Origin of the sequence: Paraburkholderia sp. D15 (assembly GCF_029910215.1) — a bacterium.
Lineage (GTDB): Bacteria > Pseudomonadota > Gammaproteobacteria > Burkholderiales > Burkholderiaceae > Paraburkholderia.
Genome location: NZ_CP110396.1, coordinates 287,266 through 397,113 on the forward strand (window position 1 = coordinate 287,266; position 109,848 = coordinate 397,113).

Sequence of the window (109,848 nt, forward strand, 5' to 3'; positions counted from 1 at the left end):
ATGCCGGCGCGCGGCCGCGTCCAGATATCGAGGCCCGCGTAACCGAGCCGCCGGATCGTCTCGCCCATCGCGTCGGCCAGCTTCGCGCGCATCGATTCCAGATGACGCCGATACGTGCCGTCCACAAGCATGCGATGCACGACGCTCGCGGTGAGCTGGCTATTGCCGAACGAGGTAGCCAGCTTCAGATCGATCAGCGGCTCGATCCACTCGGGGCGCGCGGCGATGTAGCCGCAGCGCGTTGCCGCCGACAGCGTCTTCGAAAAGCTGCCGATCGACACCACGCGCGCGAGCCCGTCGAACGCGGCGAGCCGGGGCGCGGCTTCGTCCTCGAAGTCGGCGAAGATGTCGTCCTCGACGATCAGCAGATCGTGTTCGCCCGCCAGCTTCAGCAAGCGATGCGCGACGGCCGGCGCCAGCGTCGCGCCGGTCGGGTTGTGGACCGCGGAGTTGGTCACATACAGACGCGGCCGGTGTTCGACGAGCGCCCGCTCGAACGCCGCCAGATCCGGACCGTTGGGCGTATACGGCACGCCGACGATGCGCGCCCGATGCGCGCGCAACAACGCCTGAAAGTTGAAATAGCAGGGGTCGTCGATCAGCACGGTGTCGCCCGGTTCGAGCAGGAACCGGCACACCAGATCGAGGGCATGCGTGCCGCCGTCGGTCAGCAGAATCTGCTCGGGCGGCGCGTCGACGCCATGCTGCGAAAGCCGCCACGCGAGTTGCTGGCGCAGCGCCGGCAAACCGTAGGGACTCGCGTACTCGGCAAGCGGCGCCTGCGGATCGCGCGCGACGGCCCGCAACGCGCGGCGCACGCCGTCTTCCGGTAGCCACGACGGCGGCATCCAGCCGCAACCGGGCTTGAGGACCTTCTCGTCCGCTTGCAGCGACTGGCGCGTGAGCCAGAGTGGATCGACCTCGCGATCGAGGCGCGGCCCGAGATCGGCGAGCGCGAGCGGCGGCGCATGGCCCGACACGAAGAACCCCGAACCGCGCCGCGCGACGATCGTGCCCTCCGCGACCAGCCGGTCGTACGCTTCCACGACCGTCGACTTCGACACGCCGAGCGCGTCGGTCATCACGCGAATGGACGGCACGCGTGCGCCCGGCATCAGCGCGCGGCTGGCGATGCGTTCACGCAGACTGTCCATGACCGTGCCGACACGCGTGCCGGAACTCATACGGTGAGTGTCACTTTCCGCCATCTGTACTGCTCCGTGATAGGTACAGTTTGTATGAATTGTACTGATCCGTAGCTTACCGTTTTATGCGCGAAAGCGGATGCTATCCGCTCTATTTGCCTTTGCAGGACTCACACGATGGACAAGACGACCAACGGCTGGCTGAGCGGCCTGATCGGGGTGCTGATTTTCAGCGGCTCGCTGCCGGCCACGCGCATCGCCGTGCAAGGTCTCGACCCGGTGTTTCTGACCGTCGCGCGCGCGACGATCGCCGGCACGCTCGGTCTGCTGCTGTTGCTGGCGTTTCGCGAGGCGCGTCCGGCGCGGCGCGATCTGCTGCCGCTCGTGATCGTCGCGCTCGGCGTGGTGGTCGGTTTTCCGCTGCTGACGGCGCTGGCGCTGCGTCATGTCAATGCGGCGCATGCGGTGGTGTTCGTCGGTTTGCTGCCGGTCGCCACCGCGATCTTCGGCGTGCTGCGCGGCGGCGAGCGCCCGCAACCGGCGTTCTGGCTGTTCTCCGCGCTTGGCAGCAGCGCGGTCGTCGCGTTCGCGTTGCGCCATGGCATCGACGCGTCGCCGCTTGGCGATGCGCTGATGCTGGCCGCGATCGTCGCCTGCGGGCTGGGCTACGCCGAAGGCGCGCGTCTGTCGCGCCGCCTCGGTGGCTGGCAGGTGATTTCGTGGGCGCTGGTGCTGTCGTTGCCGCTGATGGTGCCGCTCACGTGGTGGCGCTGGCCTGCTTCGTTCGACGGCGTCAGCCACGCGGCGTTATGGAGTCTCGGGTATGTGTCGCTGTTCAGCATGCTGATCGGCTTCGTGTTCTGGTATCGCGGCCTCGCGCTCGGCGGGATCGCCGGAGTCGGGCAGTTGCAGTTGTTGCAGCCGTTCTTCGGCCTGGTGCTGGCGGGCTTGCTGCTGCACGAACAGGTCCCGCTGTCGATGATTCTCGTCACCGTGATCGTGGTGGGGTGCGTGGCGGGTGCGCGGCATTTCGCTCGGACCGCACCGGTACGGCCGGCGGCTTGACGCGTTTGCCGGTTTGCCGGTTTGCCGGTTTGCCGGTTTGCCGGTTTGCCGGTTTGCCGGTTTGCCGCTTTGCCGCTTTGCGGCCTCAGCCTAGCCTCCGCGTCTTCGCTTTGCGTCGCAGCCACGGCGGATAGCGCGGATCAACGATCCCCGCAACCCGGCAACGCGCGAAGCCGCCACGCGTCGTCTATGTCATCATCTCGCCGATCGATCCACCACCGCCTCGCGCCGCGAATACGATGCCGACCGCTTTTGCTCAAACCGTCGAAGCCCGCTTTGCCGAACTCACACCCACCTCGAAACGCGTCGCCAGCTACATGCTGGCCAATCTCGACCGCCTCGGCCTCGAAACCGCCGATCAGATCGCGCAACAAGCCGGCACGAGCGGCATTTCGGTCGGACGCTTTCTGCGCAGCATCGGCTACCAGAATCTCGACGACCTGAAGCGCGAGCTGCGTGGCGCGCAGGAGCGTCCGTGGCTGATCACCGACCGGCTCGACGCATTCCGCCGCGGCGCCGGCCAGCATGACGACAACGCGCCGCCCACGGACAGCCCCGCACTGCCGGACGCGGCCCTCGCCCATTCGCTCGAACTCGAACTCGGCGCGATCCAGCACGTGTATCAGCTCGCGCACACGCCGGTCTTCGCGCGCGTCGCCGAGCGCATCGCGACCGCCGACGCCGTCTACATTCTCGGCATTCAATCCACGCGTGGTATCGGCAACGCGTTTTACAGCTACCTCGAATACCTGCGCCCGCGCGTGTTCTACTCGGACGGCATGTCGGGTTCGTACGTCGATTCGCTGAACTCCGATTTCAGGTCGCCATATCTGATCGTCACCGACACGCGCGCGTATTCGAAGGTCGCGCGCCGCTACTGCGAGGCGGCCACGCGGCGCGGCCTGCCGTTCGCGCTCGTTACCGACATCTACTGCCCATGGGCGCGCGACTTCAACGGCGATCTGCTGCAGGTGAAGACCGACGTCGGCCAGTTCTGGGACTCGCTCGCGCCGCTGACGTGTCTGTTCAACCTGCTGATCTCGGCGGTGGTCGAACGGCTCGGCTCGGGCGTCGACGAGCGCGTGGCGCGCAACCGGGAACTGCAAAGCGAGTTCGATCAGTTCGATCTTTGAGAGCATGGCAAAGGGACGTCGATGCTTCGATGCCTGCGTACGTCGAAGCGCGGCCTCGCCAACTCGCCCCGTAAAAGCAGGTATCCTCTGCGGCTCGTTCCGAAGGAGGATTCATGAAGTTATCGCTTTGCCTTGCCGCCGCCGCATTGACACTGTCCGCCGGCGCGTACGCCCAGACCTCGCAGACCTTTAACTTCGGCGAAGGCCAGAGCTCGCTGCCGTCCGGCGGCGAACATCGCGCGTCCACGCAGCCCAAGGCCGCGCCGAAGCACAAGAGCCAGCACGCGAAGCGTCGTCGCGCGCACGTCAAGCAGCCGGATACGTACTCGCACAACTGACGCGCACGATTCGCCGAGCCGCGCGCGCGTTCCGTATCGAACCGGTCCGCGCGCGGTAGTGTGCGAACGCGTAGTTCAACACGCTCGCCGTCCGCTATGCCGGCATCGCGTCCGCTCCCGCATCACTACCGCACCTGGCCCGCCATTTAGCCTTCCACTTATCGCCACGCCCATAACCGCAATAAGCCGTCGCGATTTTTGACCTACTTCAAATTCGCGCGTGCCGCGGGCATAGTCAAACGTATTCCGATTCAACGTCCACGACAGGAACACGTATGAGCACCACCCGCGCCACGCCTTCCATTTCCGCCGATGCCGATGCCGATGCCGACGCAGCCGCCACGCCACCGTCAGGCGTCCCGCTGATCCGCGACGCCACCGAAGCCGATCTGCCCGCGATCCAGGCCATCTACGCGCACCACGTGCTGACCGGCGTCGCCTCGTTCGAGGAGGTCCCGCCTTCCGTCGACGATCTGCGCGCGCGGCTCGCCTCGGTGCGCAGCCACGGCCTGCCCTACATGGTGGCCGAGATCGACGGCGACGTCGCCGGCTATTGCTACGCGACGCCGTACCGGCCGCGCGCCGCGTACCGCAACACCATCGAGGATTCGATCTACGTCGGCGATGCGTATCGTGGCCGGGGCCTCGGCCGCGTGCTGCTCGAAGCGTTGATCGCGCGCTGCGAAACGGGACCGTGGCGGCAGATGGTCGCCGTGATCGCGGATGGCGGCAGCGGCGGTTCGCTTTCGTTGCATACGCAACTGGGTTTCGAATTGACCGGCACGTTGAAGGCGGTCGGCTTCAAGCACGGCCGCTGGCTCGACACCACGCTGATGCAGCGGCGCCTCGGCGCGGGCGATACGTCGATACCGGACGACGTCGCGCAAGGACGCGGCTAAAAAACCGTCGGCGCCAGCCTGGACTCGGCGGCGCACGCAACGCACTGTCGGCGGCGCGGGCATCCGCGTTAAAATCCGCGCATGCCCAATCCGCCCTCCGCCCCGCCCTCGTCCGCCGATGCCGCGCCCAACCCGGCGCCGCGTAACGAATACACCGTCGACGAACTCGCGCGCGTCACCGATACCACCGTGCGCAACGTGCGTGCGTATCAGGACCGCGGCCTGCTCGCGCCGCCGGAAAAACGCGGCCGGGTCGGCGTGTACGACGACACGCACGTATCGCGTCTGAAGCTGATCAATCACCTGCTGACGCGCGGCTATACGCTCGCCAACATCCAGGACCTGATCATGGCCGTCGACGAAGGCCACGATCTGCGTTCCATCCTCGGGCTCGAAACCGCGATCGGCGGCCGCTGGTCGCGCGAGCGTCCGAAGAAATACTCGCTGATCGAACTGCTGCAGATGTTCGGCGACAAGGCCACGCCGAGCGCGCTCGGCAAGGCGGTCGATCTCGGTTTGCTGGAGCGGCACGGCCTCTCCTTCGTATCCGGCAACCCCACGGCGCTCGCCGCCGGCGCGACCATGGCGAAGGAAGGCATTCCGCTCGCCGATCTGCTCGACGCCGTCGGCATCGCGCGGCCGCATTTCCAGGCGGTGGCGAAGGCGCTGGTGGATCTGGTCGTGCATCAACTGGACCGCTACGATGCCGATGCGTTGCCGCCGCCCGCCGACGTGCCCGCGCTGGTCGACGCGATCTGGCGCGTCCGGCCGCTCGCGATGGTGCTGGTGGAAAGCGAGATGAACCGCGCACTCGAGGAAGCGTCCGGAGACTATCTCGGCGACCGCGTCGCGGCGATCATGGAAAAGAAACTCGGCCACCCGGCCGACGCGAAAGCGACCGCGTCCGAACCGGTCACGTCGAACAAAGCCACGCCGAAGAAGTCCTAGCCCTTCAGTCGAACGCTCGCCGCGCGGACCCGCACAAAACGCAAAACGCACAAAGCGCCCGCCGCGCGCGTCATATCCAAATCTCCATTGCTTGGTTTGAACGACGGACCGTCCATGCGACGATTCCCGCACTCGAACAGAAACACGCCGCACGCAATGGAGATCCACCGGATGGCCCGTCAACCCCGCTTTTCGCTTCCCATCACCGCCGCTTTGCTGACGGCATTCGCCGCCTTCAACGCCACCGCGCAATCGACGCAGCCCGCGCAGCCGGGCAACGCGAACGACGCCGCCAAAGTGCTGCGCATCGGCTATCAGAAGTCGGGTCTGCTCGCGATCCTCAAGGCGCAAGGCTCGCTCGACGAGCGTCTCAAGCCGTTCGGCTACACCATCAAGTGGTTCGAATTTCCGGCGGGGCCGCAGTTGCTCGAAGCGCTGAACGCGAATAGCGTCGACTTCGGCTATACCGGCGCGCCGCCGCCGGTTTTTGCGCAGGCTGGCGGCGTGCGTTTCGTGTATGTCGGCGCGGAGCCGTCGAGCGAACACGCCGAGGCGATTCTCGTGAAAAGCGATTCGCCGCTGCGCGCGGTCGTGGATCTGAAGGGCAAACGCGTCGCGCTGCAGAAAGGTTCGAGCTCGAACTACCTGCTGCTCGAGGCGCTGAAGAAAGCCGGTCTGCGTTACGAAGACATTCGGCCCGTCTATCTCGCACCGGCCGACGCGCGCGCCGCGTTCGAAAGCGGCAGCGTCGACGCATGGGTGATCTGGGACCCGTACTACGCGGCCGCGCAGCAGGCGCTGAAGGCGCGCACGCTGGTGGACTACGCGGGGCTCGCCAGTCCGTACAACTTCTACGAGGCGACGCCCGACTTCGCGCGACAACACGCCGACGTGATCGGCGCGATTCTCAGCCAGCTACGCAGTACCGGTTTGTGGGTGAACGCGCATCCGGTGGAAACCGCCGCGCTGATCGCGCCGAAGGTCGGCCTCGACCCGAAGCTGGTCGAAACCTGGGTGCGTCGCTATCCGTATGGCACGAGCGTCGTCACCGACGAGATCGTGCGCTCGCAGCAGGGTGTCGCCGATGCGTTCTACGGCGCGCATCTGATCCCGCAGAAAATCACCGTGAAGGATGCCGTCTGGCAGAACCCGGCGGTCACCGCCGCGCTGGCCGGGAAGTAAGTTCAAGGCGAAGTCCGCGGCGAAGTCCGCGGCAAACTACAAAAGCGAAGTCCACAGCGGGGCCGCACCTCACCAGGTGCGGCCCCGCTGGCATTGGGGCGGCGTATCCGCTGGATTCCTAGAGCCTGTCATCTAACCGCCTTCTTGCGTCATCCATTACCAGCCACTATTGTTACATCACTAAATGTAACAGTTAAGACGGTAAAAAAGGAGACGGATCGGATGAACGCACGCACGTTGCCCCACGACGCCGCCGAGGCCGCGTCCGCACCGGTCGAGACCGACATCGCCATCATCGGCTCGGGGTTCGCCGGGCTCGGCATGGCGATCCGTCTGCGCCAGTCGGGTTTGACGGATTTCATCATTGCCGAGAAGGCGTCGTCCGTCGGCGGCACCTGGCGCGACAACCACTATCCCGGCTGCGCGTGCGATGTCCAGTCGCACGTCTATTCGTTCTCGTTCGCCCCGAATCCTCACTGGACGCGCATGTTCGCGCGCCAGCCGGAAATCCGCGCGTACCTCGAAGCGTGCACGCAGCGTTTCGGCATCCAGCGGCATCTGCGCTTCGACCACGAACTCGCCAGCGCGGTCTACGACGAAACCCGCCACCGCTGGCACCTCACGTTCGCGAACGGCCAGCACTGGTCCGCGCGCGTGCTGATCTCGGGGATGGGTGGCCTGTCGCGCGCGGCCATCCCCGACATTCCCGGCCTCGCGACGTTTCGCGGCAAGACCTTTCACTCGCAGCAATGGGACCACGGCTATCCGCTCGACGGCAAACGCGTCGCGGTGATCGGCACGGGTGCGAGCGCGATCCAGTTCGTGCCGCAGATCGCGCCGCGCGTCGCGCATCTGGAACTGTTCCAGCGCACGCCGCCGTGGATCATGCCGAAGGCCGATCGTCCGGTGAAGCCGCTCGAACAATGGCTCTTCAAACATCTGCCGTTCACGCAGAAGATCATGCGCTCGGCGCTTTACTGCATGCTCGAATCGCGCGCGTTCGGCTTCGCGATCCATCCGTCGCTGATGAAGACCGCGCAGAAAGTCGCCGAGCGGCATCTGCGCCGCCAGGTGCCTGACCCGCAACTGCGCGCCACCCTGACGCCGGACTACACGATGGGCTGCAAGCGGGTGCTCATCTCCAACGACTACTTCCCCGCGCTGTCGCGCGAGAACGTCGCGGTGACCACGACCGGCATCGCGCGCATCGAGGAAGACGCGGTGATCACCACCGACGGCGCGCGTCATCCGGTCGACTGTCTGATCCTCGGCACCGGCTTCCAGGTCGCCGATCCGTTTCCGCCGGGAGTGGTGCGCGGACGCGGCGGCGTCGATATCGTCGATACGTGGCGCGACGGCGCGCATGCGTATCTGGGCACCACGCTGCCCGGCTATCCGAACTTCTTCATGGTGGTCGGTCCGAACACGGGGCTCGGTCACAACTCGATGGTGTTCATGATCGAGTCGCAGGTCGAGTACATCCTGCGCGCGCTGCAGACCATGAACACCGAGCGCGCCGCCGCGATCGAGGTGCGTCCGCACATCGAGCGCGCGTACAACGAGCGCATCCAGCAGAAGCTCGGCCGCGCGATCTGGTCGACCGGCGGCTGCAAGAGCTGGTATCTCGACCCGAAGACCGGCAGGAACACCACGCTATGGCCGGGCTTTGCATACAAGTTCCGCCAGGCCACCCGCACCTTCAGCATGGACGACTACGTCGCTTACGCGCCGGCGAGCGGCGTGCCGTCGAGTTCGACGCCGGCGGCGGGGTATGGACGCAGTGGTGTCGGCGCGGCATCGGCATCGGCGGAAGCGACCTGAATCACATAACGACACGCTGCGCTCGTCCCGTTGATATCGTCGACATCGTCGATCCGTCCATCACGCCAGTCGATGCGCGAGCCGCAACCCGTACATGGAGATAAGCCAATGAAGAACTTCACCGACCGAGTGGCCGCCATTACCGGCGCGGGCTCGGGAATGGGCCGCTCGCTCGCGATCCAGCTGGCGCGCGAAGGCTGCCATCTGGCGCTGGCCGATCGCAATGCGACCAGTCTCGCCGAAACGGCGCAACTCGCGCAGGCCGCCGCGCCGCAGATCGTCGGCGCGCCGCTGCGCATCACCACGCGCGTGCTCGACGTCGCGGATCGCGCCGCGATGTTCGACTGGGCCGCGGAAACGGCCGAGCAGCATCGGCGCGTGAACCTCGTGTTCAACAACGCGGGCGTCGCGCTGTCGAGCACGATCGAAGGCATGGACTACGCCGACCTCGAATGGATCGTCGGCATCAACTTCTGGGGCGTGGTGCACGGCACGAAAGCGTTTCTGCCGTATATCAAGGCCTCGGGCGAAGGCCACATCGTGAATACGTCGAGCGTGTTCGGCCTGTTCGCGCAGCCCGGCATGAGCGGCTACAACGCCACCAAGTTCGCGGTGCGCGGCTTCACCGAATCGCTGCGTCAGGAACTCGATCTGATGAAGTGCGGCGTGTCGGCCACCTGCGTGCATCCCGGCGGCATTCATACCGGCATCGCGCAGTCGAGCCGGATCTCGTCGAACATGGTCGGCTTCATGCTGGAGAACGAACAGCAAGGCAAGGACGACTTCGAGAAGTTCTTCATCACCACGCCCGACGAAGCCGCGCGCGTGATTCTCGACGGCGTGCGCCGGAACAGACGCCGCGTGCTGATCGGCCGCGACGCGCGCGCCGCCGACTGGCTCGCCCGCACCTTGCCGGCCGCCTACCAGGCGCTGGTCGTCCTGCAGGCGCGCCGCATGAAGCGGCTGGCCGAACGGCGCGCGCGCCGCGCCGCGCAAAAACATCTGGAACCCCAAGGAGAAAGGTCATGATGCCGGTCCGCCGCGACCTCCGTTTCAACCTGCCGCAGGAACGTGCGTGCGACTGGCATATCCAGGGCTCGCATGTGACACACTTCTTCAACGCGCTGTCGCTGCTGTTCCCGGCCGGCGAGCGCTTCTTCATGGACAGCGTGCGCAACTACCGCGACCAGATCGACGACCCGGTGCTGAAGAAGCAGGTGCTCGGGTTCATCGGCCAGGAGGCCATGCATACGCGCGAGCACATCGAATACAACGATCTGTTGCAGGAAGCCGGACTGCCCGCGCACAAGCTCGACAAGCGGCTGTGGGCGATCCTCAATTTCGGCCGCAAGATCCTGCCGCATTCGTACCAGCTCGCGGTGACCGTGTGTCTCGAACACTACACGGCGATGCTCGCGGGCCTGCTGCTGGAAGACGCGACGCGCGTCGGCGGTTCGGTGGAAGGCTACACGCAGATGTGGACGTGGCACGCGCTGGAAGAAACCGAACACAAGTCGGTTTCGTACGACGTGTGGAATGCCGTGCTCAAGCCGGGCCTGGGCCGCTATTTGTTGCGCACCGGCACCATGCTCGCCACCACGCTGACGTTCTGGCTGATCGTGTTCGATTACCACGTGCGTCTGCTGATCGCCGATCGCAAACGCGGCGGCCATCTGCGTGGCATGTGGCGCGTCGTCAAATATCTGTACGGTCCGCGCCATGGCGTGTTCCCGCGTATCGCCGGCGAATGGCTGAGCTTTTTCCGACCCGGCTTCCATCCGTGGGATCACGACAATCGCGCCCAACTGGCGCGTATCGACGGACTGGTGGCCGCCGTCGACGCCGCCAATGCCGACGCGCCGGCCACCCGCAAGGCCGCGCGACGCGGCGTGCAGGCGGCCGCGTGATACGCGACGCGCTGTCGGTGGATGCCGGCGACGTGCGGCTCGCGGTCTACGTGAGCGGACCGCGCGATGCGCCGCCGGTCGTGCTGGTGCACGGCTACCCCGACTCCGCCACGGTGTGGGAACCGGTGCGCGCGCAACTGGATGCGCGCTATCGCGTGATTACCTACGACGTGCGCGGCGCCGGCGCTTCCGATGCGCCGGCTACGCGTCGTGCCTACCGGCTCGAACGTCTCGCCGCCGATCTCGCCGCGGTCGCGGATGCGACCTGCGGCACGCGTGCGTTTCATCTGGTCGGACACGACTGGGGATCGATCCAATGTTGGGAGGCAGTGACGGACCCGGCTTTCAAAGGCCGGATCGCGTCGTATACGTCGATCTCGGGGCCGTGTCTCGATCACGCGTCGCTGGGGCTGCGCGGCGCAGGCGATCGCGGTGGCGATAACGGCAACGAAGCGTCGAAGCGCCCGTTCGGCAGCGGCTTGAAGCAGACGCTCAAATCCTGGTACATCTTCTTTTTCCATCTGCCCTTGCTGCCGGAAGTCGTCTGGCGCGCAGGCGGCGCACGTCTTTGGCCGCTATGGCTGCGCATCACCGAACGCGTGCGTCCGGAACGCGATCCGGCACAACTGCGTAATGCGCTGAACGGTCTGAATCTGTATCGCGCGAATTTCATCGACAGGCTGTTGCGGCCGCGTTCGCGTCACGCCCACGCGCCGGTGCAGTTCATCGTGCCGATGCGCGACCGGTATGTCGGTCCCGCTTTATCGCTCGGGCTGGAGAGTTGGCTCGGCGCGTATGAACGCACCGAGATCGACGCGGGCCATTGGGTCGTGCTGCGCGACCCTCGGCGTATCGCGGCGGGCATCGAAGCCTTCGTCGCGCGTCATGACGCCGCTGCCGACCCTGCCGATGTCACGGCGTTCACCGCATTCAACGCTCGCGCGGCAGCCGAGTGAACAACGTCGGGTAGTCGATCACGAGCCCGTCTTCGTCGACGGTCAGCTCCGCGGTGAAATCGCGGAAGATACCTTCGTAGCGATACACGCTGTTCAACGCGATGCACGAATACGCCTGCTCCGCACGCGTGACCTGCAGATCCGGCGTCGAAATGTACGCGACCGAAATGGGTTCGCGCTGACCTTCGGCAAGTTGCAGGCGGCGGATCGGCAACGTGTTCGTATACGGCGTAGCAGCGATATCGATGTCGATGCAACCGTCGAGCGCGCTCAACTCGCGGCCGTGGCCGTCACGCCAGTGGCCCTGGCCATCGCCATGCAATTCCAGTTCCGCGCCGCCGGCGATCTTCAGCCACGCATGGCGCGTGTGCCATTGCGCATCGGCCTGGACCGTGTAGTGCAATCCGTAAGCTTTGCCGTAGCGTTGGCCGACCACCACGCTTTCCACCGCGAAGCCGTCGTCCCGCGCATCGAATGTCAGATGCTCGATGCCCTCGCCCTCTTCCGACACCCACCGTAATTCACGCATTGTCCGTCTCCTCGTGACATGGCGTTGCATTGCTTTGCATCGCGCGATCTGCGCGACGTGCGCGACGTGCGCGACGTGCGGGTTCTTCTTCGCGCGCTTCACGTTTCATCGTAGCGCGAAAACTTTCGCGCCGCCGTCTGTCGCCGCCTGTCGCCGCCTGTCGCAAATAGCCACTATCAACGTCCGGCGATGCCATAAGCCACGCGGCTGGCCTATGCTCGCGATTCGCCGTTGTTCCGTTTTACGATCTGGCTCGCGCCCGGCGCCTGCACGCGTTCGTGTCGTGCACGCCGTCGATTCTTTTCATTTCGCCTACATTCCACCCGCCATGCACGCCGTCACGACCAAAGCTGAATCCACCGCCTTGCGCACGCTGTTGCGCAGTGTCGGCCAGATCGTGCTGCAGCCGAACGCGTTCACCGGCGCGTGCATCATCGCCGCGCTGCTGCTGGCGGAACCACGGCTCGCGTGCGCGGCGCTGATCGGCGCGATCGCGGCCAACGTGAGCGCAATGCTCACCGGCTATCGCGACGTCAACACGCGCACCGCCCACGCGCGCGATGCCGACACACGCGACGGCCTGCACGGTTTCAACGGCGCACTCGCGGGCCTCGCCGCCTTCCACTTCATCGCCGACGATGCGACCGCCGCCGCCGTGGCGATTCTCTCCGCGACGCTCACCGTGTGGTTTCTGGATCCGTGGTCGCGCCGCTTGCGCGCGAACGGCCTGAGCGTTTTTTCGAGCCCTTATCTGATCGCCACTTGGCTCTGGCTGCCGTTGCTGACCACGGCAAGCGCCGCGTCGTCGGCGGCGGGCGTGGCCGCGCAACCGTTCGAATGGATGCAATGGGTGAACGGCGTGCTGGGCGGTTTCGGCCAGATCTTCTTCGTGCCCGGCGCGTTGCCGGGTCTGCTCGTTTTGATCGGCATCGCGGGGGCATCGCGCCAATCCGCGCTGTGGGCGTTCGCAGGGACTGCGTTGGGCTGTGCGGGGCACGTGCTGCTCGGCGCGTCGGCCAGCTCGCTCGACGCCGGCCTGTTAGGATTCAACGGCGCGCTGACCGCGATCGCACTGGCCGACTGCGGCGCTGTCGCGACGCTTGCCGGTGTCGGCGTCTCGATCGTGCTGCAGACCGGCGCGAGTTATCTCGGCTGGCCAGCGATGACCGCGCCGTTCGTGCTCGCATCGTGGAGCGTGCAATGGGTCCGGCACCGCGCCGCATCGAGCCGGGCCGACGCCGCTAACGCCAACCGGCCGCCGCTGCGCGGCATCGGCTAGGAACAGGAACCCGATATGTCCTTCACCCACACACCCGCCGGCCGCATCGCCGAGACGGGACCGCAGTCCGACGCCGAGCGCCAGGCCCGCGTCGATCTGGCCGCCGCCTATCGGCTCGCCGCGCTCAACGGCTGGGACGATCTGGTCTACACGCATATCTCGGCCAGCGTGCCCGGCGAACCCGGTCACTTTCTCATCAACCCGTTCGGGCTTGCCTTCGACGAAGTGTGTGCGTCGAATCTCGTGAAGATCGATATCGACGGCAACATCGTCGGCGAGAGCGAACATCCGGTGAACGCGACCGGCTTCGCGCTGCATGCGGCCGTGCACGCGGCGCGCGCGGACGCGTTCTGCGTGATGCATCTGCACAACACGGCGGGCGTGGCCGTGTCCGCGCAACCCGGCGGCTTGCTGCCCGCGTCGCAACACGCGCTGCGTTTTCACGGCCACCTCGCGTATCACGACTACGAAGGTCTCTCGTTCTCGCCGGCCGAGGGCGAGCGTCTCGTCGCCAACCTCGCCGATAAACCCGCCATGCTGTTGCGCAATCACGGCACGCTGACCGCCGGCCGCACGGTCGCCGAAGCCTATGTACTGATGGCGACCTTGATCAAGGCCTGCGAAATCCAGTTGCACGCGCAGGCCTGCGGAAAAGATCTCGTGGTGCCGGACGCAGCGGTCGCCACGCGCACGGCGGCGCAGCTGTACGACGGCGGCGCGATCGAAGGTGCGATCGAATGGCCCGCGTTGCTGCGCAAGCTCGACCGGATCGACCGTTCTTACCGGCATTGAATTTCAGACATTGAATTCGCGGCCTTCAGCCTTCATTCGGTTCAAGGCCTTTGCTTCACCGCTCTTTTCAAACGGAATCCCCACCATGCCCACGTTTCATATCGAACTCTTCGAAGGCCGTACGCTGGAACAGAAACGCCAGTTCGTCGAAGCCATCACCAAGGCGACCTGCGAGTCGCTGAACGTCGAACCGAATTCGGTGGACATTATCCTCACGGATGTAAAGCGAGAAAATTGGGCGACTGGCGGAAGGCTTTGGAGCGATGCCCAGTAAGGCTTTCCGCCGATTTTTAAAAAACCTAAAAAATCCAATCGTCCAAAACATTTCCAAAATCTATCCAAAATTCAACCGGTCTGAAGCTTGATTTCCGTCCACTCCCGACCGCGCGAATCACGGTAAAGCGCGGTCATTTCAGCCGACTTGTGACCGAGCAACGCCTGGGCGAATTCCGCTCCGTACTGCTCGCCGTACAAGCGTGCCGCGAGCGAACGCAACTCGTGGAACGTCGCAGGAGTTCTTCCTGCCTCGACGGAAATTTTCGCGGCGTCCCGCATTTTTGCGAACATCCCGCTGATGTACTGCAGGTGCGGCGTATCTCCTGGAGACGCCGCACTGGTCTTCAGCACGAGATGAACCATGTGCTTGCTGATGACGTTATCGCGGCACCGCCGGATGACCTCCTCCAGGCTCACGCCAAGCGCATCCAGCCGCAGGGAAACAGGGATTCTGAGCTTCGCCCGTTGCCCCTCTTTTCCCTTCGATTGCTCGACCATCAGGAACCCGTCCTTGACGTCATCGAAGCGCATCTTGCCGATGTCCTCCCGGCGCTGACCACTGACGAGAGCCAACTCCATCGCGTTGGCAATCCACCGCGTTGCGGGATTCTTCGCCGCCTGTGCATAAATCAGCCGATATTCGTCCAGCGTCAGGCGCGAGCGGGTGATGGTGACTTCAGGCTTGAACACCGCATCCACCGGATTTTTACCGACTTCCACGTGCCCGTGCTGGATGGCCTCACGGAAAACGTCCAGCAAGACGCCGCGAAGTTTCGCTGCAGATGAGGTGCCGCGCTCCTCGGTCGCCAATTTCAAGGCGTCGGCAATCTGCTTCGGCGTGACCTTGCCGACCGAGTGCACCGAAAAATCCATCTTCCGGACTGCATTCAGCGCCGCCTTGATGCCGCCAAGGGTGTGCTTATTCATTGATGCCCGCGCCGCTTCATACGCATCGCACCATGCGCGCAGGGAAATGTCGTCCCCGTCGATGCGCTGGAGCAGCGATACATCGCCTTTGCGGCGCAGCAGTTCTGCGTTGGCCGTGCGCACCTTGGCCGACGCGAGTCGGAAGTCGCGCCCGAGCCCGAACGTCTTGCCGTCCGCTGGATTTTTGAACCAGTAGTAGCCCGCCGAATTCTTGTAGAGATTCGGCGGCCATCCCCGGCGATCCGCCTTACGCCGCCTTGCTGCCATTTGTCATCCTGTTGATCTCGTCGGCGATAGGGTCGACATACTTGGCATCCGGCCGACAGAAATAGGAGCGTCCTACCTTGATAGGCATGGGACGGATCTTGCCTCCGTTGACCCAGTTGCGAAGCGTGTGCCTATGAGGCACGTGCTCTCCGAACAGGGTCTCTGCCCAGGTGCGGAGCGGTATCAGTTGCGCTGCCATTCGACCTCCCACAGCTTGCTTGTCAGTTCCAGTATCTGTTGCGCGGCTTCGGTCATGCGGGAAATTCTTCGTGTTTGCGGCCATCGAGATGGCGTCCGGCGGCTTTTTTGCCTGCCCGGCCCATGATCGTCCCGTCTGGATTAGTGAACTTCGGGCCTTTGACTGAGACGCCTTCGGTATGACCCATCATGGGCACCCACTCTCCCCACTGTTTGAAGAAAAACGGCGTGCCGACTTGCTCGCACTGGTCGCGGATATCGCGAGCCCAGTCCGGATGCATAGGCCGCGCGTCGGTGCCGCTTTCGCCGCCGACGATCACCCAGTCCAACGCTTCGAGCGCGTTCGTTCCGTCGCGAACGTCGTCGCTGGCAAAGATTCCTTCGAAGCTGACGGGGCCGAGCAACGGCTCCATCGACAGAAACCGGACGCGCGCCGGCACGGCGAGAAGCTTGGGGATATCGCGGTCGGCCTCTTCCTGATTGACGACCGTCGCGCCGAGCCAGACGTTGTCGCGCCCGGCGAGCCAGTCGTGCGACCTCGCCCGTGCGACCATTTCGAAGACGTTTCCGATGCGCTTCGTGAGAAGCAGCCAGTTGAGGTTCGGCGTGAGCTCGATCAGGTCGAACAGATCGCGACGCCACGCCGGATCGACGGCGTTATCGAACACGTCAGCGAGTGATGCGCAGAACACGCGCTGGCGCCGGCCGTGTTTGGCGAAGAACGCATCGTGGCCGCCATTCCAAATCTTCGGCGTTGCCCAGTTGCTCGCACCGGTGCGATGCCTGGCTTCGGTCGCTCCCCACGCAACATGCATCGTGCGTGCAGGCGTGCTGACGGCCGCATAGCAGTTGTCGCATCCGGGCGATACGCGGCTGCAACCGATCCACGGGTTGAACGTGTGATCGGTCCATTCGATTTTGCTGTTTTCGCTCACAATTTGTCTCCGTTGGCGAGGGCGCGGATTTCGTCGCTGCACTGATCGCCAGCTTCCGCCATAAAATCGTAACGCCCGTCGGAAGCGCCTTGCGCAGTCTGATTCCATCCGTCTGCCATTTCATCGCAGACTATTGCCGCTTCCTCCAGCGCGCCCCGGCGGGAGGCTTGCCAACAGTCCCATAGGATTTCTTCGCGAGCCGATGACCAATATGGCTTCCCTTTCCTGTACTCCGAAACCCACGCCTCGAACTTTTCCCGATCAGTCATGACTCGCTCAGACATGATCACCTCCGCTCGCCGGCTGCGCGGCGGCCAGTGCGGCGTCGATGGTGTAATCGTTCATGGTCGCCTCAGTAAAGATTTTCGGAATACAGCGTCCCGCCATTTGCTGCGTCGCCGCCGCAACGGCGCACGATCTGGCCTGCAGCGTCGGCTACCTTCCACGCTTCGGTACGCGATAGAAAGTTCCCACGGTTGTCGATGAACCCCTGATCAACCGGATCGCCTTCGGTGTCCATACGGTTCATGAACGCATCGTGATGCCGGATGCCGAGCATGATTTCTCCAGTGAAACGCTTACGATTCGCAGCACATACGATACGGACAACGCCCCGCGCGTCATCCACCTGTGCTACTGGTTGCGGGGATGCGGCGCGGGCTGCATCGAGAGTTCGCTCAAGCAGCGTTTGGTGCGGCTCGTACGGAACGCCTAACGCCTCACGAATCGCTGTCACTTCGCTGCGAGCATCGTCGAGCATGTCTCTGAGCGCCGCCCGTTCATCGTCCAGCACCACGGCGGATTGCGCGCTCTTTGCGGCGAGAGCTTCAACCGCGACCGGGCAATCCAAATCGTGATACGGACGATCTACGTTGCAGTGTTTGCAAGGCTCGCCAGCTTGCGCGGGCTGGGATGGTTGAGGGTTGGCAAACGCCGGCACCGAATAGCAGTTGGCCAATTTCTTTCCCGGGCCTCCCGCCGACTCGATCATGCCGCGCTTCTTGGCAGCAGAAATCGCGTCGTCCAGATTGTCGGCGCGGAGCCACGCCACCGGCTCCCCCGATTGCTCTGGCGCGGCCCCGGCGGGCGCATCACCTGAAATATCGCTCTCCGTCTTATCCGACTTGGCTTCGAGCGTGGCGGGCTGAGTCGATTGCGCTGGCGCGGCAGAGGCTGCGTCGAGCGCTGCGGCTCGCGCATCATTTTCGACGCAATAGAGTTGCAGAAGCTCGTCGACGACTGCGGTATCACCGACATACCAGCGCCGCCCCAACTCGGCGATGTGGCCTTGCAACTGGCGAAGCATCTCGGCCAGCGCGGGCTCTTTGCAGCCTACGGCGAGAGCCGTTCTCACCTGTTTGAGCAGACCCAAATAGTCCACACGCATTCCCTTGTGATCTTCGGCAAGCAAAGAAAACGCGGCAGGCTTGCTTGCAGATAGCAGTCCGTTCCAACGCGTCAACGACTCGCAGAGCGCCGCTGTGTAATCCGAAATGACGCGGTATTCGTTTTCACGCCCAGCGCCGCCACGCAAACCTTTCAGGAAAGCGCGCCAGTCTCGGCCCTTCGTGACCGGCAGGAAAGGTTCGATGATGTACTCGAAGTCATCTTGGGTCATAGTCATCGCTCCAGCGATACTGTTGGGGGTGGTCATGATTCAGCCAGCCGGATAGATCCACTTCGGATCGGTCGCGAACAGCTTGTTCTGCGCTTGGGCTTCACCGCGATCAATCTTTGCTTTCAACTGCTGAGCGGCATCGCACAATCGGTTGTATGCCTCGACTGTTCCCATTTGCGTTTCCATATCGCGCACAGCGCCGAGAAGGCCCCATTCACACGGGCGCACGATGCGACGAGGGGCGGGACGTTCACTGGTTGCTTTGATTGGCAGTTGCTCGACGTTGCTCATACCTGATCACCGGTAGATGAGGCGGCACGGCGAGCGAGCACTGCGTCGCGTAGCTTGCGCGTATGCTCTTTCTTGCGTTCCTGCTCGGCGGAGTACCAATCGCGCCCGAACAACGCGTATGGGCCGTCTTCGGTGTCGTAGATCTCCAGCAACATCCAGCCAGCACCAGCCGGCGCCGTCGGCGTCCACGCGCTGCAATCTGCGTCGCCGCGCTCGAAGTAGGTTTCATAGGCTTCGGCGCACGCGTCGTTTTCCATACTGACGAACGCGGCTTCGATGCGAAATGCTTCGAGGAACTTGTCTACGCGCACGTCCTCGTCCCACACAGGAAGATCGGGATGGACGAGCCAGCCTTCCTTGTCGCGCGCGATCTCCCGCGGCGCGAGCAGCTTCTCGCGGAGTCCTTCGAGGTTGATGTACTCGGGCTGCGGTGCGCCTGGCGCGACGCCGTACACGGCATTGGTCGCCGCCGCAGCGAAGCGATCGACGGCGAGATCGTCGGGGTGAGCTCGCAACGGCGCGAATTCGTCACGGCTCGCGCCGAACGAGTGCGGCCACGAGTCGGTCTTCACCATGTAGCCTTCGAAGTTGTTGTAGCCGGTTATTTCCCCGGTCTCTCCGCTCGATGCGTAGAGACGCCCCGGATGTTCATCGGTTGGGCCCTCGGTCAGCGTTTTGGAAAACTGAATGCGCGTTCCTATCGCCAGTTTCGTTTCGCTCGGCACTGCTTCAGTATTCGTGGTCATGATTCTGTCCTTACTCAAAAAGGCAAGTCGTCGGAGCCATCGCCGTCATGCGGCGAGAGCGTTTTGCCGGGTTTCGGCCTCGGAGCGGCCTTCACGCGGATGCGGATCAGGTCTTTACCGTCGAGGTCGCGCACCTCACCGAGATATAGAAATGCCTCGTACCGAGCTTTACTGCGTGTTTCGGCGCGCACCTTGAACCAAGCTTCCGTTTCCCATTCTTCCCGCCACGGCGCGAGACAAAGCCAGTACCGGTTTTGGTCAACTTCAGCCGTATCGCGCACATGCGCAAAACCCGCATCCGTCAGGCGGAACACGTCATTGCCGCTGGTGATCGAATTGCCGGGCGTGCGATACATGAGTCCGCGTTCGACCAGATCGACACAAGTCGGGTAATCCGTTGTGCGCGGCCCGGTAATGAAATAGTTGCGGTCGCCGCGGCGCTGGCCATATTTGTCGGCGCCGATCGTGTGCCTGAGAATTGAAAGTTCAAGGCTCATGCTCGCCTCACTCAAGATTGGTCGATTGCTTCGCGCGCTGCGCGGATGCATTAGGCCGCCGCCGTAATCAGACGCTCATGCGTGAAGTTGGCACGGATCAGCGCGGCCGCGACGTCAGGGCACACGCTATTGCCGATCATGCGCACCTGAGCGCTTTTCGAGAGGGGCTTTCCGTTGTGGATCGGGTCCAGCACGTAGGAATCCGGGAAGCCTTGGGCGCGCGCAAGTTCACGCGGCGTCAGCATCCGCATGCCGATATCGACGATCGCGTATGTTTCGCCGTGGATCGTGACAAGACCGAAGCGATCGTGTGTCGGGATAGTGCCGAGCGGCGCGCGCAGGGACTGCCCGTCCTTTTCGTTGCCGTAGTACTTGATCAGAAACGCGCGCACTTCGCCGACGTGGCCGCCGCCGGCCGTAAGCGTCGGCATCGGATCGGCAGCGTCTTGGCCAAACTGGTTGTTGCGCAGCTTCAGAAGGTGCGAGGTGACGACAGTCGTATCCGCTTTGCTGGTGATGGTCGCCATTGGCTCGTTCGCATCGCGCGGCCGTGACTGACCGGCGCGGCCACCGCAACCGACGAGCTGCGCGGTGACTAGCGCGTGATGATCCTGCGCCGTCACCGTGCTCATCGCAGCATCGAGCGACGATCCGGGCGTCTCGTGACCACCGTAGTGCTTCGCGAGGAACGCGGACACGACGGCGTGCTTGACGCCACCGGCGACTGCGGTGCCGAGCGGCTTGTCGAGGCCGGGCACGCGCGGCTCCTGGCCCTCGCGCTCGCCGTAGCCGGTCTGGATCAACGTCGCGGAGACGAGAGCCTGTTCGCCGCGGTTTGCGCCGGTTACTGTCGCGATCGGCGCGCCGATGTCGGCGTTACGATCCGATCCGTGATGAGTCACGTGCATCAGCGTAGGTGCGACGACTGCAAAGCGGTTCGCGGTTGTGGATGTGCCGAGGGGCGAATCGACGGACGAGCCACGAAACCTCTCGTCAGCCGTGTAGTACGACACGATGAACGGATCCGCGCTGTTCACCACGAATTTCATGATGCCCTTGGCGATCCGGCGCAGCGTCGCGTCTTTCAGCGGCCGCGCGCGGTCAAAGATCGACGGACAGGGGATTGACCAGTCGATGCATTCGGCGGCGGTGCGCCACGGCAGCAGTTTCCCGGCCTTCACTGCGGCGCCTTTCGGGTCGCCGTGCGTTGCCGCAGGCCAGACGATAGGCAATCCGTCGCGGCGCGCGAAAACATAGAGGCGCTTACGGATCGTCGGCGTGCCAAAGTCGCAGGCACGCAGGACGCGCCACTCTACTTTGTAGCCAAGGCCGGCGTGCAGGCGCGCCATCGGGAAATCAGCGCCGAGCGTTTCGTAGATCTCGCCGGTGTCCGGATGCTCTTTCGGCAGACCAGTCGTGAGCGCCGCGACAAAGGCGCTGAACGTGCGGCCCTTCTCTGCCTTGATGGGACGCCCCTCATCGTCGAGCGGGCCCCAGTCCTGGAACTCTTCAACATTTTCGAGTGCGATGCAGCGAGGCATCTGGAACGTCGCCCACTTCAACGTGACCCATGCCAGCCCGCGAATCTTCTGTTCGCGTGGCTTTCCGCCTTTCGCCTTGCTGTGATGCTTGCAGTCCGGGCTGAACCACGCGAGGCCGATCGGTTGCTCCCCCGTGATAAATCCGGGATGCACTGCGAAGACGTCTTCGGTGTAATGCTTCGTGGTCGGGTGGTTGGCTGCGTGCATCGCAAGCGCTTCGCCGTCGTGGTTGATCGCAATGTCGATCGAGCGGCCGAACGCGCGCTCGATGCCGGTACTTGCGCCGCCTCCGCCGGCGAAGTTATCCACGATGAGCTCGCTGCCGAGTTGCAGGGGGAGAGAAATCGCGTCGCGCTTCATACGCCTGATCCTCGATATGTTTTGGTGAGTTTGAAGTTGACCGCGTGTCCGCGATCCCGGACAACGTTGGCTAGCGTGGCGCGGTCGTGGTGGCTGGCCGGCGCCTGCCCGAGCAGGCCGAAATAGCTGTTCGCGACATCAAGAAATTCGTCTGCGGCGACCGTAGCGACGCGCCGGGCTGCTTCGCCGACCGTGCGCCGCCGCGTCGAGCGTCGCCACGGCTTGATCACCTGCCCGACGAAGTCCACGCCGCGCGCGATCGGCTGAAGAATGGTTTTCTTCGGATTCAACCGCAGGCCGAGCGCCGCCGGCAGGAACGCGTCGACGTCGCGCAGCGCCGCGTTCAGCCAGTCGGTCGATTCGTGCAAAAACAGGAAGTCATCCACATAGCGGATGTAGTGGCGTGCCCCTATCACGTGCTTTACATGCTGGTCCAACACGTCGAGCAGCACATTCGCGAAGAACTGTGACGAGAGGTTGCCGATCGGCAGGCCGAGGTGCGCCGGCTGGTTCATGAGTCGCTTGTGCGGCGGTACCAGATCCATCAGCGCGCGATCGCCGCGGTAGACGAAGTCGGCCCGTGGATCGTGCATCAGCACGAGCTCGGTCAGCGCGCGCCAGAACGGCTCGGGAATCTTCGCGAGCAGCAGCTTGAGCAATTTGCGCTTGTCGATGCTGACGAAGAAGTTCGCGAGATCGCACTTCAGATAGTGCGCCGGCCGGGACCAGTTTTGCGTGACCGAGCGAATCTTCCCGTCGAGGCGTTGCGCCGCGTACAGCGTGCCGCGCCCCTTGATACATGCGCACGAGTCGGCAATGAATGCCTTTTCGAAACGCGGGCCGGTGCGCTTGTACAGTAAATGGTGGACGACACGGTCGCGAAAGTCGGCCGCCCACACCTCGCGCGGCTTCGGGCGCGTGATCACGAAACAGACGGAAGGGCCGGGCGTATAAGTGCCGCCGGCCAGATCGTCGTACAGGCGACGAAGGTTGTGCTCCAGATTCGATTCGAAAGTCAGCGCGCTGGCGCTGTTGCGCTTCGTGCGCCGACAGTCGAAATAGGCGTTGGCGAGATCCGTAAAAGTGAAACCAGCATTCCAATCTGCGGACGGCACGCGCGCGGAGCGCGTTGTTCTTGTGGTTGTTGTTCTGGTTACCGTTGTTGAAGTTCTGATACCAGGCCCAACCGTATCGTTCGTGCTATCTACGTCGCCCGGCCGATCGCTCAGCAGGGAAACTGCGCAGGACCTGTCCGCACGCCGGCGGTCGGTATCCGTGATGCGCATGGCGGTGGCCTCGTGAGCCAGCGGCACGACCAGATTGAAAGATCGCTCAGTCATGACGGCCTTGACCTCCATGAAGCGGGCGACTTGCGGCGCGGCGCCATCCATTTGCCTGTTTGCCGATGCTCGTGCTCAGGTCAATCGCCTTCGCGTAACCACCACGCGAAATCAGGCGCTTGTCCGTTGCAAGGCGAAGAAGAAGTTCGATCACCTGTAGACGCTCAAGCAACTCGACGAGATGCGGTTCCTTGTTCGTAGCGACATTCGCACGGAAAACGAGCACCGCTATTTCAATGCACTCGGCGTCGATCTTCTCGCCGATCGAGCGCTTGAACTTTCGCGGCACATTTGCAACGAGGTCGCTCACGACGTCGAGCATTTCGTAAGCGACCTTGTAAATCGGCAGTTGCGTGTGGATGGCCATGCTGTTGAATGACTAAATTATTGAAGAATTAATCTGCGGACGGCACGCGCGCGGAGCGCGAGGCCCTCGCGGTCGTCGTCCTGGCTACCGTAGCCGAAGTACTGATACCAGGCCCAACCGGACTCTTCCTCGTGCTGTTGACCGGACCAGTAATACGTCGGTTGAAACTCGCTCTTCAGGTTGGCGAAGAGCAGTGACTGTTCGCGACGATTGGGCAATACGCCGCCATGTTCGGTTGCCCACTTACCAGCCGCTTCCCAGTCAACATCCTCGGCGTCGCCGGGTAGCAGGATCAGGTGATAGTCGGCCTCACCGTTTTCGCCGAGCACGAGACCGGCGTAACGTTCACCCGGCGCGAGCGTGATCGTCGCTGCCGCGATGTGGAAGACCGTGGTAGCCGCCTGTTTTTTGAAAGCCAAGATCATCTCGTTGACTTTTGTTTGTTCGGCCTCGATGGCCTCAAGCGTGATTGTCATCGCCTGCACTCCTTGGTAATTGATGAATGATTAAATGGGCAATCTGCGGACGGCACGCGCGCGGAGCGCGTTGCCCTTGTGGTTGAGGCTCTGGCTACCGGTGAGGAAGTACTGATACCAGGCCCAACCGGCGTATCCCGTATCCGTGTCGGGCGCGTTCGACCAGTACGCGTCTTTCTGGAACTCGTCGCGGAATCCTGCGAAGAGCATGGCCTGTTCGATGCGGTTCGGCAGATCGCCACCGATGCTCTTGGCCCACTCGAGTTGATCGGCCCACGGCGCATCGTCGTTGTCACCCGGCAGCAGCACGACGTGATAGATGTCGCCGTTCTTGTCACCCACGGCGCCGATGTAGATCTCGCCTTCAGCGAGCGGGGGAATCTGAAGTTGTTGCATTGCTTCTCCTATTTGGGGAAAAAAGCGAGGCGCGCGTACAGGCCGCCTCTTCCAAACACACGCCGCGCCCTTCGGGATAAGCGCGACGCCGTACTTACTGCGAACGCCACTCGGCACCGCGCACGACCCGTCCTACAGGTTCGAGCACCAGCACCTCCGATTCCCTTTCGCTGCGTACAAGCAAATGTGCTCGACGCTGTGCTTTCTCCAGCGTTCTGTGTCGCTTCGGCTCTGCGTGCCGTCCGATGGTGACGAACACCTGGGCCGGCACGAATTCGGCATCGACGATGGTGAGTTCATCGATCTTCTGCTCGAGGGCTGCATTGTTGGCGCGTAGCGTTGCGATCACTTTCTTCTGCGACTCAACCTCAGAACGCTCTGCGTCTAGCGCTGTCATCGCATCAGAAGCGCACTGGATCTTCAGGCGCGCGGCCTCGATCGCGTCTGCGACAGGCGTTACGCTCTTATCGAAATCGACGCCGAGGAGTTCGCATAGATCCCGAACGGAAAGATCGGCCGCGCGAAACTCGTTCGCGACGAGCGACCGCGCCGGGCTGTCCGCCGCCATTTCGACGGGAGCGATCTGGTGCTCCGTTTCAACGGAGACGTTGGACCCAGCGTCAGCGCGTGTCAGCCAGTAGGCGTATTCGCCTTTCCTCATTTCGCGCTCGAGGGTGCCGTCCTTCACCATCCCGTTCAACTCTCGCGACACGTCGAGCTGCGGCAGCCCAAGCTTGTGCGAAATGGTTTTGGCAGTAGATTCCAGAACGGTCCCGAGGTACTTCTCGATGTCTGCTCTCACGATGCCTCCACGTATCCGTAGACGACGAGATCCGGCGCCATGCCTTCATTGAAAACGGCGTCGGCGATTCGCTGCAGGTCGGTTCCGACAGGGACTTTCCCTTTGGCAACCTGATCAACCGTTCGGCTCGCGATCTCCATCGCGCGATCGCGCGTCAGGTTGATCCACACACGTTGACCAATCGCAGGTACATGATCGGGTGCGTACTGATCGAGCGCCCAGTTGACGTGCCGCAGCTTTGGCTCTTTGCACGACGGACACACGAAGCCGAGCGGCGTCACGCCATCGCGGCTGTTCCAGATGCGCTCACGATGCCCGCACTCGCACGCGTACCACATCAGGCAGAAAGCCTCAGCGTGCTGATAGCCGACCGACGGGCGCAGCGCGACGGCGGGTGTAGACTTGCTCCCGTGTTTTTCCGCCTCGCGTGCTGCGGCCCGCCGTCCCTCACGCGCCGAAGGACTGGGTTGTCCGTATCGTTTGCCGTTCATTCCGCAGTACCGCCCTGCTGCTCTTCGTGCCACTGTTTCCAGCCCTTCACCCACGCGATGCTCAGCGCTCCGGCCATGACCGGGCAGTCGCTCTGGGGTTTGCCTTCACTGGCAGCGGTGTATCCGGCTTCCTCGGCTGTGTCGAGTTCTTCCTGAAGAGGCTGGTGGTCGATCTGAAGGCCGTTGCCGTCGACCACGCCGTCACCGGTCGGGCCATTCATCCCGTCGCCGTCCTCGGACGTGTATTCCTTGCCGAGGTCCATCGCGCGTTGGTCGGACTCACCGCGGACTTCGTCCATACCGGCGGTGTGATCGGCGGCGCCAGCGACAACGACCAGCACCGCTTTTCCCTGCGCGTCGTACAACTCATGGAGAGACGGCGCGGCTGCGCTGAACTTGATGACCGCCTTGACGCCGTCCTTGATCGTCACCTGATCCAGATCGCCGGCGACGACCGTGCGCCCCGAACTGGCCAGCACGTGGACGGCCATCTTGATTTGCGACTCCACGCGATCGCGCAGGCGGTCGATTACATCGTTCTGCTTTTTCTCCGACAGCTTTACCCACACGTCGGGCAGAAGCTTGAGTTCGAGCACGAGTGCTTGCAGGAGGTCTTTGCCGACGGTGGCGGCGGTCATTGCGCGGAAGTCTTGGGGTGCGTTCATCGCGTGGTCCTGTGGTTCGAATGGCGGATGTTGGTGGCGTTCGGCCTCAGGCGGCCTTTGCGGCGTGCTGCTTGATGCCGTAATAGACGACCTTGGCGGCATTCACGTCGACCATCGCGTCGTGCGCGCCCTCGAGTTCCTTGCCCGTGAAGTACTTGTAGGCCTCGGCGAGGTTCGGCGACTTCGCGTGCTTGCGGCCGGCCGCGAGCATCTTTGCCGTGGGCGGAAGGTTGATGATCTTCGTGCTTTTGCCTTGCGTGCAGAACGCAGGTGCCGACTTCCACTCATCATGGAATGGATCGTCGTGGTCGAGATGGCGGAAGTACTCGATGCGCAGCATCCGGGCATCGAACGATTCGTTGTGGCCGGCGCGCAGGGAGGCGCGGCGCCAGAGGTCCGTGAACTGGCGGGAAGCATCGGAGATCAGGATGCCCTCGGCGAGGGCGCGCTCGGTCGTGATGCCAGTGAGCTCGGCGAGATCGTCCGGAATCGTCCAGCCGTCAGGCTTGATCAACACGTCGAGCGTCGCGATGGTGTTGCCATTTCGTTCGTCGCACAACTGGGCCGCGAGTTGCGTGACATGCGGCTGAGACGGATCTTCGGACGGCAGATTCCATTGCGGCAAGCCATTCGTTTCCGTGTCGTAGAAGATGATCAGTTCCATGTGTGGGTGTGTCCTTTGGTATGTCGATCGATGGACAGTTACGCGGCTTGTGCAATGTGGGTGGCGAGCAGCTCGCCGTTTTCGATCCAGTGAGCGCGAGTCGTCTGCGCAAGGCCTTCCGGCACCTTCTTCAACGTGCCAAATACCAGCGCGGTCGTGATTTCGCCCTGCGCGGCCATATCGTCGAGAAGCGCGAGCAGATCGCCGCGGCCCGGGATGTCGAGAACATCGAAGCGGTCGAAAGAAACGAGGCGGCTTTCGGACAGCACCGCGATCGTCAGTGCCACGAGCGCATCGACGCGATACTTTTCCGACTCGCTGAGCAGGGAATACAGTCGGTTGCCGGCGCGGATCGCCATGTCTGCTCCGATCTCGGGGACCGCCCAGTTTGCGAACGCCGCCAGCGAAGCGAGTTGACCGTTGATCGGCGCGAGCGCCTTGGCAAGCATGTCGCCCGGGATACCATCCGGCGACAGCGCGTCGGCGATCGCGAGCCACTGTGCGATATCGGTGTGGTGGCCAGTCGCGTCCTTCGTCTTCGTTGCTGCCGATTCGGCGGCACGCTTCGCGTTGTTCAGTTTGTCGAGCTCAGCCCGCAGGTTGGTACGCTGCTCCGTGGCCGCCGTGACGCTGCGGCGTGCGGCGGTCAGGTCTTCGTCCGTGACCTTTTCGAGGTCGGCCTTCAATTTCAGCGATTCGGACGCGGCGCGTGCGGCGGCCAGATCACGCTCATCGTTGGCAACCGCGCGCATCATCAGATCACGCGCCTTGATAAGCTCCGGCACCTTGGCGCGCGCGTCGGCGTCGCCATTGGCACCAGGCTCGCCGTATTGACCGACGTACGCCCCGTACGCGTCCGCAGCAGTCGAGAAATCGTAGTTGTCCCACGGCAGGATCGCGCCGGTATCGCGCTGAACGACACCTTCGCTTTCAGCGATAATCGTCGTGAACTCGCGCACTGCCGTGGCCAGTTCGTGCACCAGGCCTTCGCGCGGCGCGTCGCCGGCACGCTGTTGCGCTTCCAGCAGTGCTGCCTCCGCTAGGGCGAGGTTCTGTTTGTCGGTGGCCAACTTTGCTTCGATGCGCGTGACGTTCTCAGCCAACTCCGCGTTGCGCTCTGCGCTCACGACGGCTGCCGTGTAAGCGTCATGTTTCACTTGCAGCGCCCCGACCTCTTTGTTCGCTGCAGCGAGCCGGCCGTCGACGGCGACCAGTTGCTCCGTGATGTCGGCATGCCGTTTGAGGTCAAACAGCGGCACCTCCGCCTCCCAGCCTTCGCCTTTTTCCGAACCCCACTGCTCTCCAGTCACCGTCTTCCATGCGCCCTTCGCCTCACGCGCCTCGTCTTCGGCGAACTTCACCGCCGCCGGAAAACCGGAGCGCAGCATCGGCAGCACTTTCTCGACCTTTGCCATATCGCATTTGCGCTCGAGCAGCGAACCCTTCACGGCTTCCGGCGTGGCCCGCAGTCCGGTCAGGTCGAACAGGAAGGTACGGCGCTCATCCGCCTTCATGCTGGCAAACATCGAAGGCTCTAGGACATACGGCAGCGCGCCGGTGTACACCTTCAGGCCGCTGTGCTTGCCGTCGGGTAGCGTCAGGCTCGCGGTGCCCTCGTCGGTCTCGACCGACACGAGCGCCTTCTTCGCGCCTTCCGTGACCATCGACGGATAGTCTTTCTTCAATGCCACGCGGGAAACGTCGCCGGTCAGCGCCGCGCTGATCGCCTCGCGCAGGCTGCTCTTGCCAGCACCGTTCGGACCGGCGAAGACAGTAACGGGCGTGTCGATATCGAGATCCACGGCGCGCGCGCCGACGAAATGCTTTGCGGTGATGTGCTGGATACGCATGCTGATTTGCCTCATAAAGTGGTGGGGGCTCGCTGGCGGCGGGCTGCGTAGATTCGCGCGCTGATCGGGACAGCGCTCCATGCGCAGGGGTCCTACCAACAGCCCCCGTTGACGATTACTCGACGCTCGGCGCGGCGCCGCGCGCGCGACGGCCGGCTCTGTCGAACTTTTGACGAAGCGTCGTTGCGAGTGCGCTCAACCGCTCTTCGGCGTCCGGATCCGGGACGTCGGCGATCAGCGCAATCGCTGCGGTCAGTTCATCGGTGTTGTTTGCGGCATTGAGACGTGCCGTGATCTGCGATTCGGAGAGAGGTCCGCCGCCCTGCTCTGCACCTTTCGATGCGGCTGCGGTCGACGGTGCATCCGCGTCGGTTTGCTGTTGTTGCTCAGCGTCGGCGGCTTGTGTCGACTGTGCAGGCCCCGCGCTGTCGACGTCGGTCGCCTGAACGTCGGTAGCGTCCGTCTCTGCGCGACGAGCGGCCGGCGACATCGAAGCGTTGCGCAGCGATTCGACATCGACGGCCAACTTGCCGTCCGCCTGCGGCTCCAGGTCGATGATGTCCTGCGCTTCCTCTGCGGTTTGCAAGCCCATCAGAAGTTCCGGCGCATACAACTTGCCGAAGAAAGCCGCGGAGCGATAACGAAGCATTACTTCGGGCATCGTCATCCACTTGCTTCCGTTCTTCGTGAGCCAGCCTTCGTCGATGGCCATCTGGATGCTGATGGTCGGCGATTCGAGCCGAGCGCCCGTCTCTTTCTCGATCGCCCAGGCGACGCAAGTCTGATGGCGCACCTTGACCTTCTTCTCGACCGCCACTTTCTTGGCCCGACCACCATTAGGCTGGTCCTGCCACTCGGTGGCGGTGTACGCGACCTCTTCCAGATCACCAGCCTTGCTGAGATCGAAACGCAGCGGCGAGTATTTGCCGCACGAGTTGATAGCCGCGATGATGAATTGAGACGACCACGACGGACGTCCCTCGACGATGTACAGGTTCTGCATCACCATCAGCGGGTCGGCGCCCATGCGCTGCGCCATGTTGAGTGCGACAACGCAGTTCGATAGGCCGCTCGGGTTGTCCTCGTAGCCGGTGGCCTTCCCGTATTCCTTGACTTCGGTGCGGGCGCGGTAGGCAACGGGCACGAGCGTGGAATGGGTCAGCATCTTTGCCGCGCGCTGCATGAGCTCGAACGACTGGCTGTTTGCGAAACCCATCTGCACAGCCGGCAGATTGGCGTCGCGATTCGGTTGTTGCGCAACGTCCTGCAACGTGCGCGGTTGTGCGGGGGCGTTCATTGAAAGCGTCCTTTTTATTCGTGATAGATGCAGGTATTCCAGCGCGCGCAATACGTCTTGCTGCACAGGTACGACTGCGGGTTGGGTGGGAAAAGACCGGCGCGAAACATGTCGGCGGCCAGTTGAATCAGGCCCGGCGCTTCATCGGTGCCGATCAGCACGCGGCGCGCGTCAAAAACGGGGCTCACGGCAATCGGCGTCTTTGACGTAGTGCCGAGGCCGATAATCTGGGCGCCGGCCGTACGTTCCTGCGTCGTGTGCTCGTACATCAGTTGGTACGTGCCGGTCTGAGCGGAGCGCGACTTGATATTGGCCTCGCCGTTCGTTACGACGCGCGCGCCCGTCTTCACGTCCGGAATGATCGTGCCGTCGTGCGTTGCCGCGACCCGCGCCCGGTCCATCGTGCCGGTCAGCGTGATCGACACACCGCCGCCGCAATCGATCACCAGCGGCTCGAGAGCCATTTCCACCGCGACGTACTCGAACTGTGGCGCGACTTCGGTGCAGTACTTCGTCGTGAGCACCAGACCGATACGTTCGGCTTCCGTGAACTTGATGTTGTCGTTCGAGAAGTCGACGTCATACTCAGGGTGATGCAGCGTGTCCACAAACACGCCGGCAGCATCGTCCGGGCGAATCTCGCTCTTATTCAGGCGAGCCGTATCGAAAGCTGCCGTGCCGGCGTGCACGCTGGTGCCGAGCAATGCGCGCAGGCCAGCCGGCTTGCGAATGCCGAGCAGATGCTCTCCTTCCCACGAGTAGGCGCAATCGAAGAACTTGCCGAACGACGAGGCGCGGATGCGGAGATCGCTCATCACACGCCTCGGCCGGTTGACGACCACATCTGCAGGCGCAGCGTCGCAGTGTTGGCCTTGTCCTGACCATCGGCCACGTACAACGCGATGAAGCAGGCGCAGATCATGATCGCGGTCGCGATGCGCGGGTGGCGGCGATAGAAGGCGTCGAAGCGGCGGATCATGCGAGGCCTCGAACATTCGTATGCGTGAACACGCGCGCCACGCTCGGCGGCACGTACGCGGTCGAGATCGGCGTGCGCGGCGTCACGCCGCGGCGAACCAGTTCGGCCTTCGCCGCCTGCTGCCGACGCTTCGTGCGCTCGCACAGCATTTCGTGCTTCATATCGAGAACGCGGTCCTTCAGCATGACTACCTCGCGAAAATGGTGATGATGATTGCGACCACCGATCCGACTGCGATCACAGCAACCAGGAAGCCGTATGCGTGATCGAGCTGGCGCAACTGGGCTTCGGTGTATTGGCGGACCGGCTCGCGCTGCACGCCGCGCAGGAATCTCGAAGCGCGGCCGGCAATGCGTTGGAAGAAGTAGCCGTGCGAGCCGCTGTTGGTAGAGCCGCGCATGAATGCCCATGCACACATCGCGATGAACGCCCACACACAGCCAGCGATGACGATTTTGCTCATCACACGTCACCCAGCCGAACGCGGCGAACACCCGGAGCGTGCAACTCGTCGGACAGCACGACGCGGGGCGGCAAAGCCTGTGCGTCCTGACGCTCCCAGTAGGCGTCATCCCACTCGGCTGCGCGCTCTGCCTCGGTCAGCGGAGCGTCTGCATCGTCCATCGACTCGTCCAGCCCGCGATCAGCGCGGCGCTCGAACTGACGATAAATTTCAGCGTTTGCATGCTTACCCATCACAAGCACTCCTATTCGATAGAGGACCGGCACATCCCAGCCCAACTCCTTGATCAACGTGTTACGGCCGACCCTCAGGTGTAGGTGCTCAGCGCTCGTATAAGGCAACGTTTTGCGCCGCGCAACATGTGGGGGACTTCCTGTGACCGAGCCCACCGGCCACCGCAAAGCACCCACACCTGAAAGCCCTGGCTACTGCAGACAGACCAGACTCAAATCCACCGTGCGCCGATAGACATTTCGGTTCAACCAAGGGACGAATGTGTACTCGTCGTACGCGTTGCAGCCCAAGAAGATCCAGTTACTCAATCGCGGCACGGTGCTCATGGCGACCTCACAACAACTTAAGGTTGATCTAGCTTTCTGGCTTCAGATGGCGACGTTGCGGTAGTGCGCGAAGGACTCACCGTCGACGTCGGCCATACCAACGAACTCGGCGACCGGCGCGGCCAGATCGCGCAGCTTCGCGGTGATTGCAGCGTTGTCGATCACGCGCTTTGCCTGCGCCGCTGCACGCGCTTCGACAGCGGCCGCGTTACGCTTGCCCTCTTCCACCATCTCGACTGCGTCGTCCGGGGAGATCTTGTTGAGGCCGTTGTGGGGGATGAACGAGTAGAACTGGGTGCCGTTGGTCAAGATGTAGGCGCCCGGCAGACCATCGCCGCGCGACGCGATCGGCGTGACGACGACCAAGGCGAGAAAACCGACCTTAACGGTCTGACCAACTGCCCACGATTGCTTGCTGTTCTTGACCATGTCCGACTCCCGATGTGTGTTGTGTGCTGCCATGGAGGCTATTAAACACCATGTTTATACACATGTCAAACGCGATGTTTAATTTCCGAGAGGAAATTTGTAACAGGCCGGCGTGCCGGGAAGGAGGTTCTAGAATGAAATCGACAAGCGGAGGCGACCATGACGCCATACGACGTAATCACGATCTTCGAACGCCTCAACGCTGAGGGCCGCGCCGACTTCTCGCTAGACGATACGTGCGCAGCGTTTGCCGGATGGCTGGCGGGAGGATGGAATAACCTGTCGACGCAGGATATAGCTCTGCTGACCGCGGTCGGTGCCGTGCTATGGCGTGAGGGGTTTGCTTTGCGGCAGGCGTAAAAAAGCCCAGCTCGGGGCTGGGCTTGATATCGACATCAGGGGCTATTGCTTGGAAGTCTTGCTACCCACAATGACTCGAATCATCCCAAGGACAGGGATTCCGACCATTGCGACACTTACTGCTGCTGGCGCATGCAGGGCTACACACGCTACCGCGCCTCCGATTGAACTGATGGATATGATTCCACCGATCCAGTGCCCCCGGCGCGTATCACGGGCCATCACGCGCAGGCGTTCGGATTCATGCCCTATCCGATGCGCTTGCTCGGCCTCGACCATCGCCATTATGCGATTCGCACCATCCGGGATAATTTCGTTAAACTGCTGGAGCGCGCCGGGCGGTGGCAATGGCCCACTCCAGCTCATATTCATGCTGGAGTGGGCTTGTTGACTTTGAATCGGTTTAGGGTTTGCTGGCGCAGGGCGAGCGGGATTATTTCTGCTTGGTGGTTTTGCCATGCTCTCGCTGGATCACTCGCCGGAAGTCGTTCCCAACATTCTTGACGTCGCCGCGAAGACGCTCGACATCTGTGCCGCTTACCTTAGGGTAGCTGACAGCCGTAAAAATGCTGCCAGGAAAAGCCATTCCTTCGAGGATGCCGGCTACAAACGCAGATTTCTTACGCATGTTGGGCTCTCCGTTGGTTTACTTGCAAGTGTTACTAACACTTTGACGGCATTGTAGCCCGAAAGTTTAGCCTGCTGCACACGGGGTTTGTGCGGCGCGACACATGAACGCGTCGCGCACACGTGCGCCTGTCAGTAGCCGCCTACGAACTTGCCCTTCACCACGCCACAGATTGATGCATTTCCATTGACCTCGAAGATGCGATTTGGCCAATTCGGGTTGAGCGCCTTTAGATACTTGCGATCGCCTTCGATGATCAGTTGTTTAAACGTCGCTTCAGCCTCATCGTCCAACCGGACGACAACGAGCGAACCGTTCACGGCCGGCGCATGCGGATCGATGAGCGCCAGCTCTCCATGTCTGAAAGACTTCGGTTCAGCTGGGTCATACATACTCTCTCCGCGCACTCTCAAATAGTACGAAGATTTAGAAACGCTGACGGGCGCCCCCAGCCATGCTTCAGCGTCCCCCGGTGCGAAGTTATCCACAATAGTCTCCCAGGCTCCGGCCTGTACCCAGGAGATCAGCGGGTATTTCCCCTTGATGTCTGGCCCAGGCTCTGTGTTCGAGTCATCTAGATTACGGCCCTGCCTGGTGGGCGATTTAACAATTACGCCATCTTTTGATGCCGTGATTGATGCATGGTGGGTATGCGTTTTGTGATCAGTCGAACCGGCAAAAACGTCGCCAGTGCCGTCCTCAATCCACGTCGCGCTGATTCCCAAAATCTTTTGAGCCGCCAACCGGCCCACTTTGGACACGCCGTTTCCACGGTACGACCAATTATTAATCGTTTGCTCACTTTGGTTGAGCGCGCGCGCAAGATCGGCCGGCCCTTCAATCTCGGGCCGGACTTTTTTTGCCGCGCTGAAAAGACGCTTCGCCGTCTCGTGCATCGCTTTGTTCATGGCGAGATTGTGGCCTGAGTAAACGTCTTGTTGATACACGTAGTGTTTGCCTTTTGCTTAAACATGGTGTTTAATAAAGGCACTATGAGCAAACACCCCGACCTGCACCCCGATAGCGCAATTATCGACGCCCACGGCGGACCCGCGAAGCTGGCTGAAAAGCTGGGCTACGACAAGTCCGGTGGTGTGCAACGCATCCAGAACTGGAGAACGCGCGGGATACCCGACAAGGTCAAGGTTGCATTCCCTGAACTGTTCATGACCGACCTTATCGACCGCATCAAGTCGAGTGACGACACTCAAGCGCCAGTCGGCGGCACAGGCGGCAAGGAAAAATTTTCGAAGCTGTTGGCGTAGCACGTAGTAGTCCTGTTTTTCTGATTTGGCTGACCTCGGGTCAGCCTTTATTTGGCCCGGTGCGTAACCGGTTAGGCAACAGGTTAGTCGATTGGATTTTTCTAAATGAACAACAAAAACAACGAACTACCGATGATGGGCGGAATGCTCTCGGGGTCGGCGTTTTTACCGACCGAAGAGGTTTCGAAGTGCGCGAGCTTTCGTGATGCTGTCCTTCTGGCGTGGCGCAGCCGCCGCGCGATGGGCATGACGAAAGCTCGTCTCGCCGAAGTCTGCGAACTGCTTCCCCAGCATCTCTCCGATTACCTCAGCAACGACGAGGTGAATCCGAAGGGACAGCGCCGGCGCTCGTTACCGGCAGACAAGATCGCAGCGTTCGAGGCGGCTGTCGGCAACCGGGCGATCACTCAATACCTCGTCCGTCAGGTCAACCTGAACCTGATGGAGGAGTGGCAGGCCCAGATGGCCAAGAAGGTGGCATGAAGTACGAGGATGCGAAAAAAATCTGTGCCGATGCATTTGCCGCGGTTCGCAGACAGGGGACAAAAGATGTGGAGCGCGCGATCGCAATGCGCGCGAGTAACGACAAGGAACTGATGCAGGCGCTGTGCGTTGTAGCAGCTCACACGGCCTCTGCTCAGCGCTGAATTCACGTAGACACCGAACAACGCGAAGGTGACCAGCATGCGCGGTCTGATTGTATTTTCTTCGATCCTTTTGGGATTGATGTTGATCGCGTGCGCGATAGGTGCCGCGCTCGAGGTATGCCAATGAGCGCTCCGGATTACACCGCCTTCCTGCGGCAGAAGATCAAGATGGCCAACTTCGCGGGTTTCCGCGTCGAATTGACCGCACTCCACGAGTGCCTGTACTCGCACCAACGCGACATCGTCCAGTGGGCAGTGCTCGGCGGCAACCGCGCGATTTTCGCGAAGTTCGGGCTCGGCAAATCCGTGATGCAGTGCGAGTGGTTACGACAGATCATCGCGGCGGGCGGCGGCATCGGTCTCATCGTCTGCCCGCTCGGCGTGCGCCAGGAACTCATCCGCGACGCACTGATGCTCGGCATGGAACTCCGGTTTATCCGGAGCGCCGCCGAGATCGTCGACGGTCACGTCTTCTACCTCACGAATTACGAGACGATCCGCGAGGGGAAGCTCGACCCTGCGCTGTTCACTGCGGTCAGTCTCGATGAAGCCAGCGTGTTGCGCAGCTTCGGCAGCAAGACGTATCAGGAATTTCTACCGCTCTTCGAGGCAGTGAGATTCAAGTTGGTCAACACGGCCACGCCGAGCCCGAACCGTTTCAAGGAACTGATTCACTACGCCGGCTTCCTCGGCGTAATGGACACAGGTCAGGCGCTCACGCGCTTCTTCCAGCGCGACAGCGAGAAAGCCGGGAACCTGACGCTCTATCCGCACAAGGAACAGGAGTTCTGGCTGTGGGTGTCGAGCTGGGCCGTGTTCATCCAGTTCCCCAGCGATCTCGGCTATAGCGACGAAGGCTACGACCTGCCCGAGTTGGACGTTCGCTATCACGAAGTGCCCACCGATTATGCGAAAGCCGGCGCGGACCGCGACGGCCAGACACTGATGTTTCAGGACCCGGCGCTTGGCCTGAGCGCCGCCGCCGCAGAGAAGCGCGATAGCTTGCCCGCGCGCGTGGCGAAAGTGGGCGAGATCGTCGCTGCAGATCCGGACGACCACTTCATCATCTGGCACGACCTCGAATCCGAACGCCACGGCATCCAGGCAGCGGTGCCCGACGTGACGAGCGTGTGGGGCACTCAGGACCTCGACGAGCGCGAACAGCGCATCGTGGATTTCGGGAACGGCAAATACCGCCGTCTTTCGACGAAGCCGGTGATCGCAGGAAGCGGCTGCAACTTCCAGCGCTTCTGCCACCGTGCAATTTTCGCCGGCATCGGCTTCAAGTTTAACGACTTCATCCAGGCCATCCACCGGATTCAGCGATTCCAGCAGAAGCATCGCGTTCGCATCGACGTCGTGTACAGCGAAGCCGAGCGCGAAGTACTTCGCACGCTTCAGCAGAAGTGGGTGCAGCACGACGAAATGGTGCAGAAGATGACCGAAATCATTCGAAAATACGGCCTGAATCAGTTGGCCATGCAGGAAACCCTCGCCCGCTCAATCGGCGTGGAACGCATCGAGGTGTCAAGCAGCCGCTTCACGGTCGCTAACAACGACTGCGTCGAAGAGGCGAAGCTGCAGCCGGAGAATCACGTCGACCTGATCGTTACATCGATCCCGTTCGCGAATCACTACGAGTACTCGCCGAGCTACAACGACTTCGGCCACACCGACGACAACGCTCACTTCTGGGCGCAGATGGATTTTCTGACGCCCCAGTTGCTGCGCATCCTGAAGCCGGGTCGCATCTACGCATGCCACGTGAAAGACCGGATTCAGTTCGGCAACGTGACGGGCGCCGGCATTCCCACCGTCAGCCCGTTTCATGCCGAAGCACTCTTCCACGGCATCAAACACGGTTTCGACTACTGCGGAATGATCACCGTCAACACCGACGTCGTCCGCGAGAACAATCAGACCTATCGCCTCTCGTACAGCGAAATGTGCAAGGACGGCTCGAAGATGGGCGTCGGCTCTCCGGAATACATCCTCCTGTTTCATAAGCCGCAGACCGACCGCTCGAAGGGCTACGCCGACGTGCCGGTACGCAAGAGCAAAGACGATTACAGCCTCGCGCGCTGGCAGATCGACGCGCACGCATTCTGGCGATCGAGCGGCAACCGGCTGATCACTGCGGACGAACTGGCCGCTCTCGGACCGGACCGGCTGGCGAGTCTTTTCACGAAGTACTCGCTTGAAAACATCTACGACTATGAATTTCACGTCCGGATCGGCGAGGAACTGCAAGCCGACGGGCATCTGCCGACGAAATTCATGAGCCTGTCACCCGGCTCCCACCATCCGGACATCTGGCACGACGTCACACGCATGCTGACGCTGAATGGCGATCAGGCGAAGCGCGCCGTCGAGAAGCACGTGTGCCCGCTGCAGTTCGACATCGTCGACCGGCTCATCGACCGGTACAGCAACCGAGACGAGCTCGTGTACGACCCGTTCTGCGGCCTCGGTACCGTTCCCTACCGCGCGATCCTCAAAGGGCGCCGCGGTGGTGGCTCGGAACTCAACTCGACCTACTTCATGGACCAGGTCCATTACCTGAGATCAGCCGAGCGCGAGTTTTCCATGCCGTCGCTATTCGACGGAATTGAAATCACCGCATAAGGCTTGGAAAACCAATAACCCACGGGTAACCCATGGGTTTTAAGGCAAGAATGTGATCGTTGATCCTGATTTTGTTGATCACTGGAGAACGCGGATGCTCGTCGGCCTACTCGGTCAGGACGAGATGGCACCCATTTACGTGCTTCGCCTGTGGGCGCATTGCCAGAACCGGCGAAAGTGGGTCTTTGACCTGCCGGCCGCAGGACTTCAGGGTATTTGCCACCATTCCGGCGACCCTCAGGCGTTCGAGTCCGCAATGGAGCAAAGCGGATTCACAAAACGAGCTGGCGGTGAAATCGAAGTTGTCGGGTGGGCAGAGTACAACGCCGCCCTGATAGCGGCCTGGAGTAACGGCAGCAAGGGTGGACGCCCGCGCAAGCTCAACAATGAGGATTCCTCTAAAACCCATGGGTTTCCCACGGGTAACCCACCGGTAACCCATGGGGTAACCGATAAGAGTAGAGAAGATAAGAGTAGAGAAGATACGTCAGTGGTAAACCGAGGTGAGAGCAACGCAAGTGCGTCTCCCAATCCTCCCGCTGCGCGGTCGGATCGCTCTCGCGCCACTCGGTTGCCCACGGACTGGGCACTCCCGAAGAAATGGGGCGAATGGGCGCTCAATGAGCGACCGGACTGGAATGCGGACATGGTCCGCAAGGTCGCGGATCAATTCCGCGATCACTGGCTTGCAGAAGGCGGAGCGAAGGCGCGCAAAGCCGACTGGGAAGCAACCTGGCGCAACTGGGTTCGTCGCGAGAAGTCCCTCAGCGGGGCGGCGAATGCCAAGACTGGTGCGACGCCAATAAACCGACAGGAAGCCCTTGAGGCTCGAAATCAACAGGTCGCCCAACGGTGGGCAAACGGAGGTCGATCATGATCGAAGAGGATCGCTCGGATTTCGGCACGCTCATGAGCGGCGTGTACGGGTTTTACGGAAAAGATGCGTCGGATTTCGCCCTCGATGTGTGGTGGCAGGCGATGTCCCCGTACGACTTCCCCGCCGTGAAGGAAGCTCTGAACAGGCACTGCGTGAACCCGGATTCAGGGCAGTTTCTTCCGAAACCGGCCGACGTCGTGAAGATGCTCGCCGGATCCACCCAAGATGCGGCGCTGGTTGCCTGGTCGAAAGTGGATCGCGCGGTGCGCGAGGTCGGAACCTACCGCAGCGTGGTGTTCGACGACGCTCTGATTCACCGGGTTGTGACCGACATGGGTGGCTGGGTAATGGTCGGTGGGAAAGGCGACGACGAATGGCCATTCGTGCGCAACGAGTTCGTCAACCGCTACCGCGGATACCGCATGCGCACCGAGGTTCCCGAATACCTGCCAGTGCTGATCGGTGTCTCCGAAGCCTCGAACCAACGGCACGGATTCCGCTCGGAGGGACCGATGCTGATTGGCGATTCTGAGGCGGCAAAGGCGGTCCTTGCCGGCGGCGGCGACAAACCGCTGATCGGTGTCACGCATCTGGACTCATCTTCGACAGCGCTGCTGATCGCGGCTGTTAGGGGGCATGCATGAAACAGATCGTGTTTTCGGTTCCTGGTACGCCAGTCGCCAAGGGTCGCGCGAAATCGAGTTCCCGCATCGACGTCGGCCAGAACGGTCAGCAGCGCGTCTTCACGCGCCATTACACGCCCGAGACCACCGTTAAGTACGAGAACCTGGTGCGGCTCGCCGCTCAGGAGGCGATGCGCGGCGCCGAACCGTTCGACAGGCCGGTCGAACTGACGGTCGCGATCTACCTGCCAATTCCGCAGAGCTGGTCGAAGAAGAAACAGGAGAAGGCGCGGACCGGCTTGATCGGAGCGACGAAAAAGCCGGACGCGGACAACGTTCTGAAGGCATTGAAAGATGGGATGAACGGCGTGGTCTACGTCGACGACGCGCGTATCACCGACGTGCTGCTGAAGAAGCGATACGCGCTCTCGCCGCGCGTCGACGTGGTGGCGCGCCAACTTGAACAGGAGGCAGCGTGAGCAAACCGTGGACAACGAAGGAAGAGGCGAACGTGCGCGCCGTGCATGCGAGTGGCATGCCGTACGCTCAGATGATGCATCTCTGGCCTGATCGAACGCCGCAGGCTGTTAGCTGTCACGCAAGCGAAATGGGACTTGGCCAGCGCCCTGTGCCGCTTCGGCGCGACTTTTCGCATCTTCTCCCGCTCGTACTCGCGGAACTGGAGAAGAAACCCGCGCGCGCGTACGACGTTGCGGATCGGGTGGGCGCGTGCCGCGAATGGATTGGCCGCCTCCTGCGCAGCAACCTCGAATCCGACGATCCGAAGGTCCAGGTTGTGCGGTGGACGCGATCCGGAAATGTTGGTCCGTGGAGCGAGGTCTGGGCTCTGGGTGCTGGTGAAATCGTTGCGAAACCAGTGCCGCTCTCGCGAGTCCAGCGCAAACAACTCACGAGGATGGCCGAGAACGCCGCGCAAGCAAGTCCGTTCGCTGTGGCTGCGGGCCTCGCGACCGTGCCGGTCGATCGCCGGGGGCGCGTCGTGCGCAACCTGCTGGATGACGACCGGGCGGCCGCATGAACTCCCACGATCCCATCATTCGCGACCAGGCCAAGGTCATCCGTGAGCAGGCCGAGCAGAAGCCTGCGCCGCGTAAGGAAACGCCGCGGGAGGGCCGCTACCGCGTCGAGCGCGAGCGCGCCGCGGCTGACCTGAAGCGCAATCCGCACAAGGGGTACTGAATCGTGAACGTGCAAATCGGCAACTGGTTCATTGCGCGCGTCACGCGGCGGCGTCCGGACTTCATCATCGGCGGTGCGGATGCCCCTTATTTGCGCCGCTGGTGGACGATCCCACGCAATCGCTTTCTGAACGCGTACCTGCACCACTTCCTGCGGTCGGACGACGATCGGGCGCGCCACACGCATCCGTGGTTGTGGAAGTTGAGCATCCTGTTGCGCGGCCGGTACCGAGAGTGGTACAGCGACGGCCCGCACGATTTTGTCGACCGCGAGGCTGGCACCATCAAGTTCCGCTGGGGCGCGGCCGCGCATCGTATCGAACTGATCGATGGCCCCTGCTGGACGCTCTTCCTCACGGGGCCGCGCGTGCGCGAATGGGGCTTTCTCTGCCCCAGCCGGTTCGTTCACTGGCGCGAGTTCACTGCGCCGACCGACGCCGGCGAGATCGGTTCAGGATGCGGCGAATGAGCGAAATCACGTTGGTGAAACGCAGCGACCTGCAACTCAGCGACGAGCAGCGCGCCACGCTGCGCCTTGCTCTCTTCGAGATGATCGACGGGCTGGCCGAGTCCGACCAGAAGTCTTGGCGTCGGTTCTGGAACTGGATCACGCGCGCCGGTGTCGGCGAGATGTTCAGCATTGAGACGTGGACGGCGCGGCATGGGGGCTTTCACCGCCGACACATGAAAATCGAAGTGGCTGTCTTCAAGTGTCAGGAGCGGATCCGGTCGTTCGAGCAATTTCGGACCTGGCTGAAGATTGGTGCCGGTTTCGTCGACTGGATGGCCGGCCCTCGCGGCGGGGTCGTGCCGGTGCCGCGATCGATCAGCTATCGAAAGTGCGACGAGGACACGATGCGCCAGTTCCACGACGACGCGATCGCATTTCTGCGCAGTGAGCACGCGACGCGCTATCTCTGGCCGCACCTCGACGCCGAGGGTGGCGAACGAATGATCGAGGCGATCTTCGCGGAGTTCGACGAATGACCGCGCGCCTCGTGTTCCCGAAAACCCTCACCTACCGCAATCAGAAGATCCGCGACTCGGCGCGCGACGAAGACTGCCTTGTCCGCCTACCAGGCGCGTGCCTGTGCGATCCGGCCGCGACGATCTGGAGTCACTACCGTGGCGCCGCCGGCGGCAAAGGTGGCGCGTTGAAGGCGGACGACCTTTGCGGCGCGTACGCGTGTACGGCATGCGATGCGGTGTACGACGGCCAGCGCCCGCCGCCGCGCGGCATGACCTACGCCGAAGTCGTTGTCGCGTGGCACGAGGGGCACATCCGTTCAATCGTCAGGTTGCACGCCAAAGGAGTCATATGAACCAGGATACGAACCGCGAAGATCGCGTCGAGCACACACAGCCTGCCGATGATGGCGTCGCCGCTTTCTCCTTCGATGTGATGGCCGCATTGATCGATCGTCAATGTGCAGCGACATTCGCCGTTACGCCTCGGATGCAGGGCAGAAGCATTTGCGGAAGTTGCGGCGCAGCGACCGATCCCTACGGCAACCTTCCTTGCGGGCACTGACATGCTGAACTGGCTGAAGTGGAAGATCGCCGGCCGCGAGCTCGCTGAACTTGAACGGTGGCGTTTCGAGTGTGCGCAAGCGCGGCGGTGGCTCGTCGGGTTTCCGGAGACTTCCGTTGCTCTCGACTGGCTTTCCAAGGTCGCTGAAGGGAAACCTGCCGGCAGGCTAGAGCATGTCCGCAGCAAGATGGACTGCCTGCGCGCGACCGATATAACAAGGAGCGCGGCAAGCCCGATTTGGGCACCCCTGCGTATGAAGGCGGTTGCCACCCAGCAGCCGGTTCTGGAGCCGACGTTCTACGACGTCGGCATCGCGACGGAACGCGGCATCGAATACCGATTCCTCGGCGTCACGGGAGAGGAAGACGCTTGAGCAAGAACTGGCCATCTGCCGACGATCCTGTGATCGTCCTGCAGCGCAAGCAGCGCGCGTGCTGCCACGGTTGCCGGTTTGTCGAACAGGACCGCACGCCAGGATTCGAGAAGTTCACCTGCAGGAAGGGCATGCGCAAGGCAGTAGGTGATCTGTACGACACCGAGCGGTGCCCGAAGTACTCCGTAATTGAAGTCGCCACTCCGGTGGCAAAGCAGCGCAAAGCGCCCGCCCACTAAAGCGAGAACCATATGGACGCAATTTTCGAAAGCACGCAGCAAGCACTACACGTCGGCTTTTTGGTGGTCTCGCTTCCGCCGCGCCAGAAGAACACGTTTCGGCTCGCGCTGATCCAGATCCTCGAATCGATCGGCACACTCAGCCGGCGACAGGCCGAGTTTCTTGACTATCTGCACGGGTCTCGGTCCGGCATGATCGACTTCGACGGGTTGACGGGCGACGAGATCCGCGCCCAGTGCGCGATGGTGGTTGCCGCGGCGCGCGACCAGTTGCCGCCACCCGAGCGGTACGCAACCTGGATCAGGTACGCGCGCGGCATCCCTGCGCGGCCGAAGTCCGCCGACTTCGCGGCCGACCCCGGCATCCCGCCGTCAATGGAATGGAAGCGCGGCGTGTTCGGCATGGCGGCCTATCTGCGCCCCACTCTGAACATTTCGAACCGCGACGCGATCATGGCGCTGATCGCGGCGCACGCCTTCCCGCACCAGCGCGAGCGTGACTTCTCCTACGCCAGCATCTCGAAGGACTGCAGCATCCCGGTGCGCACCTTGGAGCGCGCGGCGTTCACGATTCGCAAGCGAATGCGCGGGCTGGAAGATCAGGCCGTGCAACGGTTGAAGCCGCTGTTTCAGCGAGACGGCTTGGTGGAGATCGAAGAACCTGAATTGATATCGTAAATAGTGCTTGCGAAGTTGGCGGATTAGGTTCAGAATTTCGCCAGATTCGAAAAGTGTCACCAAGAAAGCCCTGCCCGGTTCGCCGCGCGGGGCTTTTGCGTTTTTCACGCTGTCGACTTAGCTTTTTTCAAGCCTCCAACATAAATACCGCTCGACTGAGTAACAACGACACCTCCTCGTTTTTTAATCGCATTTACCGCCGAACGGCCTTTGTCATAGACGTCTTTCCTCGTGAAATCACCGTTGATTAAGTACTCGGCGCGAGGCAGTTGATAAGTGTGCTCCGTATCGTCGTCCAGGTTTACAACTATGGTTCTTTTGAAGCCGCGTTTGGCCATTTGCTCGTGAAGGTCTTCGTAATCGGCATCTTCGGAATCGTAAAGCTCTACGCGGGTCAAAAATTGTGTCATTTTTCCGGTCCTATTTTTCGTGTGGTTGACGGCGCTGGCCCTCCAGCGCCTCACGCGGAAATATGGGCCTTCGAACTCTTCTCAAGTCTGTCGTAAACCCTGGATGTCCTTATGGACGATCTGTCGGAAAGCCAGCGCGCCATGCTGTTTGAATGGACGCGCAGCGCGATCGACGCGGCCGCGTATGCAGGCTTGATTGTGCCGCCGTGGCGACCGACGGAACACGCGTATGGCGTGCTGCATGGTTATTACACCGCCGGCTTGACGCCCGATGAGGCCGCGCAGGCGATGTTTGGCACGCACCACTAAGTTTCGCCAGTCACGCGGCGGCCGGCGCCGCAGATCACACCCGGACTGGCACCCTGAACGAAACCGCAGACTGCCGGCACGGCTGGCCAAGCGCGCCCGAGCGGCGAACGGGTTGGCGGTTTCCTTGAGGGTGAAGCATCACCGGCCGCGCGCCGCGATAGCGGGCCACAGCGCCATGCGGGCTGGTCGCATTAGCCTTCAACCACCAATCATGCCGCGACGGCGTGCTGCTTGATCTCGGCGAGCTTTTCCTCGCCGATCTTGTCGCGCGCCATCTCGGTGTCGTAATGCGTCTGGAGGCTCATCCAGCTCTGCGGGTCCGTACCGAAGTACGCGGCAAGGCGCACGGCGGTATCGGCCGTGATCGAGCGTTCGCCCTTGACGATTTCGTTGATGCGGCGCGCCGGTACGTCGATCGCCTTCGCGAGCGCGTACTGGGTGATGCCCATAGGTTCGAGCCAATCCAACGCGAGGATTTCTCCCGGCGTGGCCAGCGGAATTTCACGTGCCATTTTTCTCACTCCATTGAGAACAAAACAGGAACTACCACCTCAGTGGTAGTCCACGATCTCTACGTTCGTTGCGTTTCCGTTTTCGAACCGGAAGCAGATGCGCCACTGGTCGTTGATCCGGATGCTGTACTGACCGGCGCGGTCGCCCTTCAGCAACTCCAGCCGGTTCGCCGGCGGTACGCGGAGAAAGTCCAGCGTCGCCGCAGCATGCAGTTGTTGCAGCTTGCGCGTCGCCACCTTTTCGATATTTGCGAACCGCGCGACGCGGGTGCCCTTGAACAGGGTTTCAGTGTCGCGGTCGTTGAATGAAGAGATCATGTGAAAGATAGTAACGCATTGCGTTATTAACGTCAAGCGTTATTATGCAACGCGCTCGTTTTACAGTTGCGGGTGTACGCCACCGGTAGACCGTCGGGCTCATAACCCGAATGCACGCGGTTCGATTCCGCGCCCCGCAACCACACATGCGAACTTAGCTCAGTTGGTAGAGTCGGTGCCTTCCAAGCACTCGGTCGTCGGTCCGAATCCGACAGTTCGCTCCAGCGTCTCCTCCCGACGTCCCTTCGTCGAGATTCGCCCGGCCTCGCGCCGGGCTCTTTGTATTGAACGGGTAGGCCGTGAGAGCCCTGACATCCGCGGCAGTCGGCCGACAGAACGTAAGCCCACCTCCTTTGCCGGCGCAATGCCGGATTTCAAGCGGCGCTGGGCGGCTGGCACCATTGTTTTGAGTGAATTTTTCTCCGCACCCGCGCCCCTGAGAGCAACAAAACACTCAGTCTCCACGCTCAAACGCTGGTTTTGCGGAAATAACCCTATGAACGAGGCCGCACATGGCGAAAGCTTGTGGGGCGAAGACTCGCTCGGGTGAGCCGTGCAAGCGCGCCCCGATGGAAGGAAAGCGGCGGTGCAAGTTGCACGGCGGAGCCAGTACGGGGCCGGCCAAGGGCAGCAGGAACGCTGCGAAGCCGGGGTCGCTGTACAGCAAGTTCCTGTCGCCCGACGAGCGCCGTATCGCGGCGTCGCTGTCGCTGGGCAGCGTTGACGAAGAGCTGCGCCTGACGCGCATCCGCCTGATGCGTGCGCTACGGCTCGAAGAGGAGCGCGGCGACACGGCGGAGCTTGATAGCGAGGTCGAGCGCGAAGGCGCCGAGAAGGTCACCGCAAAGTCGGAGAAGCACTACAAGGTGCGTGATTACGCAGGTTTGATCGATCGGCTGACGGCGCGCGTCGCCATGCTGGAGAAGACGCGCAAGGATCTCGCGGAAGGGAACGAAGAGCCACCGGAGTCCATCCGCATCACGGTGCGACGGGCGGTCAAAGATGACGCGTGAACTCGACGTCGATCTGACGCTCACGGAGCCGCAAGAACGGTTCGTATTCTCCGAAGCGCAGTTTCCTGCTTTCGTGGGCGGTTTCGGTGCAGGAAAATCGGATGCGCTCGTCACGCGCCTGATGATCAAGAAGTTGCTGTACCCGCAGTTCAACGTGGGCTATTTCGCGCCGACGTACGACCTGATCAGTCTCATCGCGTGGCCGAAGTTCGAAGAGCGGCTGGATGCGATGAAGATCCGGCACAAGCTGAACAAGGCGGACAAGGAACTGAAGGTCGGTACCGGCGGCAGTTGCATCTTCCGCACGCTCGACGATCCGAACCGAATCGTCGGGTTTGAGATTTCCGACGGCGGCATCGACGAGTTCGACACGCTCGAACAGAAAAAGGCCGCCAATGCCTGGCGCAAATGCCTCGCGCGTTGCCGCAAGAAAAAGCCCGACGGCGAGAAGAACACACTGGCCATCGCCACGACCCCGGAAGGTTTCCGGTTTGTCTACGAAACGTGGGAGAAAGCGCCGAAGACTGGGTACACGCTGTATCGCGCGCCCACGTCGAGCAATCCGTTTCTGCCGGACGGCTACATTGATCAGTTGCGCGAAATCTACCCGGCGAATCTGCTGGACGCGTATCTGGAAGGACTGTTCGTCAACCTGACGAGCGGCGCGGTATATCCAGAGTTCAGTCGGCACCTGAATCACGTTGAGACGTTCGCGATGCCGGGCGAGCCGTTGCACATCGGCATCGATTTCAACGTCTACAACTGCACGGCGATCATCTGCGTCACGCGGTTTGATCAGCCGATCGTCGTCGGCGAACTGACCGGCGTTCGCGACACGCCGACGCTTGCGCAGATGTTGACCGAGCGCTTCGCAGGCCATCACATCTCGGTTTATCCGGACGCAAGTGGTCAAGGGCACAAGTCGATCAACGCATCGCTGTCAGACCTGCAGATCCTGCGCGACCATGGCTTCACGGTTTGCGCGCATCCGACCAATCCGGCGGTCCGCGACCGGGTGAATTCCGTGAACGGCCTAGTCCTGAGTGGGACTGGCCACCGTGCGCTGCAGGTGAATACGCAACTAGCACCGGTGCTGACCGAGTGTCTTGAGCAACAGGTCTACGACAAAAACGGCGAGCCGGACAAGACCGCTGGCAAGGATCACTGTCCGGACGCCCTTGGGTACTTCATAACCTATCGATGGCCGGTCGTGCGTAACGCATTCGCGTTCGCGTCGATTTCGAAATGAGCCTTCGCGCGCCAGCGCTCACGGCCGCAACGGACCTTCCATGGATCACACGAAGCTGCATCAGCGACCGCCGCCTTCGCGCTGGACGCGAATCAAGCGCGCGGTGACTGGCGCAGTGCGCGCGCTCACCGCCGGCCGCCCGCGACACGAACCGCATCGCGTGACATCGCAGTACGCGCGCATGCGCCAGGTAGGTTCGTGGAACCTGCGCGATTCGCGCCCGATGATCAAGCCGGTGCCGGCGAACCTGCGGTATTTTTCCCGCACGCCGTATGCCACGCGCGCTATCCAGTTCTATACGCGCTCGATCTGCTCGCTCGAATGGGCGGTGAAGGTCAAAAAGGACATCGCAGAGAACAGCGAGATCAAGCGGCAGATCGACGTCACGTCGGCGTGCCTGTTCAGCCCCAATCACGAAGACTCGTTCGATTCCTTGCTGCAGCAGGTCATTGAAGACCTGCTCGTGTGCGGCGCCGGGGCGATCGAGCAGCAGGTCGGCGGCGACAAGCTTCGGCCGCTCTGGCTGTGGCCAGTCGATGCATTGTCGATCCAGATCTACGCAGACTGGGATGGCAGCGAGTCGATGGCGCGCTACTGCCAGACGTTCGGCTTCGGCAATGTCGGCGTGGCGCAGGGCCGCGACCTGCTTAATCGCGAGCTGGTGTACATCCGCGATCGCATCACCACCGACTCGCCATTCGCGTTCGGCGCGCTCGAGGTGGCGTTCCAGTCGATCAACCGCCTGCTCGGGGTCTCCGAGTATGCGGGCGACGTTGCGGCGAACGCTCATCCGCAGAACCTGATCTTCATGCAGGGCGCGGATCAGACGACGATTGAGGCCTTCCGCGGCTACTGGCGCAACGACATTGAAGGCCAGGGCCAAACGCCTGTCGTCGGTGGTGCTGATGCAAAGGTGCTCACGCTGCGCGGCACCGACGATGACGCCCTCTTCCTGAAGTACCAGGAGTTTGTCATCCGCGAGATCGCGGTGGCGTTCGGTATCAGCCCGCAGAACCTCGGCGTCGAGCAGAACATCAATCGCAACAACGGCGAGGTGGCGGAGGACCGTGACTGGGATCTGTCGATCAAGCCTGTCGCGAAGACGATCTGCGCGTACATCAACCGCGAGGTCATCTGGGGGCGGCTCGGCTACAGCAACATCGAACTGACGCCCGGCGGTCTCGACCGCGAAGACGAGAAGGCCACGGCTGAGATCTACCAGCTCGAATACAAGAACAACGCGATCACGCCGAACGAATACCGCGCGCGCCGAAATCTGCCGCCACTCGAAAGCCGGTTCGGCGACATGATCAGCGCCGACGCGCAGATCGCTATCGAGGCGGCAAAGGGCGCGAAGACCGCCAATCCGGCGCTCACCAGCATCGAATAGCAGGCCGAACGCCTGTTCATCGCCGCAAGGCATCCATCTGGGCGTTCGCCCGACACAGGAGTACTTCATGGGTCAACCCGTACATACCGTCGAAGTGCCGGACGGCTTTCAACTCGCGCAACCGGATCGACTGTTGGTAGGCAATCTGCCGAATCAGGCCAACGCCGCAGGCAGCGGCGCTGGCGCGACGGTCGTCATCCCTTTCACGGGCCTGAAGCTGCCCGCGACATACAGCGTGCTGGGTTGCATGAGTCAGGCGGGCGACCTGAGCGTCGGCAACAAGACACAAACCGGCTTCACGGTGACGCTGACGCCCTCAGCATCGACCGTAACGCTCGCCGCAGGCACGTTCGACCTTCTCATCGTCGCCTGATCTCGTTTTCGCGCCCTGTGCGCGACCTTTCGCAGTTCCATTTCCACGCATAGGAGAACGCCATGGGCGTCCGTACCAACCTGCTCGGTATCACTCCGCTCGCGGCTGAAACCCAGACGTGCGCGAATAACGGCCAGGACCTTCCCGGCATGCTGAACTTCGCCGCCGAGAAAGTCGCCGATGCGATTCAGGTGCTCAACGCGATCGCCGACTTCCTGCCGGCCGGGTCGAACCTGACCGCGATCAACTCGGCGATCACGTCGCTGACCTGATCCACCCGATTCACCCCGCTATCGCCCGGCACCGGCCGGGCGCGCAGGAGTTCGCATGTCTGAAAACCAGAAACAGGCACCCAAAGCCGGCGCCGCGAAAGGCAGTGAAAAAGCCCCGAGCCTCTACAAGGAACTCGAGGCGATGTCGGATGCGGCTCTTTCGACTGGCGACCTCGCGTGTCATGCCGCGCTGCATTCGGTTGTCGTCGCGCTCGCCGGCGCGAAGTTCGCCGCGTCGCAAGCAGAGCACGTCGGCAAGCCGTCCGAAGAAGCGCTGGTGCTGCTCGAGCGCGTGAAGGCGCTGTAAGGGGACTCGAAGATGCCGCTCTCGAAAGAGGAACGCGACGCACTGCCGCCGGCGCACTTTGCTGTGCCCGGCAAGCGGAAACTGCCGATCAACGACGACACGCACACGCGTCTCGCCTGGGATCAGGTAGACCGCACGCAGGGCCTCGCAGAAGCCGAGCGCTCGGAAGCGCGTGCCCGGATTCTGCGCCGCGCGAAGGAACTCGGCATCGACACTTCCGATTGGGACAAGACCGTGCACGCGGCGGCAATAACGCTGTGGGGCATGTCGCTCAACGTCCCGGAAGTCGCAAACCATCCGAACCGCATGCCGTTCTCCGGCGTGCTCACGTTCGTGAACCAGCCGTCTGACCTGCCGCCTGGCGGATCGGGCGGCAAGCGCACCTACCTGCCGAAGGACGTCGCTGAGAAGGCCCTCGAAAGCCTGCTCGGCATGGCGGTGGACTTTTCAGACGACCTGAGCGCCCACAACGTCACCCAGAAGATCGGTGTGATCACGGGCGCTGAGATCGTCGGCGAAGAGGTGCGGATTGAAGGCTTTTTCTACGCTGCGGACTTTCCGCAGGTTTGCACCAAGATTCAGGACGAGAAAGAGGACTTGGGCTTCAGCTACGAAGTCCGGGCTCAAACTCGTCCGATGGGCGACCTGCTTCAGATTGTGAGCTGCGTGTTCACCGGCGCTGCCGTCCTCTACAAGGACAAGGCTGCCTACCAGTCAACATCATTGGCCGCACAGGCTGAACAGGGAATCGATATGGACCCGAAGGAATTGCAGGAACTGCTCGCCAACGCTCTCAAGCCGCTGGCGACGCAACTGGAAGGCGTGACGAAGGAAGTCGCGACGCTGAAGGCATCCAGCGAACAGGCGATCCAAGCCAACCGGGAGACGCGCGACCGCGTCGCGCCGCACACCACCGCCCTGCGCAACTGCGCTGCCGCGATGGAAGCCGCCGGCATGGGTCTGGACAGCCACCGCGGTCACGTGAAGGTTCTGCACCATATGGCCGCTTCGATGGAAGCGGACGCCGCCGCCGGCAAGGTGCCGCACATCTTCCGAGACCACGACTGGGGCTTCGCGGCTTCGGCCGAAACGCAAAAGCCGGCTACCGAGGCCGCTCCGGCGCTCGACGCGAACAACCCCGTCATCAAGGGCATCACGGACACGCTTTCCGGTCTCAGCACGCAACTGACCGACCTGAAGGCCGCTGCGTTCAAGGCTGCTGAAGCGCCCGCGCGCAGGACGCTTTCGTCCGACGTCATGACGCTGCTCGCCAAGGGCGGCATTAAGGTCGAGGACACGAAGGAAGGTCTGACCGAAGGGCAGATCGACACGATGCTGGAAGCGGCGGGTGTGACGGGCATCTCGGCCCGGATCGCTGCCAAGCAGCAGATCGCCCAGGCCGGCCTGCTGCGCAAGTAAGCGACGCGCCAACGCACCTCACATCCAGACTTCACAGGAAAAGCCATGACTATCATTGCACGCGCCGCTTCCGCTTCGGAAGATCCGGCGCTGATCGCGCTCGGCAACACGCTGGGCGCTAGCAGCCAGGGAATGCACGCTTTGTCGGCCGCCGCCGACTACAGCGGGCCTGGCGCTCTCGAAGTGCCGGTGTTCGAGCGCGAAATCGTCGACATCATCCGTCGCGAATCGCCGATGCTGGCCATCACGTCGCATGTGCCCGCGACCGGCCACCCGCACCGCTACTTCGAACAGGTCGCGATCGCGGCCGCCACGGCCAACGATCCGCGAAACCTCGCGGCCACGCCGTCTGGTCCGACGCGCGTCGAACGCGCCGCGTTCATCAAAGCGAGCGTCGCACAATCGAACCTGTCGCTGTTCGACCGCGACGTGACCGAGCAGCAGGGCCAGTTCGCTTCGCTGCAGGCGAAGGACGTCGAAGACATCATCACGGCGATCATCATCCTGCGCGCGAACATGTACTGGGCCGGCACGGATACGTCGCTGCTCGTCCCGACGACGCTTCAATGGGTCGGCGGTCTCGAACAGATCACGCAACAGGCCACGATTCCGTACGGCTCGTCGATCATCGACGGTCTGAAGACGATGGTCGCCACGATGATGGCGAACAAAACCTTCAAGCCGAAGCCCACGGCGATCGCGATGAACCCGCTGCTCATCGACAAGATCGAGAAGGAAGCGAAGGCGTCGCACATCGAACTGAAGACGAAGGAGATCGTCGTCGGCGTCACCGTGAAGTATCTGGCCACCCAGGCCGGCGACCTGCCGCTGATCCCGGATCCGTTCATGCCGACCGATTCGACCGGCAAGTACGGCTTCGCCAACCCGGGGTCGGGCTTCAACAACTACTACGCGGCGATCCTGACGATGCCGATGGTGGAAATCCCGTACATCGGCAAGGGCACCGACGGCAAGCCGCGCATCTTCCAACTCGGCCTGACCGGCAATCTGGCTGGCCAGTTCGTGGGCGTCCAGTTCGACGCGATCATCTTCAAGGGCTATTCGTACGCCCACGCGGTCGTCGCGGTGGTCAGCAACTAAGCCTGCACACAGTCGTAACGCGCCGTCTTCGGGCGGCATTGAGCAGAGGGCATCGGTTCGCGCCGATGCCCTTTTTCTTTTCACCAACCCAAAGGATAGACATGCGGCTTTTTCTAACCACCGGCAAGCGCGACCACCTCGTCATCTGCCAGCCCGGCCTCGAATTTCCGACGTCGGACTTCCTCGCGGACGATGGTCACCCGCTGACATTCAAGGTTCAGTTCACGGACGGCGAAGCGCGCGGCGTGCCGAGCAATCTTGGCGAGTACCTGATCGACAAGGGCGTCGCACAGCGCACTCCGATCATTGCTGACCTCGCGATGGCGCAGCGGCTCGAAGTGCATGACGAACGCGTGCGCACGCACATCATGTTGACCTCGCAATGACCCAACGAAACGATCTTTCCGGTGCCGGCGGCGAACTGGGCCCGGCGCTGCAGTGCTTACAGACCCCCACGCAACTCGGCCTGACCGGCACAGTTCCGTCCGCCGGCAACCTGATAGGCACCACGCTTGTTTCGAATGGCTGGAAACTGTTCTCCGTTGGCCTGAAGAGCACACAGGCTGGTCAGATCAGCATCCAGCGCTTCCTCGATCTAGCGGGCGCCGTGCCGCAGGGTGCCGCAGTCACGGCAACCATCACCGCGAACACGGCAGCTTACGCGACAGTCGGCACCGACGGCCTGCCGTTCGCGAGCGTGCAGGTGACTGTATCGAACACAGGCGGCGCGGCCGCGACGCTGTCCAACGTGCAGGGCCTCTTCCAGGCGTCGTGATATGCCATCTTCCTACCTGAGCAGCGGCGACTTTTCGACGTATGGATTGCCGAGTGGCACGACGCCGGCACAGGTGACGACGGCATCGACGCTGATCGATCTGTACCTGAAACGCCCGGAAGGATTGGTCTGGATGCCTGACGGCACGGGCGCGCCCGCGTGGATGGCAGCGCTTTCGCCCAGTATCACCTACCAGTGTGCTGGTCCTATTGCACCCGGCCAGAATGTCGTGGTCGAGTTGACCGGCGGCGTCGCGACAATCCAGATTGGCGACGTGCTGATCCTCGATCGCACGAGCAGCGGCATTGCCGAGCCGGTCGTGGTTGTGTCGTTCGGCAACGGCTTGCAGTCCGTTGCCGGCGTGACGCCACCGGTGCAGGTCACGCTACAGAATGTGGTGTTCAACCATCCCGGGCCCTGCACCCTCGACGCCGGCATGACCATCAAGCAGCACAAGTTCATGCCCGACGGTCGCCCGGTCACGAATCTGGCCTTCACGCCGATCGCTCGGCTTCTGGCGGGGCAAGGTCGTTATGGCTATGGCAGACGCGGTGAGTCATCGCGCTACCAGGTCGACGAGTTCAACCTGCAGGCATCGCTCTCGCATTTCGGCGGCCCGCCGGTGTGGGAGTTTTTCCCGATCATCAATACCGGTGTCGATTTCGCAACTGGCATGGTGTGGGTGCCGGCGGGCGTGATGCTCGCGTACTACAGCGAAATCAACCTCTGGTACGTCGCGGGCTATCCGGCGTCCGGCTTGCCGTCCGCAGTCAAGGCTGCCTGCGCGAACATCATCATGGCGCAGGGGATGGTGCCGCAGATGGGTGCTGTGAAAACATACAAGGCTGGCGACACCGCGCTGGAGCGCTTCGCAGCGACCGTGATCGACGACGACACGAAGGCGCTGCTGGCGCCGTATCTTGCAAAGTCCTGGGCATGAGCTTCATCTATCCCCGCACCATCTCGATCACGCGCCCCGCGCAAGACACTGCTGTCGGATACAGCTCGTCCTACAGTGGGGTCCAGCCATCGAACGAAACGCCGGTGGCGAGCGACCTGCCTGCGTCGATCCAGTTGAAGAAGGAGCGCGGCAAGCCGGACCCCAACCTGCCCGCCGACGCGGCGGCAAAGACGTTCTGGACGGTCTTCATACCGCTCGGGTCCGCGCCGCTCGGGCTCATCCGGACGAACGACATCGTCACGGACGACATCGGGAACCGCTACCAGATCACCGGCGCGTACTGGAATTCGCTAGGATATGCCGCACTAGCTGAACTTCTGGAGCCGTGATGGCTGATCTTTCCGACGTCCAAAATACTCTCGGCGCGCTCGCCGGCGCCGCGCTTTACCCGAGCGGTCCCTCTTCGCCCAGTGCCGTCAACATCGGCGTGGTGATTCGAAGCGGCTGGCCGGTTCCGGAACAGTTGAAGGCAATTCTCGCGGATGGCAACGCGATGATCAGCGTCTACCAGATGAGCGGGATGGGTCAGAACACGACCCGCTTTCTGGGGGATGACGATGCGCAGACCGCCGTACCCGTCGCCGATCTGACGTTGGGAATATACGGCTACCGCGTAACGGTGGGCGGCAGGATCAACCCCGGTGAGGCGGCGACGCTCACCGTCAACTACCAACCGTACAGCTATCAGGTCGCCGAGAACGACACCGTGAACACGATCGCCGCTGCGCTCGCCGCGCTAATCCCCGGCGCGTCTGCGAGCGGCTACGTGATCACGATCAACGGCGCGTTCGATATCAAATGCGCTGTTTCCGTGCCCGTCGTCACGCAGCAGGAAATTGGCCGCCAGACACAGGTTTTCATGCTGGTCATCTGGGCGCCGTCGCCGGCGGCGCGCGACGCGATCTGCAAGACGCTCGAGTTGGCATTCAAGCTACAACCCCGCATTCCCATGCCAGACAACACGTGGGCACGGCTGATTTACCGCGGCACCATCGAGCAGGACGGCAACGAGAAGCAGGGGATCTATCGCCGCAATCTGCTGTACGAGGTCGAGTACGTGCTGCTCTCGCCGACCACGTCGAATACGGTAACGAACTTCGGCGTGACCACCACGCCGACCAGCGGCTCGCCGCGAACCACCAATATCTGAGGCACATATGGCAAAGGTGCAACAAGCCGCAAAAGTCGATGCAACGCCCGAAGTCGGCAACGGGCCGGCCAGCACGCTGGCGCACTATCTTGTGGTCCGGCACGCGTTCGACGACTACCGCAAGGGCGACGCGATTCGCGCCGAGGCCGACATCATCGCCGTACTCGCCAGCGAGAACGCGCGCAACGTGCACAAGGTCATCGCGGAATGAAACAGGATCTCAACCGTTTGGCCGGCATGGCGCTTCGCAAAGCTGTCGAACGGCACGTCGATAAGGAAGCGACTCCGCAAGTCTGTCAGCGCATCAAGCGCGAATTCGTGCAGATTATGCGGGACGAATTCGGCGTCGACTGGAGCCGCTACGCGCGCCAGATCAGCGTGAGTTTCATCGACGGCAACAAGCCGAATTTGACGGTGCCGCCGCGTCTTCTGAAGCGAACCGTCCACTAACCGCAACCGCGACACCATCACTTAAACCGCCCTGTTGGGCGGTTTTTTTCGTTTACGGCCGCCTTCGGCGGCTTTTTTATTGCCGGAGCGCAAACATGCCCGTCTATCAGGCTGGATCACTCAACACCACGGCACTGCAGGCGGCGGACCTGTACGTCATCATTCAGCCGCCGGGCGTCGCTTACATCAACGGCGTGCCGACCGATGGCCTCGGTCTGGTCGGCGTCGGCTCGTGGGGGCCGGTCAACGCGCCGATGATGGGTATCGGCACCAACGCGCAGGCGCAGCAGATGGTGGGCGGCGTGACGTTTCGCGCGCACGACATCGCCACCGCCGTTGCCGTTGGCGTCCAGAACAACGTCCAGAATTTCATTCTGGTGCGCGTCTCGGACGGTACCGACACAGCCGCCAGTGCGGCGCTCAAGGACACGGCGGGATCGCCCGTCACGGGCATGACGTTGACCGGCCTCTACACCGGCATCGTCGGCAATGGCATCACTGCCGGGATCACCACCGGCACCGCGGCGAATACCTACAAGCTGTCGATCCAGCGCGCTGGTTTTACGCCCGAGGTCTACGACAACGTGTCGCCGGGCGTAAGCGGCGGTGCCGTCACACCCGGCACTGGCTTCACCTCCGTCCCGGCGCTCACTATCTCCGCGCCGCAGGCCGCCAACGGTGTCCAGGCGACTGGCACGATCAGCCTGAAGGTGCTGTCCGCCAACGTGACAGGTGGTGGCGCGACCGGCGGAACTGGATACGTCACCGGCGACACGTTGACGCTGCCCAACGGCGTGATTCTGAGCGTGACGGCCGCGTCCGGCGTCATTACCGCCCTCACCGTGGCGAACGCCGGCGCTTTGACGGGCGGCACTGCGCCGACGGCGGCGGTCGCACCTTCCGCGACGTCCGGCGTCGGCACGGGCGCTCTGGTCAACCTCGTGTGGGGATTGGGCGCATTCACCCCGGTCAATCCGGGCGCCGGCTATACCAGCGCCACCGCGACCCTCACTGGGGGCGCCGGCACGGGCGGCTCGCTCTCGTTGACGACGAGCGTCTGGCTGAACCTCGTGAACGCCGTCAACAACGGCCAGACTGGCTTGCGCGGTCCGTCGCAAAACGTGATCGCCACCTTGGGCACATCGAGCAACGCGCCGAACCTCACCACCACGTACACGCTGTCGGGCGGTACCGACGGGGCCGCAGGCGTGACCGACACTACGCTGGTCGGCGCGGACGGTCTCACGCGGTCGGGCATGTACGCACTGCGCAAGTCCGGAGCACAGGTGGGCAACCTGATCGATTGCCAGACCTCGACCACGTGGAGCGCCCAACTCGCATTCGGCCTTCAGGAAGGCATCTATTTTCACAGCGCGAATCCGGCGGGCACCAGCATCACGAACAGCGCGGCGGCGCTCGCGAGCGCCGGTGTCGACGGTTACGGCTTTGCGTGCCTGGTCGGCGACTGGTCGTACTGGCAGGACACCGTCAACGGCGTGAACCGCATGCTCTCGCCCGCTACGTTCACGTCTGCGCTGCAGGCGGCGACGAGCCCGGAGCAGTCGGTGCTGAATTCTCCGATCGCCGGCGTCATCGCCACGCAGCGCAGCATGCAGAACTCGCCCTACAGCGATGCCGAAATCGCGCTGTGCGCGACCTCGCGGCTCGAAGTCCTGACCCTCGGCGCGCCGGCGGGCAGCATCTTCGCGTGCCGCACTGGCCGCAACGCGAGTAGCAACAGCGGCACGAACGGCGACAACTACACGCGGATGACGAACTACATCGCTTTCACGATCGCTTCGGCGTTCGGCTACGTGCCCGGCAAGGTTCAGACGGTCAATCTGCGCCGCAACGTGAAGGGCGCCATGGACGCGTTCTTCGCGAACATGCAGGCGAACAACATGATCGGGAACGTCAACGCGCCGACGCAGCCCGGCTGGTCCGTGCAGATCGACGCAAACAACAACCCGTTCAGTCAGGTCGCGCTCGGCTACATGGTCGCCACGGTGATGGTCACGTATCTCTCGATCGTCCGGTATTTCCTGGTGAACGTCGAGGGTGGCCAGTCCGTCACCGTCAATCCGGTCCAGTAGTCCTCTCCCCTTGCAATCCAGCCGCCTGCGGGCGGCGTTTTCATTTCTGGAGTAAGCCATGCCTCAAGCAGGTTTAAACATCGGGAGTGACTACCGGTTCGACGTTCTCACGGCAACCGGCCTGCTCACGCTTCCGACGCTGTTGCGGTTCAACAAGAAGAAGATCACAAACAAGCTGACGGTCAAGCCGCTCAACACGCTGCCGATCCATCTCTCTTTTCAGGAGGGCGGCTGGGAAGGCACATTCGAGGTGTCGCGCGCGGACTCGACGCTGGACGACTATTTCGCCGCTCTGGAAGCCGCGTACTACGCGGGCGTGAACCAGCCGTCCGGATTCATTCAGGAAACGATCCAGGAGATCGGCGGCAATATCAGCACCTACCAGTTGCAGGGCGTCGTGCTGTATTTCGACGACGCTGGCGACGTCGAAGCCGAGAAGAACGTGATCCAGAAGGTCTCGTTTCTCGCCAGCACCCGCATCAAACTGAGCTAACTCCATGACCGATCTGAACGTTACCCAATCGAGCGGCGATCAGGCCGCTCCCGAAGGCAAACCCACCATCAACGGAAACACGCTGGTGGTATCCGTGAAAGACGGCCGCAAACTCACACTCACCTATCCCGGTCCGCTCGCGCAATACAAGCTGGTTCGGGCGATGGGCCCCGTCGAATCTGAAAACGCGCGGCTCTGTCGGATGTACATGCCGCTCATCTACCTGAGCGCGATCGACGAAACGCCAGTTCTATTGCCGACCTCGATGTTGCAACTCGACGCGCTGGTCGAGCGTCTCGGTCATAAAGGGCTCGCCGCCTTGCAGGACGGCGTCCAGGTGTTCGACGCTTCCGACGAGACCGAAGAAGCAAAAAAATAAGCCGGGATCCGGGCTTGCGTCAGACACTAATGCTGACTCAGGCAGGGGTCCCGTGGGACGTGGTGATGAATCTCTCGCGCGCCGAATTGCTCGGTTACTGCGTCGCGGTCGGCGAACTGAAGGGCGGCACGTTCGCATGGAGTCGCCTTGAGTGGGAGCAACCCAAGGGGCCGTGATGAAGGAATATAAGTCGTTTGGTGCGTTTGCTCGCGCATTGGAACGAGCCGCCGCGGAGCTGGAAGCCTCATACGCGACCGCGATGGAGGCGGGCGCGCTTGTGGTCGAAGCGGCCGCCGTCGCAGAGTTCGGCCACTATCAGCGCGAGGACATGGGTCCGTTCACACCATGGGCCGAACTGAAGGATGCGACCAAACAGGTGCACATCCAGACAATCGTCGACGACGAAGCTGCGGCCGACGCCGGTCCCAACACACCAGAACTGCTCAAGGGCCAGTTGCGAGCGAGCGTCAAGCACGAAGCAGGCCCCAAAGAATTCGTGGTCGGCAGCGAGGCGCAGGTGATGGTCTGGCAGGAACTCGGCACGCCGAAAGGGTTGCCACCTCGTCCTGTTCTGGGTGTGGCTCTCTTTCGAAACATCAATCCTGTGCTCGAACTTGTCGGACAGGCCACGGTAGATACGCTCACAGGCAAAAAATGATCAACGCGTACGCGATCGGCGTCACCGCCACGCTCGAAGACAATGTCACGGCGCGGTTGATGGGCATCGTTGACTGGTCGGACAAGGCCAACGCGAGCCTGCTCGAACTGACCTCGACGCTGCGCAAGTTGTCAGGAGCGGGCATCAGCCTGTCGCGCAACCTCGACAAGGCTGCGGCCGCATCGACCGCCCTGGGCGATACGTCCGGTGGCCTCACGCGCGCTAGCTACGTGCTTGACACGATGGCCGCAAGCAGCGCGGACCTCGCGCGCAACATGGCTGCTGCGCGCGCTGAGGGCAACGGCCTCGGTAGTGGCATGCGGCCCGGTGGTGGCGGTGGTGGTGGCGGCAACGACGGCGCGCCCGGCGGCGCCTCGCGAGAATCCGGTAGCGGACGCGTGGCGACCGGCGCGGGAGTTGCGACGGCCGGCATGCTCTATGGCGCGTACGAGAATGCGCGCCTTGCCGACACCAACGTCAAGTCGGTCGCGACTGCGCAACTGCCGTTTTCCGAGTGGCAAAGCAGCATCGAGGATCTGCGCAGCCGCGAAATGGAGTACGCGAGCAAATACGCGTGGGCCACTGGCGGCCATATCGAACCGTTCGCCGAATCGCTGCTCGACGGCGCGCGGCTCATGCGCACGCTTTCCGCCGACAAGCAGAAGGAGATGCTGGACCACGCGATGCCGTACATCGCGCTCGAGGCGAAGCTCAAAGGCGTGTCGATGGGCGAATCGACGGATGCGTTCATCGGTCTGTCGCACATGGCCGGCGCGTACGATCCGAAAGATGCCGAGCCGCTGTGGGAATCGATGCTTCAGGCGTCGCTCACGTCGCACGCGTCGCTCGGGCAAATCGCGCGCGCAGCGAGTTACGCGCTGCCTTCACTGCATGCCGCCGGTGCGAACTCCAGCGACGTGATGCTGCTCGTGGCCACCATGATGCAGGGCGGCATCATGAACACGAAGAGCGGCACGTGGTTGAACGCGATGGCCTCCAATGCGTTGCCGAACACGCTGGGAAGCGGCCTGTTCTCGAATAAGAAGCAGAACGAGGCACTCCACGAACTGGGCCTGTACAAGGGCAACAAATCGCAGTTCTACAACAACGGCAGCATGGACCTCATGAAGGAGGTCGCGATTCTCGCCGCTGATCGGGAAAAGATGGAGCCGCTGAAGTTCAACGCCCTGTTGAAGATGGCGTTTGGCACGCAGGGGCAACGCGGTGCGTCGTTCTTCAGCGAAGACACCACGATCGCGAACCTGCATGCGCTCGCGGACCTGAAGAACCAGTCACAGCCGCCGATGGACATCGGCAGGATGATCGGACAGGTCAGCACCGTGGGACTCGCCGACCAGACGATCGCGAACGCGAACATCACGCTGATGAACGGCACCGCCACGCTGATGGGGCCCATCAACTCGGCGCTGAAAGGCACCGGGTCTTTCTTTGAGAAAACGGCGGATTTTACGAAAGATCACCCGGTGGCTGGTGCAGCATTGGATTTTGGGATGCTGTTCAGCGCGGCGGTGCTCGGGATGGGCGCGTGGAGTGGCGCCAAGGGCGCGTCGACGATGCTGCAGAAAGGCGTCACCGGTCTCGCAAAAAACCTGACGTCTGGCGCTGGATCACTGCTGTCTCGCGCGGCCACCATGCTGACTGGCGAAGAGATTGGCTTAGCAGCGCTGGCAAGTGCTGGTGGCGTGGTCGCCATCAGCTCGCTTCTGGCGGCCGGGATCGGCTACATGATCCAGCGCGGCCTCGACGCCGCCGCGTCAAAAATGACTCCCGACCAGCAGAACACGTTCTATCAGGGGGTCGCAGGCGGAGTGCCGCTCACGTTCGGCAATAAGGTGACCGAGCCTGTCGCGCCTTACGGAAAAGTCGGCGAATGGATTCACAACCATTTTTACGTCGACAGTCAGGAAGTCGCGACGAAGATGATCCCGCCGAAATCGACCGGGCCGACCGGCATGAATCCATCGGCGTCGCCGTTTAGTCCGGGCATGGGGATGTACTGATGAATCCGTTCGTTACGCTCACTCTCGACACGCCGAACGGCTCGTTCGTGTTCGACGGTGCCGAGGTTCCGGAACGCATCAGGTTTGGCGGCTCTCAACTTCTGGCGGTCGAGAAGATGATCGGCGGCCGGCGGCGCATCAACGCACTCGGTGCCGACGACGCGCCGCTGGAATGGTCGGGCATCTTTCTCTACGCCTCGGCGCTTGCGCGCGCGCGATTTCTCGACTCCGTGCGCCGCGAGGGGCTGTCCTGCACGCTGACGTGGGACGCGCTCCGCTTTCAGGTGACGATCGCGGAGTTCCACGCCGATTACGAGAAGCCGTTCAAGATCCCCTACTCGATCAAGTTTGAGGTGGTCGAGGATGAGACTGCCACGGTGGACTCGGTGCCGGCCATCACGCCGGCGCAGTCGCTGGCCACCGATATGGCGCGTATGGGGACGCTCTCGAACTGCATCGGCGATTCGACGCTGAACGGGCTGGTCGGCGACCTTCAGACCGCGATGAATGCCGTCAGCGCGGCGGCGCAACCTATCGCGAACGGCCTGAAGGCGGTGACGTCGTTCGTCGCGGGCGTGGCCAATTGCGCGGATCAGGTGGTCAACACGGTTGCGGGCGCCGTCTCCGCGGTCGTCTCGCCGCTCGCGGCGGTCGCGTCGCACGTGCAGTATCTGATCAGCTCCGCCGAAGGCATCATGGCCAGCGGATCTGGCGTTCTTCCCGGTTTGCCGGCCTCGCAGACCGCGTTCACGGTTCTCGCGCGGATGAACTCCGCAGTGCAGTTGCCCGAACTGTACGAGCTGCGCAGCATCACGGCCCGGATGCAGGTCAACCTTCCGTTGGTGACGACACCCAGCAGTCCGAAGACCATCACGGTGGGCGGCGGCGACCTTTACTCCATTGCCGCCCAGCAGTATGGCGACGCGAGTCGATGGGTCGATATCGCGGCCGCGAACAACATTACCGACCCGGTGCTCACCGGTATCAATACCCTGACGATTCCAGCCTGATGCTCAACCAAATTCCGACCACAGGATCTCTCGTCTCTCCGCGCGCGATCCTGAAGGTTGGCTCGACGGTCATCGACTGGACAAGCTGGGAGGCAGAGCACAACTCGATCTACGAAGCGGGAACGTTCCGCGTCGAAGTGCCCGCCGTGTTCGGCGACTGGCCGTGGTGGACGCAGCAGACCGAGATCATCGTGGACGTGTATGTGGGTTTCCCGAAAGATCCGGAGAACTACTCGTCGCAGGACCTGACGCTGTTGCAGACGTTCAGGATCGACGAGATCCGGATCAACGCCGCAACGCAGGGCATTTCGCTGGTCGGACGCGACCTGACATCGCTACTGACGGATCAGAAAATCGACGTCAAATTTCCGAACCAGACTGCCGCGCAAATCGCGACAACGATTGCAAAGCAGGTCGGCCTCACACCGAACGTACAGTCGACAAAAGATCTGATCGGCCATTTCTTTACGCTGGACCACGTGAGCCTCCATCGTGAGAAAACGATGTGGACGCTGCTCACGTATCTGGCCCAGCACGAGGGTCTGCAATGCTTCGTACTGGGTCGCACGCTCTACTTCGGCGCATTCGGAAGCGCGTTGTCGAGTGAGCCGTACCTGATCCAGTACGACCCGCCGACCGCCGACCGGCCCTATCCCATGTCCAATGCCCTGGATATCGACTTCGCTCACGATCTGACGCTCGCGCAGGACGTATCGGTGCGCGTGCGCAGTTATCACGGCGAGAAGAACGCCGCCTATACGTCGATCGCCACCGCCAGCCGAACCGCCAAGCGGATCGAACGGGACGCTCAACTCGCGCAGACCTTGCAGCGTTACGACTTCACGTTCGCGGGTCTGACGCAGGCGCAATGCGATGCGAAGGCCCAGCAGTTGCTGGCGCAGATCAGCCAGCACGAGTTCAAGATGTCCGCGAAGCTGCCTGGCGACACGCTGATCTATCCATGGACACCAGTCGTCGTGCAGGGTACGAACACGCCGTTCGATACGACGTACGCCGCAGCGCGCATCAAGCGCCGCTGTCAGGCCGATCCGCCGCGCTTCGACATGACCGTTCACGGGAAGACGGTCACTGCGCAGCAGTCCGTGGAGCTTTCATGATCGAGCACATCAAGCGCGTCGTGTCCGAGTTCATGTCGAACTTCACGTCAACCAAGTACGGCCAGATCAGTGCGTACAACCCGAACGATTACACGGTCAAGGTGCTGATCATGCCGACGTTGCAGGAGACCGGCTTCGTTCCCCTCGCGGCGCCATGGGTAGGCAATAACTTTGGCGCCGTGTTCGGTCCCGCCGTTGGCGACGCGGTGCGCCTCGACTTCGTTGACGGGAATGTCGAGGCGACGATCGTCGGCAGCCGCTTCTTCAACAACGGCGCGCGGCCCCCTGTTGTCCAGTCGGGGCAGGCGGCGATCGTCGACAGCAAGGGCTCGTATATCAAGCTGAACAACGACGGCACCATCAACATCAACGCCGCGACCGGCATGTATTTCTCGGCGCAGACGATTGCTTTGCAAGCAACTCAGACGATCGGCCTAACCGCTGGCACCGAGGTTACGAACTCTGCACCGCAGATCGAACTCGACGGACAGGTCACTCAGGGCACAGGACCGCAGGGCGGCTTCGCCACCCTGAACGGGCCGGTCACAGTGAACAACGACCTTACCGCACAAGGCAAGAGCGTCCATAACCACACGCACCTCGAACATGGTGCAGGCAGCCAGACCAGCCCGCCGACCTGAGACTAGACGATGCCCGATTCTTTCCACTGGTGGGGCCAGGACATTCAGTTCTCGGCCTCAGGCGACGACCTGCTCGCGAGCGGCGTGACGGAGTTGAACCAGCGGATCGTGCGCGCGTTACTGACGCCGACCGGTTCGTACATCTGGCACCCCACCTACGGCGCGGGTCTCGGTCGATTCGTCGGCCGCGCCCTCTCACCCGAAGAGTTCGCGCTGATCAAGTCGCTGATCGGCGGAGTACTGGCGATCGAGCCGGATGTGCAGAAGCAGCCGGCGCCAACGTTCACGTATCAGAACGACGCGACCGGGCTGTTGAGCGTCACGATCAACTACACCTACGCGCCAACCAGCGTCCCGCAGACCCTCAATTTCAACGTGCCGGCATATGGCTCTTAACCAGCAAAGCTTCACGACGCTCGTCCAGCAGCAGGTCGCGGCGATCCAGTCGGCGGTCGCGTCCAGCGCGTCGGCGGTCGCGACACTCCTGTCGTTCGTGATCGGGTCGATCGAACTCGCGCGCGTCGAGGCGGTCGCTGCTGTATCGATGTGGCTCCAGTCGCTGGTGATGCAACTGCTGGCCGTCACCCGGCTGTCGACCTCCACCGGTAGCGACGTCGACAGCTTCATTGCGGATTTCGGCTGCCCGCCGCGAGAACAGGCGGTGCCGGCCACGGGACAGGTGGTGTTCTCGCGATTCACGCCGACCGGCGTCGCGACGATTCCAGCGGGCGTCTACACGCCAAACGCAAACGGAATAGGAGGCAGCTATTCCGGCGGCGCCATGGTGCTCACCGCGGACGGCACCCAGCCGTTTCAGGTTATTCCAGATTCGACGCAAACGTACTGGAACGCGGCAGCGAACGCCTACGTCATTCCGGCCGGCATCACCAGCGCTCAGGTCACGGTTCAGGCGGCCAACGCGGGGACGCAGGGAAACGTCGCGGCTGGCTCCATCACGACGATCTCGACGGCGATCGTCGGCGTCGATACGGTGAACAATCCGGGCTCGTTCGCAAACGGCGTGAATCAGGAATCCGACGCCGCGGTGATGGCGCGCTTCCAGTTGTACGTGCAGGGTTTGCGCGCCGCAATCCTGACGGCCGTCGAGTCAGCAATCGAAGGTGTCCAGCAGGGCATCCAGTACGAGATCGTCGAAAACCAGACGCTCGCCGGCGCCACGCAATACGGCTTCTTCTACGTGATCATCTCTCCGTTCACGTCGGCGCTGCACGACGCAGTCTATTCGGCGATCAATGCGGTCCGTGGCCTGAGCATAACCTTCGCGGTGTATGGCGCTTCTTCCCTGACCGCCAACGTGGTGGTGACGGTTTCGGCCGCGCCGGGATACACGTTGGCGAACGTCGAGGCCGCCGTGCAAACAGCGATCGAGAATTTCATCGCATCGGTGCCGCTGGGCGGCACGCTTTCGTACTCGCAACTCTACGCGGCCATCTGGGCGGTGCCGGGCGTGGCGATCCCCGTAACTGGGCTGACGATTAACGGGGGCACGTCCGACCTCGTCGCCACGGCACAGCAACAGGTAACGGCCGGAACTGTGACGGTGAACTAATGGCGATCGGCGATCAGAACGACATCTTCACGCGCCTGAAGGCGCAGATCCCGACCTCGTGGTTCAAGCTCTCACCGAACTTCGATGCCACTCTGCAAGGCCCAGCGTGGGCGCTGTCGACGAACTACGCTCAGATCACGTATGCGACGTTGCAAACGCGTATCGCGACAGCGACCGACGGCTATCTCGACCTGATCTCGAACGATTTTTTCGGAACGGCGTTGCCCCGATTACCGAATGAGCAGGATGGCCCATACCGCGCCCGGATTCTGGCCAACCTCTTCGTGAAGGGCCCAACGCGCGCCAACATGTCCGCCGTGCTGACGCTAGTCACGGGTCGCGTGCCGACGATCTTTGAGCCTTCCAACACGACCGATTCGGGTGGATGGGATGGCGGCTTTTACTGGGACACCGGCGTAGGTCAATGGGGCGCACCGATGCCCTATCAAAGCTTCGTCACCGCCTATCGACCGCTCACGAGCGCACAGTCGCTTGGCGAACTCGATTCGTGGCGATGGTCGTGGGACTCGTACGGGGCGTGGTCCGATCAGCCCGTCACGGCGATCAACGACGCGGCCATCATCGCTGCCGTCGAGTCCACACGAATGACCGGCACCGTCGTCTGGATGCGAATCGCGAACAACCCGATCACACCCTGACCTCTCCTCGCAATAACCAAGCCGCCTTCGGGCGGCTTTTTTCGTTTACGGAGTCTGAATGGATCGCGCCACCGTTTATACGCAGGAACAGGGCCGCAGCGTCGATTTCCTGTTCGCGCAACGCGCCACGATGATCGGTCTGGGCAAGCTCGCACAGGCGATCATGGGCGGCAACACGATGGTTCGCGGGCTGCCCGTCGCGCCGAACTCGCCGGCAGCGCTCAATGTGGTCGTGGGGATCGGCGAAATTTACTCGCTGGCCCAGGTGGACGCCACGGCATGGGGCGCCCTGCCCGCCGACACGACCGACTTCATCGTGAAGCAAGGCCTGAACATGGCCGCGCAGACAATCGCGACGCCCGCGCCGACTACCGGTGGCTACAGCATCGCGTATCTGATCGAAGCCCAGTATCAGGACCAGGACACGAACCCGGCGGTCTTGCCGTTCTACAACAGCGCCAACCCGCAGCAACCGCTGAATGGCCAGGGCGGCAATGGCGCGGCGCAGGCGACCGAGCGGCAAGGCGTATGCGTTATCCAGGCAAAAGCCGGGATTGCCGCGCCGACCGGCACACAGATCACGCCCACGGTCGACGCCGGCTGGACGGCGCTTGCCGTCGTGACCGTTGCATTCGGTCAGACGAGCGTCGTATCGGGAAATATCACGGTCCCCGCCGGCGTGCCGCAGTTGACGAACATCCTGCAGATGATGCAGACCGAGTCGACGAACTACGCGGTCGACACCAGTACGACGCCGAACCAGATCAGCATCGCATTGACGCCGCCGATCACGTCGTACACGGACGGCATGCAGTTGAACTTTCGCGCGGCGAACAACAGCAGCGGCGCGGTCAATATCAATGCGGGCCCGGGGAACGTCTCACTCTCTGGCGCCGCCGGCGCGCTGCAATCCGGGGAGATCGTCTCTGGCGGTTACTACACCGCCGTCTACCAGTCGAACACCGGGACCGCGGTGCTTGTCGGGCAAGGCGCGGGCGCCGAGCAAATCAACCCTGCAACGCAAAGCAAGCACGCTGTCCAGTTGCAGCAGGCGCAGGCGATGCGGGGAACCTATAACGGCTCCTACTCGTACAGCACTTCACAGGCTCTGACCGCAGCCCAAGTCGGATCGGAAATCATCTTTTTCGGTACGAGCGCGGGTACATTTTCAATGCCGCAGGGTTCGACGATTTCTCAGGGGAGCGGCTTCAGCATCGTCAATGCCAGCGTGACGGCCGTTTTGACGGTGGCGCTTTTCTCCGGCGACCAAGCGTTGTCGGGCGGCAGCGTCACGCCCACCTCTATCTCGCTCCAGCCGGGTGACGACCTTGAAATTACTCGTTCGGGCGCGGCGACACAATGGATCGTTACGGGCTCGGCCATTCGCCAGTTCAATCCGCTCGTAGTCGCCGCCGCAACCGCCAGCACGCATGCCCTACAACTGCAGCAAGCACAGGCTATGCGCGGCACGTTCAATGGCGCGTACGCCTATAACAGTTCGCAAACTCTGACCACGGCGCAAGTTGGAGCGATCATCAATTTTTACGGTACAACTGCGGGAGCCTTCGCTGTTCCGCAAGGCTCGACGGTCGCGCAGGGAAACGGGTTCTACATTTTGAATGTCAGCACGGCAGTGTTGACGATCAACCTTTTCTCCGGAGATCAGGCTCTTCCGGGCGGTGGGGCAACGCCAACGTCGATCGCGATGCAGCCTGGCGACGATCTCGAAATTACGCGGTCAACCGTTTCTACACAGTGGCTCGTCGGCGGTTCGTGCATTCGGGAGTTCAATCCGCTTTCTGTCGCGGCTGCTACGGCTGGTCAGCATGCGATGCAGTTTCAGCAAGCGATCGGCCGGCTTATCAACGTGCAGACTTTCGCTGCGGCGGGCACGTTCACCTACACGCCTTCGGCAGGCACGAATAGCGTGGTTGTTGACGTGCATGGCGGTGGGGGCGGCGGCGGCAGCGTCGTTTCGACCGGTGCGTCGCAGGTGGCCGCTTCTGCCGGCGGTGGTGGCGGCGGGTTCGCGCAGAGCCGGCTCCTGAGCGGCTTTTCCGGTGCCTCGGTAATCGTGGGGGCAGCGGGGCCTGGTGGAACGACCGGCGGCGGCGCAGGCGGTTCTGGCGGATCGAGTTCGTTCGGTGCCCTTCTTTCTGCCACCGGCGGCGGCGCCGGTGCTCCGGGCGCTGCTGTGGCGAACACTGCGTCTTCGATGGCTCCCGGTGGTCAAGGCGGTACTGGCACTGGTGGGAATCTCATCAACAGAAACGGAGTCACCGGTGGCAACGCCACGACTATCGGAACCAGTATTGGTCGTGGCGCCGGCGGTCCTACTGGTGGTGGAATCTCAAGCGGTGGCGACGGCCTTCAGATCGGATCAAGTGTGTCGGCGGGAGCGGGTATCAATGGTCAACCGGGGTATGTGCGCGTGTGGGAGTATGCGTAAATGAAAACGTATGCACGAATCGATGCGGCAGCCGTCGTAGAATTCTTCGAAACGGATGGAGACATCGCAGACATGTTCCATCCGGATCTCGTGTGGGTGGACGTCACCGCTGCTAGCCCGGTGCCTTCGCTTGGGTGGTCGGCCACAGAGACTAACGGAAAGTGGACGTTTGCCGCCGCTGCGGCGCCTGTCGTTACGCCGCAAATGGCAGCACTGGCCGCACTCGCTGCAGGCATCTCGATAGTGAGCACCGGTACACCAGCACTCAACGCGACGTACGCATGCGACTCACTTACCCAGTCGGATATCGTCGCGATCGAGACGAGTCTGAACGCTGGGAAGGGCTTTCCTGGCGGCGGTGGCTCGTTCAACTACCCGGATGCCGCCGGCGTCATGCACACCTTCAGCGAGTCGAATTTTTCGAACTTCGCGGCGGCAGTTCGAGACTACGTCTACGCTCTCAAATCGGTCATGTCAGGCGCATCCTCGACGCTTCCCGCAGCATCCACGACGATCGCTTAGTCGGGCGCAGGTACAGGGTTTTCTTTGCTGGGCTGCTCGGTCAACGGAGGGGTGATGAAGCGCCCTTTTTTATGATGCAGTTCAGCGAGCTTCCGGTCCTTCGTGTGCATCGTGTCTCCCGTTTCAAACTCGATGCGATATGTCACTTCCAACGCCCCGTCGATCATGATTTTCTCCTTTTGAGGGCGGTAGTCTAACATCGCCCGAGAACGCGATCAGAACCGGTAACGCCCGATCAGCATATCGACCGAATGCCAGATCGGCGGCCCGGAGTTGTTGCTCGTCGGCTTCACGAAGAAGTGCTGATAGACGAGCGACAGGTTTTTATAGCTTGCGGTCGCGCCGACTACCGCGCCGACGCGCCAGCCGTCCGAGCTCGCATAGTGCAGGCTGATCGGGTCGGTCTGCCAGTCGTGATAGACGATGTTCGAAACGTCTTCCGACCAGACGGTCTTGTGGATGAAAGGCCCTGCCTCGATGCCGACCCGCCAGTTGCCGGTCTGGTAGTACGGCTCAAGCGAGAGGATGAAGCCGGCTTCGTGGCCGGAACCGTGATAGTTCGCGAGCGGCAGGCACGGGCCGTTGCAGGCCTTGGTCTGGACGTTGTAGTTCGCGTCGAGCGGCACGGCCTGGGCATCGGTGTGCACGGTACCGAGCCAAGCCCAATCGGCATGCCAGTCAACGCCCCAGTTCGCGGTCCGCCAGACGGGGCCGGTGAGCCCCGCTTCGAACGCGGGCGCCTCCAGCCGCAGCTTGTGCGCGAAGGCGTCCTGATACCAGTAGCCGTCGGGCCCCTTGCTGTATACCGAGGCTCCGACGCCAGCTTCGAGGTGTACGTAATCGGTGATCGAATCAGCGCGCGCACCCGACGCGACGCAGCCGAGAGAAAGCGCTACTGCTGCGGCTCGCCACCCGGCGCCATGTCGATTACCGCCCCGTACGACCGCGCGAGATCGTGAAGTTGCTCGACGTTCGTGATGTGCATGCCGCGCAGCAGAGCGAGCCCGAGCATGCCGTACATCAGGACGTGGAAGCCCATTTCCCGCCTTTCCTTGTCGGAAGTGTATTTGTGAAACTGACCGCTGGTCGACACGCCGAACAATTCGGCCATCTGGGAATTGGTAAATGACAGCTCCTCTCTGAGGCGCCGAAGCTCTTCCCGCGGGATGGGCTGAAAGTGCATGGGGACGAAATCCAAGCGCGCGTGCGAACGCGCCAAAAATGATCTTCATGGCGAGGTTCCTTTCGGAGTATCGGGCACCGCGGAGTGCTTAGCCCTGTGCATCGAAGAATATCACCTTTAGGGTGATAGTCAAGCAGCAAATAACACGACCATCAAGCCGCCTTTGGGTGGCTTTTTTCATTCCGGGGATTCATGGAAGCCAAAGACATGCTCAGCCTCCCTGACGATGAGTTTCGCGCTCACGTCGTCGAATATCTGGTGGCGCACGATGCGGCGATTGCCGAAAACACGGCAGTGACGCGAAAGGTGGAAGCGACTGCCGAGCAGGTTGCTGAAGACACCGCGCTGATCCGCAGCATTCTCGGAGACGTGGCGGCCGGCGCCCTTTTCATGTGTCGTCTGGCCGCCGCGTGGCGCTTCTTCCAGAAGCAGGTGTTTATTCCGATCGTGCTGCCGTTCCTCGCGCTGTACGGCTTCTGGTACTACGGCGAGTATCACCGGTTCCCCGCGTGGCTTGCGGACTGCTTCAAATTCCTGATGGCGGTCCTATGAACCTCACGGCAGCCATCGTCGCCGCCGGCTGTGGCGCGTCGCCGTCGCGCGCGGCACTATTCGCGCCACTGCTGCAACTCGCATGCGACCACTACCAGATCACCGCACCGCTCGATGTCGCGGCGTTCCTCGCGCAGACCGGCCACGAATCGCAGCGCCTGCTCTACACGAAGGAGTTGTGGGGGCCGACGGCGGCGCAGCGCGCGTATGAGCCGCCATCGCAGAAGGCGTCCGCACTCGGCAACACACAGCCCGGCGACGGCCAGCGATTTTGTGGGCGCGGACTGATTCAGATCAGTGGGCGCCGCAATTACACGCTCGCAGCGATCGGCTTGGATCTCGACCTACTGAACCACCCGGAGCTGCTCGAACAGCCGGCGAACGCCGCCATGTCGGCCGGCTGGTTCTGGTTCAACAACAAGCTGAGTGCAATCGCGACCGCTGGCGATTTCGTCACGCTGACGCGGCGCATTAACGGCGGGACGACCGGACTCACCGACCGGCAGGAGCTATACGACGCGGCGAAGAAAGCGCTCGGCGTCGCCTGATCCCGAATCACCTCACCTCAAGCCGCCTTCGGGCGGCTTTTTCGTTTCAAGACCACGGATAGACCGGCCAGTCGAAAACGCGCTTCCCGGGCGCGCTGCCGTGGTCCCTCATGTCCGGGCATCTGCGGGAGATTCCCATGAAAGACTTTCCGTTTCCTCTCGTCGTGCCGATCGAAGGCGAGGCTCGCGCGTCGTCCGAGGTCATCGCGCGCGGTGTCGGGCAGCAACACGCCAGCGTGATCAAGCTGATTAGGCGCCATCTGGCCGATTTCGAAACCTTCGGAGGGGTCGGATTTGAAATCCGAACCTTTGACACGCGCGGCGGCCCGCAACAACGCGAGTTTGCAATGCTCAACGAACGGCACGCAACGCTTCTGCTCGCCTTCATGCGCAATTCGCCGAAGGTGATCGAGTTCAAGATTGCGCTCGTCAAGGAATTCTTCCGAATGCATGACGAGCTGAGCCGGCGCGAGCAATCGCTCTGGAATCAGATGCACGCGCTCATCGCGCGAGAAGTCGAATCGAAGGTGCGTGCATCGTTCGGCTCGCGCCTGATGACCGAAAGAAAACGCGAGATTCCGCGCTTTGACGAAGAGCGATCGCTGCTCGAGAGTCAGATCCAACCATCCCTCCTCACTCACTGAACCCGGCTCCGGCCGGGTTTTGCATTTCTGGAACCCCAAATGAGCGTCGAGCAAACCCACGAACTCAAAGACACGCTGACCGCGGACTACTTCGTGCCGGGTCATGCCGAGCGGGCGACAACGTCCCTGTTCGAACGAACGAAGAAATTGCTGATCGCGCGCGAAGGCGGCCGGTGCTTCATCACCAATATGACCGCCGAAGAACTCGGCGCACCGCTACAGGCCCATCACCACCCTGTCGAGCGCTGCTTCGCGACAGCGTGGAATTGGCCGCGCTTTGCAGACGACTGCAAGGCCGGTAAATGGGGGCCTCACGCGCAGGCATTCGACTGGGATTCGTTCCTGGCAGCGGTGCCTTTTGACCCGTATCAATTCGTCGACGACATGACCGTCAACGGAATGCTGCTCGGCGCTGGGCAGCACATCGGTAAGGACGAAGGTCTGCATCGTTTGCCGTTCCCGGTCTGGCTGTTCACGAAGTACGCCGTCGAAGGCTACGTCTTCTCCCCCACCGAAACCATCCACCACGATCCGGAGCATCTATGAACTCGACTCCCACCAACACCGCAATCGCTGCCGGCGCCGGCGCAGTCGTCGCACCCGTTGTCGCATACGCTGCGGCTGCTCTACATGTCGCACTGCCGGCCGACGTTCAGGGCGCGATCGTCGTGCTGATCGTCGCTGGCGCGCACTGGCTGTCGCAGCGTTTCCCGGTCAGCAAGCAACCCTCCACCACCGCGCAGTAAATCCCGCCGCGCTCGCGGCATATCCGAAGGAAATCCCATGAAAAAGCTTTTCGCCGCTTTCGCGGCCGGTCTCGTCGCGCTCGCACTCGCCGCATGCTCGACCACGCAGCAGGCTACCGCATCGGCAGATCTCGCCAAGCTGCAGACGGTCGTCACCAACGGTTGCCTGGTCGTGCAGCCCACGTTGGTGGCAGTCGCGGCCATCGATCCGGCCGTCTCGACTGTTGCGACCGCCAACGGCCTATTCTGCGCGGCGTCGAGCGCCATCACCGTCACCTCCATGCAGTCGCTCGTATCGACCGGCATTCCAGCGATCGAGCAGGCCGTTACGGCTTCGACGCTCATTCCGGCTGACCAGAAACCGCTCGTGATGGCGGGCCTCGGCGTCTTTCAGTTGACCGTGGTGAATGCTTTGGCCGTGTACGGTGCGCCGCCGCCCGCCGCGGCGCCTGCGTCCGCGCCGGTCGCCGCATCGACGCCGCTCGCCGGCGCGCCGCTGCAATGAAGCCGATCCGGGTCGCTTTCTCGGGCTCGGGCTTCAAGGTGCCGGCGCACGCCGGCGCCCTGCAGGCGATCGTCGACGCTGGCTACCAGCCAATCGAGCTCGCAGGGACGTCGGGGGGCAGTATCTGCGCAGCGCTGTACGCTGCGGGCATGTCGCTGTCGGACATGAAGACGCTGGCGCTGACGCACGACTGGTCGGACATGATGTCGTTCAGCCCACTCGCGGCGTTTCGCATGCGCGGGTTCTGCGACGGCCAGACGTTGCTGGCGTGGATGAAGGAGCACACGGGCGGAAAGACGTTTGCCGAGCTCGCGATCGACCTGACAGCGATCGCGTCGAACGTCGCCAACGAAGGGCCGTTCGAGTTCTCGCGCGCGGCGACGCCGGATTCGGAAGTAGCGCTTGCCGTTCGCTCGTCGACGTCGATTCCGTTTGTGTACGCGCCAGTCGCCGTCGGCGATGCCCTTCTGACCGACGGAGGGATGGTGAACAACATCCCGGTCGACCGACTGAAGGTCGACGCGGTACCGCGCCTCGGCGTGCAGCTGGTGAGCATGGATCTGCCGTTGCGGCCGAAGAGAAAGTTGTGGCCGCATCAGTTGGTCATGCGGTTGATCGATCTCATGCTCTCGGCGTGTGAATCGACGCACGTAAGCGCGGCGCAGGCGGCCGGTGCGCACATGGCATTCGTGGAAACCGGTTACGCGTCGACGCTGGATCGCAACATGCCGCTCGAGATCCGGCAGCGGTTGTTCAACGATGGCTATGCTGCCACCAAGGCAGCGCTACAAGCCATGGTCGGTTCGGGCGTTGCGGCCTGAGGCTTGCCCTGCACTGAGTCCCGGCGGCCCGTCCGTGCGGCATTCTCTGCGCGTGCGAGGCCTTCGGGAATCATCGCGCGGTGTCCATCGCGGCCGCGACGCGGACAATAGCTCTACGGGTCGCCGCTAGCCGATCGTCCTCGACATTTTCCCTGAACCAGCCAGACCGCAATGTGCCAGCATCTACCCAATCGTTTCCGTGGTATCGATGCCGGACTCCGATGTTCAGGCGGACGCTCAGCCGAAACACGTCAGCGTCGTCCGCGAGCGGATTCCACGGGGCGCCAGCTGTTTGCCGGCCATCGTAGCAGTCAGCAAGCCAGCACATTGAACCGTCGTCTGCCCAGACAAGGCCGATTCCTGCTGCGCGCGCGGCGCGTCTAATGAGCTCCCGGTCGCACTCGGTCACAGTATCTTTCCTGCCTTAACGGAACGCCTTATCCATCCCCGCCTCCCGCGCCCGTTGGCGCACTTCAATAGCAACTCGTATTGACCGTATTTCCGACCGCGTTGGACGTGCAGTTTAGTGGCGCTGGTTTTGCTTGTCGCTGGATCATCGCGGCGCCCAACATTGCGTTTCTTTGCGCCTGCGCGTCGGAGATAACCCAAGATTTTGACAGGTCGTCGGCCAACGTCTTTTGAATCATCGCCGCGTTTTCTGGTTGAGCCTGCATCGCGCCGCAGTACCGGATGACCCGATCCTTAGCGTCGTTCATCCTGTCAAAGTGTGGCAGAACGACGTTGCACCAGCCTGCGTACCACGCTGAATCACGCGCTCCAGAATGCAAAACTTCATAGTCACGGCCAGCGCGATCAGCGTTCATGAGCGCGTCCCTTCGGCCATCAAAGCCAATGCCTTCAACCGCGCACCCGGCCAGCACTGACAAACACAATCCCGCCGCAAGAAATCGTCTCATTTTTCTCTCTGCGCTCACGCGCACCTCTTTCAAACCCGCATCTGCGGCGCGTCAATCGTCCCTTTTGAACGACATCTTCATCCGCCTCTCCTCTTCCGCACTGAATTTATACGGAGCGTACACGCGGCCGCACCGCTTCAGTTCGCTCTCCAGCCTTCCGTGTATCTTCTGAAGTGCATCGCCGCGTGAAAGTAAAGTCGGCGCTTCCGTCGCGGCCTGCCGACGCAAATCTTCCGCCAACATGCGTAACTCGGCGAGTGTATAACGCAGAGTCTGGACTTCAAGAATTAGGCGTCGAACGTCGGAGTTTGGGTGCGCCAGCCACCAGTCACGGAGCTCATCGTACCTAGGTGGATTGAAAGGCGGAAGGGTGTTCATGGCGGGCGCAAGTACCTGTATATGCATACAGTATATCGCCCTCGGGATTTTGTGGACCGCCCGTCCAAAACCCATCTGTACGTTGTTGATTTTATTAGGCCAAACCACTCCATTAAAGTACATTCACGGGTGCGGAGCATTCGCCATTAAGTCTATGAATTTAATGCAAAAACTATGTTTTAATGCAACATGCTCCTCACCGACGTGAAGCGCGAAAACTGGGCCACGGGTGGCCGTTTGTGGTCGGAAGCCGATAAATGAAAAAACCCGCTACGCGCGACATGCTTCGCGCGTAGCGGGTTTCAAGCCGCCATACTCCCGCCGCCTAGAAGCGGTGGATGATGCCCACGCCCGCGGCGAACTGGCTGCGCGACGAAGACGGCGCGCCGTTCTGGCCGTCGCCGATATCGGCCGTTGCATTGATGATGCTGGTGCCGTTCGTCGCCAGCGTCTGACCGCCCGCGCGCTGATACGCTTCGAGTGCATACAGGCCGGTACGCTTGGACAGGCTGTAGTACTGCGAGAGGTTGAACTGCTGGTAACGCGCCGAACTGCTGATGCCGTTCGCCTGCGTCGCGCGGGTGTAGCTGTAGCCGGCCGCGAGATCCAGCGCCGTCAACGGCTTGTAGTGCAGCACCGCGCCGCCGGTGTTGAAGATCGCGGTGTTGTGGAAGCCCGAGTTGATGCCCGCGATGTACTGCACGTTCGAGTACGAGAACGACACGTCCCACTGCGAGTTGAACGCATAGCCGCCGGTCACCGCCACGCGCTGCTGCGCCTGCGCCTTCTGATAGCCGTTGTTGATGCCCGACACGCCAGCCTGCGCGCCCGCGTTCGAGGTCGTCGAATCCGCGCCCCACGCGCCGCCGCCCGGCGTCGAGTTGTTGATGCGCTGGAAGCCCACCGCGATGCCGAACGGGCCGGTGATGTACTGCAGCGCCGCGCTCCACGTCGAACCTGCATTGAAGCTGCCGGCCACGCCGCCCAGCGAATACGAGCCGCTCGCCGTCAGACCGTGGAAATTCGGCGACGTGTACACCAGCGAGTTGTTCGCGCGGTACAGCGTATCGAGCGAGTCGAGGTCGCCCGGATGCGCGCCGTATGCGCCGGTCAGCCACGTGGTCGGGCTGTAGGTCGACAGCAGCGTGTAGTACGAGGTGTACTGGCGGCCCGCCGTCAAGGTACCGTAGGTTGCGTTCGCGATACCGACATACGCCTGGCGGTTGAACGCCAGACCGTTGACGCCCTGCGCGCCGGTCGCGCTGTTGAAGCCCTCTTCCAGCTGGAAGATGGCCTTGGTGCCGCCGCCCAGATCCTCGCCGCCCTTCAGGCCGAAGCGGCTGCCCGCCCAGACCCCGTTGACCATCTTGACGGCCGAGTGGCCGCCCGTGGTCGAACCGAGCGATGTCTGACTGCTTTGATAGCCGATCCCCGTATCGATGATCCCGTACAACGTCACGCTGCTCTGAGCGTGCGCGCCAAGGGCGACCAACCCCAGGGCCGAGGTTGCCAATGCCTTTTTCATTTCTGCTCCTCTGTTAAAAATCGTTCTTGATTTGTGGCGGCACGCAGGCGCCGCCGGGTGTGGATCGGTGTGTCCGGGTTCGCGCCGGCGTTTGCCGGTGTCTTTGCGTCAGAACACCGGATGTCCATTGATCAGGCTTGGCAGCCAGGTCGAAAACATCGGGACGTAGGTGACGATGTTGATCGCGCTGAAAATCGCGAGGTAATACGGCCACGCGACCTTGGTGGTCTCGCCGATCGACACGTTGCCGATCGCGCAGCCGATGAACTGCACCGAGCCGATCGGCGGATGCACGAGACCGAGCGCGCAGTTCAGCAGAATCATGATGCCGAACTGCACCGGGCCGACGCCCGCATGCATCGCCATCGGCAGGAACAGCGGCGTGGTGATCAGGATGTGCGCCGCCATGTCGACGAAGGTGCCGAGGAAAATCTGGATCAGGTTGATGTACAGCAGCATCAGCCACGGCATGCTGGTCGCGCCGTCGAGCATGTGCTCGATGGCATCCGGAATCTCCAGGTACGCCATCTGGTAGCGCAGCATGTTCGACACGCCGATCAGCAGCAGCACCACGCCGGTCGTCTTCGCCGCCTTGGAGAGCGCGTGAAAGAGCTTCTTCATCGTCATCGAGCGGTACACGACGATGGTCAGCACGAGCGAATAGAACACGGCGATCGCGGCGGCTTCCGTCGCGGTGGCGATCCCCTTCGCGACGCACACCAGAATGATCGCGATCACCATCAAACCCGGCACGGCGCCGATGAAGGTGCGCGCGACCGCATACCAGCCGGGGAATTTCTGCAGCTCGGTCGACCCGTCGGGACGGCGCGGATAGCCGTACTTGACCGCTTGCCAGTACGCGGCGATCAGCACGAAACCCATCACCCACAGCACCGGCAGCAGACCGGAGAACAGCAGGTCGCCGATCGACACGCCGCTCATCGGATGGCCGTTCAGCGTCCCCGTGATGCCCTGCGCGGCGAACGCGTAGATGATCATGTTGGTCGAGGTCGGCATCAGCGCGCCGGCCAGCGACGAGTGCGTCGTCACGTTCACCGCGTACGCCGCGCTATAGCCCTCGCGCTTCATCAGCGGAATCACCACGCCGCCCATCGCCGAGGTATCCGCCGACGGCGAACCCGACACGCCGCCGAACAGCGTGCAGGCCACCACGTTCGCCATCCCGAGGCCGCCACGAAAATGTCCGACGGTGGCCTGCGCGAAACGCAGAATGCGGTCCGCGATACCGCCGTGCAGCATCAGCTCGCCGGACAGAATGAAGAACGGCACCGCGAGAAACGAGAAACCGTTGATGCCGGAAATCATCGCCTGCATCGCGGTGGCGGCCGGCAGACCTTCGTACAGATAAGTCAGGACGCAGGAGAGTCCCAACGCGAATGAAACAGGAACCCCGAGAACGAGAAAGACGAGGAAACTGAGTGAGAGGATGGCAAGTTCCATGGTTCTTCTAGTGGTGTTTCTTCACGAAAAGCGCGAGCAGGTTCTCGATCGAGAACATCGCGATGCAGACGCTGGCGACGACCGGAATGCAGTAACGCAAGCCTTCCGGCAAACCGAGAATCGGAATCCGGTCTTCCATCGTCGCTTCGGCCATTTGCAGACAGCCGAAGAAAATCGCCACCGCCAGCGCGATCAGGCACAGATGCTGAAACGCCGCGGCGACGAGCTGCCCCTTCGGGGGCAGCTTCTTCACCAGCGAATCGAGGCCGATGTGACCGCCCTCGCGCACTTTCAGCGCCGCGCCGAACATCGCGATGACGATCACCAGCAGAAGCGCGATCGGCTCGACGAAATCGGGCGCGTCGCTGAAGACGTAACGCATCACGACGCTGTACATCACGAGCACGCTGAGCACGGCGAGGCTGACCGACGCCACCACCACCAACGCGTTAAACAGAAAATCATTCGGGCGCTTAATGAATCTCATGGACCCCATCCAGGTGCTTGCAGAGGCTTTCAGGTGCGATAGACGAGGCCTTACTTGATGGCCTGGATCTCATCGACGATCTGCTTCATCTGCGGGGTCTTCTCGTACTTCGCCCACACCGGCTGCATCGCCTTCACGAACGCCGCGCGGTCGATCTGCGACGCCGCGACGATCGTCGCGCCGCCCTTCGTGACCGTCTTCGCCGCATCGTTCTCACGCGCGGTCCACAGCTTCTGGTAGTACGGCACCGAATCGGCGGCCGCCTTCTTGATGATGTCCTGCTCCTGCGGCGTCAGCGTGTCCCACACCTTCTTCGAGAACACCAGCACTTCCGGCGTCATCGAATGCTGCGTTTCGGAGTACACCGGCGCGACTTCGAAGTGCTTGGTCTCTTCGTATGACGGCAGGTTGTTTTCCGCCGCATCCACGAGGCCCGTCTTCAGGCCTGTATAGACTTCGGCGAACGGCATCGGCGTGGGCGTGCCGCCCATGGCCCGGATCTCGTCGACCATCAGATCGGAAGGCTGCACGCGCACCTTCAGGCCTTTCATGTCGGCCGGCGAATGGATCGCCTTCTTCGTGTAGATCGAGCGCGCGCCGCTCTCGTAGAACGTCAGCGCGATCATGCCCTTGGCCTTGAAGGCGTCGAGAATCTTCTGGCCTTCCGGGCCGTACATCACCTTGCGGAAATGATCGATGTCGCGGAACAGGAACGGCAGCGACGGAATCATCGACTCGGGGACGATCTCGTTGAACGCCGCGCCGTTCGCGCGCGCCATGTCGAGCGCGCCGATGCGCACCTGGTCGACGGTGTCGTTTTCCGAACCCAGTGCGCTGTTGCCGAACACCTTCACGGTGTCCTTGCCGCCCGTCGCCTTGCTGATCTCCTCGCCCATGAACTTCACGGCCATGTTGGTCGGATAGGTGTCGCCATGCACGTCCGACACGCGGAACGTGCGGGCGTGGGCCGATGCGGCGCCGAAGGCCAGCACCGAGGCTGCGACGATTAGTGAAACGCGGGAGGAGGCAAACTTCTTGTTCATCGTGACATTCCTTGTAAATAGGCCATCCAATCGATTGCGGAGGGCGGGCGGCGAATGCTTGCCATGCTGGCGTGTGCGTCCCCGGCACCGGTGCTCAGCGCTCCTGTCAGACATCTCGACATCTTTTACTTTTGCTTCGACTGCCTCGGCGCGCGGCGTGTGGATTGCGCATCGCGCATCGCTCACGCCGCTACTGCCTCTGTTCGTGCCGCGGTCCGAAATTCACGGAAAGGAATTTGTTTGGACTCATACGTTGTACGACGACATACGAAGTCTATAAAAGGCCCGTGGCGTTGTACAGACGGTATTTACCCGCAGAATTGGGATAGCCGGTATGGATGACCGGAGGCCTGATGGCGCTGAATCCCTGTGCTATCGGCATGTCGTCGGCAGCGACTCGGGAGCGCGTGGCGAGCCGTACCGGAACACGCCGTTTTCTCGCGCGAAAAAGATGGCGTGAATGTGGCCGTTATGCCACATAGTTGTACGACGAGTGATGAATTAAGCAGGGACTTAGAGGCCGCGCCGGCGGTGCTCCCGCACGCCGGCGCGGCCGATCACGCGGCGTCGCTTACAGGACGCCCGCGAATTCGGGCTCGGGCAGCCCGGTGACGCCGGGACGCACGGCGAAGAGGTGGCCGTCGTGCTCGCTCGCGCCCGTGGCGGGCCGGATCGAGGTGACGAACAAGGTGTCGAGATCGCGGCCGCCGAATGCGCACATCGCGGGCTTGACGGCCGGGATCGCGATTTCGCGGTCGAGCTTGCCTTGCGGCGTGAAGCGCAGCAGCCGGCCCGCGTCGTTCGCGCAGATCCAGTAGCAGCCGTCGGCATCCACGGCGGCGCCGTCGGGACGGCCCACGTAGTGATGCAGATCGGCGAACACGCGCCGGTTGCGCGGCTCGCCCGCGTCGACGTCGTAGTCGAAGGCCCAGATCTGGCGGCGCAACGGGTGCGAGTCGGACAGGTACATGGTCATGCCGTCCGGCGACCACGCGAGGCCGTTCTGCGTGATCAGCGCGTCGATCACGGGCGCGGACAGCATGCCGCGTTCGTCGAAGCGATAAAGCGCGCCGGCCGGTTTCGCGAGACTCATGTCCTGAACCATCGTGCCCGACCAGAAACGGCCTTGACGATCGCAGCGGCCGTCGTTGAAGCGCATGTCGTCAGCGGCGAAATGCGGCGCGGCGAGCTTGCGCGTCTCGACGGGCCGCGCGTGGGCGCCTGTCGTCACAGTGGCCGTGGCGGTCAGGCCGTTGGCAACACCCGCATCTGCCGCGTTGGCAACCGCATCCGCCGCCGCGTCGTCGCGCAGCGTCACCGCGAACAGCCCCGTCTCGCAGCCGGCGAGCACCGTGCCGCGCCGGTCGAACGCGATGCACGCGACCTTTTCCGGCAGCAGCCATTCGGTGCGCTCGCCGGCCTCCACGCGCAGGCGCACGATCTTGCGCGCCGGAATATCGACCCAGTAAAGCGCCTGCTCCGCCGCGCGCCACACGGGACTCTCACCCACCATCGCGGGCGCGGGCCCCGCCGCTTCGACCCGTTCGACGCGCGGCTGGGCCGCCGTCGCGCTCACCGCTTCGGCTCCATCGGCCCGGCGAGCACGAACGCGCCGCCCTGATAGCGTTGGGTCGGATCGTCGAGATCGGCATTCGGCGCGCTGGCCGGGAACAGGTGCTCGAATTCGATCGAACTGTCCTGCGGACGAAAACCGAGGAACGCGGCCTTCGTGTTGTCGATCCACTTGGCCCGGTTGTCCGACACGCCGTAGACGATCGCATGGCCGACGCGATTGGTGAACAGCGAACAGCGCACCAGTTCGATGAAGTCGCGATAGCTCAGATACGTGACCAGCATGCGCGGATTCTTCGGCTGCTCGAACGACGAGCCGATCCGCAGACACACGGTCTCCAGCCCGAAGCGGTCGAAGTAGTAACGCGACAGCGATTCGCCGAAGCACTTCGTCACGCCGTACAGGCTGTCCGGGCGCAGCGGCGCGTCGACGTCGACCACTTCCGTCACCGGATGAAAACCCACCGCGTGGTTCGAGCTCGCGTAGACGATGCGCTTGACGCCCTGCTTCTGCGCCGCCGAGTACAGGTTGTAGAGGCCGCGGATATTCGCTTCGAGCAGATCCGGGAACGGCGCTTCGACGGAGATGCCGCCGAGGTGGATCACCGCGTCGACGCCTTCGAGCAGCGCGTGAACCGCGGCTTCGTCGGCGAGATCGACGAGCGACGCTTCTTCATGCGCGGCGACGTCGCCGAGCGGCGCGATATCGGTGACGCGCACCACGTCGGCCCACGCGGCGAGCGTGCCGCGCAGTTGCCGGCCGAGGTTGCCGGCGGCGCCGGTCAACAGAAGCCGGCGGAACGGTTTGCGCGACGCCGCGCGTTCGGAAGTGGAATCGGTAGTCATGGTCAGTTTGAACGAGGTTGTGCGAATACAGGCGGCGTGCCGGCGCGGTCCGCCATCGAGCCGATGTCAGGTCACCGGCGCCGGATTGAACAGCGTCAGCGCGTTGTGCAGCTTGAGTTTTTCGGCGCAGGTTTGCTTGCGGCCGCTGGCGACGTCGAGCATCAGCCGGAACAGTTCCCAACCCACGTCTTCGATGCTCGCGGCGCCAGTGGCGATCGTCCCGGCGTTGATATCCATCAGGTCGTGCCAGCGGCGCGCGAGGTCCGAGCGCGTCGCGACCTTGATCACCGGTACTTCGGCGAGGCTGTACGGCGTGCCGCGTCCGGTGGTGAACACGTGCAGGTTGATGCCGGCGGCCACCTGCAAGGTGCCGCAGATGAAATCGCTGGCCGGCGTGGCCGCGTAAATCAAACCCTTCTGCCGGACCTTCTCGCCCGGCGACAGCACGCCGGAAATCGCCGAGTTGCCCGACTTGATGATCGAACCCATCGCCTTCTCGACGATGTTCGACAGCCCGCCCTTCTTGTTGCCGGGCGTGGTGTTGGCGCTGCGGTCGGCGCCGCCGCGCTTCAGATAATCGTCGTACCACTGCATCTCGCGGATGATCGCGGCGGCCACGTCCGCGTTCGCCGCGCGCGCGGTCAACTGATCGACGCCGTCGCGCACTTCCGTGACCTCGGAGAACATCACGGTCGCGCCGGCCCGCACCAGCAGATCGGTCGCGAAGCCCACGGCGGGGTTCGCGGTCAGGCCGGAGAAGGCGTCGCTGCCGCCGCATTGCACGCCGATCACCAGGTCCGACGCGGGGCACGTCTCGCGGCGCCGGTTGTTCAGACGCTTCAGATGCGCGTCGGCCATCTTCATGATCGACTCGATCATCGACTGGAAGCCGACGTGCGCGTCGTCCTGCAGCACCACCACGCCGCCGTTCCGATCCGCCGTGACGTCGCCGATATCCGCGACTTCCGCGACCTGGGCGGCCGCCGCGATCGGAATCGTGCCGGGCGGCATCAGACGCTCGGGCTGCAGTTTCTCGCAGCCGAGGCTGACCATCATCACCTCGCCGCCGAAGTTCGGATTCAGGCTGATGTTGCGCACCGTGCGGATCGGCACCATCGCGTCGGGCGCGTCGATCGCGACGCCGCAGCCGTAGGTATGGCCCAGGCTCACGACGTCGTCGACATTCGGATAGCGCGGCAGCAATTCCGCCTTGATGCGCGTGACCGCGTGCTGCACGACATCGGCCACGCATTGCACCGTGGTCGTGATCGCGAGGATGTTGCGCGAGCCGACCGAGCCGTCGGCATTGCGGTAGCCCTCGAACGTGAAACCGTCGAGCGGCGGCATGTCCGGCGCCTTGATGGTCGCGATCGGCAGATCGTCGAGCCCCGGCGGGCTCGGCATGCGGATCACGTGTTCGTTGATCCAGCTTCCCTTGGGCAACGCCTTCAGCGCGTAGCCGATCACCACGTTGTAGCGGATCACGGCGTCGCCCTCGGCCAGATCGGCGAGCGCGACCTTGTGGCCCTGCGGCACGCGCTCGCGCAGCGCGAGACCGTCCGGAAAGACGGCGCCCTCGCCCAGACCGCCGTCGTTGACGACGATCGCGACGTTGTCGTTCGGGTGGACGCGAATGTAGAGCGGAGATGGTTCCATTGCCTTGTTCCTGATGGCACAGCACGCGGACTGCGCCAGTTATTCATACGTCATCCTACAACATGAATTATGCGTCGGATGTTCCGTATTTACCCTATGGCGCGCATTATGCCGCGAAAACCCCTTTGAGTTAGATGATTTGTTGTTGTACGATGACGTATAAGAAATCTCCATTTCGAATCATCAACCGAACTCTGAACCTCTCACCACCTTATATCGCCGCCCTGGATATTCATCATGACGACACCGCAGGAACTCAAGCAGATCGTTTCGGAAGGCCTTCTCTCCTTCCCCGTGACCGACTTCGACGAACAAGGCAACTTCCGCGCCGATACCTACGCCAGGCGTCTTGAATGGCTCGCGCCGTACGGTGCATCGGCGCTGTTCGTGGCGGGCGGCACGGGCGAGTTCTTCTCCCTCACGCACGACGACTACTCGAACGTGGTGCGCACCGCCACCGAAGTCTGCAAGGGCAAGGTGCCGATTCTCGCCGGCGCGGGCGGCCCGACGCGCGTCGCGATCGCCTACGCGAAGGAAGCCGAACGCCATGGCGCGAACGGCATCCTGCTGATGCCGCACTATCTGACCGAAGCCTGCCAGGAAGGCATCGCCGCGCACGCCGAGGAAGTCTGCAAGGCCGTGCCGAACATGGGCGTGATCATCTACAACCGCGCCAATTCCAAGCTTAACGCCGACATGCTCGAAGGGCTGGCCGCGCGCTGCCCGAACCTGATCGGCTTCAAGGACGGCGTCGGCGAGATCGAGAACATGGTGTCGATCCGCCGTCGTCTGGGGGACCGCTTCTCGTACCTCGGCGGCCTGCCGACGGCGGAAGTCTATGCGGCGGCGTACAAGGCGCTGGGCGTGCCGGTGTATTCGTCGGCGGTGTTTAACTTCATCCCGAAGACCGCGATGGACTTCTACCGCGCCATCGCCGCGGACGATCACGCGACCGTCGGCAAGCTGATCGACGAGTTCTTCCTGCCGTATCTGGCGATCCGCAACCGCCGCGCGGGCTATGCCGTCAGTATCGTGAAGGCCGGCGCGAAGCTGGTCGGCCATGACGCCGGCCCGGTCCGCGCGCCGCTGACCGACCTGACCGAGGAAGAAATGGCCCGGCTCGACGCGCTCATCAAGACGCTCGGACCGCAGTAAGCCGCATCGCATGAAGCACACCTGAAAAGCGCCCGGGACGGCAACGTCGCCGGGCGTTTTTCGTCGCGCCGCAGCGCGCCGCCCGTCACAAGAACTCAGGAGATGACCATGGACTTAAGCCGCCCGGCCACGACCGCGCAGGCTGGCTCCGACGCCAACGCCCATGCCGCACGACGCACGAAGGTCCGCTACACGATCCTGCTGCTGATCTTTCTGATCACCACCTTCAACTACGCGGATCGCGCGACGCTGTCGATCACCGGTTCGGCGATGCGCGCCGAATTCGGCCTCGACGCGATCCGGATGGGTTACATCTTCTCCGCGTTCAGCTGGGCGTATGTGCTCTCGCAACTGCCGGCTGGCTGGCTGCTGGACCGTTTCGGCGCGCGGCGCGTGTACGCGGCAAGCATCTCCTTCTGGTCGCTGTTCACCTTGCTGCAGGGCACGATCGGCGTGCTCGGCAGCGCGGGCGCCGCGATCGCCGCGCTGTTCGCGCTGCGTTTCGCGATGGGCGTGGCCGAATCGCCCGCGTTTCCGGCCAACGCGAAAGTCGTGGCGAGCTGGTTTCCGACCAACGAACGCGGTACTGCGTCGGCGATTTTCAATTCGGCGCAGTATTTCGCGGCAGTCGTATTTACGCCGCTGATGGCGTGGCTCACGCACGCATTCGGCTGGCACACGGTGTATCTCGTGATGGGCGTCGCCGGCTTGCTGCTCGCGCTGACGTGGCTGAAGGTGATGAAGAATCCCGCCGATCATCCGCGCGTGTCGCGCGCCGAACTCGAGTACATCGAGCAAGGCGGCGGCCTGGTGAGCGGGCGGCGGCAAGGCAGCGCGCAAGGTTCCGCGCAGGCTGCCTCACAGGACGGCGGCTGGTCGCTCGTGCGGCAGTTGTTGAGCAACCGCATGCTCGTCGGCGTGTATCTCGCGCAGTACTGCATCAACGTGCTCACCTACTTCTTCCTGACGTGGTTTCCGATCTACCTCGTGCAGGCGCGCGGCATGACGATCCTGCATGCGGGGCTGGTCGCGTCGCTGCCGGCCATCTGCGGCTTTTCGGGCGGCGTGCTCGGCGGCATGCTGTCGGACGGCCTGATCCGTCGCGGCCATTCGCTGACTGTCGCGCGCAAGGTACCGATCGTCGGCGGCATGCTGCTGTCGACGTGCATCGTCGGCTGCAACTATGTGTCGACCGACTGGGTCGTCGTCGCGCTGATGTCGCTGGCGTTTTTCGGCAAGGGCATCGGCGCGCTCGGCTGGGCGGTGGTGGCCGATACGTCGCCGAAGGAAGCGCTCGGGTTGTCGGGCGCGATCTTCAATATGTTCGGCAACGTGGCCGGCATCGTCACGCCGATCGTCATCGGTTATGTGGTCGCGACGACCTGCTCGTTCAACGGCGCGCTGGTGTTCGTCGGCGCGAACGCGTTGTTGACCGTGTTCAGCTATCTCGTGATCGTCAGGGATATCCGGCGCGTGGAGTTGCGGCGGGCCTGACCGGCGGCCCGTCAGGGCGCGGCGCGGGAGGCGATACGACGCCGCCGCGAGGCGCGCCGCCCGGCCTCCCGCCGTCGCCGAAAATGATCTGGCGTTTTTATAATCAGTCGTCAGACGACGGTATAATGAGCCGGACAAGTTATCTGCAACTATTTGATTCGAGGGGCGTTTTCGATGGCTACACCACTGGCATCCGCGGCACCGCCGCGACGGGCTCGCAACCTGGCCGAGTTCGTCGTCAGCTACGTCACCGAGCAGATCGCGTCCAACGCCTTGAAGCCCGGCGACAAGCTGCCGACCGAATCGCAGTTGATGGTCACGCTGAGCGTGAGCCGCACCGTGATTCGCGAGGCGATTTCCCGTTTGCAGGCGGGCAAGATCATCGAGACGCGGCACGGTATCGGCAGTTTCGTGCTGGAGCCACAACGCGAGAAACTGGGCATCGACATGGTGCCGGCCACCACGTTGCGCGACGTGCTGTCCATCCTCGAACTGCGTATCAGCCTGGAAACGGAATGCGCGGGCCTCGCCGCGCAGCGCGCCAAGCCCGAAGATCTCGCGCGCATGCGCAGCGCGCTCGACGCGATCGAAGCCACGCGGCACAACGGACTGGATAGCGTCGACGCCGACCTGCAATTCCATATCTCGGTGGCGCGTGCAACCGGCAACCGCTACTTCGTCGACATCCTCACGCAGATGGGCAGCGCGCTGATCCCGCGCAACCGCCTCGACTCGGCGGGTATTGCGCGCGCGGAACCGGATGCGTATCTGTCGCTGGTCAATCTCGAACACGAGAGCATTCTCGAAGCGATCTCGCGGCACGACGCGGAAGGCGCGCGCGCGGCGATGCGCATGCATCTGTCGAATAGCCGGGAGCGGCTGCGTCGCGCGAACGAATCGGCCGAGGTGGGTGGCTGAGGTTCTTGCCGGGTTTGATGACGTGAAAGCCCTTGATGCCGGTGGCGGATCAAGGGCTTTTTGTTTGGGGCGATAGAAACAGACTGATAAGCGCAGACTCAAACTTATCAAATCAGAATAATCTGATCAAAAAAGTGAAGAAATAGCGCTAATCTTATCGGCAAAATCCAATCTCATCATTATTTTGATAAGATTATTGATAAGCTTATCGTCAACCCGCCGCCATGCCTGAAAACAAAACACCCAAGCTCATCTCCGACTTCGTTGCCCAGAAGCAGTTAACCGGCGCCTTGGGCGTTTCCGCGGGTGCCGTTCAAACGCATGTCGGGCGCCCACGCCCCACCATCAACCGGGCGCTCGCGTATCTCGTCTCGACCGGCGTTCTCGTGCGGCAAGGCGCCGGGCGTTCGGTCACGTATCGCATCGCCGACATTGCTCCGAACGCGGTCGCCACGCTGCCGCGAAATGCGCCCGCATGGAGCAGCCAGTCGCTGGAACTGCGCGCGGCCCTGTCCGAGCCGCCCGGCGTGCGTCGGCCGGTTTCCTATCAGCGCGCGTTCGTCGACAGCTATGAACCGAACGTCACGAGTCTGCTGCCCGCATCGCTGGCGGCGCAGCTCATGACGAAAGGGAAGTCCAGCGGGCAGCAACCCGCCGGCACGTACGCCCGCAAGGTGCTGGAGCAGTTGCTGATCGACCTGTCGTGGTCGTCGTCGCGTCTGGAGGGCAACCGCAAGAGCCTGCTCGACACGCGCGAACTGTTCGAACGAGGCCGCTCCGAAACCGACGACCCGGACGCCACCATGCTGCTCAATCACAAGGAGGCGATCGAGTTCATGGTGGATGCGGTGCCGACGGAAGGAATGACGGTGCCCGTGATACGCAATCTGCAGAGTCTGCTGATGCACGGTCTGCTTCAGGACCCTGCGGATCTCGGCACGATCCGCAACAGGATCGTCAGCATCCAGGGGTCGGTGTATCTACCCACTCAAGTGCCCAACCTGCTGGCGGAGATGCTGCAGCACATCGTCGACAAAGGCGCGCGCATTTACAACGCCGTCGAGGCGGCGTTCTTCTTCTGGGTCAACCTTGCGTATTTGCAGCCGTTCGTCGACGGCAACAAGCGCACCAGCCGCCTGAGCGCCAACATGCCGCTGATGCTGGCGAACTGCGCGCCACTGTCGTTTCTCGACGTGGAACCGGACGATTACGCGCTGGCCATGCTCGGCATCTACGAGCGGCTCGACGTCTCGCTGGCCGTGGATCTGTTCGACTGGACCTATCGGCGCTCGATCAACAAATACCAGGTGGTCCTCGAATCGATGGGCGGCCCGGACCCGTTGCGAGCCCATTACCGCGAACAGCTCGGCGAAGCGATCCGGCAGATCGTGTTCTTCGGCATCACGCTTGCCGAGGCGATCGAAACCGTCGGGATTCCCGAAGAAGACCGCGGCGCTTTCGACGCCATGTTGAACGTCGAGCTGACGCACCTGGAGGCGTTCAACTGCGCGCGTTATCGCCTGCCGATGAGCAAGACCCAGGAATGGATCGACAAGGGGCGTCCGCGCTGAGTTTCAAGCGAACGCGGCGGCATGTGTCGACCACACGCCGCCGCGCTCCTCGATTTTTCTTCCGCGCTTGTTCCGCGCTTGCCCGGATTATCCCCGCGTCATCTCGCCGTCCTTGCGGCGCCACAAGTCCAGCGGATTGCCATCGGCCAGCGCCTGCGGCAACAGCTCCGCCGGGAAATCCTGATAACACACCGGACGCAGAAAGCGTTCGATCGATGTCGTGCCGACCGACGTCGCGCGGCTATCCGAGGTCGCCGGGAACGGGCCGCCATGCACCATCGCGTGCGACACCTCGACGCCGGTCGGGAACCCGTTGACCAGCAACCGGCCCGCCTTGCGCTCCAGAATCGGCACGAGCTTGCGGGCGGCCGGCAGGTCGTCGCGATCCATCTGCACCGTGGCCGTCAACTGGCCCGCGAAATGTTCGGCGACGGCGAGCAGTTCGCTGTCGTCCTTGCAACGCACGATCGTCGAGGCCGGGCCGAACACTTCGTCTTCCAGCGCCGGCGTGGCGAGGAAGGTGCGTGCATCGGTCACGAACAACGCGGCGCGCGCCTGAGTCGGACCATTTCCGGCGACACCGCGCGCAACCGCTTCCACGCCGTCGATCCCGGCGAGCTTGCCTTCGCCTTCTTCATACGCCGCGTGAATGCCCGAGGTGAGCATGGTCTGCGCCGGTTTTGCGCCCAGCGCCTGCGAAGCGGTCGCGATGAAGCGCGTCAATGCCTCGCTGTCGACCGCGATCGCCAGGCCCGGATTGGTACAGAACTGCCCGGCGCCGAGCACCAGCGAATCGACGAAACCACGCGCGATGCTCTCGCCGCGCGTCGCCAGCGCATTGCCCAGCAGAAACACCGGGTTGATGCTGCTCATCTCGGCATACACCGGAATCGGCTCGGCGCGCGCCGCCGCGACGCGCATCAGCGACGTGCCACCCGCGCGCGACCCGGTGAAGCCCACCGCCTTGATCGCCGGATGCGCGACCAGCGCCTCGCCGACCGAATTGCCCGCGCCGACGATCATCGAAAACACGCCCGCCGGCAAATCCATCTCGCGCGCCACCTGCTGAATCACGCGGCCCACCATCTCCGAGGTGCCGAGGTGCGCGCGATGCGCCTTCACCACCACCGGACACCCTGCCGCGAGCGCCGCCGCGGTGTCGCCGCCCGCGACGGAAAACGCCAGCGGGAAATTGCTCGCGCCGAACACCGCGACCGGGCCGAGCGGAATCTTCTGCATGCGCAGATCCGAACGCGGCAGCGGCTTGCGTTCCGGCAACGGCGAATCGAGCGTGGCGGCGAGCCACTGGCCGGCGCGCACCACCTGCGCGAACAGCTTGAGCTGGCCGGTCGTGCGGCCACGCTCGCCTTCCAGACGCGCCTTCGGCAGACCGGACTCCTGATGCGCGCGCTCGATCAGCGCATCGCCCAACGCGGTGATGCCGTCGGCGATACGTTCGAGAAACTCGGCGCGCACCGTCAACGGCAGGTGACGGTACGAATCGAAAGCCTGCCGCGCGAGTTCGCACGCCTGCGCGACATGCGCGACCGAGCCGCTGCCGAACACCGGCTCCGCGATATCGGCTCCAGTGGCGGGATTGAACGCACGCAACGGTTTTTCCTCGCCGCGCACGGTTTGACGACCGATCAGCATTTCGCCGGTAATGGACATTTCGCTTTCCTTGAAAGTACGCCTTAGATATAAGTTATCCTACAACATAGAGACGAACCCGCGCAACCAACGTCACCTCATATTCAGTCGAATTCGGGTTTACGTGCCCGTTACAAGCGTGGTGTCGAATGCTAATCTGCACAAAGACATACGACGACTTATAACTTGAATCACCTACCTCATCGGCCGTTTCAGGCGCAAAGTACGAGGTGACATGCCGCTGCCATTCGTCGTCGGTCGTCGCCGGAGCTTGCCCGATCCATCGCCGTTCGAGGAGATATCCCATGCCCGCCGTCGCGCCCTACCAGGCCCTGCCCAATAGCTTCCGCCGCGCTGTCCGTGGCGGCGACACCTTGATCGGCTGCTGGGCATCGCTGGCGAGCCCGATCGTCACCGAGCTGCTCGGCATGATCGGCTTCGACTGGATGCTGCTCGACGCCGAGCACGCGCCGAACGACGTGCTGACGCTGATTCCGCAGTTGATGGCGTTAAAGGACAGCGCGAGCGCGCCGGTCGTGCGGCCGCCCGCCAACGACAGCGTGTTCATCAAGCGTCTGCTCGACAGCGGCTTTTCGAATTTCCTCGTGCCCTTCGTCGACAGCGCCGACGACGCGGCGCGCGCCGTGGCCGCCACGCGTTATCCGCCGCAGGGGATTCGCGGCGTGTCGGTCAGCCAGCGCGGCAATCGTTATGCGACCGTGCCGGACTACTTCCAGATCGCCAACGACAACGTCTGCGTGGTCGTGCAGATCGAAAGCCGCAAGGCGGTCGAGGCGATCGACGAGATTCTCGCGGTGGACGGCGTCGACGCGGTGTTCGTCGGGCCGTCCGACCTCGCCGCCGCTTACGGCCAGCTCGGCAACGCGGGCCACGCCGACGTGCAGCAGGCGATCGCGCACGTGTTCGAGCGCGCGCAGGCGGCCGGCAAGGCGAGCGGCATCCTCGCGCCGGTGCAGGCCGACGCCGAACGTTATCTGGCGATGGGCTGCAGCGTGATCGCGGTCTGCGCCGACATGGGGCTGCTGAAAAACGCCGCGCAGACGGTTCAACAACATTTCATGCAGAAACAGGCGGGCCAGGTCTGAGCGCCGCCGCCACGACCTCTCTGGAGCATTCCATGCAAAAAGCAGGCTTTATCGGACTCGGCATCATGGGCAAGCCCATGGCCGCGAACCTTCTCAAGAACGGCGTGGCGCTGGCCGCGTTCACGCGCAGCGGCGTACCCGGCGATCTCGTCCAGGCGGGCGCGCTGGCGTGCGATAGCCCGGCAGCGGTCGCCGCGCACGCGGACGTGATCTTCGTGATGGTGCCGGACACGCCGGACGTCGAACGCGTGCTGTTCGGCGAGCAGGGTCTCGCCGACGCGTTGCGCGCGGGTCAAACGGTGGTCGACATGAGCTCGATTTCGCCGATGGCCACGCGCGAATTCGCGGCCCGCGTGCGCGAGCGCGGCGCCGACTATCTGGACGCGCCGGTGTCGGGCGGTGAAGTCGGCGCGAAGGCGGCTTCGCTGACCATCATGGTGGGCGGCGAAACCGCGACCTTCGACAGCGTCAAGCCGCTGTTCGACATGATGGGCAAGAACGTCACGCTGATCGGCGCGGTCGGCGCGGGTCAGGTGTGCAAGGTGGCCAATCAGGTGATCGTCGCGGCGACGATCGAGGCGGTCGGCGAAGCGCTGCTGCTCGCGTCGAAAGCCGGCGTCGATCCCGCGCGCGTGCGCGAGGCGCTGATGGGCGGCTTCGCGTCGTCGCGCATTCTCGAGGTGCACGGCGAGCGCATGACCCAACGCACGTTCGATCCGGGTTTCCGGATCGAACTGCATCAGAAGGACCTGAATCTCGCGCTCTCGACCGCGCAGGCGCTCGGCGTCTCGCTGCCGAATACCGCCACCTGCCAGGCTTTGTTCAACGCCTGCGTCGCGCACGGCGGCAAGGCGTGGGACCACTCCGCGATGGTGCGCGCGCTCGAAGTGCTGGCCAATCACGAGATCGGCCAGCAGGTCACGTAAGCGTCAGCTCTCCTCGTACGCGAAACGTCGTTCAGCTTGCAGGGGTGAAGTCGATCACGCTGAGCAACGTGACGGTTGCGGGCGTCGTGTATAACGGCGCGTTGACGGGTTGATAAAACATGAGGCCCCCGGTGCTTACGCGCCGGAGGCCTCATGCATTTGCGTCGATGGTTTCAATGATTCGAGGTAGCCGCGTCCTGCACAGCTACCCCGCCAACCCAGGTCTCCAACTCACTTCGCCACCGCGCCCGCCGCCGTCCATTGCGGTTCGGGCAGCGGCTTCTCCGGGCTTCTCGCCAGCAGACACACCACGCCCGCGGCCACGATGTCGAACACCGCGAGCACGACGAACAACGGGCTATAACCGATCTGCGTGACCAGCACGCCGAACAGCGCGGTGAACGCGGCCGCGCCCAGATAACCGGCCATGCCGCCCATGCCGGTCGCGGTCGCGACCTCGTTCTTGCCGAACATGTCGGAGGTGATCGCATACAGCGCACCCGACAAGGTCTGATGCGCGAATCCGCCGACGCACAGCAGCGCGACCGCCGCATACGGACTCGCCACCAGCCCGACGCAGGCCGGGCCGATCATGCACAACGCGCCGACCACGAACACGAGCTTGCGCGACGTGAACAGCGACACGTTCGCGTACTTGTGGAACAGCGGGCTCAGATAGCCGCCGAGCACGCAGCCGATATCCGCGGCGAGAAACGGCATCCACGCATACAGCGCGACCTCCTTCAGGTTCATGTGACGCTCGGTCATCATGTACAGCGGAATCCACGCGTTGAAGGTCTGCCATGCCGGTTCGGACAGAATGCGCGGAATGCCGATCGCCCAGAAATCGCGGCTGCCGAGCATCGCGAACCAGCTGCGCTTCACGGCGCCCGCGCCGGCCTTGCTGGTATCACCGGCGTCGCTATGCTTCGCTTCCTGGCCGCTCAGGATGTACTCGCGCTCGGCATCGCCGAGCAGCTTCTGCTGACGCGGATGCTTGTAGAGCGCCATCCACAGCACGCTCCAGACGATCCCCGCGACGCCGACGATCACGAACGCCAGTTGCCATTCGCCATGCAGCAGCGCCCACACCACCAGCGGCGGCGCGAGCAGCGCGCCGATCGACGAGCCGATGTTGAACCAGCCGATCGCCACCGATCGTTCCTTGGCCGGAAACCACTCGCTGGTCGCCTTGACGCCGGCCGGAATGCCAGCCGCCTCGGCAATGCCGAGCACGCCACGGAAAAACGCGAGGCTGCGCCAGCCGGTCGACCACGCCGCCGCCGCGCAGGCCAGCGACCACGCCAGCGCGAACGCCGCGAAGCCGAGCTTGGTGCCGACCGTGTCGAGCACGAAGCCCGCCACCGGTTGCATGAACGCGTAGCAGAGCTGCCAGGCGACCACCACGTGCGCGTACTGCGCGGTGGTGATGTTCAGATCCTTCATCAAGGTCGGCGCCGCGACCGAGAGCGTATTGCGCGCGAGGTAATTGATGATGAGTCCGGCCGCCACCAGGCTGACCATCCACCAGCGGATGCCTTTGATCTTCATGACTGCTGTCTCCTCGTGATCCATGAGCGCGCGAGCGGATCGGCGCGCGTCGCAACGGGCCGGAACGCCGCCTGCGATTCTGCGTAGTTGTACGATAACGTACTATTAACCACTTTAGATCGAGTTTCAACCAAGTACTTACCCGGATACACCAAGTTGAAACGTCAAATTTCCTTTGATAAACAACGAGATATAAAACCTCTTTTTATGTGACGTCGTACAACATAAAACGCTTGTTTTCCGCTCTATCTCGTTTCTCCCGATCCCAGGTCATGTCGCTCCGATTCAAGACGACGGCCCTGCCCCGCGAGTAAACTGGGTGCGCCTGAAGCTTCAAAAGCTTGACCCGCTTCAACGGCATCGCTGCAACGGCACGAACTCATCCAACCGTTTTTCTGACACGGCACACCATCATGTCCCACGCTCACAGCGCAGTGCTCAACGTCACCCTGCCCGCCGAATCGGCCGTCACCGGTCTGTACCACGCGCCGGATCTCGCCGACGCCTTCGCGGTCCGCCTCCCCGACAATGCCATCGACGATCCCGAATTGCTCGCGCGCTTTCTGTTCGAGAATCAGGCGGGCTGGATCGGCAAGCTGATGGGGCTGCGCGACGCGATCGTCGGCCGGCTCGGGCTCAAGACGGCGCGCGAGTTGCGCACGCTAAGCTCGCCGGCGTCGCACGAGCGCGTCGACATCTTCAGGATCTATGCAAAGAGTGCGCGCGAGATCGTGCTCGGCGAGAACGACAGCCATCTGGACTTCCGGCTCTCGGTGCTGCAGCAGACCCGCGATGCGGGCGACGGCCAGTCGCGCTACCTGGTCTTCTCGACGGTCGTGCATTGTCACAACGGACTGGGCCGTTTCTATATTCTCGCGATCCGTCCGTTTCACCGGCTGGTGGTGCGCTCGTCGCTGCGCAGTGCGGCGCGGGTCGGCTGGCCGACCGTCTGAGCGCCGAGCGCCGCCACCGCGCGGCGGCCCACACCGGCGCCGCCGCGCGCGCCCGACCCTAGCCGCCGATAAACGCCAGCAAGTCCGCATTCACCTTGTCGGCCTCGACGGTGCACATCCCATGCTGGCCGCCAGGATAGACCTTGAGCGTCGCGTCCTTCACGATCTTCGCGGTCTGCCGGCCGGCCGCGTCGATCGGCACGATCTGGTCGTCGTCGCCATGCAGCACGAGCGTCGGCACGTCGATCTTCTTCAGGTCTTCCGTGTAGTCGACTTCGGAGAACTGCTTGACGCAGTCGTACAGCCCCTTGATCGAGCCGGCCATGCCCTGCAGCCAGAACGAATCGATCACCCCTTGCGACGGTTTCGCGCCCTCCCGGTTATAGCCGTAGAACGGCACCGCCAGGTCCTTGAAAAACTGCGAACGGTCGTCGGCCACGCCCTTGCGGATTCCGTCGAACACGTCGATCGGCAAGCCGCCGGGATTGGCCTCGGTCTTCAGCATCAACGGCGGCACCGCGCCGATCAGCACCGCCTTCGCCACCCGCTGCGTGCCGTGCCGGCCGATGTAATGCGCGACCTCGCCGCCGCCGGTCGAATGGCCGACCAGGGTCGCGTCCTTCAGGTCGAGATGTTCGATCAGCGCGGCCAGGTCGTCGGCGTAGGTGTCCATGTCGTTGCCGTCCCACGGCTGCGACGAGCGGCCATGACCACGCCGGTCGTGCGCGATCACGCGAAAGCCCTTGCTGCCGAGAAACAGCATCTGCGCGTCCCACGCGTCGGCCGACAGCGGCCAGCCGTGCGAGAACACGACGGGGCGTCCCTTGCCCCAGTCCTTGTAGTAGATCTCCGTACCGTCTTTCGTCTTGATCGTGCTCATCTGCTGACTCCTGGTGGTTGAAGTCTGCCGCGCGCGGCAGGGGGATGAAGCGTGCTCATGGTGGGGACAAACGGACGCACAGATTACTTCACTTACCAGCGCAAAGTCGTGTCAGGCCGCTTTATTGCCGGATGACGACGAACCGCTTCGCGCGCCGCGCTTCCTTTCGATCGAATGCCTGCGCCAGCACCGCGGCGCTCTGTTGCAGCGCGGTCGATTGCCGCAGCTTCGCCGTGGGTGCGACAAAACGCGCACCACCACGCATCCGGAAAAACTTGATACCTATCAATACGTTGCCATATCAAAATTAATAATCGCCGTAAAACAAGGCGGTTTTTTGACGCACGTCGCGCCGCAGCAAAACGGCCACCTATCCCCTACGCTTGCGCCATCTGCCCACACGCAGTGCGCACCGACAACGGTCGACGCGCGTAGTCCGCACCCGCGGTCCTCACGCCAACACAATCATGACCTCCGCTCTATCGGCATTCGATCTCGCCCGCATCCAGTTTGCGTTCACCGTCTCGTTTCACATCGTGTTTCCGGCGCTCAGCATCGGCCTCGCCAGCTTCATCGCCGTGCTCGAATGGCGCTGGCTGAAAACCGGCAAGGCGTACTACAAAGATCTTTGTCTGTTCTGGTCGAAGATCTTCGCCGTGGCCTTCGGCATGGGCGTCGTCTCCGGCGTCGTGATGAGCTATCAGTTCGGCACCAACTGGTCGGGCTTCTCCAGCTTCGCCGGCCCCGTCACCGGTCCGTTGCTGATGTACGAAGTGATGACCGCGTTCTTCCTCGAAGCGGGCTTCCTCGGCATCATGCTGTTCGGCTGGCAGCGCGTGAGCCCGCGCGCCCACTTCGGCGCCACGCTGATGGTGGCGATCGGCACGCTGATCTCGACCTTCTGGATTCTCGCCTCCAATAGCTGGATGCAAACGCCGCAAGGCTTCGAAGTCGTGAACGGCCGCGTCGTGCCGCTCGACTGGTTCAAGATCATTTTCAATCCGTCGTTCCCGTACCGGCTCGCGCACATGGCGCTGGCGGCGTTCATCGTCGCGGGACTGGTGGTCGCGGCGGTCGGTGCATGGCATCTGCTGCGCGGACGGCGCGATCCGGCCGTCAGGAAGATGTTCTCCATGTCGCTGTGGCTGCTGCTGGTTCTCACGCCGGTGCAGGCATTCGTCGGCGATCAGCACGGCCTGAATACGCGCGAATATCAGCCGGCCAAGATCGCGGCGATCGAAGGCCTGTGGGACACCGAAAAAGGCGGCACCGCGCTGAACCTGTTCGGCCTGCCCGACATGAAAGCGGAAACCACGCGCTACGCGGTGTCGATCCCGCACCTCGGCAGCCTGATCCTCACGCATAGCTGGGACGGCGAAATCCGCGGTCTCAAGGAATTCCCGCCGCAGGACCGGCCGAACGCGCCGGTGGTGTTCTGGAGCTTTCGCATCATGGCCGGGCTCGGCGTGCTGATGATCGTGATGTCGCTGGCCGGCTGGGCGTTGCGACGCCGCGAGCGGCTGTTCGAATCGAAGCTGTTCCAGCGCTTCGTGCTGGCGATGGGGCCGACCGGCTTCATCACGCTGCTGGCCGGCTGGGTCACGACGGAAGCGGGCCGTCAGCCGTGGGTCGTGTATGGCGTGATGCGCACCTCGCAGGCGGTGTCGCCACTGAGCGCGCAGCAGGTCGGCATTTCGCTGATGGCCTTCGTGGTCGTGTACTTCCTCGTGTTCGGCACCGGCATCTACTACATGCTCAAGCTGATGCGCTCGGGTCCGGCGCTGCCGGGCACGACGCCGCACGGCGTGCCGCAGCCGGGGCCGAACCAGACCGCGCGCCGCCCGCTCTCCGCCGTCGATCAGATGATCGACGCCTGAGCCGCCGCCCGCTCCTCATCCACCCTTCCTCATTGGCCGTCAGCCAGTAAAAAGCGAGAAACGAAATGGACGTAACCGTCGTGTGGGCCGCGATCATCGCGCTGGGCCTGTTCCTGTATGTGGTGCTGGACGGCTTCGATCTGGGCATCGGCATCGTCTTCCCGTTCTTTCCCGATGAAAAGGAACGCGATCTGATGATGAACACCGTCGCGCCGGTCTGGGACGGCAACGAAACCTGGCTGGTGCTCGGCGGCGCCGGTTTGTTCGCGGTGTTTCCCGCGGTGTATTCCACCGTGCTGTCCGCGCTCTATCTGCCGCTGATCTTCATGCTGGTGTGTCTGATCTTTCGCGGCGTGTCGTTCGAAATCCGCGCGAAGGCCAATCGCACCCGTCATATGTGGGACCTGGCGTTCATCGGCGGCTCTGCGGGCGCGACGTTTTTCCAGGGCATCGCGCTGGGCGCATTCCTGCAGGGCATTCCGGTCGTCGACGGCGTCTATGCCGGCGACGCGTTCGGCTGGCTCACGCCGTTCAGCCTGCTGACGGGGCTCGGGCTCGTCGTGACGTACGCGCTGCTCGGCTGCTGCTGGCTGGTCGCGAAGACCGAGGGCGATCTGCAACGCCGGCTGCATCGCGTGGTATGGCCGTTGACGGTGGTGCTGCTCGGCTTCATCGCGCTGGTCAGCCTGTGGACGCCGCTGCAGGACCCGAACATCGCGCAACGCTGGTTCCACGACAATCTGTTTTACCGTCTGCTGCCGGTGCCTTTCCTGGTGGCGGTCTGCGCATTCTTCATGCGCCGCGCGGTGCGCGAGCGGCATCACAACACGCCGTTCGCGCTGGCGCTGCTGCTGGTGCTGCTCGGCTACGCGGGGCTGCTCGTGAGTCTGTACCCGTACGCGATTCCGTCGAGCATGACGCTGTGGGAAGCAGCCGCCCCGCGTTCGAGCCAGATGTTCACGCTGGTCGGCGCGGCGGTGATTCTGCCGGTCATCGTCGCCTATACGACGATGGGTTATTGGGTCTTTCGCGGCAAGGTGCGTCATGGCGACCAACATCACTATCACTAAGCGCCTGCGCGGCGGCGTAGACGACGGCGGCGAGCCCGTCACGAGGAAAGCCAGGGCGAAGGCAAACACGAACGCGAACGCAGCGTCGAGCGCCTCGGCCGGCGCGCGCAGACTGCCCGGCTGGCTATGGTTCATCGCGCTGTGGTGCTTCGGCGTGGGCTCGGCGATGTCGCTCGGTTTCGCGTTCAAGCTCCTGATGAATGCGACCTTGTTCGCGGTGAAATAGCGGCTTGTCTTCACCGGTTCGATATGGGTTTGTCACCGCGTCGAACCGAGGCGCATAACTTGCAGTATCCGGTGCGCGCGGCTTAAAAATCGCTTCGAACCGCTCGTCTACGTAGGAAGCCGACGCCGGTGCGCGGGGAGACCAACCGGACACAGCGCGCGGCGCGGGGGCAATCAGCCGGCGCTCGCCGCGCGCGGCAGGCGGGCGGCGAGCGCGAACGGCGGTACAAGATGCCACTCACCCGCCACTCACCCGCCATGCAGCCGCCGGCGGGCTTATGATCGCGGGGTAGCCGGCAATGAGGCGATGCACGACCCGAGAAGCACAACGAGCGCCGACCACGGCGGCAGTCCCCCACGCGCAGGCCTGACTCGCGGAGACATCATGAAGTTTCTTGTGGCCGACGACCATGAACTGATCCGCCAGGGCGTCAAAGGCATGCTGCGCGGTCTCGATCCCGACGCCCAGTTCGACGAAGCCGACAGTTGGGAAACCCTCGCCACCGCCGCGCGTCCCGACGCCGATCACGATCTGGCGATCGTCGATCTGCATATGCCGGGGATGAGCGGCGCGTCGTCGCTGGACATGTTGTTGAAGGCGAATCCCGCGCTGCCGGTGGTCGTGCTCTCCGCCGAGGAATCGCCGGACGAAATGCGCGCGGTGCTGGCCGCCGGCGCACTCGGTTTCGTGCCGAAGCGTCAGCCCGCCAGCGTGATGCTCAAGGCGATCGAACTGGTGTTGTCGGGCGGCGCGTACGTGCCGATGGAAGCGCTGAGTCTGCTCGGCGCAAGAGAAACCGCGACGACGGGTTCCATGCAGTCCGGGCCGCAAGGCGCGACGGCGGACCGGGTCGCGCAAGGGCTGGCGACGCCATCCGCTCAGGCCACGCAGACCAACCCGGCGGCGCTGACGGCCACGTCGCTGTCATCGCCCTCGCCCAGCAGTCCGGTCGAACCGGTTCCGTCACTGCAGCCGCATCAACGGCACTTGCTGGAAAACCTGTCGCCGCGTCAGCAGGACATCATGCGGCTCGTGCATCGCGGCTGGACCAACAAGATGATCGCGCGCGATCTCGGCGTCGCCGAAGGCACGGTGAAGGTGCATCTATCGGTGATCTTTCGCGCGCTCGGCGTGCACAACCGTTCGACCGCGATCGCGGTGATCAACGGCTGGCTGGAAGCGGGAAAAACGCTGTAGCGGCGTCGGCTTCTGCGTCGCTTCTGCGTTACTTCGGCGTCGGCTTCTGCGTCGCTTCTGCGTTACTTCGGCGCCCACTTCATCATCACACTTCGTCGTCCGCGTTCGCCTCGCGCAGCGCGGACGCGGGTGGCAACGCGGGATCGGTCACCGGTCCGCTCATCGGCGCACTCCGCTGCCCACTCACCGGCGCCGCCGCGCGGCCCCGATCCAGTTCCGCCTGCTGCCACAGCATCTCCAGCGTGCGCCGCAAACGCGCGGGCGTCACCGGCTTGTGGAGCACCGGAATGCCCTGCAGCGCAAGTGCCGTGAGTTCCGCCGACGCCATGTCGCCGGTAATCAGCAAGGTCACCACGCCCTCGTGTCCCGCGCGCGCCAGCGCATTGCGCACCGCGCTCAGCGCCTGCGCGCCGGTCCGATGATTCGCCAACTGGTAATCGCACAACACCGCATCCGGTACGAAGCCCTGCGCGAGCACCGCGAGCGCGGCGGCTTCGTCGCGCGCGCCGCGCACGCTGCAACCCCAGCGCGCGAGCAGACTGGCCAGACCCTCGAGTATCGACGGCTCATCGTCGATGCACAGCACGCGCCGCCCTTGCGTCGACGGACCGCCCGCCGCCGTCTCGTTCAGACTCGCGACGATGCCGCCCGCCTCGCCCGCCTGCACCGGAAAGCGGAACACCGAACCGCGCCCCGGCGCCGAACGCAACTGCAACTCGCCGCCAAGCAGTTCGACGAGACGCTTCACCGTCGGCAAGCCGAGGCCGTGCCCCTGACGCGCGTCGCGTTGCGGATTGGCGACCTGATAGAACTCCTCGAAGATCTGCTCGTGTTCCCCGGCCGGAATGCCGATGCCCGAATCCCGCACTTCGATATACCCGCCCCACGCCTGCCCCGCGCGCCGCACGCCGAGCCAGATCGCGCCTTCCTCGGTATAGCGCACAGCGTTCGACAGCAGATTGCTCAGCACGCGCTCCAGCAAGACCGGATCGTCGTGCACGATCATCGCGGTCGGCGCGATCCGCAGCGCGAGTCCCTTGGCCGCCGCCTGCGGACGATACTGGCTACCGACGCGCTCGAACAGTTCGGCGAGCCGGAAGTGCAGCCGGATCACCTGGGTCACGCCGCTTTCGAGCCGCGCGAGATCGAGCACCTGGTTGAACAGCTGATTGAGCGCCTCGACGTTGTAGACGATGTGTTCGGCGGTCTTCGCGTGTTGCACGGGCGTCGCCGCCGTGTCGTTCAGCGAAGCGGCGAGCAGACCGATCGCATGCAGGGGCTGCCGCAGATCGTGACTGGCGGCGGCGAAGAAGCGCGTCTTCGCGAGACTCGCCTCCTCCGCCACATGCTTCTGCTCGGCCAGCGACTCCGCCAGGTACTGCTGATCCACACGCGCCTGCACGACCTGACGGAACAGCTTGCGATAGCTCATCGCATACACGTTGATCGCGCAGAAGAAGAACGCGAGGACGATCGCGAGAATCGTGCGGTCGAACGTATGCGTGCCGAAATGCATGACGATCGACGGAAACAGCAGAAACGGAATCGCGGTGGAAAAATTCAGCAGGTCGAAACCGTTCGACATGAACACGCCGCCCGCGAGCGTCACCAGCATCACCGTATGCAGCAACGGCAGATCCGCTTGCGGACTCTGGAACGCGAACCAGATCGCGAGACCCGGCGCGCTGTAGAGCAGCATGCCGCGCACCGCGTGCAGCACGATCCAGCCGCGCGGCGACGCGAGCCGCGGATAGCGCCGGTTGCAGATCCACAGCGCGAGGCTGCCGCAATTGGCCGCCGCGTAAAAACCGAAACACGCGACGAATAGCGGCGGCGACGGCACCGCCGGCCAGTAGATCGCCACCAGTACCGCGATCGAAAACCAGTGCGTGAAGAACGCGATCGGGTCCTGCGCGTACAGCACACGCACGAGATCTTCGTCGATGGCACGCTGGATCGGGTCGAGCCGCATCGTGCGGTCTCCTTATGGGCACGGCACATTCTTGAGTGTGGCGCGGGCTCGGCGAACCGGTCGAACGAAGTGGATATCCGGGACGTGCCGCGCGGGAAGCCTTGCTTTGCAAGCTGCTTTTCTTCAGATGAATCGCCGGCGTTTCTGCTTAGGTCCTGCTCGGGTCTTACTCGGGGCTTGCTCGGGCCTTACTTTATGCCAGATGGTTTACCCGGCAGTTTACCCATCAGCTACCACTTAATCCATATAGGCGAACACGTCTGCGGAAACCATACTGGCTTCACATTCCAGCGCGGTTTCAACGTTTCGCGAATCACCTGTCCGCCCGCAGCCGGGGCTCGCCGCGCTTCTCGTTTCACCCCCTACGGAGGTTGTCATGGGCGTAGTTCCGAGCCACGCGTTCGCCCGCACACTCGACGACGCGGTCCTGCCCGATCTGTGGCGCAGGCGCACGCGCCTGTCCGGCGACGAAATGGTGTCGATGGTCGAACTGGTCAAGCGCGCGTTGCGGACCTATCATCCGCTGGAGTTGCAGGCGCTCGGCGACGACAAGGAGGAACTGGTCGCCCAGTTCATTTACGCCAAGGTGTTGCGGCTCGCGCCTGGCCACACGGAAACGAGTGCGTGTGCCGAGAGCGCGCCGTCCAACGGCTACGCGTTGTGCGCCTATTTCCGCCGCTACCTGATCGACTGCCTGCGCAGTGCGGGACATCAGCGCAACGTGTCGATGGAAAACGACGGCATGGCGCACGAAATCGATCTGCACGCGCAGGCGCTGGAAGACCCGGTGGAAAGCGTGCTGTTGCAATACGGGCTCGACGAAGCGCGCGTACGCGACGCCGCGCGCACGTTCATCGATCGCCTCGACGAACCCGAGCGCATCGTACTGGCGGGCAGTCTCGGCTGGTGCTCGGAAGCGAAAGGCGGTTTGTCGGCGGTCGCGGCTCAGCATCGGGTGCCCTCGTATCACTATCGCGCCGTCAAACTCGGCGTCACCATGAAAAAGACGGCCGGCGCGGTGGAATTTTCCAATACGAAGATCGGTCGCTGGCTCACGGACGTACTTGGCATCGACATTGAAATCGAAAACCGCGCGGCGATTCTGCTTGCGCTGAACCTGCTCGCGGCCGAATCGAGCGAGAGCGAAATGAACGAAGCCGCCGCCTAAATGCGCCGGTTGCCGGCCTTTTCCCGCAGTACGTTCCTGACGAGGTGCTGTCGATGAATCGTTTATCGAGTCCCGTGACGGCGATCGCGCCGCATTACGACGTGGTGGTGGTGGGGTCCGGCTACGGCGGCGCGATTGCCGCGAGCCGCATGGCGCGCGCGGGCTTGCGCGTGTGCGTGCTCGAACGCGGCCGCGAATTCATGGCCGGCGAGTATCCGCGCACGCCGTTCCAGGGCGCCGAAGAGGTGCAGTACAACACGGCGCTGGCGCAGATCGGCTCGCCGCTCGCGTTGCTCGAGGTGCACGTGAACGACGACGTCAACGCGGTGGTCGGCTGCGGTCTGGGCGGCACCTCGTTGATCAACGCGAACGTCGCGCTCGAAGCCGACCCGCGCGTGTGGGACGATCCGCGCTGGCCGCGCGCGCTGCGCGACGATCAGGCGGGCCGCGATACCGGCTACGCGCTCGCGCGCGCGATGCTGCAACCGTCGCCGGTGCCAGATGCCTATCCGCCGCTGCCCAAACTCCAGGCACTCGAAAAATCGGCGCGCGCGCTCGGCATGGCCGGCCGTTTCAGCCGCCCGCCGGTCACCGTCACGTTCGAGGACCGCGTCAACGTGGCGGGCGTCGCACAGCATGCCTGCGTCGGTTGCGGCGACTGCAATTCGGGCTGCAATTACGACGCGAAAAACTCCACGCACATGAACTATCTGCCCGATGCGGTCGCGCACGGCGCGCAGATCTTCACGGGCGCGGCCGTGCATTCGGTGCTGCGCGACGCGGCGACGCAAACGTGGACCGTGCGCTATCAACTGGTGAGTCTCGGCCGCGAAAGCTACGGTGCACCGGATCTGTTCGTGAGCGCGGACGTGGTCATCGTGTCGGCCGGCACGATCGGTTCGACCGCGCTGCTGCTACGTTCGCGCGACGCGGGTCTGACCGTCTCCGCGCAGCTCGGCGAGCATTTCACCGGCAACGGCGACGTGCTCGCCTTCGCCTACAACACCGACGACACGATCAACGGCGTCGGCTGGGGCGCGCATACGCCCGGGCAGATTCCGCCGGTCGGGCCGACCATCGCCGGCTTGATCGATCATCGCGATACGCCGAATCTGCGTGACGGTTTCGTCATCGAGGAAGGCTCGCTGGCCGGACCGGTCGGCGCGGCGCTGGTCGGTCTGCTCGGCGCCGCCGCGCCGCTCGAAGGCGTCGACGCGGGCGGGCCGCCGGGCGCCGACAGTCGGCTCGCGTACGACGCGCGGGTGCTCGAAAGCTACCTGCGCGGCCCATATCGCGGTGCGCTGAATCACACGCAAAGCTATCTCGTGATGGCGCACGACGACGAAAGCGGCCAGATCCACGTCGACCCACGTGGCCAGCCGCGCATCGCGTGGCCGAACGCGGGCAGGCAGCCCATCTTTCAGACCGTCGAGCGAACGCTCGAACACGCAACCGCGCCGCTCGGCGGCAAGTATCTGCGCAATCCGATCTCGACCGCGATCGCCGGCAACCGCACGGTCACCGTGCACCCGCTCGGCGGCTGCGGGATGGGCGAAGATGCGCAGCACGGCGTGGTCGATCACATGGGCCGCGTGTTCAGCGGCGCGGCCGGCTCGGCGGTGCACGACGGCCTGTACGTGATGGACGGCGCGGTGATGCCGATGTCGCTCGGCGTCAATCCGCTGCTGACGATCTCGGCGCTGGCCGAGCGCAATTGCGCGCTGCTCGCGGCCTCGCGTGGGCGGCAGATCGACTACACGGCCAAAGGCACGGCCGCGCCGCCGCCCGCGCCGAAGATCGGCCTGCGGTTTACGGAAACGATGATCGGCACCTACACGCCGGCCAACGCGCCCGCGGCGCTGGCCGAGGCGGATGCCAACGCTGCCCCGAGCGCCACGAGCCCGATCGAATTCACGCTCACCGTCGAATCGGACGATCTCGCCGACATGCTCGCCAATCCGCAGCATCTCGCGCACACCGCCGGCACGCTGACCTGTCCCGCGCTGTCCGCGCAGCCGATGACGATCGTCGACGGCACGTTCAATCTGTTCGTGGTCAACGCGTCGGATGTCGACGAGCGCAACATGAATTACCGCATGACGCTCGAATCGACCGAAGGCAAAACGTATACGCTGACCGGGCAGAAGATCATCACGCGCACGTCGCCGATCAACCTGTGGGCGCAAACCAATACGCTGTACGCCGAGCTTCGCACGGGCACTCGAACAGACGGTCCGCTACTCGGCAAGGCGACGCTGATCATCACGCCGGAAAATTTCCTCAAGCAGCAACGCACGCTCGAAGTCACCAACACACCCGATCTCGCGACGCGTCTCGACTGGACGCTGAAATTCGGCAAGTTCTTCGCGGGCGTGCTGTTCACCGAATACGGCGGCGTGGCCGCGCCGCTGCAATTCGTCGAGACGACGGCGACGCCGCGCATCAAGCGCGCGTTGCGCGCGCCGGCCCCGCAGACCACCTACTTCGATACGCCCGACGGCACCACCTTGCGGCTCACGCGCTACGCCGATCCGGCCGCGGCGAAACCGTTGCGGCCGTTGTTGATGATTCACGGCTCGGGCGTGTCCAGCCGCATCTTCTCGACGGATCTGATCGCGACCAACCTCGTCGAGTATCTGTGCGCGTGCGGCTACGACGTGTGGCTCGTCGATCTGCGCGTCAGCATCGAATTGCCGAGCGTGCTGGTGCCGGCCAACGTCGACGAGGTGGCGCGCGAGGACATTCCCGCCGCCGTCGCGAAGGTCCGCGAGCTGACCGGCGCCGCGCAGATTCAGGTGCTTGGCCACTGCATGGGCGGCCTCGCGTTGAGCATGTCGCTGCTCGCGGGTCTGCAAGGCGTGCGCTCGGCGCTGATCTCGCAGGTCGCCGCGCACCCGGTGCCGGGCACGCTGCAGAAGATCAAGGCGGGGCTCCATATCCCGGGCATCATGCAGCACCTCGGCGTGCGCGATCTGACCGCTTACACGCAGCATCGCGCATGGCCGGACAATCTGCTCGACGAAGCGCTGCGCCTTTATCCCATCGATCACGACGAGGGCTGCGGCAACCCGATCTGTCATCGCGCGACGTTCCTCTACGGGCTGCTGTACGAACACGCGAAGCTGAACGAGACGCTGCACGAGAATCTGCAGGAGTTGTTCGGCATTCACGACATCGAGGTGTTCAGGCATCTCGCCGCGATGGTGCGGGCCGGCAGGATCGTCGATGCCGAAGGCGAGGACCTGTATCTCGGCGGTGCGAGAGGACTGGAAGGTCTGCGCCTGCCGATCGGATTCATTCACGGCGAAAGGAACGAGACGTATCTGCCCAAAAGCACGCAACTGACGTTCGACATGCTGACGCGAGCGTTCCCGGAGCAGCCTTACGAAAGGCATCTGATTCCGGGGTATGGCCACATCGACTGTATTTTCGGCAAGGATGCGGCGGCGGACGTGTATCCGGTGATCGCGCGGTATCTGGACGCGCATTGACGCAACGGCGAGTTCGACGCACGAGCACGGCGGGTTGCGCCGCCCTGCCCGTTACCCTGCTCGACGACCTCCCCGTCGCGCTCAGAACAACTTGCCGGGATTCAGGATACCGTGCGGGTCCAGCGCGCGTTTGATCGCGTGCATGGCGGCCAGCTCCGCCGGCGAACGCGAGATCGGCAGGAACTCGCGTTTGAGCAAGCCGATGCCGTGTTCCGCCGACACCGAACCTTGCAACGGCCCGAGCATCTCGTAGACGAATGCGTACACCGCGTGATGCGTGACGCCGGGAACCGAGTGGCCGTCGACGGTCACATGCAGATTCGAATCGCCGATATGCCCGAAGAAATACGACGCGTTGCCCGGCCAGCGCTCGTCGAGCGCGGCCCGGCAACGCTCGACGAACGCGCCGATTTCGCCGATCGGCAAACTCACGTCGAAGTTGATCGCGTCGAGCCGCACCGGAAACTCGGCGGTGCATTCGCGAATCGCCCACAGTGCGCGCGTGTCGGCCACCGACTGCGCGATCACCGCGTCGCGGATCGCGCCCGCGTCGAGCGCATCGGTCAACGTGCCGGCGAAGCGTTCGCCGTCGTCGTCCGCATCGAAACTCGCGTGCTCGATCAGCGCGTACAGCGGATGCGGCGCGTCGAACGGCGAGCGCGTGCCCGTCAGCTTCACGCCGAAGTCGTAGAAATCCGGCCACATTATTTCGAACGCGCCGATGTCGTTGCCGAAGCGCGTCGCGAGGCGGCGCAGCAGGCTGACGGCGGCAGCGTAGTCGCCGAGCGCGACCAGTGCCGTATGCCGTGCCGCCCGGCGCGGATGCAGACGCAACACGGCCCGCGTGATCACGCCAAGCGTGCCCTCTGAACCGATGAACCAGTGCTTCAGGTCGTAACCCGTATTGTTCTTCACCATCTTGCCGAGCGAAGTCAGCACGTCGCCGTTCGCGAGCACCACTTCGAGCCCGAGCACCTGGTCGCGCGCGGTGCCCGACTGGATCACGCGATTGCCGCCCGCATTGGTCGCGAGATTGCCGCCGATCTGGCACGAGCCGCGCGCGCCGAGATCGAGCGCGAGTTCGAAGCCCGCCTCGGCGGCGGCTTCCTGCGCCGTCTGCAAGGTCGTGCCGGCGCGCACCGTGAGCGTGGCCGACGCAGCGTCCACCTCTTCGACCCCGCTTAATCGTTCCAGCGACAACGCGATATCCGTGGCCCGCGCGATTGCGCCGCCCGCGAGTCCCGTCATCCCGCCTTGCGGCACCACGGGCTGATACGCGGCGTGGCAGATGGCCAGCGCGCGCGCCACCTCCTGCGTGGTACGCGGCAGCAGCAAGGCGGCCGGACGCGTCGGTTCGTGGCGCGTCCAGTCAGTCAGCGCGCGTTCGCCGATCTGCTCGTCCACGCGCACCGCATCGTCGCCGAGTGCGGCGCGCAATGCGTCGAGTGTGTTTGCGAGCGGCGCGGTGCGCTGGGTGTTTGCTTCGTCGATCATGCCGTGTTCCTTGCGCAGCCTCGCCGGCTACGCGGTTCTTTCCGTTGCGGTCTCATTCGCTGCCGGTGCTCGCTTCCTGCGCGCGTTTTTTCCGGTAACCCATCGAGTCGTTGATGCGCCCGAGAATATAGTCGCCCGCCGCAACCGGCGGGTACTTGACCTCGTCGTCCCGTGCACCGAGATCGCGCGGATCGACGAGCGCGCCGTAGGTGGGATCGTAGAACGTCGCGATCGAATAGCGCTCGCGTCCCGATGCGTTGATCACGCGATGCAGCGTCGAGCGAAAGCGGTCGTTGGTCCAGCGCGCGAGCAGATCGCCGACGTTCACCACGAAGCTGCCTTCGACCGGCGGCGCATCGACCCACGTATCGTTGGCGATCTCGCGCACCTGCAGGCCGCCCACCTGATCCTGCCACAGCAGCGTGATGCAACCGTAGTCCGTATGCGGCGCGACGCCGAACTGATCGGCGTCCGATTGGGGCGGCTGCGGCGGATAGTAGACCATCTGCGTGCGCTGCATCCGCTTCGTGTAGCGCGGTGCGAAGAAATCTTCCGCCACGCCGAGACTCGCCGCGACCGCGCGCAACAGATCGGCGCCGCATGCGCCAACCGCCTCGTAATAGCCATACAGCGCGGGGCGCAACTGCGGCATGAAGTCCGGCCAGTTGTTCGGCCCGCGCAAGGCCTGACCGGCGAGCACGTCGGGATCGTCCTCCGGCAGTTCGAGGCCGATGCTGAAGAACTCCTTGTAGTCGGGACGCTTGGCCTGGTACATGGTCGCATCGCCCAACGCATTGAAACCGCGATGCCGGTGATTGACCGCCGCGCGCCGTTTGGTCTCCGGCGCAAACGCGAAGAACGTGCGCGCAGCGTGCTGCGCGGCATCGATCGACGCTTGCGGCACCCCGTGATTGACGATGTAGAAGAAGCCGATCGTCGTGCACGCAGCGCGGATTTCACGCGCCACGCGTTGCATGGCGTGTGGATCGCCCGCGCGCACGCCGGCGAGATCGATGATCGGAATATGGGTCACAGGCATTGCTTGGCTCCCTGAAAGGCCGCTGCAATCAACACATCAATCAACACGTGAATCGGCAGACGAATGCGCGCGCCTGGCGGCACGCCCATCCGCGCACGAAGCGCGTCGCGCCTCATCCCTCCGACGTTGT

General features: G+C 63.2%; 129 protein-coding genes and 2 tRNA genes (1 of these 131 only partly in view). 82 read left to right on the forward strand and 49 right to left on the reverse strand.

What is annotated here, in order from left to right:
* Positions 1-1,208, reverse strand: the 5' portion of a protein-coding gene (locus LFL96_RS20810; RefSeq protein ID WP_281002594.1) for a PLP-dependent aminotransferase family protein. The gene continues 220 nt to the left of window position 1, outside the view; 1,208 of the gene's 1,428 nt are visible here — the first part of the coding sequence; its start codon is at positions 1,206-1,208; its stop codon lies beyond the left edge, outside the window.
* 114 nt (positions 1,209-1,322) lie between these two features.
* On the opposite strand from LFL96_RS20810, the gene LFL96_RS20815 reads away from it, so the two are divergent.
* The 10 genes from LFL96_RS20815 to LFL96_RS20860 all read left to right on the forward strand — a co-directional run bounded on the left by LFL96_RS20815 (position 1,323) and on the right by LFL96_RS20860 (position 11,394).
* Positions 1,323-2,210: a DMT family transporter gene (locus tag LFL96_RS20815; protein ID WP_281002595.1), complete on the forward strand. Its 888-nt coding sequence runs from the start codon at positions 1,323-1,325 to the stop codon at positions 2,208-2,210.
* Positions 2,211-2,449: 239 nt separating this feature from the next.
* Positions 2,450-3,343, forward strand: a complete 894-nt coding sequence (locus tag LFL96_RS20820; protein WP_281002596.1) for a MurR/RpiR family transcriptional regulator — start codon at positions 2,450-2,452, stop codon at positions 3,341-3,343.
* 113 nt (positions 3,344-3,456) lie between these two features.
* Positions 3,457-3,681 carry a hypothetical protein gene (locus LFL96_RS20825; RefSeq protein WP_281002597.1) on the forward strand — a complete coding sequence of 75 codons (225 nt, stop codon included), beginning with the start codon at positions 3,457-3,459 and terminating at the stop codon, positions 3,679-3,681.
* A 275-nt stretch (positions 3,682-3,956) separates the two neighbouring features.
* A complete protein-coding gene (locus LFL96_RS20830; RefSeq protein ID WP_281002598.1) occupies positions 3,957-4,580 on the forward strand; it encodes a GNAT family N-acetyltransferase in 624 nt (207 codons plus the stop codon).
* Between the two features lie 81 nt (positions 4,581-4,661).
* Positions 4,662-5,528, forward strand: a complete 867-nt coding sequence (locus LFL96_RS20835; RefSeq protein WP_281002599.1) for a MerR family transcriptional regulator — start codon at positions 4,662-4,664, stop codon at positions 5,526-5,528.
* A gap of 171 nt (positions 5,529-5,699) precedes the next feature.
* Complete coding sequence (locus tag LFL96_RS20840; protein ID WP_281002600.1) at positions 5,700-6,710, forward strand: sulfonate ABC transporter substrate-binding protein; 1,011 nt, start codon at positions 5,700-5,702, stop codon at positions 6,708-6,710.
* A 222-nt stretch (positions 6,711-6,932) separates the two neighbouring features.
* Positions 6,933-8,531, forward strand: coding sequence for an NAD(P)/FAD-dependent oxidoreductase (locus LFL96_RS20845; RefSeq protein WP_281002601.1), 1,599 nt, complete (start codon positions 6,933-6,935; stop codon positions 8,529-8,531).
* Positions 8,532-8,639: 108 nt separating this feature from the next.
* Positions 8,640-9,560: an SDR family oxidoreductase gene (locus LFL96_RS20850; protein ID WP_281002602.1), complete on the forward strand. Its 921-nt coding sequence runs from the start codon at positions 8,640-8,642 to the stop codon at positions 9,558-9,560.
* Positions 9,557-10,438, forward strand: coding sequence for a metal-dependent hydrolase (locus LFL96_RS20855; RefSeq protein ID WP_281002603.1), 882 nt, complete (start codon positions 9,557-9,559; stop codon positions 10,436-10,438). The genes LFL96_RS20850 and LFL96_RS20855 overlap by 4 nt, the downstream gene beginning before the upstream one ends.
* On the forward strand, positions 10,435-11,394 hold the full coding sequence (locus LFL96_RS20860) for an alpha/beta fold hydrolase (protein ID WP_281002604.1): 960 nt from the start codon (positions 10,435-10,437) through the stop codon (positions 11,392-11,394). The genes LFL96_RS20855 and LFL96_RS20860 overlap by 4 nt, the downstream gene beginning before the upstream one ends.
* Here LFL96_RS20860 and LFL96_RS20865 read toward each other — a convergent pair.
* Complete coding sequence (locus LFL96_RS20865) at positions 11,369-11,923, reverse strand: putative glycolipid-binding domain-containing protein (RefSeq protein WP_281002605.1); 555 nt, start codon at positions 11,921-11,923, stop codon at positions 11,369-11,371. The genes LFL96_RS20860 and LFL96_RS20865 overlap by 26 nt on opposite strands.
* Before the next feature lie 328 nt (positions 11,924-12,251).
* On the opposite strand from LFL96_RS20865, the gene LFL96_RS20870 reads away from it, so the two are divergent.
* The 3 genes from LFL96_RS20870 to LFL96_RS20880 all read left to right on the forward strand — a co-directional run bounded on the left by LFL96_RS20870 (position 12,252) and on the right by LFL96_RS20880 (position 14,268).
* Entirely contained in the window at positions 12,252-13,202 is a 951-nt protein-coding gene (locus LFL96_RS20870) for an urea transporter (RefSeq protein WP_281003822.1), read from the forward strand.
* A 15-nt stretch (positions 13,203-13,217) separates the two neighbouring features.
* Positions 13,218-13,994 carry a class II aldolase/adducin family protein gene (locus LFL96_RS20875; protein WP_281002606.1) on the forward strand — a complete coding sequence of 259 codons (777 nt, stop codon included), beginning with the start codon at positions 13,218-13,220 and terminating at the stop codon, positions 13,992-13,994.
* An 85-nt stretch (positions 13,995-14,079) separates the two neighbouring features.
* Positions 14,080-14,268, forward strand: coding sequence for a 4-oxalocrotonate tautomerase (locus LFL96_RS20880; protein ID WP_281002607.1), 189 nt, complete (start codon positions 14,080-14,082; stop codon positions 14,266-14,268).
* Between the two features lie 71 nt (positions 14,269-14,339).
* Here the strand turns inward: LFL96_RS20880 and LFL96_RS20885 are convergent, their stop codons facing one another.
* The 25 genes from LFL96_RS20885 to LFL96_RS21005 all read right to left on the reverse strand — a co-directional run bounded on the left by LFL96_RS20885 (position 14,340) and on the right by LFL96_RS21005 (position 32,429).
* Complete coding sequence (locus LFL96_RS20885; protein WP_281002608.1) at positions 14,340-15,464, reverse strand: tyrosine-type recombinase/integrase; 1,125 nt, start codon at positions 15,462-15,464, stop codon at positions 14,340-14,342.
* Positions 15,445-15,663: an excisionase gene (locus LFL96_RS20890; RefSeq protein ID WP_281002609.1), complete on the reverse strand. Its 219-nt coding sequence runs from the start codon at positions 15,661-15,663 to the stop codon at positions 15,445-15,447. Before LFL96_RS20890 ends, LFL96_RS20885 begins: the two co-directional genes overlap by 20 nt.
* Before the next feature lie 52 nt (positions 15,664-15,715).
* Entirely contained in the window at positions 15,716-16,597 is an 882-nt protein-coding gene (locus LFL96_RS20895; RefSeq protein WP_281002610.1) for a phage Gp37/Gp68 family protein, read from the reverse strand.
* Complete coding sequence (locus LFL96_RS20900) at positions 16,594-16,881, reverse strand: hypothetical protein (protein ID WP_281002611.1); 288 nt, start codon at positions 16,879-16,881, stop codon at positions 16,594-16,596. The genes LFL96_RS20895 and LFL96_RS20900 overlap by 4 nt, the downstream gene beginning before the upstream one ends.
* A gap of 68 nt (positions 16,882-16,949) precedes the next feature.
* The gene (locus LFL96_RS20905) at positions 16,950-18,215 is read right to left on the reverse strand and encodes a hypothetical protein (RefSeq protein WP_281002612.1); all 1,266 of its coding nucleotides are present in this window, start codon (positions 18,213-18,215) and stop codon (positions 16,950-16,952) included.
* Positions 18,216-18,254: 39 nt separating this feature from the next.
* Positions 18,255-18,506 (reverse strand): hypothetical protein, encoded by a 252-nt coding sequence (locus LFL96_RS20910; RefSeq protein WP_281002613.1) that lies wholly within the window; start codon positions 18,504-18,506, stop codon positions 18,255-18,257.
* Positions 18,503-19,252: a hypothetical protein gene (locus LFL96_RS20915; RefSeq protein WP_281002614.1), complete on the reverse strand. Its 750-nt coding sequence runs from the start codon at positions 19,250-19,252 to the stop codon at positions 18,503-18,505. Before LFL96_RS20915 ends, LFL96_RS20910 begins: the two co-directional genes overlap by 4 nt.
* Positions 19,253-19,266: 14 nt before the next feature.
* A complete protein-coding gene (locus tag LFL96_RS20920) occupies positions 19,267-19,749 on the reverse strand; it encodes a hypothetical protein (RefSeq protein ID WP_281002615.1) in 483 nt (160 codons plus the stop codon).
* Positions 19,750-19,799: 50 nt separating this feature from the next.
* Entirely contained in the window at positions 19,800-21,650 is a 1,851-nt protein-coding gene (locus LFL96_RS20925) for a DNA cytosine methyltransferase (RefSeq protein ID WP_281002616.1), read from the reverse strand.
* Positions 21,647-22,765, reverse strand: a complete 1,119-nt coding sequence (locus tag LFL96_RS20930; RefSeq protein ID WP_348638445.1) for an RNA-directed DNA polymerase — start codon at positions 22,763-22,765, stop codon at positions 21,647-21,649. The genes LFL96_RS20925 and LFL96_RS20930 overlap by 4 nt, the downstream gene beginning before the upstream one ends.
* Positions 22,766-22,982: 217 nt before the next feature.
* Positions 22,983-23,357, reverse strand: coding sequence for a four helix bundle protein (locus LFL96_RS20935; protein ID WP_281002617.1), 375 nt, complete (start codon positions 23,355-23,357; stop codon positions 22,983-22,985).
* A 17-nt stretch (positions 23,358-23,374) separates the two neighbouring features.
* On the reverse strand, positions 23,375-23,833 hold the full coding sequence (locus LFL96_RS20940) for a DUF1566 domain-containing protein (RefSeq protein ID WP_281002618.1): 459 nt from the start codon (positions 23,831-23,833) through the stop codon (positions 23,375-23,377).
* Positions 23,834-23,863: 30 nt separating this feature from the next.
* Positions 23,864-24,229 carry a DUF1566 domain-containing protein gene (locus LFL96_RS20945; protein ID WP_281002619.1) on the reverse strand — a complete coding sequence of 122 codons (366 nt, stop codon included), beginning with the start codon at positions 24,227-24,229 and terminating at the stop codon, positions 23,864-23,866.
* 94 nt (positions 24,230-24,323) lie between these two features.
* Positions 24,324-25,031, reverse strand: coding sequence for a 1-pyrroline-5-carboxylate dehydrogenase (locus LFL96_RS20950; protein WP_281002620.1), 708 nt, complete (start codon positions 25,029-25,031; stop codon positions 24,324-24,326).
* Positions 25,028-25,522: a hypothetical protein gene (locus tag LFL96_RS20955; protein ID WP_281002621.1), complete on the reverse strand. Its 495-nt coding sequence runs from the start codon at positions 25,520-25,522 to the stop codon at positions 25,028-25,030. Before LFL96_RS20955 ends, LFL96_RS20950 begins: the two co-directional genes overlap by 4 nt.
* A complete protein-coding gene (locus LFL96_RS20960; protein ID WP_281002622.1) occupies positions 25,519-26,187 on the reverse strand; it encodes an Rmf/CrpP family protein in 669 nt (222 codons plus the stop codon). Before LFL96_RS20960 ends, LFL96_RS20955 begins: the two co-directional genes overlap by 4 nt.
* 46 nt (positions 26,188-26,233) lie before the next feature.
* Positions 26,234-26,851 carry a 3'-5' exonuclease gene (locus LFL96_RS20965; RefSeq protein WP_281002623.1) on the reverse strand — a complete coding sequence of 206 codons (618 nt, stop codon included), beginning with the start codon at positions 26,849-26,851 and terminating at the stop codon, positions 26,234-26,236.
* Between the two features lie 38 nt (positions 26,852-26,889).
* Positions 26,890-28,701, reverse strand: a complete 1,812-nt coding sequence (locus tag LFL96_RS20970; RefSeq protein ID WP_281002624.1) for an AAA family ATPase — start codon at positions 28,699-28,701, stop codon at positions 26,890-26,892.
* 115 nt (positions 28,702-28,816) lie between these two features.
* Entirely contained in the window at positions 28,817-29,998 is a 1,182-nt protein-coding gene (locus tag LFL96_RS20975; RefSeq protein WP_281002625.1) for a hypothetical protein, read from the reverse strand.
* A 14-nt stretch (positions 29,999-30,012) separates the two neighbouring features.
* A complete protein-coding gene (locus tag LFL96_RS20980; protein WP_281002626.1) occupies positions 30,013-30,813 on the reverse strand; it encodes a PD-(D/E)XK nuclease family protein in 801 nt (266 codons plus the stop codon).
* Positions 30,813-30,977: a hypothetical protein gene (locus LFL96_RS20985; protein ID WP_281002627.1), complete on the reverse strand. Its 165-nt coding sequence runs from the start codon at positions 30,975-30,977 to the stop codon at positions 30,813-30,815. Before LFL96_RS20985 ends, LFL96_RS20980 begins: the two co-directional genes overlap by 1 nt.
* A complete protein-coding gene (locus LFL96_RS20990) occupies positions 30,974-31,162 on the reverse strand; it encodes a hypothetical protein (protein ID WP_281002628.1) in 189 nt (62 codons plus the stop codon). The genes LFL96_RS20985 and LFL96_RS20990 overlap by 4 nt, the downstream gene beginning before the upstream one ends.
* Before the next feature lie 2 nt (positions 31,163-31,164).
* Positions 31,165-31,440: a hypothetical protein gene (locus LFL96_RS20995; RefSeq protein WP_281002629.1), complete on the reverse strand. Its 276-nt coding sequence runs from the start codon at positions 31,438-31,440 to the stop codon at positions 31,165-31,167.
* On the reverse strand, positions 31,440-31,673 hold the full coding sequence (locus LFL96_RS21000) for a hypothetical protein (protein WP_281002630.1): 234 nt from the start codon (positions 31,671-31,673) through the stop codon (positions 31,440-31,442). The genes LFL96_RS20995 and LFL96_RS21000 overlap by 1 nt, the downstream gene beginning before the upstream one ends.
* A gap of 369 nt (positions 31,674-32,042) precedes the next feature.
* A complete protein-coding gene (locus LFL96_RS21005) occupies positions 32,043-32,429 on the reverse strand; it encodes a hypothetical protein (protein WP_281002631.1) in 387 nt (128 codons plus the stop codon).
* A 159-nt stretch (positions 32,430-32,588) separates the two neighbouring features.
* On the opposite strand from LFL96_RS21005, the gene LFL96_RS21010 reads away from it, so the two are divergent.
* Positions 32,589-32,789, forward strand: a complete 201-nt coding sequence (locus LFL96_RS21010; RefSeq protein ID WP_281002632.1) for a hypothetical protein — start codon at positions 32,589-32,591, stop codon at positions 32,787-32,789.
* A 433-nt stretch (positions 32,790-33,222) separates the two neighbouring features.
* Here LFL96_RS21010 and LFL96_RS21015 read toward each other — a convergent pair whose 3' ends face one another.
* Both LFL96_RS21015 and LFL96_RS21020 read right to left on the reverse strand, forming a co-directional pair.
* Positions 33,223-33,417: a hypothetical protein gene (locus LFL96_RS21015; RefSeq protein ID WP_281002633.1), complete on the reverse strand. Its 195-nt coding sequence runs from the start codon at positions 33,415-33,417 to the stop codon at positions 33,223-33,225.
* A gap of 131 nt (positions 33,418-33,548) precedes the next feature.
* Positions 33,549-34,325: a S24 family peptidase gene (locus LFL96_RS21020; protein WP_281002634.1), complete on the reverse strand. Its 777-nt coding sequence runs from the start codon at positions 34,323-34,325 to the stop codon at positions 33,549-33,551.
* Between the two features lie 84 nt (positions 34,326-34,409).
* Here LFL96_RS21020 and LFL96_RS21025 point away from each other — a divergent pair, with 84 nt between their 5' ends.
* From LFL96_RS21025 to LFL96_RS21100, 16 genes are all read left to right on the forward strand, one after another.
* On the forward strand, positions 34,410-34,682 hold the full coding sequence (locus LFL96_RS21025) for a hypothetical protein (RefSeq protein WP_281002635.1): 273 nt from the start codon (positions 34,410-34,412) through the stop codon (positions 34,680-34,682).
* Positions 34,683-34,787: 105 nt separating this feature from the next.
* A complete protein-coding gene (locus tag LFL96_RS21030) occupies positions 34,788-35,165 on the forward strand; it encodes an XRE family transcriptional regulator (RefSeq protein WP_281002636.1) in 378 nt (125 codons plus the stop codon).
* Complete coding sequence (locus tag LFL96_RS21035) at positions 35,162-35,329, forward strand: hypothetical protein (protein ID WP_281002637.1); 168 nt, start codon at positions 35,162-35,164, stop codon at positions 35,327-35,329. The genes LFL96_RS21030 and LFL96_RS21035 overlap by 4 nt, the downstream gene beginning before the upstream one ends.
* 123 nt (positions 35,330-35,452) lie before the next feature.
* Complete coding sequence (locus tag LFL96_RS21040) at positions 35,453-37,954, forward strand: DNA methyltransferase (RefSeq protein ID WP_281002638.1); 2,502 nt, start codon at positions 35,453-35,455, stop codon at positions 37,952-37,954.
* A 52-nt stretch (positions 37,955-38,006) separates the two neighbouring features.
* The gene (locus tag LFL96_RS21045; RefSeq protein WP_281002639.1) at positions 38,007-38,831 is read left to right on the forward strand and encodes a hypothetical protein; all 825 of its coding nucleotides are present in this window, start codon (positions 38,007-38,009) and stop codon (positions 38,829-38,831) included.
* Positions 38,828-39,475 carry a DUF6475 domain-containing protein gene (locus LFL96_RS21050; protein WP_281002640.1) on the forward strand — a complete coding sequence of 216 codons (648 nt, stop codon included), beginning with the start codon at positions 38,828-38,830 and terminating at the stop codon, positions 39,473-39,475. The genes LFL96_RS21045 and LFL96_RS21050 overlap by 4 nt, the downstream gene beginning before the upstream one ends.
* Positions 39,472-39,933 (forward strand): RusA family crossover junction endodeoxyribonuclease, encoded by a 462-nt coding sequence (locus LFL96_RS21055; protein WP_281002641.1) that lies wholly within the window; start codon positions 39,472-39,474, stop codon positions 39,931-39,933. Before LFL96_RS21050 ends, LFL96_RS21055 begins: the two co-directional genes overlap by 4 nt.
* Positions 39,930-40,493, forward strand: a complete 564-nt coding sequence (locus LFL96_RS21060) for a hypothetical protein (RefSeq protein ID WP_281002642.1) — start codon at positions 39,930-39,932, stop codon at positions 40,491-40,493. Before LFL96_RS21055 ends, LFL96_RS21060 begins: the two co-directional genes overlap by 4 nt.
* A complete protein-coding gene (locus tag LFL96_RS21065) occupies positions 40,490-40,654 on the forward strand; it encodes a hypothetical protein (protein WP_281002643.1) in 165 nt (54 codons plus the stop codon). The genes LFL96_RS21060 and LFL96_RS21065 overlap by 4 nt, the downstream gene beginning before the upstream one ends.
* Positions 40,655-40,657: 3 nt before the next feature.
* Positions 40,658-41,122 (forward strand): hypothetical protein, encoded by a 465-nt coding sequence (locus LFL96_RS21070; RefSeq protein ID WP_281002644.1) that lies wholly within the window; start codon positions 40,658-40,660, stop codon positions 41,120-41,122.
* Positions 41,119-41,640, forward strand: coding sequence for a DUF1367 family protein (locus tag LFL96_RS21075; RefSeq protein ID WP_281002645.1), 522 nt, complete (start codon positions 41,119-41,121; stop codon positions 41,638-41,640). The genes LFL96_RS21070 and LFL96_RS21075 overlap by 4 nt, the downstream gene beginning before the upstream one ends.
* Positions 41,637-41,975, forward strand: a complete 339-nt coding sequence (locus LFL96_RS21080) for a nuclease domain-containing protein (RefSeq protein WP_281002646.1) — start codon at positions 41,637-41,639, stop codon at positions 41,973-41,975. Before LFL96_RS21075 ends, LFL96_RS21080 begins: the two co-directional genes overlap by 4 nt.
* Positions 41,972-42,184, forward strand: a complete 213-nt coding sequence (locus LFL96_RS21085) for a hypothetical protein (RefSeq protein ID WP_281002647.1) — start codon at positions 41,972-41,974, stop codon at positions 42,182-42,184. Before LFL96_RS21080 ends, LFL96_RS21085 begins: the two co-directional genes overlap by 4 nt.
* Before the next feature lies 1 nt (position 42,185).
* The gene (locus LFL96_RS21090) at positions 42,186-42,557 is read left to right on the forward strand and encodes a hypothetical protein (protein WP_281002648.1); all 372 of its coding nucleotides are present in this window, start codon (positions 42,186-42,188) and stop codon (positions 42,555-42,557) included.
* Positions 42,554-42,796, forward strand: coding sequence for a hypothetical protein (locus LFL96_RS21095; protein ID WP_281002649.1), 243 nt, complete (start codon positions 42,554-42,556; stop codon positions 42,794-42,796). Before LFL96_RS21090 ends, LFL96_RS21095 begins: the two co-directional genes overlap by 4 nt.
* Positions 42,797-42,808: 12 nt before the next feature.
* Positions 42,809-43,474: a hypothetical protein gene (locus tag LFL96_RS21100; protein WP_281002650.1), complete on the forward strand. Its 666-nt coding sequence runs from the start codon at positions 42,809-42,811 to the stop codon at positions 43,472-43,474.
* A 104-nt stretch (positions 43,475-43,578) separates the two neighbouring features.
* Here the strand turns inward: LFL96_RS21100 and LFL96_RS21105 are convergent, their stop codons facing one another.
* The gene (locus tag LFL96_RS21105) at positions 43,579-43,884 is read right to left on the reverse strand and encodes a hypothetical protein (protein WP_281002651.1); all 306 of its coding nucleotides are present in this window, start codon (positions 43,882-43,884) and stop codon (positions 43,579-43,581) included.
* A 111-nt stretch (positions 43,885-43,995) separates the two neighbouring features.
* Between LFL96_RS21105 and LFL96_RS21110 the strand changes: the two genes are divergently transcribed.
* A complete protein-coding gene (locus tag LFL96_RS21110) occupies positions 43,996-44,193 on the forward strand; it encodes a hypothetical protein (RefSeq protein WP_281002652.1) in 198 nt (65 codons plus the stop codon).
* A gap of 209 nt (positions 44,194-44,402) precedes the next feature.
* Here the strand turns inward: LFL96_RS21110 and LFL96_RS21115 are convergent, their stop codons facing one another.
* Positions 44,403-44,705 carry a HigA family addiction module antitoxin gene (locus LFL96_RS21115; protein WP_281002653.1) on the reverse strand — a complete coding sequence of 101 codons (303 nt, stop codon included), beginning with the start codon at positions 44,703-44,705 and terminating at the stop codon, positions 44,403-44,405.
* A gap of 39 nt (positions 44,706-44,744) precedes the next feature.
* Complete coding sequence (locus LFL96_RS21120) at positions 44,745-45,023, reverse strand: type II toxin-antitoxin system RelE/ParE family toxin (protein ID WP_281002654.1); 279 nt, start codon at positions 45,021-45,023, stop codon at positions 44,745-44,747.
* Positions 45,024-45,090: 67 nt separating this feature from the next.
* Between LFL96_RS21120 and LFL96_RS21125 the strand changes: the two genes are divergently transcribed.
* From LFL96_RS21125 to LFL96_RS21275, 31 genes are all read left to right on the forward strand, one after another.
* Positions 45,091-45,166: transfer RNA gene (locus LFL96_RS21125), tRNA-Met, on the forward strand.
* A 5-nt stretch (positions 45,167-45,171) separates the two neighbouring features.
* A tRNA-Gly gene (locus tag LFL96_RS21130) sits at positions 45,172-45,247 on the forward strand.
* 288 nt (positions 45,248-45,535) lie between these two features.
* Positions 45,536-46,036, forward strand: coding sequence for an HGGxSTG domain-containing protein (locus LFL96_RS21135; RefSeq protein ID WP_281002655.1), 501 nt, complete (start codon positions 45,536-45,538; stop codon positions 46,034-46,036).
* A complete protein-coding gene (locus tag LFL96_RS21140; protein ID WP_281002656.1) occupies positions 46,026-47,285 on the forward strand; it encodes a phage terminase large subunit in 1,260 nt (419 codons plus the stop codon). The genes LFL96_RS21135 and LFL96_RS21140 overlap by 11 nt, the downstream gene beginning before the upstream one ends.
* A gap of 40 nt (positions 47,286-47,325) precedes the next feature.
* Positions 47,326-48,675, forward strand: coding sequence for a phage portal protein (locus tag LFL96_RS21145; RefSeq protein ID WP_281002657.1), 1,350 nt, complete (start codon positions 47,326-47,328; stop codon positions 48,673-48,675).
* A gap of 67 nt (positions 48,676-48,742) precedes the next feature.
* Positions 48,743-49,048: a hypothetical protein gene (locus LFL96_RS21150; RefSeq protein ID WP_281002658.1), complete on the forward strand. Its 306-nt coding sequence runs from the start codon at positions 48,743-48,745 to the stop codon at positions 49,046-49,048.
* A 62-nt stretch (positions 49,049-49,110) separates the two neighbouring features.
* Entirely contained in the window at positions 49,111-49,320 is a 210-nt protein-coding gene (locus tag LFL96_RS21155) for a hypothetical protein (protein ID WP_281002659.1), read from the forward strand.
* Positions 49,321-49,375: 55 nt separating this feature from the next.
* Positions 49,376-49,627, forward strand: coding sequence for a hypothetical protein (locus LFL96_RS21160; protein WP_281002660.1), 252 nt, complete (start codon positions 49,376-49,378; stop codon positions 49,625-49,627).
* 12 nt (positions 49,628-49,639) lie between these two features.
* Positions 49,640-51,046 carry a DUF6582 domain-containing protein gene (locus LFL96_RS21165; RefSeq protein WP_281002661.1) on the forward strand — a complete coding sequence of 469 codons (1,407 nt, stop codon included), beginning with the start codon at positions 49,640-49,642 and terminating at the stop codon, positions 51,044-51,046.
* A 45-nt stretch (positions 51,047-51,091) separates the two neighbouring features.
* Positions 51,092-52,147, forward strand: a complete 1,056-nt coding sequence (locus tag LFL96_RS21170; protein WP_281002662.1) for a hypothetical protein — start codon at positions 51,092-51,094, stop codon at positions 52,145-52,147.
* Between the two features lie 101 nt (positions 52,148-52,248).
* Positions 52,249-52,533: a hypothetical protein gene (locus tag LFL96_RS21175; RefSeq protein ID WP_281002663.1), complete on the forward strand. Its 285-nt coding sequence runs from the start codon at positions 52,249-52,251 to the stop codon at positions 52,531-52,533.
* The gene (locus LFL96_RS21180; RefSeq protein WP_281002664.1) at positions 52,530-52,922 is read left to right on the forward strand and encodes a hypothetical protein; all 393 of its coding nucleotides are present in this window, start codon (positions 52,530-52,532) and stop codon (positions 52,920-52,922) included. The genes LFL96_RS21175 and LFL96_RS21180 overlap by 4 nt, the downstream gene beginning before the upstream one ends.
* A gap of 73 nt (positions 52,923-52,995) precedes the next feature.
* A complete protein-coding gene (locus tag LFL96_RS21185; protein WP_281002665.1) occupies positions 52,996-53,862 on the forward strand; it encodes a hypothetical protein in 867 nt (288 codons plus the stop codon).
* The gene (locus LFL96_RS21190; protein ID WP_281002666.1) at positions 53,859-54,212 is read left to right on the forward strand and encodes a hypothetical protein; all 354 of its coding nucleotides are present in this window, start codon (positions 53,859-53,861) and stop codon (positions 54,210-54,212) included. The genes LFL96_RS21185 and LFL96_RS21190 overlap by 4 nt, the downstream gene beginning before the upstream one ends.
* The gene (locus tag LFL96_RS21195; protein ID WP_281002667.1) at positions 54,212-55,033 is read left to right on the forward strand and encodes a hypothetical protein; all 822 of its coding nucleotides are present in this window, start codon (positions 54,212-54,214) and stop codon (positions 55,031-55,033) included. Before LFL96_RS21190 ends, LFL96_RS21195 begins: the two co-directional genes overlap by 1 nt.
* A gap of 7 nt (positions 55,034-55,040) precedes the next feature.
* Positions 55,041-55,244 carry a hypothetical protein gene (locus LFL96_RS21200; protein ID WP_281002668.1) on the forward strand — a complete coding sequence of 68 codons (204 nt, stop codon included), beginning with the start codon at positions 55,041-55,043 and terminating at the stop codon, positions 55,242-55,244.
* A 17-nt stretch (positions 55,245-55,261) separates the two neighbouring features.
* Complete coding sequence (locus tag LFL96_RS21205) at positions 55,262-55,483, forward strand: hypothetical protein (protein ID WP_281002669.1); 222 nt, start codon at positions 55,262-55,264, stop codon at positions 55,481-55,483.
* 95 nt (positions 55,484-55,578) lie between these two features.
* A complete protein-coding gene (locus tag LFL96_RS21210) occupies positions 55,579-57,576 on the forward strand; it encodes a hypothetical protein (RefSeq protein WP_281002670.1) in 1,998 nt (665 codons plus the stop codon).
* A 58-nt stretch (positions 57,577-57,634) separates the two neighbouring features.
* On the forward strand, positions 57,635-58,069 hold the full coding sequence (locus LFL96_RS21215) for a hypothetical protein (protein WP_281002671.1): 435 nt from the start codon (positions 57,635-57,637) through the stop codon (positions 58,067-58,069).
* Positions 58,070-58,073: 4 nt separating this feature from the next.
* A complete protein-coding gene (locus tag LFL96_RS21220) occupies positions 58,074-58,448 on the forward strand; it encodes a hypothetical protein (protein WP_281002672.1) in 375 nt (124 codons plus the stop codon).
* A 14-nt stretch (positions 58,449-58,462) separates the two neighbouring features.
* On the forward strand, positions 58,463-58,624 hold the full coding sequence (locus tag LFL96_RS21225; protein ID WP_281002673.1) for a hypothetical protein: 162 nt from the start codon (positions 58,463-58,465) through the stop codon (positions 58,622-58,624).
* Positions 58,624-59,106, forward strand: a complete 483-nt coding sequence (locus LFL96_RS21230) for a hypothetical protein (RefSeq protein WP_281002674.1) — start codon at positions 58,624-58,626, stop codon at positions 59,104-59,106. Before LFL96_RS21225 ends, LFL96_RS21230 begins: the two co-directional genes overlap by 1 nt.
* Positions 59,103-61,127, forward strand: coding sequence for a phage tail tape measure protein (locus LFL96_RS21235; RefSeq protein WP_281002675.1), 2,025 nt, complete (start codon positions 59,103-59,105; stop codon positions 61,125-61,127). The genes LFL96_RS21230 and LFL96_RS21235 overlap by 4 nt, the downstream gene beginning before the upstream one ends.
* A 47-nt stretch (positions 61,128-61,174) precedes the next feature.
* Positions 61,175-62,137 carry a hypothetical protein gene (locus LFL96_RS21240; protein ID WP_281002676.1) on the forward strand — a complete coding sequence of 321 codons (963 nt, stop codon included), beginning with the start codon at positions 61,175-61,177 and terminating at the stop codon, positions 62,135-62,137.
* The gene (locus LFL96_RS21245; protein ID WP_281002677.1) at positions 62,137-63,255 is read left to right on the forward strand and encodes a hypothetical protein; all 1,119 of its coding nucleotides are present in this window, start codon (positions 62,137-62,139) and stop codon (positions 63,253-63,255) included. The genes LFL96_RS21240 and LFL96_RS21245 overlap by 1 nt, the downstream gene beginning before the upstream one ends.
* Positions 63,252-63,896 carry a phage baseplate assembly protein V gene (locus LFL96_RS21250; protein ID WP_281002678.1) on the forward strand — a complete coding sequence of 215 codons (645 nt, stop codon included), beginning with the start codon at positions 63,252-63,254 and terminating at the stop codon, positions 63,894-63,896. The genes LFL96_RS21245 and LFL96_RS21250 overlap by 4 nt, the downstream gene beginning before the upstream one ends.
* A 9-nt stretch (positions 63,897-63,905) precedes the next feature.
* Positions 63,906-64,292, forward strand: a complete 387-nt coding sequence (locus tag LFL96_RS21255; RefSeq protein WP_281002679.1) for a phage tail protein — start codon at positions 63,906-63,908, stop codon at positions 64,290-64,292.
* Positions 64,282-65,466 carry a baseplate J/gp47 family protein gene (locus LFL96_RS21260; RefSeq protein ID WP_281002680.1) on the forward strand — a complete coding sequence of 395 codons (1,185 nt, stop codon included), beginning with the start codon at positions 64,282-64,284 and terminating at the stop codon, positions 65,464-65,466. The genes LFL96_RS21255 and LFL96_RS21260 overlap by 11 nt, the downstream gene beginning before the upstream one ends.
* Entirely contained in the window at positions 65,466-66,125 is a 660-nt protein-coding gene (locus LFL96_RS21265; protein ID WP_281002681.1) for a hypothetical protein, read from the forward strand. Before LFL96_RS21260 ends, LFL96_RS21265 begins: the two co-directional genes overlap by 1 nt.
* Before the next feature lie 58 nt (positions 66,126-66,183).
* Entirely contained in the window at positions 66,184-68,574 is a 2,391-nt protein-coding gene (locus LFL96_RS21270; protein WP_281002682.1) for a hypothetical protein, read from the forward strand.
* Complete coding sequence (locus LFL96_RS21275) at positions 68,575-69,096, forward strand: hypothetical protein (RefSeq protein WP_281002683.1); 522 nt, start codon at positions 68,575-68,577, stop codon at positions 69,094-69,096.
* Here the strand turns inward: LFL96_RS21275 and LFL96_RS21280 are convergent.
* The 3 genes from LFL96_RS21280 to LFL96_RS21290 all read right to left on the reverse strand — a co-directional run bounded on the left by LFL96_RS21280 (position 69,093) and on the right by LFL96_RS21290 (position 70,279).
* Positions 69,093-69,263 carry a hypothetical protein gene (locus LFL96_RS21280; protein WP_281002684.1) on the reverse strand — a complete coding sequence of 57 codons (171 nt, stop codon included), beginning with the start codon at positions 69,261-69,263 and terminating at the stop codon, positions 69,093-69,095. The genes LFL96_RS21275 and LFL96_RS21280 overlap by 4 nt on opposite strands.
* A 48-nt stretch (positions 69,264-69,311) precedes the next feature.
* Complete coding sequence (locus LFL96_RS21285) at positions 69,312-69,743, reverse strand: hypothetical protein (RefSeq protein WP_281002685.1); 432 nt, start codon at positions 69,741-69,743, stop codon at positions 69,312-69,314.
* A 245-nt stretch (positions 69,744-69,988) separates the two neighbouring features.
* Entirely contained in the window at positions 69,989-70,279 is a 291-nt protein-coding gene (locus tag LFL96_RS21290) for a hypothetical protein (RefSeq protein ID WP_281002686.1), read from the reverse strand.
* A 192-nt stretch (positions 70,280-70,471) separates the two neighbouring features.
* Between LFL96_RS21290 and LFL96_RS21295 the strand changes: the two genes are divergently transcribed.
* The 7 genes from LFL96_RS21295 to LFL96_RS21325 all read left to right on the forward strand — a co-directional run bounded on the left by LFL96_RS21295 (position 70,472) and on the right by LFL96_RS21325 (position 74,095).
* Positions 70,472-70,831, forward strand: a complete 360-nt coding sequence (locus tag LFL96_RS21295; protein WP_281002687.1) for a hypothetical protein — start codon at positions 70,472-70,474, stop codon at positions 70,829-70,831.
* Positions 70,828-71,379 (forward strand): glycoside hydrolase family 19 protein, encoded by a 552-nt coding sequence (locus LFL96_RS21300; protein ID WP_281002688.1) that lies wholly within the window; start codon positions 70,828-70,830, stop codon positions 71,377-71,379. The genes LFL96_RS21295 and LFL96_RS21300 overlap by 4 nt, the downstream gene beginning before the upstream one ends.
* Before the next feature lie 137 nt (positions 71,380-71,516).
* Positions 71,517-72,023 (forward strand): Rha family transcriptional regulator, encoded by a 507-nt coding sequence (locus tag LFL96_RS21305; RefSeq protein WP_281002689.1) that lies wholly within the window; start codon positions 71,517-71,519, stop codon positions 72,021-72,023.
* 39 nt (positions 72,024-72,062) lie between these two features.
* Entirely contained in the window at positions 72,063-72,569 is a 507-nt protein-coding gene (locus LFL96_RS21310; protein ID WP_281002690.1) for a hypothetical protein, read from the forward strand.
* A complete protein-coding gene (locus LFL96_RS21315; RefSeq protein ID WP_281002691.1) occupies positions 72,566-72,769 on the forward strand; it encodes a hypothetical protein in 204 nt (67 codons plus the stop codon). Before LFL96_RS21310 ends, LFL96_RS21315 begins: the two co-directional genes overlap by 4 nt.
* Positions 72,770-72,806: 37 nt before the next feature.
* Positions 72,807-73,274, forward strand: coding sequence for a hypothetical protein (locus LFL96_RS21320; protein ID WP_281002692.1), 468 nt, complete (start codon positions 72,807-72,809; stop codon positions 73,272-73,274).
* Positions 73,271-74,095 (forward strand): patatin-like phospholipase family protein, encoded by an 825-nt coding sequence (locus tag LFL96_RS21325; RefSeq protein ID WP_281002693.1) that lies wholly within the window; start codon positions 73,271-73,273, stop codon positions 74,093-74,095. The genes LFL96_RS21320 and LFL96_RS21325 overlap by 4 nt, the downstream gene beginning before the upstream one ends.
* A 473-nt stretch (positions 74,096-74,568) precedes the next feature.
* Here LFL96_RS21325 and LFL96_RS21330 read toward each other — a convergent pair whose 3' ends face one another.
* The 8 genes from LFL96_RS21330 to garD all read right to left on the reverse strand — a co-directional run bounded on the left by LFL96_RS21330 (position 74,569) and on the right by garD (position 83,980).
* Positions 74,569-75,030: a hypothetical protein gene (locus tag LFL96_RS21330; protein WP_281002694.1), complete on the reverse strand. Its 462-nt coding sequence runs from the start codon at positions 75,028-75,030 to the stop codon at positions 74,569-74,571.
* A 685-nt stretch (positions 75,031-75,715) separates the two neighbouring features.
* On the reverse strand, positions 75,716-76,915 hold the full coding sequence (locus LFL96_RS21335) for a porin (RefSeq protein ID WP_281002695.1): 1,200 nt from the start codon (positions 76,913-76,915) through the stop codon (positions 75,716-75,718).
* 108 nt (positions 76,916-77,023) lie between these two features.
* On the reverse strand, positions 77,024-78,376 hold the full coding sequence (locus tag LFL96_RS21340; RefSeq protein WP_281002696.1) for a TRAP transporter large permease: 1,353 nt from the start codon (positions 78,374-78,376) through the stop codon (positions 77,024-77,026).
* Positions 78,377-78,383: 7 nt separating this feature from the next.
* A complete protein-coding gene (locus tag LFL96_RS21345; RefSeq protein ID WP_281002697.1) occupies positions 78,384-78,863 on the reverse strand; it encodes a TRAP transporter small permease in 480 nt (159 codons plus the stop codon).
* Between the two features lie 50 nt (positions 78,864-78,913).
* Complete coding sequence (locus tag LFL96_RS21350; RefSeq protein WP_281002698.1) at positions 78,914-79,906, reverse strand: TRAP transporter substrate-binding protein; 993 nt, start codon at positions 79,904-79,906, stop codon at positions 78,914-78,916.
* 571 nt (positions 79,907-80,477) lie between these two features.
* Positions 80,478-81,419 carry an SMP-30/gluconolactonase/LRE family protein gene (locus LFL96_RS21355; RefSeq protein ID WP_281003824.1) on the reverse strand — a complete coding sequence of 314 codons (942 nt, stop codon included), beginning with the start codon at positions 81,417-81,419 and terminating at the stop codon, positions 80,478-80,480.
* 59 nt (positions 81,420-81,478) lie between these two features.
* A complete protein-coding gene (locus LFL96_RS21360) occupies positions 81,479-82,324 on the reverse strand; it encodes an NAD(P)-dependent oxidoreductase (protein ID WP_281002699.1) in 846 nt (281 codons plus the stop codon).
* Positions 82,325-82,390: 66 nt separating this feature from the next.
* Positions 82,391-83,980, reverse strand: coding sequence for a galactarate dehydratase (gene garD / locus LFL96_RS21365; protein ID WP_281002700.1), 1,590 nt, complete (start codon positions 83,978-83,980; stop codon positions 82,391-82,393).
* Between the two features lie 237 nt (positions 83,981-84,217).
* Between garD and kdgD the strand changes: the two genes are divergently transcribed.
* The 4 genes from kdgD to LFL96_RS21385 all read left to right on the forward strand — a co-directional run bounded on the left by kdgD (position 84,218) and on the right by LFL96_RS21385 (position 89,118).
* A complete protein-coding gene (gene kdgD, locus LFL96_RS21370) occupies positions 84,218-85,135 on the forward strand; it encodes a 5-dehydro-4-deoxyglucarate dehydratase (protein WP_281002701.1) in 918 nt (305 codons plus the stop codon).
* Positions 85,136-85,243: 108 nt separating this feature from the next.
* A complete protein-coding gene (locus LFL96_RS21375; RefSeq protein WP_281002702.1) occupies positions 85,244-86,629 on the forward strand; it encodes an MFS transporter in 1,386 nt (461 codons plus the stop codon).
* 174 nt (positions 86,630-86,803) lie between these two features.
* Positions 86,804-87,547 carry a FadR/GntR family transcriptional regulator gene (locus tag LFL96_RS21380; RefSeq protein ID WP_281002703.1) on the forward strand — a complete coding sequence of 248 codons (744 nt, stop codon included), beginning with the start codon at positions 86,804-86,806 and terminating at the stop codon, positions 87,545-87,547.
* Positions 87,548-87,771: 224 nt separating this feature from the next.
* Positions 87,772-89,118, forward strand: coding sequence for a Fic family protein (locus LFL96_RS21385; protein WP_281002704.1), 1,347 nt, complete (start codon positions 87,772-87,774; stop codon positions 89,116-89,118).
* Between the two features lie 87 nt (positions 89,119-89,205).
* Here LFL96_RS21385 and LFL96_RS21390 read toward each other — a convergent pair whose 3' ends face one another.
* Positions 89,206-90,789 carry an aldehyde dehydrogenase (NADP(+)) gene (locus tag LFL96_RS21390; RefSeq protein ID WP_281002705.1) on the reverse strand — a complete coding sequence of 528 codons (1,584 nt, stop codon included), beginning with the start codon at positions 90,787-90,789 and terminating at the stop codon, positions 89,206-89,208.
* Between the two features lie 284 nt (positions 90,790-91,073).
* Here LFL96_RS21390 and garL point away from each other — a divergent pair, with 284 nt between their 5' ends.
* A complete protein-coding gene (garL, locus tag LFL96_RS21395) occupies positions 91,074-91,874 on the forward strand; it encodes a 2-dehydro-3-deoxyglucarate aldolase (RefSeq protein WP_281002706.1) in 801 nt (266 codons plus the stop codon).
* Entirely contained in the window at positions 91,871-92,800 is a 930-nt protein-coding gene (locus LFL96_RS21400; protein ID WP_348638446.1) for a 2-hydroxy-3-oxopropionate reductase, read from the forward strand. The genes garL and LFL96_RS21400 overlap by 4 nt, the downstream gene beginning before the upstream one ends.
* A 231-nt stretch (positions 92,801-93,031) precedes the next feature.
* Here LFL96_RS21400 and LFL96_RS21405 read toward each other — a convergent pair whose 3' ends face one another.
* A complete protein-coding gene (locus LFL96_RS21405) occupies positions 93,032-94,351 on the reverse strand; it encodes an MFS transporter (RefSeq protein ID WP_281002708.1) in 1,320 nt (439 codons plus the stop codon).
* Positions 94,352-94,764: 413 nt separating this feature from the next.
* Here LFL96_RS21405 and LFL96_RS21410 point away from each other — a divergent pair, with 413 nt between their 5' ends.
* Complete coding sequence (locus LFL96_RS21410; protein ID WP_281002709.1) at positions 94,765-95,304, forward strand: DUF2867 domain-containing protein; 540 nt, start codon at positions 94,765-94,767, stop codon at positions 95,302-95,304.
* Between the two features lie 58 nt (positions 95,305-95,362).
* On the opposite strand, the gene LFL96_RS21415 is transcribed toward LFL96_RS21410, so the two are convergent.
* Positions 95,363-96,184: an alpha/beta hydrolase gene (locus tag LFL96_RS21415; RefSeq protein ID WP_281002710.1), complete on the reverse strand. Its 822-nt coding sequence runs from the start codon at positions 96,182-96,184 to the stop codon at positions 95,363-95,365.
* Positions 96,185-96,651: 467 nt separating this feature from the next.
* Between LFL96_RS21415 and LFL96_RS21420 the strand changes: the two genes are divergently transcribed.
* The 4 genes from LFL96_RS21420 to LFL96_RS21435 all read left to right on the forward strand — a co-directional run bounded on the left by LFL96_RS21420 (position 96,652) and on the right by LFL96_RS21435 (position 100,554).
* Positions 96,652-98,061 carry a cytochrome ubiquinol oxidase subunit I gene (locus LFL96_RS21420; RefSeq protein WP_281002711.1) on the forward strand — a complete coding sequence of 470 codons (1,410 nt, stop codon included), beginning with the start codon at positions 96,652-96,654 and terminating at the stop codon, positions 98,059-98,061.
* Between the two features lie 65 nt (positions 98,062-98,126).
* Positions 98,127-99,131, forward strand: coding sequence for a cytochrome d ubiquinol oxidase subunit II (gene cydB, locus LFL96_RS21425; RefSeq protein WP_281002712.1), 1,005 nt, complete (start codon positions 98,127-98,129; stop codon positions 99,129-99,131).
* On the forward strand, positions 99,106-99,357 hold the full coding sequence (locus LFL96_RS21430) for a hypothetical protein (protein WP_281003945.1): 252 nt from the start codon (positions 99,106-99,108) through the stop codon (positions 99,355-99,357). Before cydB ends, LFL96_RS21430 begins: the two co-directional genes overlap by 26 nt.
* Before the next feature lie 384 nt (positions 99,358-99,741).
* Positions 99,742-100,554, forward strand: coding sequence for a response regulator transcription factor (locus tag LFL96_RS21435; protein WP_281002713.1), 813 nt, complete (start codon positions 99,742-99,744; stop codon positions 100,552-100,554).
* 85 nt (positions 100,555-100,639) lie between these two features.
* Here LFL96_RS21435 and LFL96_RS21440 read toward each other — a convergent pair whose 3' ends face one another.
* Entirely contained in the window at positions 100,640-102,526 is a 1,887-nt protein-coding gene (locus LFL96_RS21440) for a hybrid sensor histidine kinase/response regulator (RefSeq protein WP_281002714.1), read from the reverse strand.
* 376 nt (positions 102,527-102,902) lie between these two features.
* On the opposite strand from LFL96_RS21440, the gene LFL96_RS21445 reads away from it, so the two are divergent.
* Both LFL96_RS21445 and LFL96_RS21450 read left to right on the forward strand, forming a co-directional pair.
* Entirely contained in the window at positions 102,903-103,694 is a 792-nt protein-coding gene (locus LFL96_RS21445; RefSeq protein ID WP_281002715.1) for a hypothetical protein, read from the forward strand.
* A 53-nt stretch (positions 103,695-103,747) separates the two neighbouring features.
* Positions 103,748-107,185 carry an alpha/beta fold hydrolase gene (locus tag LFL96_RS21450; protein WP_281002716.1) on the forward strand — a complete coding sequence of 1,146 codons (3,438 nt, stop codon included), beginning with the start codon at positions 103,748-103,750 and terminating at the stop codon, positions 107,183-107,185.
* An 81-nt stretch (positions 107,186-107,266) separates the two neighbouring features.
* Here the strand turns inward: LFL96_RS21450 and LFL96_RS21455 are convergent, their stop codons facing one another.
* On the reverse strand, positions 107,267-108,679 hold the full coding sequence (locus LFL96_RS21455; RefSeq protein WP_281002717.1) for an FAD-binding oxidoreductase: 1,413 nt from the start codon (positions 108,677-108,679) through the stop codon (positions 107,267-107,269).
* Positions 108,680-108,731: 52 nt separating this feature from the next.
* A complete protein-coding gene (locus LFL96_RS21460; RefSeq protein WP_281002718.1) occupies positions 108,732-109,718 on the reverse strand; it encodes a 2-oxoglutarate and iron-dependent oxygenase domain-containing protein in 987 nt (328 codons plus the stop codon).
* Between the last annotated feature and the right edge of the window lie 130 nt (positions 109,719-109,848).

Bases quoted from the DNA above. Each gene is read 5' to 3' on its own strand.
- LFL96_RS20835 (WP_281002599.1), top strand. From the start codon at position 4,662: ATGCCCAATCCGCCCTCCGCCCCGCCCTCGTCCGCCGATGCCGCGCCC.
- LFL96_RS21025 (WP_281002635.1), top strand. From the start codon at position 34,410: ATGAGCAAACACCCCGACCTGCACCCCGATAGCGCAATTATCGACGCC.
- LFL96_RS21310 (WP_281002690.1), top strand. From the start codon at position 72,063: ATGAGCGTCGAGCAAACCCACGAACTCAAAGACACGCTGACCGCGGAC.
- LFL96_RS21295 (WP_281002687.1), top strand. From the start codon at position 70,472: ATGGAAGCCAAAGACATGCTCAGCCTCCCTGACGATGAGTTTCGCGCT.
- LFL96_RS21220 (WP_281002672.1), top strand. From the start codon at position 58,074: ATGACCGATCTGAACGTTACCCAATCGAGCGGCGATCAGGCCGCTCCC.
- LFL96_RS21105 (WP_281002651.1), bottom strand. From the start codon at position 43,884: ATGACACAATTTTTGACCCGCGTAGAGCTTTACGATTCCGAAGATGCC.
- LFL96_RS20900 (WP_281002611.1), bottom strand. From the start codon at position 16,881: ATGTCTGAGCGAGTCATGACTGATCGGGAAAAGTTCGAGGCGTGGGTT.
- LFL96_RS21180 (WP_281002664.1), top strand. From the start codon at position 52,530: ATGACCCAACGAAACGATCTTTCCGGTGCCGGCGGCGAACTGGGCCCG.
- LFL96_RS20820 (WP_281002596.1), top strand. From the start codon at position 2,450: ATGCCGACCGCTTTTGCTCAAACCGTCGAAGCCCGCTTTGCCGAACTC.
- LFL96_RS20920 (WP_281002615.1), bottom strand. From the start codon at position 19,749: ATGAGCCTTGAACTTTCAATTCTCAGGCACACGATCGGCGCCGACAAA.
- LFL96_RS21230 (WP_281002674.1), top strand. From the start codon at position 58,624: ATGAAGGAATATAAGTCGTTTGGTGCGTTTGCTCGCGCATTGGAACGA.
- LFL96_RS21250 (WP_281002678.1), top strand. From the start codon at position 63,252: ATGATCGAGCACATCAAGCGCGTCGTGTCCGAGTTCATGTCGAACTTC.
- LFL96_RS21075 (WP_281002645.1), top strand. From the start codon at position 41,119: ATGAGCGAAATCACGTTGGTGAAACGCAGCGACCTGCAACTCAGCGAC.
- LFL96_RS21245 (WP_281002677.1), top strand. From the start codon at position 62,137: ATGCTCAACCAAATTCCGACCACAGGATCTCTCGTCTCTCCGCGCGCG.
- LFL96_RS21215 (WP_281002671.1), top strand. From the start codon at position 57,635: ATGCCTCAAGCAGGTTTAAACATCGGGAGTGACTACCGGTTCGACGTT.
- LFL96_RS21090 (WP_281002648.1), top strand. From the start codon at position 42,186: ATGCTGAACTGGCTGAAGTGGAAGATCGCCGGCCGCGAGCTCGCTGAA.
- LFL96_RS20840 (WP_281002600.1), top strand. From the start codon at position 5,700: ATGGCCCGTCAACCCCGCTTTTCGCTTCCCATCACCGCCGCTTTGCTG.
- LFL96_RS21355 (WP_281003824.1), bottom strand. From the start codon at position 81,419: ATGGTGGGTGAGAGTCCCGTGTGGCGCGCGGCGGAGCAGGCGCTTTAC.
- LFL96_RS21085 (WP_281002647.1), top strand. From the start codon at position 41,972: ATGAACCAGGATACGAACCGCGAAGATCGCGTCGAGCACACACAGCCT.
- cydB (WP_281002712.1), top strand. From the start codon at position 98,127: ATGGACGTAACCGTCGTGTGGGCCGCGATCATCGCGCTGGGCCTGTTC.
- LFL96_RS20960 (WP_281002622.1), bottom strand. From the start codon at position 26,187: ATGAACGCACCCCAAGACTTCCGCGCAATGACCGCCGCCACCGTCGGC.
- LFL96_RS21350 (WP_281002698.1), bottom strand. From the start codon at position 79,906: ATGAACAAGAAGTTTGCCTCCTCCCGCGTTTCACTAATCGTCGCAGCC.
- LFL96_RS21135 (WP_281002655.1), top strand. From the start codon at position 45,536: ATGGCGAAAGCTTGTGGGGCGAAGACTCGCTCGGGTGAGCCGTGCAAG.
- LFL96_RS21405 (WP_281002708.1), bottom strand. From the start codon at position 94,351: ATGAAGATCAAAGGCATCCGCTGGTGGATGGTCAGCCTGGTGGCGGCC.
- LFL96_RS20915 (WP_281002614.1), bottom strand. From the start codon at position 19,252: ATGACCACGAATACTGAAGCAGTGCCGAGCGAAACGAAACTGGCGATA.
- LFL96_RS20925 (WP_281002616.1), bottom strand. From the start codon at position 21,650: ATGAAGCGCGACGCGATTTCTCTCCCCCTGCAACTCGGCAGCGAGCTC.
- LFL96_RS21005 (WP_281002631.1), bottom strand. From the start codon at position 32,429: ATGGTCAAGAACAGCAAGCAATCGTGGGCAGTTGGTCAGACCGTTAAG.
- LFL96_RS21275 (WP_281002683.1), top strand. From the start codon at position 68,575: ATGAAAACGTATGCACGAATCGATGCGGCAGCCGTCGTAGAATTCTTC.
- LFL96_RS21160 (WP_281002660.1), top strand. From the start codon at position 49,376: ATGTCTGAAAACCAGAAACAGGCACCCAAAGCCGGCGCCGCGAAAGGC.
- LFL96_RS21200 (WP_281002668.1), top strand. From the start codon at position 55,041: ATGGCAAAGGTGCAACAAGCCGCAAAAGTCGATGCAACGCCCGAAGTC.
- LFL96_RS20865 (WP_281002605.1), bottom strand. From the start codon at position 11,923: ATGCGTGAATTACGGTGGGTGTCGGAAGAGGGCGAGGGCATCGAGCAT.
- LFL96_RS21450 (WP_281002716.1), top strand. From the start codon at position 103,748: ATGAATCGTTTATCGAGTCCCGTGACGGCGATCGCGCCGCATTACGAC.
- LFL96_RS20970 (WP_281002624.1), bottom strand. From the start codon at position 28,701: ATGCGTATCCAGCACATCACCGCAAAGCATTTCGTCGGCGCGCGCGCC.
- LFL96_RS20975 (WP_281002625.1), bottom strand. From the start codon at position 29,998: ATGAACGCCCCCGCACAACCGCGCACGTTGCAGGACGTTGCGCAACAA.
- LFL96_RS21360 (WP_281002699.1), bottom strand. From the start codon at position 82,324: ATGACTACCGATTCCACTTCCGAACGCGCGGCGTCGCGCAAACCGTTC.
- LFL96_RS21455 (WP_281002717.1), bottom strand. From the start codon at position 108,679: ATGATCGACGAAGCAAACACCCAGCGCACCGCGCCGCTCGCAAACACA.
- LFL96_RS21235 (WP_281002675.1), top strand. From the start codon at position 59,103: ATGATCAACGCGTACGCGATCGGCGTCACCGCCACGCTCGAAGACAAT.
- LFL96_RS20995 (WP_281002629.1), bottom strand. From the start codon at position 31,440: ATGAGCAAAATCGTCATCGCTGGCTGTGTGTGGGCGTTCATCGCGATG.
- garD (WP_281002700.1), bottom strand. From the start codon at position 83,980: ATGGAACCATCTCCGCTCTACATTCGCGTCCACCCGAACGACAACGTC.
- LFL96_RS21260 (WP_281002680.1), top strand. From the start codon at position 64,282: ATGGCTCTTAACCAGCAAAGCTTCACGACGCTCGTCCAGCAGCAGGTC.
- LFL96_RS21420 (WP_281002711.1), top strand. From the start codon at position 96,652: ATGACCTCCGCTCTATCGGCATTCGATCTCGCCCGCATCCAGTTTGCG.
- LFL96_RS20890 (WP_281002609.1), bottom strand. From the start codon at position 15,663: ATGGCAGCGCAACTGATACCGCTCCGCACCTGGGCAGAGACCCTGTTC.
- LFL96_RS21050 (WP_281002640.1), top strand. From the start codon at position 38,828: ATGATCGAAGAGGATCGCTCGGATTTCGGCACGCTCATGAGCGGCGTG.
- LFL96_RS20850 (WP_281002602.1), top strand. From the start codon at position 8,640: ATGAAGAACTTCACCGACCGAGTGGCCGCCATTACCGGCGCGGGCTCG.
- LFL96_RS21165 (WP_281002661.1), top strand. From the start codon at position 49,640: ATGCCGCTCTCGAAAGAGGAACGCGACGCACTGCCGCCGGCGCACTTT.
- LFL96_RS21340 (WP_281002696.1), bottom strand. From the start codon at position 78,376: ATGGAACTTGCCATCCTCTCACTCAGTTTCCTCGTCTTTCTCGTTCTC.
- LFL96_RS21190 (WP_281002666.1), top strand. From the start codon at position 53,859: ATGAGCTTCATCTATCCCCGCACCATCTCGATCACGCGCCCCGCGCAA.
- LFL96_RS21410 (WP_281002709.1), top strand. From the start codon at position 94,765: ATGTCCCACGCTCACAGCGCAGTGCTCAACGTCACCCTGCCCGCCGAA.
- LFL96_RS21030 (WP_281002636.1), top strand. From the start codon at position 34,788: ATGAACAACAAAAACAACGAACTACCGATGATGGGCGGAATGCTCTCG.
- LFL96_RS21290 (WP_281002686.1), bottom strand. From the start codon at position 70,279: ATGCACTTTCAGCCCATCCCGCGGGAAGAGCTTCGGCGCCTCAGAGAG.
- LFL96_RS21335 (WP_281002695.1), bottom strand. From the start codon at position 76,915: ATGAAAAAGGCATTGGCAACCTCGGCCCTGGGGTTGGTCGCCCTTGGC.
- LFL96_RS20830 (WP_281002598.1), top strand. From the start codon at position 3,957: ATGAGCACCACCCGCGCCACGCCTTCCATTTCCGCCGATGCCGATGCC.
- LFL96_RS21255 (WP_281002679.1), top strand. From the start codon at position 63,906: ATGCCCGATTCTTTCCACTGGTGGGGCCAGGACATTCAGTTCTCGGCC.
- garL (WP_281002706.1), top strand. From the start codon at position 91,074: ATGCCCGCCGTCGCGCCCTACCAGGCCCTGCCCAATAGCTTCCGCCGC.
- LFL96_RS21325 (WP_281002693.1), top strand. From the start codon at position 73,271: ATGAAGCCGATCCGGGTCGCTTTCTCGGGCTCGGGCTTCAAGGTGCCG.
- LFL96_RS21055 (WP_281002641.1), top strand. From the start codon at position 39,472: ATGAAACAGATCGTGTTTTCGGTTCCTGGTACGCCAGTCGCCAAGGGT.
- LFL96_RS20945 (WP_281002619.1), bottom strand. From the start codon at position 24,229: ATGCAACAACTTCAGATTCCCCCGCTCGCTGAAGGCGAGATCTACATC.
- LFL96_RS21345 (WP_281002697.1), bottom strand. From the start codon at position 78,863: ATGAGATTCATTAAGCGCCCGAATGATTTTCTGTTTAACGCGTTGGTG.
- LFL96_RS21140 (WP_281002656.1), top strand. From the start codon at position 46,026: ATGACGCGTGAACTCGACGTCGATCTGACGCTCACGGAGCCGCAAGAA.
- LFL96_RS21210 (WP_281002670.1), top strand. From the start codon at position 55,579: ATGCCCGTCTATCAGGCTGGATCACTCAACACCACGGCACTGCAGGCG.
- LFL96_RS21120 (WP_281002654.1), bottom strand. From the start codon at position 45,023: ATGATCTCTTCATTCAACGACCGCGACACTGAAACCCTGTTCAAGGGC.
- kdgD (WP_281002701.1), top strand. From the start codon at position 84,218: ATGACGACACCGCAGGAACTCAAGCAGATCGTTTCGGAAGGCCTTCTC.
- LFL96_RS21320 (WP_281002692.1), top strand. From the start codon at position 72,807: ATGAAAAAGCTTTTCGCCGCTTTCGCGGCCGGTCTCGTCGCGCTCGCA.
- LFL96_RS20940 (WP_281002618.1), bottom strand. From the start codon at position 23,833: ATGACAATCACGCTTGAGGCCATCGAGGCCGAACAAACAAAAGTCAAC.
- LFL96_RS21415 (WP_281002710.1), bottom strand. From the start codon at position 96,184: ATGAGCACGATCAAGACGAAAGACGGTACGGAGATCTACTACAAGGAC.
- LFL96_RS20880 (WP_281002607.1), top strand. From the start codon at position 14,080: ATGCCCACGTTTCATATCGAACTCTTCGAAGGCCGTACGCTGGAACAG.
- LFL96_RS20990 (WP_281002628.1), bottom strand. From the start codon at position 31,162: ATGCTGAAGGACCGCGTTCTCGATATGAAGCACGAAATGCTGTGCGAG.
- LFL96_RS21435 (WP_281002713.1), top strand. From the start codon at position 99,742: ATGAAGTTTCTTGTGGCCGACGACCATGAACTGATCCGCCAGGGCGTC.
- LFL96_RS21305 (WP_281002689.1), top strand. From the start codon at position 71,517: ATGAAAGACTTTCCGTTTCCTCTCGTCGTGCCGATCGAAGGCGAGGCT.
- LFL96_RS20875 (WP_281002606.1), top strand. From the start codon at position 13,218: ATGTCCTTCACCCACACACCCGCCGGCCGCATCGCCGAGACGGGACCG.
- LFL96_RS21175 (WP_281002663.1), top strand. From the start codon at position 52,249: ATGCGGCTTTTTCTAACCACCGGCAAGCGCGACCACCTCGTCATCTGC.
- LFL96_RS21065 (WP_281002643.1), top strand. From the start codon at position 40,490: ATGAACTCCCACGATCCCATCATTCGCGACCAGGCCAAGGTCATCCGT.
- LFL96_RS20985 (WP_281002627.1), bottom strand. From the start codon at position 30,977: ATGATCCGCCGCTTCGACGCCTTCTATCGCCGCCACCCGCGCATCGCG.
- LFL96_RS20910 (WP_281002613.1), bottom strand. From the start codon at position 18,506: ATGAGCAACGTCGAGCAACTGCCAATCAAAGCAACCAGTGAACGTCCC.
- LFL96_RS21195 (WP_281002667.1), top strand. From the start codon at position 54,212: ATGGCTGATCTTTCCGACGTCCAAAATACTCTCGGCGCGCTCGCCGGC.
- LFL96_RS20870 (WP_281003822.1), top strand. From the start codon at position 12,252: ATGCACGCCGTCACGACCAAAGCTGAATCCACCGCCTTGCGCACGCTG.
- LFL96_RS21440 (WP_281002714.1), bottom strand. From the start codon at position 102,526: ATGCGGCTCGACCCGATCCAGCGTGCCATCGACGAAGATCTCGTGCGT.
- LFL96_RS20955 (WP_281002621.1), bottom strand. From the start codon at position 25,522: ATGAACGGCAAACGATACGGACAACCCAGTCCTTCGGCGCGTGAGGGA.
- LFL96_RS21460 (WP_281002718.1), bottom strand. From the start codon at position 109,718: ATGCCTGTGACCCATATTCCGATCATCGATCTCGCCGGCGTGCGCGCG.
- LFL96_RS21380 (WP_281002703.1), top strand. From the start codon at position 86,804: ATGGCTACACCACTGGCATCCGCGGCACCGCCGCGACGGGCTCGCAAC.
- LFL96_RS21015 (WP_281002633.1), bottom strand. From the start codon at position 33,417: ATGCGTAAGAAATCTGCGTTTGTAGCCGGCATCCTCGAAGGAATGGCT.
- LFL96_RS21035 (WP_281002637.1), top strand. From the start codon at position 35,162: ATGAAGTACGAGGATGCGAAAAAAATCTGTGCCGATGCATTTGCCGCG.
- LFL96_RS21110 (WP_281002652.1), top strand. From the start codon at position 43,996: ATGGACGATCTGTCGGAAAGCCAGCGCGCCATGCTGTTTGAATGGACG.
- LFL96_RS21445 (WP_281002715.1), top strand. From the start codon at position 102,903: ATGGGCGTAGTTCCGAGCCACGCGTTCGCCCGCACACTCGACGACGCG.
- LFL96_RS20965 (WP_281002623.1), bottom strand. From the start codon at position 26,851: ATGGAACTGATCATCTTCTACGACACGGAAACGAATGGCTTGCCGCAA.
- LFL96_RS21280 (WP_281002684.1), bottom strand. From the start codon at position 69,263: ATGATCGACGGGGCGTTGGAAGTGACATATCGCATCGAGTTTGAAACG.
- LFL96_RS21010 (WP_281002632.1), top strand. From the start codon at position 32,589: ATGACGCCATACGACGTAATCACGATCTTCGAACGCCTCAACGCTGAG.
- LFL96_RS21040 (WP_281002638.1), top strand. From the start codon at position 35,453: ATGAGCGCTCCGGATTACACCGCCTTCCTGCGGCAGAAGATCAAGATG.
- LFL96_RS20815 (WP_281002595.1), top strand. From the start codon at position 1,323: ATGGACAAGACGACCAACGGCTGGCTGAGCGGCCTGATCGGGGTGCTG.
- LFL96_RS20825 (WP_281002597.1), top strand. From the start codon at position 3,457: ATGAAGTTATCGCTTTGCCTTGCCGCCGCCGCATTGACACTGTCCGCC.
- LFL96_RS21155 (WP_281002659.1), top strand. From the start codon at position 49,111: ATGGGCGTCCGTACCAACCTGCTCGGTATCACTCCGCTCGCGGCTGAA.
- LFL96_RS21000 (WP_281002630.1), bottom strand. From the start codon at position 31,673: ATGGGTAAGCATGCAAACGCTGAAATTTATCGTCAGTTCGAGCGCCGC.
- LFL96_RS20905 (WP_281002612.1), bottom strand. From the start codon at position 18,215: ATGACCCAAGATGACTTCGAGTACATCATCGAACCTTTCCTGCCGGTC.
- LFL96_RS21300 (WP_281002688.1), top strand. From the start codon at position 70,828: ATGAACCTCACGGCAGCCATCGTCGCCGCCGGCTGTGGCGCGTCGCCG.
- LFL96_RS21430 (WP_281003945.1), top strand. From the start codon at position 99,106: ATGGCGACCAACATCACTATCACTAAGCGCCTGCGCGGCGGCGTAGAC.
- LFL96_RS21145 (WP_281002657.1), top strand. From the start codon at position 47,326: ATGGATCACACGAAGCTGCATCAGCGACCGCCGCCTTCGCGCTGGACG.
- LFL96_RS20980 (WP_281002626.1), bottom strand. From the start codon at position 30,813: ATGAGCGATCTCCGCATCCGCGCCTCGTCGTTCGGCAAGTTCTTCGAT.
- LFL96_RS21390 (WP_281002705.1), bottom strand. From the start codon at position 90,789: ATGTCCATTACCGGCGAAATGCTGATCGGTCGTCAAACCGTGCGCGGC.
- LFL96_RS21100 (WP_281002650.1), top strand. From the start codon at position 42,809: ATGGACGCAATTTTCGAAAGCACGCAGCAAGCACTACACGTCGGCTTT.
- LFL96_RS21150 (WP_281002658.1), top strand. From the start codon at position 48,743: ATGGGTCAACCCGTACATACCGTCGAAGTGCCGGACGGCTTTCAACTC.
- LFL96_RS20855 (WP_281002603.1), top strand. From the start codon at position 9,557: ATGATGCCGGTCCGCCGCGACCTCCGTTTCAACCTGCCGCAGGAACGT.
- LFL96_RS21265 (WP_281002681.1), top strand. From the start codon at position 65,466: ATGGCGATCGGCGATCAGAACGACATCTTCACGCGCCTGAAGGCGCAG.
- LFL96_RS20935 (WP_281002617.1), bottom strand. From the start codon at position 23,357: ATGGCCATCCACACGCAACTGCCGATTTACAAGGTCGCTTACGAAATG.
- LFL96_RS20885 (WP_281002608.1), bottom strand. From the start codon at position 15,464: ATGGCAGCAAGGCGGCGTAAGGCGGATCGCCGGGGATGGCCGCCGAAT.
- LFL96_RS21170 (WP_281002662.1), top strand. From the start codon at position 51,092: ATGACTATCATTGCACGCGCCGCTTCCGCTTCGGAAGATCCGGCGCTG.
- LFL96_RS21115 (WP_281002653.1), bottom strand. From the start codon at position 44,705: ATGGCACGTGAAATTCCGCTGGCCACGCCGGGAGAAATCCTCGCGTTG.
- LFL96_RS21315 (WP_281002691.1), top strand. From the start codon at position 72,566: ATGAACTCGACTCCCACCAACACCGCAATCGCTGCCGGCGCCGGCGCA.
- LFL96_RS21375 (WP_281002702.1), top strand. From the start codon at position 85,244: ATGGACTTAAGCCGCCCGGCCACGACCGCGCAGGCTGGCTCCGACGCC.
- LFL96_RS21020 (WP_281002634.1), bottom strand. From the start codon at position 34,325: ATGAACAAAGCGATGCACGAGACGGCGAAGCGTCTTTTCAGCGCGGCA.
- LFL96_RS21080 (WP_281002646.1), top strand. From the start codon at position 41,637: ATGACCGCGCGCCTCGTGTTCCCGAAAACCCTCACCTACCGCAATCAG.
- LFL96_RS20845 (WP_281002601.1), top strand. From the start codon at position 6,933: ATGAACGCACGCACGTTGCCCCACGACGCCGCCGAGGCCGCGTCCGCA.
- LFL96_RS21270 (WP_281002682.1), top strand. From the start codon at position 66,184: ATGGATCGCGCCACCGTTTATACGCAGGAACAGGGCCGCAGCGTCGAT.
- LFL96_RS21385 (WP_281002704.1), top strand. From the start codon at position 87,772: ATGCCTGAAAACAAAACACCCAAGCTCATCTCCGACTTCGTTGCCCAG.